This is a genomic window from Streptomyces sp. 7N604 (assembly GCF_052245475.1).
Taxonomy (GTDB): domain Bacteria; phylum Actinomycetota; class Actinomycetes; order Streptomycetales; family Streptomycetaceae; genus Streptomyces.
In genome coordinates, this window is the sequence record NZ_JBQQBX010000034.1 from 1 (window position 1) to 95,170 (window position 95,170).

General features: G+C 70.7%; 86 protein-coding genes and 2 pseudogenes. 60 read left to right on the forward strand and 28 right to left on the reverse strand.

What is annotated here, in order from left to right:
* Positions 1-63: 63 nt before the first annotated feature.
* From ACTWP8_RS30830 to ACTWP8_RS30840, 3 genes are all read right to left on the reverse strand, one after another.
* Complete coding sequence (locus tag ACTWP8_RS30830; protein WP_443325374.1) at positions 64-657, reverse strand: AMIN-like domain-containing (lipo)protein; 594 nt, start codon at positions 655-657, stop codon at positions 64-66.
* 90 nt (positions 658-747) lie between these two features.
* Positions 748-1,002 carry a DUF397 domain-containing protein gene (locus ACTWP8_RS30835; RefSeq protein ID WP_443325375.1) on the reverse strand — a complete coding sequence of 85 codons (255 nt, stop codon included), beginning with the start codon at positions 1,000-1,002 and terminating at the stop codon, positions 748-750.
* Entirely contained in the window at positions 999-1,817 is an 819-nt protein-coding gene (locus ACTWP8_RS30840; protein ID WP_443325376.1) for a helix-turn-helix domain-containing protein, read from the reverse strand. The genes ACTWP8_RS30835 and ACTWP8_RS30840 overlap by 4 nt, the downstream gene beginning before the upstream one ends.
* A gap of 112 nt (positions 1,818-1,929) precedes the next feature.
* Between ACTWP8_RS30840 and ACTWP8_RS30845 the strand changes: the two genes are divergently transcribed.
* Together ACTWP8_RS30845 and ACTWP8_RS30850 are read left to right on the forward strand one after the other, a co-directional pair.
* Positions 1,930-2,331: an ATP-binding protein gene (locus ACTWP8_RS30845; protein WP_443325377.1), complete on the forward strand. Its 402-nt coding sequence runs from the start codon at positions 1,930-1,932 to the stop codon at positions 2,329-2,331.
* A gap of 99 nt (positions 2,332-2,430) precedes the next feature.
* Positions 2,431-2,985: a Uma2 family endonuclease gene (locus ACTWP8_RS30850; protein ID WP_443325378.1), complete on the forward strand. Its 555-nt coding sequence runs from the start codon at positions 2,431-2,433 to the stop codon at positions 2,983-2,985.
* Between the two features lie 68 nt (positions 2,986-3,053).
* On the opposite strand, the gene argS is transcribed toward ACTWP8_RS30850, so the two are convergent.
* Entirely contained in the window at positions 3,054-4,826 is a 1,773-nt protein-coding gene (gene argS / locus ACTWP8_RS30855) for an arginine--tRNA ligase (RefSeq protein ID WP_443325379.1), read from the reverse strand.
* A gap of 121 nt (positions 4,827-4,947) precedes the next feature.
* Between argS and lysS the strand changes: the two genes are divergently transcribed.
* Positions 4,948-6,702: a lysine--tRNA ligase gene (gene lysS, locus ACTWP8_RS30860; RefSeq protein WP_443319007.1), complete on the forward strand. Its 1,755-nt coding sequence runs from the start codon at positions 4,948-4,950 to the stop codon at positions 6,700-6,702.
* Positions 6,703-6,764: 62 nt separating this feature from the next.
* On the opposite strand, the gene ACTWP8_RS30865 is transcribed toward lysS, so the two are convergent.
* The 3 genes from ACTWP8_RS30865 to ACTWP8_RS30875 form a co-directional block, all read right to left on the reverse strand.
* A complete protein-coding gene (locus ACTWP8_RS30865) occupies positions 6,765-8,186 on the reverse strand; it encodes a DUF2637 domain-containing protein (RefSeq protein ID WP_443325380.1) in 1,422 nt (473 codons plus the stop codon).
* Between the two features lie 185 nt (positions 8,187-8,371).
* Positions 8,372-9,124 carry a DUF3558 domain-containing protein gene (locus ACTWP8_RS30870; RefSeq protein ID WP_443325381.1) on the reverse strand — a complete coding sequence of 251 codons (753 nt, stop codon included), beginning with the start codon at positions 9,122-9,124 and terminating at the stop codon, positions 8,372-8,374.
* Positions 9,125-9,235: 111 nt separating this feature from the next.
* The gene (locus tag ACTWP8_RS30875) at positions 9,236-10,153 is read right to left on the reverse strand and encodes a hypothetical protein (protein WP_443325382.1); all 918 of its coding nucleotides are present in this window, start codon (positions 10,151-10,153) and stop codon (positions 9,236-9,238) included.
* 163 nt (positions 10,154-10,316) lie between these two features.
* Between ACTWP8_RS30875 and ACTWP8_RS30880 the strand changes: the two genes are divergently transcribed.
* Entirely contained in the window at positions 10,317-11,510 is a 1,194-nt protein-coding gene (locus tag ACTWP8_RS30880) for an RtcB family protein (RefSeq protein WP_443325383.1), read from the forward strand.
* A gap of 14 nt (positions 11,511-11,524) precedes the next feature.
* Here the strand turns inward: ACTWP8_RS30880 and ACTWP8_RS30885 are convergent, their stop codons facing one another.
* Positions 11,525-12,292 carry an SDR family NAD(P)-dependent oxidoreductase gene (locus ACTWP8_RS30885; RefSeq protein WP_443325384.1) on the reverse strand — a complete coding sequence of 256 codons (768 nt, stop codon included), beginning with the start codon at positions 12,290-12,292 and terminating at the stop codon, positions 11,525-11,527.
* A 49-nt stretch (positions 12,293-12,341) separates the two neighbouring features.
* Positions 12,342-12,677, reverse strand: a complete 336-nt coding sequence (locus ACTWP8_RS30890; protein WP_443325385.1) for a YnfA family protein — start codon at positions 12,675-12,677, stop codon at positions 12,342-12,344.
* Between the two features lie 91 nt (positions 12,678-12,768).
* On the opposite strand from ACTWP8_RS30890, the gene ACTWP8_RS30895 reads away from it, so the two are divergent.
* The 7 genes from ACTWP8_RS30895 to ACTWP8_RS30925 all read left to right on the forward strand — a co-directional run bounded on the left by ACTWP8_RS30895 (position 12,769) and on the right by ACTWP8_RS30925 (position 20,858).
* Complete coding sequence (locus ACTWP8_RS30895) at positions 12,769-13,506, forward strand: AAA family ATPase (RefSeq protein ID WP_443325386.1); 738 nt, start codon at positions 12,769-12,771, stop codon at positions 13,504-13,506.
* Positions 13,507-13,802: 296 nt separating this feature from the next.
* Complete coding sequence (locus ACTWP8_RS30900; protein ID WP_443325387.1) at positions 13,803-13,925, forward strand: hypothetical protein; 123 nt, start codon at positions 13,803-13,805, stop codon at positions 13,923-13,925.
* A 302-nt stretch (positions 13,926-14,227) separates the two neighbouring features.
* Positions 14,228-14,686, forward strand: coding sequence for a hypothetical protein (locus ACTWP8_RS30905; protein ID WP_443325388.1), 459 nt, complete (start codon positions 14,228-14,230; stop codon positions 14,684-14,686).
* Positions 14,687-15,056: 370 nt separating this feature from the next.
* Positions 15,057-17,732, forward strand: coding sequence for a SpoIIE family protein phosphatase (locus tag ACTWP8_RS30910; RefSeq protein WP_443325389.1), 2,676 nt, complete (start codon positions 15,057-15,059; stop codon positions 17,730-17,732).
* Positions 17,733-17,744: 12 nt separating this feature from the next.
* Entirely contained in the window at positions 17,745-18,857 is a 1,113-nt protein-coding gene (locus ACTWP8_RS30915; protein ID WP_443325390.1) for a sugar ABC transporter substrate-binding protein, read from the forward strand.
* 16 nt (positions 18,858-18,873) lie between these two features.
* Positions 18,874-19,662 (forward strand): ATP-binding cassette domain-containing protein, encoded by a 789-nt coding sequence (locus tag ACTWP8_RS30920; RefSeq protein ID WP_443325391.1) that lies wholly within the window; start codon positions 18,874-18,876, stop codon positions 19,660-19,662.
* Positions 19,659-20,858 carry a sugar ABC transporter permease gene (locus tag ACTWP8_RS30925; protein WP_443325392.1) on the forward strand — a complete coding sequence of 400 codons (1,200 nt, stop codon included), beginning with the start codon at positions 19,659-19,661 and terminating at the stop codon, positions 20,856-20,858. The genes ACTWP8_RS30920 and ACTWP8_RS30925 overlap by 4 nt, the downstream gene beginning before the upstream one ends.
* A gap of 42 nt (positions 20,859-20,900) precedes the next feature.
* Here the strand turns inward: ACTWP8_RS30925 and ACTWP8_RS30930 are convergent, their stop codons facing one another.
* On the reverse strand, positions 20,901-21,269 hold the full coding sequence (locus tag ACTWP8_RS30930; RefSeq protein ID WP_443318993.1) for an ArsR/SmtB family transcription factor: 369 nt from the start codon (positions 21,267-21,269) through the stop codon (positions 20,901-20,903).
* A gap of 163 nt (positions 21,270-21,432) precedes the next feature.
* The gene (locus tag ACTWP8_RS30935; RefSeq protein WP_443325445.1) at positions 21,433-22,011 is read right to left on the reverse strand and encodes a hypothetical protein; all 579 of its coding nucleotides are present in this window, start codon (positions 22,009-22,011) and stop codon (positions 21,433-21,435) included.
* A gap of 116 nt (positions 22,012-22,127) precedes the next feature.
* Here ACTWP8_RS30935 and hemL point away from each other — a divergent pair, with 116 nt between their 5' ends.
* From hemL to ccsB, 7 genes and pseudogenes are all read left to right on the forward strand, one after another.
* Positions 22,128-23,456 carry a glutamate-1-semialdehyde 2,1-aminomutase gene (hemL, locus tag ACTWP8_RS30940; protein WP_443325393.1) on the forward strand — a complete coding sequence of 443 codons (1,329 nt, stop codon included), beginning with the start codon at positions 22,128-22,130 and terminating at the stop codon, positions 23,454-23,456.
* Between the two features lie 8 nt (positions 23,457-23,464).
* On the forward strand, positions 23,465-24,226 hold the full coding sequence (locus tag ACTWP8_RS30945) for a histidine phosphatase family protein (RefSeq protein ID WP_443325394.1): 762 nt from the start codon (positions 23,465-23,467) through the stop codon (positions 24,224-24,226).
* Between the two features lie 164 nt (positions 24,227-24,390).
* Positions 24,391-24,756: pseudogene (locus ACTWP8_RS30950) on the forward strand (hypothetical protein); the annotation flags it as partial.
* A 121-nt stretch (positions 24,757-24,877) separates the two neighbouring features.
* Positions 24,878-25,519: a TlpA family protein disulfide reductase gene (locus ACTWP8_RS30955; protein WP_443325395.1), complete on the forward strand. Its 642-nt coding sequence runs from the start codon at positions 24,878-24,880 to the stop codon at positions 25,517-25,519.
* Positions 25,520-25,526: 7 nt separating this feature from the next.
* Positions 25,527-26,288: a cytochrome c biogenesis CcdA family protein gene (locus ACTWP8_RS30960; RefSeq protein ID WP_443325446.1), complete on the forward strand. Its 762-nt coding sequence runs from the start codon at positions 25,527-25,529 to the stop codon at positions 26,286-26,288.
* 5 nt (positions 26,289-26,293) lie between these two features.
* Positions 26,294-28,195, forward strand: coding sequence for a cytochrome c biogenesis protein ResB (resB, locus tag ACTWP8_RS30965; protein WP_443325396.1), 1,902 nt, complete (start codon positions 26,294-26,296; stop codon positions 28,193-28,195).
* Complete coding sequence (gene ccsB / locus ACTWP8_RS30970) at positions 28,192-29,289, forward strand: c-type cytochrome biogenesis protein CcsB (protein WP_443325397.1); 1,098 nt, start codon at positions 28,192-28,194, stop codon at positions 29,287-29,289. The genes resB and ccsB overlap by 4 nt, the downstream gene beginning before the upstream one ends.
* Before the next feature lie 11 nt (positions 29,290-29,300).
* Here ccsB and ACTWP8_RS30975 read toward each other — a convergent pair whose 3' ends face one another.
* Both ACTWP8_RS30975 and ACTWP8_RS30980 read right to left on the reverse strand, forming a co-directional pair.
* Positions 29,301-30,254, reverse strand: coding sequence for an isopenicillin N synthase family dioxygenase (locus ACTWP8_RS30975; protein WP_443325398.1), 954 nt, complete (start codon positions 30,252-30,254; stop codon positions 29,301-29,303).
* On the reverse strand, positions 30,254-30,595 hold the full coding sequence (locus ACTWP8_RS30980) for a PLDc N-terminal domain-containing protein (RefSeq protein WP_443325399.1): 342 nt from the start codon (positions 30,593-30,595) through the stop codon (positions 30,254-30,256). The genes ACTWP8_RS30975 and ACTWP8_RS30980 overlap by 1 nt, the downstream gene beginning before the upstream one ends.
* A 113-nt stretch (positions 30,596-30,708) precedes the next feature.
* Between ACTWP8_RS30980 and ACTWP8_RS30985 the strand changes: the two genes are divergently transcribed.
* Positions 30,709-32,160, forward strand: coding sequence for a menaquinone biosynthesis decarboxylase (locus ACTWP8_RS30985; RefSeq protein ID WP_443325400.1), 1,452 nt, complete (start codon positions 30,709-30,711; stop codon positions 32,158-32,160).
* On the forward strand, positions 32,157-33,074 hold the full coding sequence (gene mqnP, locus ACTWP8_RS30990; RefSeq protein ID WP_443325401.1) for a menaquinone biosynthesis prenyltransferase MqnP: 918 nt from the start codon (positions 32,157-32,159) through the stop codon (positions 33,072-33,074). Before ACTWP8_RS30985 ends, mqnP begins: the two co-directional genes overlap by 4 nt.
* Positions 33,075-33,161: 87 nt before the next feature.
* Here mqnP and ACTWP8_RS30995 read toward each other — a convergent pair whose 3' ends face one another.
* Positions 33,162-33,875 carry a rhomboid family intramembrane serine protease gene (locus ACTWP8_RS30995; protein ID WP_443325402.1) on the reverse strand — a complete coding sequence of 238 codons (714 nt, stop codon included), beginning with the start codon at positions 33,873-33,875 and terminating at the stop codon, positions 33,162-33,164.
* An 84-nt stretch (positions 33,876-33,959) separates the two neighbouring features.
* Here ACTWP8_RS30995 and ACTWP8_RS31000 point away from each other — a divergent pair, with 84 nt between their 5' ends.
* The 10 genes from ACTWP8_RS31000 to ACTWP8_RS31045 all read left to right on the forward strand — a co-directional run bounded on the left by ACTWP8_RS31000 (position 33,960) and on the right by ACTWP8_RS31045 (position 44,031).
* On the forward strand, positions 33,960-34,700 hold the full coding sequence (locus ACTWP8_RS31000; RefSeq protein WP_443325403.1) for a UbiX family flavin prenyltransferase: 741 nt from the start codon (positions 33,960-33,962) through the stop codon (positions 34,698-34,700).
* Positions 34,701-34,834: 134 nt separating this feature from the next.
* The gene (locus ACTWP8_RS31005; RefSeq protein WP_443325404.1) at positions 34,835-35,290 is read left to right on the forward strand and encodes an Lrp/AsnC family transcriptional regulator; all 456 of its coding nucleotides are present in this window, start codon (positions 34,835-34,837) and stop codon (positions 35,288-35,290) included.
* A gap of 99 nt (positions 35,291-35,389) precedes the next feature.
* Positions 35,390-36,553 (forward strand): aminofutalosine synthase MqnE, encoded by a 1,164-nt coding sequence (gene mqnE / locus ACTWP8_RS31010; RefSeq protein WP_443325405.1) that lies wholly within the window; start codon positions 35,390-35,392, stop codon positions 36,551-36,553.
* A gap of 128 nt (positions 36,554-36,681) precedes the next feature.
* On the forward strand, positions 36,682-37,401 hold the full coding sequence (locus ACTWP8_RS31015; RefSeq protein WP_443325406.1) for a UdgX family uracil-DNA binding protein: 720 nt from the start codon (positions 36,682-36,684) through the stop codon (positions 37,399-37,401).
* Positions 37,402-37,420: 19 nt separating this feature from the next.
* Positions 37,421-37,945, forward strand: coding sequence for a GNAT family N-acetyltransferase (locus ACTWP8_RS31020; RefSeq protein WP_443325407.1), 525 nt, complete (start codon positions 37,421-37,423; stop codon positions 37,943-37,945).
* 111 nt (positions 37,946-38,056) lie between these two features.
* On the forward strand, positions 38,057-38,374 hold the full coding sequence (locus tag ACTWP8_RS31025) for a DUF4229 domain-containing protein (protein WP_443325408.1): 318 nt from the start codon (positions 38,057-38,059) through the stop codon (positions 38,372-38,374).
* 410 nt (positions 38,375-38,784) lie between these two features.
* Positions 38,785-40,122, forward strand: coding sequence for a dicarboxylate/amino acid:cation symporter (locus tag ACTWP8_RS31030; protein ID WP_443325409.1), 1,338 nt, complete (start codon positions 38,785-38,787; stop codon positions 40,120-40,122).
* A gap of 489 nt (positions 40,123-40,611) precedes the next feature.
* Entirely contained in the window at positions 40,612-42,669 is a 2,058-nt protein-coding gene (locus ACTWP8_RS31035) for a restriction endonuclease (protein WP_443325410.1), read from the forward strand.
* Between the two features lie 40 nt (positions 42,670-42,709).
* Positions 42,710-42,994 carry a hypothetical protein gene (locus tag ACTWP8_RS31040; protein ID WP_443325411.1) on the forward strand — a complete coding sequence of 95 codons (285 nt, stop codon included), beginning with the start codon at positions 42,710-42,712 and terminating at the stop codon, positions 42,992-42,994.
* A gap of 515 nt (positions 42,995-43,509) precedes the next feature.
* On the forward strand, positions 43,510-44,031 hold the full coding sequence (locus ACTWP8_RS31045) for an RICIN domain-containing protein (protein ID WP_443325412.1): 522 nt from the start codon (positions 43,510-43,512) through the stop codon (positions 44,029-44,031).
* Positions 44,032-44,297: 266 nt separating this feature from the next.
* Here the strand turns inward: ACTWP8_RS31045 and ACTWP8_RS31050 are convergent, their stop codons facing one another.
* The 3 genes from ACTWP8_RS31050 to ACTWP8_RS31060 all read right to left on the reverse strand — a co-directional run bounded on the left by ACTWP8_RS31050 (position 44,298) and on the right by ACTWP8_RS31060 (position 47,220).
* Positions 44,298-44,528: a hypothetical protein gene (locus tag ACTWP8_RS31050; RefSeq protein ID WP_443325413.1), complete on the reverse strand. Its 231-nt coding sequence runs from the start codon at positions 44,526-44,528 to the stop codon at positions 44,298-44,300.
* 60 nt (positions 44,529-44,588) lie between these two features.
* Positions 44,589-45,986 carry a hypothetical protein gene (locus ACTWP8_RS31055; RefSeq protein WP_443325414.1) on the reverse strand — a complete coding sequence of 466 codons (1,398 nt, stop codon included), beginning with the start codon at positions 45,984-45,986 and terminating at the stop codon, positions 44,589-44,591.
* Between the two features lie 445 nt (positions 45,987-46,431).
* Positions 46,432-47,220 (reverse strand): hypothetical protein, encoded by a 789-nt coding sequence (locus ACTWP8_RS31060; RefSeq protein WP_443325415.1) that lies wholly within the window; start codon positions 47,218-47,220, stop codon positions 46,432-46,434.
* Between the two features lie 1,038 nt (positions 47,221-48,258).
* Here ACTWP8_RS31060 and ACTWP8_RS31065 point away from each other — a divergent pair.
* Positions 48,259-49,056, forward strand: coding sequence for a TetR/AcrR family transcriptional regulator (locus ACTWP8_RS31065; protein ID WP_443325416.1), 798 nt, complete (start codon positions 48,259-48,261; stop codon positions 49,054-49,056).
* 337 nt (positions 49,057-49,393) lie between these two features.
* Here ACTWP8_RS31065 and ACTWP8_RS31070 read toward each other — a convergent pair whose 3' ends face one another.
* Both ACTWP8_RS31070 and ACTWP8_RS31075 read right to left on the reverse strand, forming a co-directional pair.
* On the reverse strand, positions 49,394-50,617 hold the full coding sequence (locus tag ACTWP8_RS31070) for an alpha/beta fold hydrolase (RefSeq protein WP_443325417.1): 1,224 nt from the start codon (positions 50,615-50,617) through the stop codon (positions 49,394-49,396).
* Positions 50,618-50,956: 339 nt separating this feature from the next.
* Positions 50,957-52,087, reverse strand: a complete 1,131-nt coding sequence (locus ACTWP8_RS31075; RefSeq protein WP_443325418.1) for an AraC family transcriptional regulator — start codon at positions 52,085-52,087, stop codon at positions 50,957-50,959.
* Between the two features lie 347 nt (positions 52,088-52,434).
* Here ACTWP8_RS31075 and ACTWP8_RS31080 point away from each other — a divergent pair, with 347 nt between their 5' ends.
* The gene (locus ACTWP8_RS31080) at positions 52,435-52,866 is read left to right on the forward strand and encodes a hypothetical protein (protein WP_443325419.1); all 432 of its coding nucleotides are present in this window, start codon (positions 52,435-52,437) and stop codon (positions 52,864-52,866) included.
* 156 nt (positions 52,867-53,022) lie between these two features.
* On the opposite strand, the gene ACTWP8_RS31085 is transcribed toward ACTWP8_RS31080, so the two are convergent.
* Complete coding sequence (locus tag ACTWP8_RS31085; protein ID WP_030620150.1) at positions 53,023-53,226, reverse strand: cold-shock protein; 204 nt, start codon at positions 53,224-53,226, stop codon at positions 53,023-53,025.
* 589 nt (positions 53,227-53,815) lie between these two features.
* Here ACTWP8_RS31085 and ACTWP8_RS31090 point away from each other — a divergent pair.
* The 5 genes from ACTWP8_RS31090 (at position 53,816) to ACTWP8_RS31110 (ending at position 59,287) form a co-directional block, all read left to right on the forward strand.
* Positions 53,816-54,658: a menaquinone biosynthetic enzyme MqnA/MqnD family protein gene (locus ACTWP8_RS31090; protein ID WP_443325447.1), complete on the forward strand. Its 843-nt coding sequence runs from the start codon at positions 53,816-53,818 to the stop codon at positions 54,656-54,658.
* A 70-nt stretch (positions 54,659-54,728) separates the two neighbouring features.
* Complete coding sequence (locus ACTWP8_RS31095) at positions 54,729-56,537, forward strand: protein kinase domain-containing protein (RefSeq protein ID WP_443325420.1); 1,809 nt, start codon at positions 54,729-54,731, stop codon at positions 56,535-56,537.
* Between the two features lie 134 nt (positions 56,538-56,671).
* Positions 56,672-57,871: a cyclic dehypoxanthinyl futalosine synthase gene (mqnC, locus tag ACTWP8_RS31100; RefSeq protein ID WP_443325421.1), complete on the forward strand. Its 1,200-nt coding sequence runs from the start codon at positions 56,672-56,674 to the stop codon at positions 57,869-57,871.
* A 29-nt stretch (positions 57,872-57,900) separates the two neighbouring features.
* Positions 57,901-58,467 (forward strand): imidazolonepropionase-like domain-containing protein, encoded by a 567-nt coding sequence (locus ACTWP8_RS31105; RefSeq protein ID WP_443325422.1) that lies wholly within the window; start codon positions 57,901-57,903, stop codon positions 58,465-58,467.
* Between the two features lie 124 nt (positions 58,468-58,591).
* Positions 58,592-59,287, forward strand: coding sequence for a demethylmenaquinone methyltransferase (locus ACTWP8_RS31110; protein ID WP_443325423.1), 696 nt, complete (start codon positions 58,592-58,594; stop codon positions 59,285-59,287).
* A gap of 30 nt (positions 59,288-59,317) precedes the next feature.
* Here ACTWP8_RS31110 and ACTWP8_RS31115 read toward each other — a convergent pair whose 3' ends face one another.
* On the reverse strand, positions 59,318-59,773 hold the full coding sequence (locus ACTWP8_RS31115) for an Lrp/AsnC family transcriptional regulator (protein WP_443319351.1): 456 nt from the start codon (positions 59,771-59,773) through the stop codon (positions 59,318-59,320).
* A gap of 171 nt (positions 59,774-59,944) precedes the next feature.
* Between ACTWP8_RS31115 and ACTWP8_RS31120 the strand changes: the two genes are divergently transcribed.
* The 4 genes from ACTWP8_RS31120 to ACTWP8_RS31135 all read left to right on the forward strand — a co-directional run bounded on the left by ACTWP8_RS31120 (position 59,945) and on the right by ACTWP8_RS31135 (position 65,687).
* Positions 59,945-60,946 (forward strand): asparaginase, encoded by a 1,002-nt coding sequence (locus ACTWP8_RS31120; RefSeq protein WP_443325424.1) that lies wholly within the window; start codon positions 59,945-59,947, stop codon positions 60,944-60,946.
* 83 nt (positions 60,947-61,029) lie between these two features.
* Positions 61,030-62,319, forward strand: coding sequence for a geranylgeranyl reductase family protein (locus ACTWP8_RS31125; protein WP_443319349.1), 1,290 nt, complete (start codon positions 61,030-61,032; stop codon positions 62,317-62,319).
* Positions 62,320-62,469: 150 nt separating this feature from the next.
* Entirely contained in the window at positions 62,470-64,803 is a 2,334-nt protein-coding gene (locus ACTWP8_RS31130) for an ATP-binding protein (protein ID WP_443325425.1), read from the forward strand.
* Positions 64,804-64,997: 194 nt separating this feature from the next.
* Positions 64,998-65,687 carry a DUF5999 family protein gene (locus ACTWP8_RS31135; protein WP_443325426.1) on the forward strand — a complete coding sequence of 230 codons (690 nt, stop codon included), beginning with the start codon at positions 64,998-65,000 and terminating at the stop codon, positions 65,685-65,687.
* Between the two features lie 24 nt (positions 65,688-65,711).
* On the opposite strand, the gene ACTWP8_RS31140 is transcribed toward ACTWP8_RS31135, so the two are convergent.
* The gene (locus ACTWP8_RS31140) at positions 65,712-66,509 is read right to left on the reverse strand and encodes a C40 family peptidase (protein WP_443325427.1); all 798 of its coding nucleotides are present in this window, start codon (positions 66,507-66,509) and stop codon (positions 65,712-65,714) included.
* A gap of 730 nt (positions 66,510-67,239) precedes the next feature.
* Here ACTWP8_RS31140 and ACTWP8_RS31145 point away from each other — a divergent pair.
* From ACTWP8_RS31145 to ACTWP8_RS31215, 15 genes are all read left to right on the forward strand, one after another.
* Positions 67,240-67,599, forward strand: coding sequence for an NADH-quinone oxidoreductase subunit A (locus ACTWP8_RS31145; protein WP_443319345.1), 360 nt, complete (start codon positions 67,240-67,242; stop codon positions 67,597-67,599).
* A gap of 17 nt (positions 67,600-67,616) precedes the next feature.
* Complete coding sequence (locus ACTWP8_RS31150) at positions 67,617-68,171, forward strand: NuoB/complex I 20 kDa subunit family protein (protein ID WP_443319344.1); 555 nt, start codon at positions 67,617-67,619, stop codon at positions 68,169-68,171.
* A complete protein-coding gene (locus ACTWP8_RS31155) occupies positions 68,168-68,917 on the forward strand; it encodes an NADH-quinone oxidoreductase subunit C (RefSeq protein WP_443325428.1) in 750 nt (249 codons plus the stop codon). The genes ACTWP8_RS31150 and ACTWP8_RS31155 overlap by 4 nt, the downstream gene beginning before the upstream one ends.
* On the forward strand, positions 68,917-70,239 hold the full coding sequence (locus ACTWP8_RS31160) for an NADH-quinone oxidoreductase subunit D (protein ID WP_443325429.1): 1,323 nt from the start codon (positions 68,917-68,919) through the stop codon (positions 70,237-70,239). The genes ACTWP8_RS31155 and ACTWP8_RS31160 overlap by 1 nt, the downstream gene beginning before the upstream one ends.
* Positions 70,240-70,274: 35 nt before the next feature.
* Positions 70,275-71,105: an NADH-quinone oxidoreductase subunit NuoE gene (gene nuoE / locus ACTWP8_RS31165; RefSeq protein WP_443325448.1), complete on the forward strand. Its 831-nt coding sequence runs from the start codon at positions 70,275-70,277 to the stop codon at positions 71,103-71,105.
* Entirely contained in the window at positions 71,105-72,496 is a 1,392-nt protein-coding gene (gene nuoF / locus ACTWP8_RS31170; RefSeq protein WP_443325430.1) for an NADH-quinone oxidoreductase subunit NuoF, read from the forward strand. Before nuoE ends, nuoF begins: the two co-directional genes overlap by 1 nt.
* A gap of 2 nt (positions 72,497-72,498) precedes the next feature.
* Complete coding sequence (locus tag ACTWP8_RS31175; protein WP_443325431.1) at positions 72,499-75,054, forward strand: NADH-quinone oxidoreductase subunit G; 2,556 nt, start codon at positions 72,499-72,501, stop codon at positions 75,052-75,054.
* Complete coding sequence (gene nuoH / locus ACTWP8_RS31180; RefSeq protein ID WP_443325432.1) at positions 75,051-76,433, forward strand: NADH-quinone oxidoreductase subunit NuoH; 1,383 nt, start codon at positions 75,051-75,053, stop codon at positions 76,431-76,433. Before ACTWP8_RS31175 ends, nuoH begins: the two co-directional genes overlap by 4 nt.
* Positions 76,426-77,004 carry an NADH-quinone oxidoreductase subunit NuoI gene (nuoI, locus tag ACTWP8_RS31185; RefSeq protein WP_443325433.1) on the forward strand — a complete coding sequence of 193 codons (579 nt, stop codon included), beginning with the start codon at positions 76,426-76,428 and terminating at the stop codon, positions 77,002-77,004. The genes nuoH and nuoI overlap by 8 nt, the downstream gene beginning before the upstream one ends.
* Positions 77,001-77,816 (forward strand): NADH-quinone oxidoreductase subunit J, encoded by an 816-nt coding sequence (locus ACTWP8_RS31190; RefSeq protein ID WP_443325434.1) that lies wholly within the window; start codon positions 77,001-77,003, stop codon positions 77,814-77,816. Before nuoI ends, ACTWP8_RS31190 begins: the two co-directional genes overlap by 4 nt.
* Entirely contained in the window at positions 77,813-78,112 is a 300-nt protein-coding gene (gene nuoK, locus ACTWP8_RS31195) for an NADH-quinone oxidoreductase subunit NuoK (RefSeq protein WP_443319336.1), read from the forward strand. The genes ACTWP8_RS31190 and nuoK overlap by 4 nt, the downstream gene beginning before the upstream one ends.
* A 13-nt stretch (positions 78,113-78,125) precedes the next feature.
* Positions 78,126-80,045, forward strand: a complete 1,920-nt coding sequence (gene nuoL, locus ACTWP8_RS31200) for an NADH-quinone oxidoreductase subunit L (RefSeq protein WP_443325435.1) — start codon at positions 78,126-78,128, stop codon at positions 80,043-80,045.
* Position 80,046: 1 nt separating this feature from the next.
* Positions 80,047-81,675, forward strand: a complete 1,629-nt coding sequence (locus ACTWP8_RS31205; protein ID WP_443325436.1) for an NADH-quinone oxidoreductase subunit M — start codon at positions 80,047-80,049, stop codon at positions 81,673-81,675.
* A gap of 5 nt (positions 81,676-81,680) precedes the next feature.
* Positions 81,681-83,333: an NADH-quinone oxidoreductase subunit NuoN gene (gene nuoN, locus ACTWP8_RS31210; RefSeq protein ID WP_443325437.1), complete on the forward strand. Its 1,653-nt coding sequence runs from the start codon at positions 81,681-81,683 to the stop codon at positions 83,331-83,333.
* A gap of 279 nt (positions 83,334-83,612) precedes the next feature.
* Entirely contained in the window at positions 83,613-84,428 is an 816-nt protein-coding gene (locus ACTWP8_RS31215; RefSeq protein ID WP_443325438.1) for a glycerophosphodiester phosphodiesterase, read from the forward strand.
* Positions 84,429-84,462: 34 nt separating this feature from the next.
* Here the strand turns inward: ACTWP8_RS31215 and ACTWP8_RS31220 are convergent, their stop codons facing one another.
* From ACTWP8_RS31220 to fahA, 4 genes and pseudogenes are all read right to left on the reverse strand, one after another.
* Entirely contained in the window at positions 84,463-84,588 is a 126-nt protein-coding gene (locus ACTWP8_RS31220; protein WP_443325449.1) for a hypothetical protein, read from the reverse strand.
* A complete protein-coding gene (locus ACTWP8_RS31225) occupies positions 84,539-84,919 on the reverse strand; it encodes a HEAT repeat domain-containing protein (protein ID WP_443325450.1) in 381 nt (126 codons plus the stop codon). The genes ACTWP8_RS31220 and ACTWP8_RS31225 overlap by 50 nt, the downstream gene beginning before the upstream one ends.
* A gap of 379 nt (positions 84,920-85,298) precedes the next feature.
* Positions 85,299-85,391, reverse strand: a pseudogene (locus tag ACTWP8_RS31230) (GntR family transcriptional regulator); the annotation flags it as partial.
* A gap of 243 nt (positions 85,392-85,634) precedes the next feature.
* On the reverse strand, positions 85,635-86,858 hold the full coding sequence (gene fahA / locus ACTWP8_RS31235; protein ID WP_443325439.1) for a fumarylacetoacetase: 1,224 nt from the start codon (positions 86,856-86,858) through the stop codon (positions 85,635-85,637).
* A 442-nt stretch (positions 86,859-87,300) separates the two neighbouring features.
* Here fahA and ACTWP8_RS31240 point away from each other — a divergent pair, with 442 nt between their 5' ends.
* The 4 genes from ACTWP8_RS31240 (at position 87,301) to ACTWP8_RS31255 (ending at position 92,606) form a co-directional block, all read left to right on the forward strand.
* Complete coding sequence (locus ACTWP8_RS31240) at positions 87,301-88,320, forward strand: polyprenyl synthetase family protein (RefSeq protein ID WP_443325440.1); 1,020 nt, start codon at positions 87,301-87,303, stop codon at positions 88,318-88,320.
* 431 nt (positions 88,321-88,751) lie between these two features.
* On the forward strand, positions 88,752-90,065 hold the full coding sequence (locus tag ACTWP8_RS31245; RefSeq protein ID WP_443325441.1) for a LolA family protein: 1,314 nt from the start codon (positions 88,752-88,754) through the stop codon (positions 90,063-90,065).
* Between the two features lie 368 nt (positions 90,066-90,433).
* Positions 90,434-91,645, forward strand: a complete 1,212-nt coding sequence (locus ACTWP8_RS31250; protein WP_443325442.1) for an ATP-binding cassette domain-containing protein — start codon at positions 90,434-90,436, stop codon at positions 91,643-91,645.
* On the forward strand, positions 91,632-92,606 hold the full coding sequence (locus ACTWP8_RS31255; RefSeq protein WP_443325443.1) for an ABC transporter permease: 975 nt from the start codon (positions 91,632-91,634) through the stop codon (positions 92,604-92,606). Before ACTWP8_RS31250 ends, ACTWP8_RS31255 begins: the two co-directional genes overlap by 14 nt.
* A 69-nt stretch (positions 92,607-92,675) precedes the next feature.
* Here ACTWP8_RS31255 and ACTWP8_RS31260 read toward each other — a convergent pair whose 3' ends face one another.
* Both ACTWP8_RS31260 and rarD read right to left on the reverse strand, forming a co-directional pair.
* Positions 92,676-93,734, reverse strand: a complete 1,059-nt coding sequence (locus tag ACTWP8_RS31260) for a M28 family metallopeptidase (protein ID WP_443325444.1) — start codon at positions 93,732-93,734, stop codon at positions 92,676-92,678.
* Positions 93,735-93,996: 262 nt separating this feature from the next.
* Entirely contained in the window at positions 93,997-94,929 is a 933-nt protein-coding gene (gene rarD, locus ACTWP8_RS31265) for an EamA family transporter RarD (protein WP_443325451.1), read from the reverse strand.
* Between the last annotated feature and the right edge of the window lie 241 nt (positions 94,930-95,170).

The following is a 95,170-nucleotide window of genomic DNA, read 5'->3' on the forward strand; positions in this document are numbered from 1 at the left end:
TTCTCTCCCCCCCCCCCCCCCCCCCGCCACCGGCTTTCCGTGTGCTGAGCCGTCCGGTCCGGGTCAGCGGGCCGTTGTCCAGGTGTGGGCGACGTCGACCACGAGCTTGTCGGACACCTGGAAGACCCGGAAGGGCAGTCGGGCGCGGACGCCCAGCCCTATCTGGGTGTCGCCCTCGAAACTGCCTGCGAACCGAGTGTCCTTGAAGGTCCGGTATCCGTCGATGTTCACCCCGGGCAGCGGCTGTCCCGACCGCCCCGGGTACGTCACCGCGCCCGTCTCCGGGTCATAGCTCGGCGCCGCCACACGGATCTCGATAATGGCTCCACCACTGACCGGGATGTAGTCACCCGAACCGTCCTGGTACAGCCGGTCGACGTACCGGACGTTGTAGCCGATCGGGCCGCCGCTCGTACCGCGGATGTCGAAGACCATCCGGTCGTAGCAGTCGTGCCGACCGGTCCTGACGTTCAACAGCGGCCGGTAATCGCTGTCCCAGTCCGCCTTGTCGCCGCTGCCCCAGGCTGTCGCGCAGGCCGCCGCGGTCGCGGCGGATGCTGCGGGTGCCGCCGCGGCAGCGGTGGCCGAGACCGCCGTCACCGCCAGCCCGGCGCCTGCCAGGACAAGGGCGGCCAGTGTTGTTCCCCACCGTCGCATGTGTATCCCCCCAGATAGTCGACTACGGGTACGCCAGTGGGACAGTCGAGTATCCCGGAGGGTTGTGGGCTTAATCCTGTTTAATCTTGCTCAATCCTGCCGTTCGCGCAGATTGAGCCAGGATGCGAAGGACGTCCAGGCGTCGGGGGTGAAGGTGAGGTTCGGGCCGTCCGGGTCCTTGGAGTCGCGGACGTGGACGGCGGCGGGGTGGGCGGCGACCTCGACGCAGGCGCCGCCTTCGCTGCCGCTGTAGCTGGACTTACGCCAGGCGTAGGCGACTTCGACGCAGGCGCCGCCCTCGTCGCCGCTGTAGCTGGACTTGAACCACTCCAGTGCGTCGCTCATCGCTCTCCTAGCAGCCGGTCCAACAGGGCCTTCGTCTCAGCGGGGTTGAGGGCCTGTGTTCGCAGCATCGCATACTTCTGCGCGAGGATGCTCACCTCATCCGGGTCAGAAACCAGCTGGCTGCCGCGCTGGGTCTCGGTGTAGACGAGCAAGTCGTGGTCGGGGGTCTCCAGAAGGATGAATGGCCCGTTGAGTCCGGCATGGGTCTCCTGGCCGAACGGCATGATCTGGAGGGAGAGTCCGGGCAGGTCGGCGCATTCGCGCAGGTGCTGCAGCTGTTCCTTGTACACGTCCTCACCCCCGAGGCGGTCCATCAATGCAGCCTCGGAGACGACGAAGCTGACGTTTGGCGGGACCTTGCGATGCAGGATGTCCTGGCGCTCAATACGTGTCGCGACGCGTTGCTCGATCTCCTCCTCACTGAGGAGGGGCACCCTGCTGCGGAAGACTGCGCGGGCGTAACGCTCGGTTTGGAGCAGGCCCGGGACGACCTGATTCTCGTACCAGGAGAGGGCGATTGCCTCGCGCTCGTGGTCGATGTACTCCTCCGCCCACACCGGAACCTTGTCCACCTCCGGCATGTTCTCCACCGCCACCGCGAGCGCGCCCTTCGTCTCCAGGATGCGGTCAAGATCCTCCGCAAGATCCAGCTTCAGCGGGCGCCTGCCCTGCTCGATCGACGCGATGGTCTCCTCGTGGAGACACAGCCGCTCGGCCAGCTCCCGCTGAGTGAGCCGGGCCGCCCGGCGGAACTGAGCCACCAGGGCGCCTACGAGTCGTACAGCTGACGCGTTTTTCCTCTTCCGTGGGTGCATGTCCCCCAACTCCCCACCCCTGCTCCGACGTTACTCACCGTCAGCCCGTACAAACAATCCGTACGGGTTTGCCTACTGGCGCAGCCTAGTCGCGGAGAGTGACCATGGTGTCATGAATGGCACCACTGAACCGCCCTGTTTCCGCGAGAAGTTCTACCGCCGCGACCGCCGGTCCGTACCCGCTGCCAGGGAGTTCACCCAACGGGTGCTGGCGGACTGGGGGCTCGGCGGGCGGTCGGACGAGGTGTTACTCTGCGTGAGCGAGTTGGCCACGAATGCGCTGCTGCACGGGGTGCCGCCGGGGCGCGGCTTCAGGCTGTTCCTGTCACTGGACGGAGACGGCGGCCCGCTCCGCGTCGAGGTGCACGACAGCGGCGGGGGTCACCCGCGCATCCCGGAGACGGGGGAGCGGGACGAGTCCGGTCGGGGCCTGCTGCTCGTAGAGGCGCTGGCCGACAAGTGGGGCGTCGGCGAGCGCGCCCCGGGCAAGATCGTCTGGTGCGAGTTCGGGTGAAAACGCCACGTACGGGCCGCCCTGATTCCGGCGGCGCTCATACGATGCAGAGGAGGTGCCCCTGCCGCGCCGCTGTCACCCGCAGAGGGAGAACGCCCGATGAGCGCCATGTCGCACGACTACGCGGACGTCGATCCGGAATCCGCGCTGAAGTACGCGGTGCAGCACATCAAGGGCGACCGTGCCCAGATCGTCGAGGGAGCGATCGAGCCGGTGTCGCCGACCTGGGCACACGAGAATGCGGCGGACCTGATCCGAGAGCAGCTCGGCCCCCGCTTGCGTGAGCTGGGTCTGCGGGCCGGGTCGGGGAACCTCGATCTGCCGGGGTCATCCAACTGGTACGTCCCCGACCTGGCGGTGGTGCCGGCCGAGCTTGCGAAGACTGAAGGCGCGCTGCTCCCTGATCAGACGTTGCTGATCGTCGAGGTCACCAGTGACTCCAATGGCGACACCGACCGCACGGTCAAGCGCCGCCGGTACGCGGAGTACGGCGCTCCGCTGTATCTGCTGGTCGACCGGCAGGAGGGGGCGTGCACCTTGTTCTCCGAGCCCGGAAAACTGGGCTACACCCGCGTCGAGGGACCGTACCCCTTCGGCACGCCGGTACAGCTGCCGTCCCCGTTCGACTTGACACTCGACACCACCGACTTCTGACCGAGAGCCCCGAGAGCCCCTGCCGGTAGCGGACCGGCAGGGGCTCTCGTCATGTCATGGCCGAAGGGTCAGAGCCGCTCCGGCGTGCGGATGCCCAGCAGGGACATGCCCTGGTGGAGCGTGCGGGCCGTGAGGTCGCACAGGAAGAGGCGGTTCTCGACCGTCTCCGGGGTCTCGGCCTTCAGTACCGGGCACTGGTCGTAGAAGGTCGTGTAGAACGAGGCCAGTTGGTAGAGGTACGCGGCCAGCTTGTGCGGCTCGTACGTCTCGGCGACGCCCGCCAGGGACTCCGCGAACTCGTCCAGGTGCAGGCCGAGGGCCCGCTCGGCGGGGGAGAGCGGCAGGTCCGGGTGGGCCTGCGGGCGGGCGGTGTCGCCCGCCTTGCGGATGATCGACTGGATACGGGCGTACGCGTACTGCAGGTAGACGCTGGTGTCGCCGTTCAGCGAGACCATCCGGTCCAGGTCGAAAACGTAGTCCCGGGTCATCGAGTTCGACAGGTCCGCGTACTTCACGGCGCCGATGCCGACCTGGGCGGCCCGCTCCGCGACCTCCGCCTCCGTCAGGTCCGGGGCCTTCTCCGCCACGACCTGGGCCGCCCGGTCGATCGCCTCGTCGAGCAGGTCGACCAGCCGGACCGTCTCGCCCTCACGCGTCTTGAACGGCTTGCCGTCCTTGCCGAGGACCGTGCCGAACTGGAGGTGCGCGGCGGTGACTTCGTCGGTCAGCCAGCCCGCCCGGCGGGCGGTCTCGAAGACCATCCGGAAGTGCAGCGCCTGGCGGGCGTCCACCACGTAGAGCAGGGTGCCGGCCTTCAGCCGTCCCGTACGGTCGCGGATCGCGGCGAGGTCGGTCGCCGCGTAGCCGAAGCCGCCGTCGGCCTTCTGGACGATGAGCGGGACGGGCGTGCCGTCCTGGCCCTTGATGTCGTCGAAGAAGACGCACAGCGCGCCCTGGGAGCGGACCGCGACGCCCGACTCCTCCAGCAGCTTGCAGGTCTCGACGAGCATGTCGTTGTACGCGCTCTCGCCGACGATGTCCTCGTCGCGGATCTCGACGTCCAGCTTGTGGTACACGCCCTGGAAGTAGATCTTCGACTCATCGACGATCTTGTGCCAGAGGGCGAGGGTCTCGGCGTCGCCGGCCTGGAGGTCGACGACCCGCCGGCGGGCGCGGGTCTTGAAGTCCTCGTCGGAGTCGAAGAGGGCGCGGGACGCCTTGTAGAGGCGGTTGAGGCGGGACATGGCCGCCTCGCCCTCTCCGTCGCCGTTCGCGGCGTCCGACTCGTGGTCCAGCTCGTGCGGGTGCTCGATCAGGTACTGGATGAGCATGCCGAACTGGGTGCCCCAGTCGCCGATGTGGTGGCGCCGGATCACCGTATCGCCGCGGTGCTCCAGGATCTGCACGATCGCGTCGCCGATCACGGTGGAGCGCAGGTGCCCGACGTGCATCTCCTTGGCCACGTTGGGCTGGGAGTAGTCGATCACGGTGGTGCCCGGCCGCTCCGCGTACGGAACGCCCAGGCGGTCGTCGGCGGCCCGCGCGGCGAGCGTGGAGGTGATCGCGGAGTCGGTGACCGCGATGTTGAGGAAGCCGGGGCCCGAGACCTCGACGCCCGCCAGGACGTCGTCGGCCGAGAGCCGGTCGACGACCTTGGCCGCCAGCTCCCGCGGGTTCCCCTTCAGCTTCTTGGCCAGGCCCAGCACGCCGTTGGCCTGGAAGTCCGCACGGTCGCTGCGTCGCAGCAGCGGGTCGGCGGAGCCGGCCTCCGGCAGGGCAGCCGAGAGGGCGTCCGCGACGCGCTGGTTGACCGAAGCGGCGAGGGAAGGGACCGAGGCCATGGATACGTACCGTTCCGTTGGTGTGGAAGGGGATTGACGCCAGTATCCCATGGCGCCGCCAGTGAATTTCGGTCTGGGACAATGGGGGCGCCAGGCTGTCGAGCAGAGAATCAAGAAGGAAGTGCCGATCGTGGCTCAGAGCACTGAGACCGACTGGGTCTCCAGGTTCGCGGACGAGGTCATTGCCGAGGCGGAGCGCCGCGCCCCCGGCAAACCGATCGTCTGCGCCTCGGGCCTCAGCCCGTCCGGGCCGATCCACCTGGGCAACCTTCGCGAGGTCATGACCCCGCACCTCGTCGCGGACGAGATCCGGCGGCGCGGACACGCGTGCGTGCACATCCTGTCGTGGGACGACTACGACCGGTTCCGGAAGGTGCCGGCCGGTGTCGACCCGTCCTGGTCCGAGCACATCGGCAAGCCGCTGACCTCCGTGCCCGCCCCGCCCGGCAGCTCGTACGCGAACTGGGCCGAGCACTTCAAGGCACCGATGATCAAGGCACTTGAGGAGCTCGGGATCGAGTTCCACGGCATCAGCCAGACCGAGAAGTACACCTCGGGGGCCTACCGCGAGCAGATCCTCTTCGCCATGCGCGAGCGCGAGCGGATCGACGAGATCCTCGACCGCTACCGGACGAAGGACAAGGTCGCGGAGGCGAAGAAGAAGGCGCAGCCGAAGCAGCAGCAGAAGGGCAAGCTCGACGAGGCGGACGCGGCGGCCGCCGAGGCCGCGGCGGAGGGCTCGGGTGCCGCGACCGAGGACGACGGCAAGGCCGCCGCGGGCTACTTCCCGTACAAGCCGTACTGCTCGGTCTGCGAGCGCGACCTGACGACGGTCACGGCGTACGACGACGCGACGACCGAGCTGTCGTACACCTGCGCCTGCGGGCACGCCGAGACCGTGCGGCTCTCCGAGCACGACCGCGGCAAGCTGGTCTGGAAGGTCGACTGGCCCATGCGCTGGGCCTACGAGGGCGTGATCTTCGAGCCGTCCGGCGTCGACCACTCCTCGCCGGGCTCGTCGTACGTGGTCGGCGGGCAGATCGTCCGGGAGGTCTTCGGCGGCGAGCAGCCGATCGGGCCGATGTACGCCTTCGTCGGCATCAGCGGCATGGCCAAGATGTCGAGCTCCAAGGGCGGGGTGCCGACCCCGGCCGACGCGCTGGAGATCATGGAGGCGCCGCTGCTGCGCTGGCTGTACGCGCGGCGCAAGCCCAACCAGTCCTTCAAGATCGCCTTCGACCAGGAGATCCAGCGGCTCTACGACGAGTGGGACGCGCTGGAGCGGAAGGTCGCGGAGGGCGGCGCGCAGCCGGCGGACGCGGCCGCGTACAGCCGCGCGACGCGTACGGCCGCGGGTGAGCTGCCGCGGACGCCGCGGCCGCTGCCGTACCGGACGCTCGCCTCGGTCGTCGACATCACCACCGGGCACGACGAGCAGACGCTGCGGATTCTGCGGGACCTCGACCCGGCCGACCCGATCACGTCGCTGGACGAGACCCGGCCGCGGCTCGACAAGGCCGAGCGGTGGATCACCACGCAGGTGCCGGCCGAGTCCCGCACGCGGGTCCGGGAGGAGCCGGACACCGAGCTGCTGGCCTCGCTGGGCGAAGGGGAGCGGGAGTCGCTGCGGCTGCTGCTGGACGGGCTCGACGAGCACTGGTCGCTGGACGGTCTCACGGCGCTGGTGTACGGGGTGCCGAAGATCCAGGCGGGGCTCGCGCCGGACGCGAAGCCGACGCCGGAGCTGAAGGTGGCGCAGCGGTCGTTCTTCGCGCTGCTCTACCGGCTGCTGGTGGGGCGCGACACGGGGCCGCGGCTGCCGACGCTGCTGCTGGCGGTGGGGGCGGACCGCGTACGGAAGCTCTTGGGGGCGTAGCGTAACGGCCGGTTGTGGGCATTCGTTCCGCCGGGGCGGAACGGGTGGGCACAACCGGGGGTTCAGCCCGCCATTCCCATTTCCGTCTCGTAGCGGTCGCGCAGCTCGCGCAGGTAGGTGCGCAGGTAGTTCTCGCTCAGCAGGCTGCCGTCGCGGTTGGTGACCCCGAAGCGGTCGTGGAGGGCGCGGGAGAGCTGGCGGGCGGTGGGGCGGTTGCCCTGTTCCGCTATGAAGCCGCGGTACGCCTCGAAGTAGACCTCTTCGTGCGGGACTCCGTCGGGAAAGCCGGTGGGGTCGTCACCGGCCTCGGGCGCGGGGTAGTCCTCGGGCGCCGGCGCGGGCTCGACGAAGAGCTGTTCCTGCGGCTCCTGCGCGGTGGCGCGCGGCGACGGCACGAAGGCGGAGTGACCGTTCAACTGGGCCTGGCCCAGCGCCCGGTAGCGGCCCGGGCCGACCGGAACGGTGACGTGCGGGGCGTCGGACTCGGCCGCGTACGTCGCGGGGGCGGGTGGTGGCTGGTGCCGTGCGGGCGTCTGGAGGGCGTCCTGACGGTCCGCCGCGGCGTCGGAGACCTCTGGGGCGTACGGATCGCCGTACGCCCCAGAGGCGTACTCCTCGGCGGTCTGCCCGAGCCCGAGACCGCGCCCGGTCCCGGTCCCGGCCCCGGCCCCGGTCTCCGTCCCGTCCCCGCCGCCCGCGGTCAGCGACCGGCGGTCCGTCGCCTCCCGTTGCGCGAGTTCCGGCGCCGGGGCCCCCTGAGCGGCACGTTCGGCCAGCAGGACGGGCGGGTCGATCCCGGCCGCGGCGAGGCCGGCGGGACCGGTCTCGGCCAGCGGTATGCCGTACCGCGCCAGCTTCAGCGGCATGAGGGACTCCACGGGCGCCTTGCGGCGCCAGGCGCGGCCGTAGCGGGCGCGGAGGCGGGCCTGGTAGACGAGGCGGTCCTGCTCGAGCCTGATGACCTCGTCGTAACTGCGCAGCTCCCACAGCTTCATGCGGCGCCACAGCCGGAAGGTGGAGGGGAAGGCGAGCAGCCAGCGCGCGATGCGTACCGACTCCATGTGCCGGTCCGCGGTGATGTCGGCGATCCGGCCGATCGCGTGCCGGGCGGCTTCGATGGCGACGACGAAGAGGACCGGGATGACGGCGTGCATGCCGACGCCGAGGGGGTCGGGCCAGGCCGCGGCGCCGTTGAAGGCGATGGTCGCGGCCGTCAGCAGCCAGGCGGTCTGGCGCAGCAGCGGGAACGGGATCCGGATCCAGGTCAGCAGCAGGTCCAGGGCGAGCAGGACGACGATCCCGGCGTCGATGCCGATGGGGAAGACGAGCGAGAAGTTGCCGAAGCCCTTCTTCTCGGCGAGGTCGCGCACGGCCGCGTACGAGCCGGCGAAGCCGATCGCCGCGATGACGAGCGCGCCGGCGACGACCACGCCGATGAGTATCCGGTGTGTGCGTGTCAGCTTCATCGCGTTCGGCGCGGCCATCCCGCGATCCCCTCCAACCAACAGCCTTCGGCATCCGGACCGGCTTCGGAATCCGGCGGCCCACAGCCTGGCATACGCGGGGGCGCCGCGGTGCCCGGGTCCGCGCGGGATCCGGGCACCGGGTCGCCGTTTCAGCTGATTTACGGCCTACGTACGCGCGTTGCCCGCTCGTGTTTCTCGGCGCTTCAGGCGCTGGGCCGGCTCGCCGTGCCCACCTTCGCGACGGCCGCGGCGGCCTCCTTGGCGGCGCTCTGTGCGTCCTTGAGCATGTCGGCGGCCTTCGGCGTCTTCGCGTCCTCGTAGCCCGCGCCGTTGTAGTTGAGGGTGATGACGACGTTGGCCGTGCGGGCGATGACGGTCTGGTTCCTGAAGTCTTCGCGGTCCTTCTTCACGGCGTACGTGAGAGTCGCCGCCTGGTCGCCGACCCCCGCGGCCGTACCGGTCTTGAGGTCCTTGGCGCCCTTTGCCGGCTTCGAGCTGTCGACCTGCTTGGTGAAGTACTCCTTGGCGCGGCTCTCGCCGCTGCCCAGGGTGGGGTCGGACTCGAAGCGCTGGAAGGAGATGTCCAGCCAGCGGTACTGGAAGCCGTCGAGCCCGTTCCAGGAGCAGGTGCCGCGCGCGTCGATGTCGGCGGACTTGCCGACCGTACCGGACTTGTTCTTCGCCTTGGGTACGAGGTTCCCGACGGTCTTCTTGGTGAGTGCCGTGCACGGGCGGGGCAGCTTGGCGTACTTCGCGGGCTCAGGCGTCGGCGTCGCGCTGGGCTCGGCCGACTTCTCGGTGCCGCCGCCCGCGTCCGAGCCCTTGGTGTCGTCGCCGGAGTCCGGGAGCAAGGAGCAGCCGGCGACGAGCATCACCGGTACGACTGCTGCGCACGCGAGGAGGCGCGCGAGGCGCGGAGCGGGTCGCTTGGCGGGTCGCTGGGCTGATCTGTGCATGGTTACTTCGCTCTTCCGTCGTCGGTCGTCGTGTCGTCGGTCGTCGTCCATATCGTCCATGTCATCCACATGACGGGCGGCCGTACTGCGTCCGTTTCGTCCGCAAGGCTATTAGCCGAAGCGCTCGACGAGCTCCTCGGCCAGGCGAAGGGCCTTGGTCTGAAGGTCCCCGCTCTCCGGGACGTCGGACTGGGCGGCGGACCACCGGTCGTACTCGACCGTGACGATGACGTTGGACGCCCGGAAGACGACGGCGATGTCGCGGTGGACGCCGGAATCGGCTGTGACCAGGCGGTCGTCGAGGTACGCGACGTCGGCGAGGTCGTCGAGGGGGCGGGGGGCCGTGGCGGGGTCGTCGCCCGGGTCGCCGGAGGGCGTGGAGCTTCCGGAGGACGTGTTCGCGGAACCGTTGGCGGCGACCTTGTTGTCTTTCTCACTCTCGCCGTTGTCCGGTTCGTCAGTCTTGTCCGCTTCGTTGGAGGCGGAGGGGGAGGGGGATGCGGGCGTGGAGGAGTCCGGGGCGTCGCTGTCCGGGTCGTCGCTGTCCGAAGCGACCGCGGGGATGTCCGCGGCCGTGGCCTTCTTGTCGTAGAGCTCCTGCGCGCGGTCCTCGTCGCTGACGGCCGGGTCGTACGACACGACGCGCTCGAAGTCGATGCTGAGGTGGCGGGTGCCCTCCGGCGACTCGGCCTGCCAGCGGCAGCCGACGCGGCGGTCCGTGTCGTACGTGATGGCCGCCTGGCCCTCGTACCCCTTCTCCCGCTCCTCCTCCTCGAGGTCCTCGAGGCCGGGCAGCAGCGCGCGGAGCGTGCCGGGCTCGACGGCGCCGCAGGGGTCGTCGAGGGTGCGGTACTTGCCGGGCTCGGCGGCGGGCGCGGTGGCGGCGGGATCGCCCGGCTTGGAGTCCTGCGGGGAGCCGCCGCCGGAGCCGCCGGTGCAGCCGGTGAGTCCGGTGAGGCCGGTCGTGAGCCCCGCGGCGAGCAGCGCGGCGGCCAGGGCGGTGCCTGGTGCGTACGGCCTTCGCTGCACGGTCTGCGGCTCCCTTCGGAGGAAAACTGGTTGCCGCCGGTCGGCGGGCGCTGGACACAATGTTGTATCGCACGCACTGCCGCGCCTGCTGGGTCCTTGTCGAGAAGCTGGCGATAAGTCCGGCTTTTGCGGTTTCTGTTTTTACGGGGGAATTGAGGACCTCATGGCGTACACCGAAGTGCCCGGCGCGCGGGTGCCGATCCGGATGTGGACCGACCCGGCGACGGTCGAGGGCGGCGCGATGCAGCAGCTGCATAACGTCGCGACGCTGCCGTGGATCAAGGGCCTGGCCGTCATGCCCGATGTGCACTACGGCAAGGGGGCGACGGTCGGCTCGGTGATCGCGATGCACGGTGCGGTCTGCCCTGCGGCGGTCGGCGTCGACATCGGCTGCGGCATGAGCGCGGTGAAGAGCTCGCTGACCGCGAACGACCTGCCCGGCGACCTGTCCCGGCTGCGCTCGAAGATCGAGCAGGCGATTCCCGTGGGGCGCGGGATGCACGACGACCCGGTGGACCCGGGGCGGCTGCACGGCTTCCCGACGGCGGGGTGGGACGACTTCTGGGCACGGTTCCAGGGGGTCGCGGACGCGGTCAAGTTCCGTGAGGAGCGGGCCACGAAGCAGATGGGAACGCTCGGCTCCGGCAACCACTTCGTCGAACTCTGTGTGGATACGACGGGTGCCGTCTGGCTCATGCTCCACTCCGGCTCCCGGAACATCGGCAAGGAGCTGGCCGAGTTCCACATCGGCGAGGCGCAGAAGCTGCCGCACAACCAGGGCCTGGTCGACCGCGACCTCGCGGTCTTCATCGCGGACACACCGCAGATGGCGGCGTACCGGAACGACCTGTTCTGGGCGCAGGAGTACGCCAGGAACAACCGCGCCATCATGATGGGGCTCTTCCAGGACGTGATCCGCAAGGAGTTCAAGAAGGCGAAGCCGACCTTCGAGCAGGTCATCTCCTGTCACCACAACTACGTGGCGGAGGAGCGGTACGAGGGCATGGACCTGCTCGTGACCCGCAAGGGCGCGATCCGGGCCGGCAGTGGCGACTACGGCATCATCCCGGGTTCCATGGGCACGGGCTCGTACATCGTCCGCGGGCTCGGGAACGCGGCCTCGTTCAACTCCGCCTCGCACGGCGCGGGCCGGAAGATGAGCCGCAACGCCGCGAAGAGGCGCTTCACGACGCGGGACCTGGAGGACCAGACCCGGGGTGTGGAGTGCCGCAAGGACTCGGGCGTGGTCGACGAGATCCCGGGCGCGTACAAGCCCATCGAGAAGGTGATGGACCAGCAGCGGGACCTGGTCGAGGTCGTGGCGAAGCTGAAGCAGGTCGTGTGCGTGAAGGGCTGACGCCCTTCCGCCCTTCAGCTCTCGCGGTGGACCTTGTAGTTGGAGGCCTGGGCGCGGGGGCGGACGACCAGGAGGTCGATGTTGACGTGCGGCGGGCGGGTCACCGCCCAGGTGACCGTGTCCGCCACGTCGTCCGCCGTGAGCGGCTCGGCCACGCCCGCGTAGACCGCCGCGGCCTTGTCCTGGTCGCCGCGGTAGCGGGTCAGGGCGAACTCCTCCGTCCTCACCATGCCCGGCGCGATCTCGATGACCCGCACCGGCTGTCCGCACAGCTCCAGGCGCAGCGTCTCGGCGATGACATGGGCGCCGTGCTTGGCGGCGACGTAGCCGCCACCGCCCTCGTACGTCGCCAGGCCCGCGGTGGAGGAGAGGACGACGACGGTGCCGTCGCCCGAGGCGGTGAGGGCGGGGAGCAGGGCCTGCGTGATGTGGAGCACGCCGAGGACGTTGACCTCGTACATCGAGCGCCAGTCGGCCGGGTCGGCGGAGGCCACGGGCTCGGTGCCGAGCGCGCCGCCCGCGTTGTTGACCAGCACCCGGACCGGGCCGTAGCGGTCGAGGGAGGCGGCGAGCGCCTCGACGGCCGCGCGGTCGGTGACGTCCAGGGCGTACGGCACCGCTTCGTGCCCCGCCTCGGTCAGCTCGGCGGCCAGCGCCTCGATGCGGTCCTTGCGGCGGGCGGTGAGGACGACGCGGTAGCCGGCGGCTGCCAGCCGCCGCGCGGTCGCGGCGCCGATACCGCTGCTCGCACCGGTGATGACGGCGGTCGGGACGGTGGACATGAAGCCTCCTGCGGCGCGGCGTTGTCGGTCCGTACGAAGAATATTCCGGTCAGCGGGCCCGCGGCGCGTACATGATCACGGCGACTCCGGTGAGGCAGATCAGCGCACCGGCCACGTCGTAGCGGTCCGGACGGTAGCCGTCCGCGACCACGCCCCAGGCGAGCGACCCGGCCACGAACACCCCGCCATACGCGGCCAGGATGCGGCCGAAGTGCACGTCCGGCTGGAGTGTGGCGACGAACCCGTACGCGCCGAGGGCGATGACACCGGCACCGATCCAGGCCCAGCCCCGGTGTTCCCGCACGCCCTGCCACACCAGCCAGGCCCCGCCGATCTCCAGCAGGGCGGCGAGGACGAAGAGGGCCACGGAGCGCGCGATGAACATGCCGCAAGCCTATGGACCCCCGCCGCCGGGCCCAGGCGCCCCGCGAACGGAGCCCCGGAGCGCTGTCAGTCGCGTGTGAGAATGTCGGGGCATGCTCATAGACCGCGCGTATGCGCACCTTCCGGACAGCAGCGAGTACGACCGGGCCGCGTGGCCGTGGTCCGTGCCGTGCGTGCGGCAGTTGCTGGACGGCGGCCTGCGCTTCACCGCACCCATCACGTTCCTGGTCGGGGAGAACGGCTCGGGGAAGTCGACGCTCGTCGAGGCGCTCGCCGAGGCGTACGGGCTCGACTCGTACGGCGGCTCGGCCGGCTACCGATACGCCAGTTCGCGGCAGCCGTCGCCGCTCGGGACGCGCCTTCGCTTCGACGCCACGGCGGCGGGCCGCCGGATGGTGCGGGGGCCGCGCACCAGTCGGAAGGGCTTCTTTCTGCGGGCGGAGACCGCGCTGGACGCGCTGCGCAGCGAGGCGGCGGGCAAGGGCCTGTCGGTGCGGGTGGACCAGGTGAGTCACGGCGAGGGATTTCTGGCCACGTTCCGTGACAAGTTCCACCAGAGGGGCCTGTATGTTCTGGACGAGCCGGAGGCCGCGCTGTCCTTCGCCTCGTGTCTGCAACTCGTCGGAGTGCTGTACGAGTTGGGCCGCATGGGCGCGCAGGTCATCTGCGCCACCCACTCACCGCTGCTGACCGCGATGCCGGGTGCGGAGATCGTCGAGGTCGGCGAGCACGGCATGCGCTCCGCGGAGTGGCAGGACCTGGCCATCGTCGACCACTGGCGCCGATATCTGGCCGACCCGAACGCCTACTTGCGGCACGTCATCGACTGAGGCCCGGCCCGCCCGGCGTCGGGCGATTCGTGGCATGGCCATGAAGAGTGCGGAGTACGTACTACGGTCCCGCCCGCCGCCGAGATGACGCGGCTGGAGAGGGTGGCCCGGCCGGCCCCGATGGCCCGGCGCTACCTGTCGGCGGAGCGGCCGTAGGGTTAATCGCGGACCGCCGGACCGCCGGACCGCCGGACCGCCGGACCGCCGGACCGCCGGACCGCCGGACCCCCGCGAGCGCGGGGTGCCCCGGCCACCGGCGCCGACATAGCGACGACAAGGAAGGGACAGGGCCCGTCATGGACTCATCGGACGAGCGAAAGCTGTCCCACCACCTTTGGTGGCGGGTGGCCTATTTCTTCTTCGCGATCCACCTCGTCGCGTTGGTCATGATCTACGCGGTCCTGCACGCCGACCGCTGACCTCGCGGTCCGAGCCTCCCGGACCTGCTCCGGGCCTTCCGAGCAGCCTGACAGGGCGTCACTCGTGCGGGGACCGCCGCCCGGGGGTTCGTGCGGCCGTCCGCCCTTCACCCATGACACGCCGTCAGCGCTGCGAAAAGGCCGCGGGCGACGCCTCGTATCTGATGTGGCATCAGGGTGACCGGGCGGTGGCCGGGAAAGGATCTCGCGTCGCGGCCCGCGGATTCCTCGCTTTGCATCGGTGCTGTGCCGGAACTTCCCGAGGTGGCCACAGGGGTCACGGCCGGCACCCGGAGGCACCCATGCGTCCTGCTCGCGTCTTCGCCACCGCCGCGGCCGCGACCGCCCTCGTCGGTCTCACCGCTCCTGCCGCCGTGGCCTCCGCCAACCCGCACTGGGCACGCCCCGGCCAGACCCTGTGGATCAGCGACGACCGCCGCTGCGACCTCCGCCAGGGGGCGACCGCGTACTCCGGCGCCTTCGGCACGGTCAGGCTGAGGCCGAGGGTCCACTACCTCGCCACGCACGCGAAGGTCTTCTGGCACGCCCGAGGCAAGTACCGGGTCACCATCCGGTGCGGTGACGGGACGAGGTTCTTCGACCGGGTGCAGGTCGGGCCGACCAGGGGCTCGCACGCAGGCGAGGGCGGCGGGGCCGGCGGGATGAGCGACGCGGAGTTCGCGGGAGGTGCCGGGCTCGTCGCGCTCGCGGCGGGCGGTGGCGTCATGGTCCTGCGGCGCCGCTCGAGAGGCGCGGCATGATCCGGAGCACCGGGGTCCGTACGACCGGGACCCGTGGCACCGGGGTCCGTACGACCGGGACCCGTGGCACCGGGGCCCGTGGCATCGGGATCCGGGCGACCGGGTGCTCCGCGGGACCGGAGGGCGGTCCGTCGCCGGAGGCGATACGGGCACGTCTTCCTCGGCCGGACATATGACTGAGGGGCGCCCCGCCCACGGTGGGGCGCCTCGCCACGTCAGCACCTCTGACCAGTGGAAACGCTGCTGAGAAGCAAATGGGCCGCGCCGCCCCGGGGCCATCCCCGCCCCCGGGCTTCCGAACATCACGCCGTCGTCTGACTAGCCCCTGTCCGTCAGGACGCACAGTATGGACACGAGGTGGGTTGACGATATGTCCAGCGAAGGCGGCGCCGGGGTCGGAGTCCCCAGGCCGCGGGCGGACCTGACAGTCGGGGCATGCGACGCCGGCCTGCAGAGCGCGGGGGTGGAGCAGGCTGTGACGGAGCAGGTCCTTGTGTTCGCCGGGGCCGCGCTTGCCGCTGTCTATGTAGTCGGCGAAGAGGGCGATGAGCTGCGACTGGCCGAGACGGCCGGGGGGCCCGGAGCCCTGTACGAGCTGTCGGCGAGTTACGCCCTGTCCGAACGGTCTCCCGTCGCCGACGCCTGCCGCACCGGCCGCCCCCTCTGGCTGAACCCCGCCGATCTCGCCGCCTACCAGGAGACCGATCCGGACACGCCTCCGCCCGACGTGTCCCTGGGCGCGCTGCCGCTCGGTACGAACGGCAGGCGGCTGGGCTGCCTGGTCGTCGTGGACGACGCGGGGGACGGCTTCGACGCCGAGCGGCGCAATGTCCTCGAGCTGTACGCCGACCAGGTCGCCGACCGGCTCGAGGCGTGCCGTGAGGCGAACGCTGCCCGGGCCGCCGGCCGCACGGAGCCCCCCCGTACGGAGTCCCATCCCACGGAGCCGCACCAGACGGAGTCCCACCCCCAGGAATCCCACCCCACAGAGCCCCACCCCCAAGAGCCGCAGGCCGCGGACCCCCGCCAGACGGAGCCGCAGTCGCTGCTGGGCCCCGCCCTCGACCCGCTCCACGTCGGCTCGTTCACCCTCGTCCTGAGCACCGGCCGGATCGAGGCGGATGCCCGGGTGCTCGAGCTCGTCGACATCGCCCCGGACGACTTCGACGGCCGGGTGGAGACCCTCCTCGCGCACACCGTCCCGGACGACCTGCCCGCGCTGATGTCCATCGTCGAGCCGAGCCAGCTGGCCTCCGGCGGCCGCGAGCTGGAGTTCCGCATCCGCCGGCCCACCGGCGAGCTGCGCTGGCTGCGGCTGCGCGCCCGGGTGCTGGCGGACGCCGCCGGCAGGCCGGAGCGTGTGGTCGGCGTGGTCGCCGACGCCTCGCATCTGCGGCCCACCGCGGACGAGGTCTCCCGGGTGCAGCGGCTGTCCGCCACGCTGGCCAACGCGACGACCATCCGGGACGTCAGCCGGGTGGTGGTCGCGGCGCTGCGGGACCCGCTGGGAGCCGACCGCGTGGCGCTCGCCGAGCTCGAGGCCGACCGGCTGGTCGTCACCGTCCTCGACCCTCCGGAGCCCAGCGCGTGGCCGCACATCTGGCGGTCCGAATGGCGTTCGGAGTGGCCGGACGCGCCGATCCGCGCCCTGCCCACGCTGGAGGCGGCGATGCGCGAGGGCCGTACGAGCCTGTGGCCCGCGGGCACCGCGCTGGAGCCCGGCCTGTCCGGCGTAGGGCCCGGCGGCCTCGCCGTCCTGCCGCTCCCGGCCGACGGCCGGGTGGTCGGCGCGTGCCTGGTCGGCTGGGACGAGCCGCACGCGTTCGGCCCCGAGGAGCGGTCCCTGCTGACCGCCACCGCGGGTCTCGTGGGCCAGGCCCTCAAGCGCGCCCACGCATTCGACGCCGAGCACGAGCTCGCCACGATGCTCCAGCGCAGCCTGCTGCCGCGCAGGCTTCCGCCGCTCGCCGGAGGAGTGGCCGTCGCCCGCTATCTGCCCGCGATGATGGGGCTCGAGGTGGGCGGCGACTGGTACGACGTCATCCCGCTCTCCGAGGGCCGGGTCGCGCTGGTCATCGGGGACGTGCAGGGGCACAGCGCCGGGGCCGCGACGATCATGGGCCAGATGCGCACGGCGATCAGGGCGTACGCCGTGGAGGGCCACCCGGCCGACGTGGTCGTCTCCCACGCCAACCGCCTGCTCGTCGGCATGGAGACGGACCTGTTCGCCACCTGCTGCTACGTCGAGCTGGACATGGAGGAGGGCGACGCCTGGATCGTGCGGGCCGGCCACCTACCGCCGCTGCTGCGCCTGCCGGACGGCACCACCGAGGAGCTGGCGGCCGAGGGCGGGCCCCCGCTGGGGGTGCTCGCGGACGCCGAGTTCCCCCTCACCACGGTCGGTCTGGCCCCGGGCGCGCTCCTCGCCCTGATGACGGACGGCCTGGTCGAGTCCTCGAGCCTCCACCTCGATGACGGCATGCGCCGTGTCCGTGAGGATCTCGCCGCAGCGGACCCGTCGGACGCGGGGCGGGTGGCCGACGCGCTGCTCGGCGACATGGGACGGCGCGACGACGACGTGGCGCTGCTGCTCCTGCGCTACGACGGGATGAAGGTCCGGCCGATACGAGCCAGCTGGACGGTGTGGCGGCTGCCCGACGCGGTTATGCACGCGCGTCGCTTCACCGCGCGCACGCTGCGCTCCTGGAAACTGGCGGAGGAGACCGATGTGATCCTTCTGGTCGTCTCCGAACTGGTCACCAACGCCCTGGTGCACACGCAGGGCCCGGTGCGCCTCGACCTCAGGCTCACCGCGGACCGGCTGCGCATCGCCGTGAGCGACTCGTCGCCGCGCGCGCCCGCCAAGCCGGTGATCGTGGACTGGGAGTCGACCGGCGGCCGGGGCATCCTCCTCGTCGAGGCGATGTCGGCGTCCTGGGGCTCGGTGCCGGTCAGCGGCGGCAAGCAGGTGTGGAGCGAGATCGTCCTGCCCTCACGCGAGCCTGGCGACACGGAGCCACGCGGCTCGGAGCCGGGCAGCACGTAGGAGGTGCGTCACGTGAAGACCCGTCTGCGTGACATCACCGTCGGAGTGGCCGCGGTGTCCCTGGCCGTCGGCCTCGCGGCCTGCGGCAAGGCCGCGGAGTCCGGCGGCATGCGCGCGAGCTCCCCCGGCGGAACGGGCGGCGGCCCGAAGATCGGCGTGCTGCTCCCGGACAGCTACACCGCTCGCTGGGAGGCGTTCGACCGGCCCCTGATCGAGAAGAGGATCGCGGAGCGGTGCAGCGACTGCACGGTCGAGTACGCCAACGCCCGCGGGGACGTGGCCACCCAGCAGCAGCAGGTGGACTCCATGATCATCGACGGGGTCGAGGTCATGATCCTCGACCCCGTCGACTCCAAGGCGCTCACCAGCTCGGTCGAGAAGGCGGACGGAGCGGGGATCTCGGTCATCGCCTACGACCGGCTCGCCGAGGGCCCGATCTCGGCGTACGTCTCCTTCGACGGCAGGGAGGTCGGCAGGATGCAGGGCGAGGGGCTCCTCCAGGCCATGGGCGACAAGGCGGACGGCGGCCGGATCGTCATGATGAACGGGCCCCCGGCCGACCCCAACTCGGCCTGGTTCAGGGACGGCGCGCTGGACGCGCTCAAGGGCAAGGTGAAGATCCGCAAGGCGTACGAAACCGTCGGATGGCTGCCCGAGAACGCCCACACCAACATGTCCGGCGCCATAGCGGCCCTCGGTCCCGACGGGATCGACGGCGTCTACTCCGCCAACGACGGCCTGGCCACCGGCATCGTCTCGTCCCTCAAGGCCAACAACATCAAGCCGCTGCCCCCGATCACCGGACAGGACGCCGAACTCGTCGGCGTACAGCGCATCGTGAAGGGCGAGCAGTACATGAGCGTCTACAAGCCCTTCAAGCCCCAGGCCGACGCCGCCGCCGAACTGGCCGTCGCCCTGGGCCGCGGTGAACCGCTCGGCGCCATCGCCAAGGACGAGGTCACCGTCCCCGACACCGGCCGGGTCCCGGCCGTCCTGCTCACCCCGGTCTTCGTGAAGGCCGACAACATCAAGGAGACCGTCGTCAAGGACGGTATGTACACGATCGAGCAGATCTGCACCCCGAAGTACCGGTCGGATTGCGAGAGGGTCGGACTCATCCCGTAATGCAGGCGGAAAGGAGATGGTGCCCGTGTCAGCCCCGCCCCTGCTGGCGTTGCGCGGCGTCTCCAAGTACTACGGCGCCGTCCAGGCGCTGAAGGATGTCGAGCTGGAGATCCACGCCGGTGAGGTCGTCGCTCTGGTGGGTGACAACGGCGCGGGCAAGTCCACCCTCGTCAAGGTGATTGCGGGTGTCAGCCCAGCCGACCAGGGCGTCATCGAATGGGAGGGCCGGACCGTCCAGGTCAAGCGCCCTCACGACGCCCAGGCCCTGGGGATCTCGACCGTCTACCAGGACCTCGCGCTGTGCGAGAACCTCGACGTCGTCGGCAATCTCTTCCTCGGCCGTGAGATCCGCAAGGTGTGCGTCCTGGACGAGGTGGAGATGGAACGCCGTACCCGCGCGCTGCTGAGCACCCTGGCCATCACCATCCCCGACGTGCGCGTCCCCGTCGCCTCGCTGTCCGGGGGCCAGCGGCAGACGGTCGCCATCTCCCGCTCGCTCCTCGGCGAGCCCAAGGTCCTTCTCCTCGACGAGCCCACCGCTTCACTGGGCGTCCAGCAGACGACCCAGGTCCTCGACGTCGTCGACGGTCTGCGCGACCGCGGGCTCGGGGTGCTGCTCATCAGTCACAACATGGGCGACATCAAAGCCGTCGCGGACCAGGTCGCGGTGTTGCGCCTGGGCCGCAACAACGGCTTCTTCGACGTGAACACCACATCCCAGGAACAGATCATCTCCTCCATCACCGGCGCCACGGGCGACGCCGTGATCCGCCGCTCCCCGCGCGCGGGGGAGGCGGGGCTGTGAGCCGGCTCGCGGAGGGCCTCAAGGGCTACGTCGGCGCACTCAAGCGCAGGCTCGGCAGCGGAGAACTCGGCTCGGTCCCGGTCGTCCTCGGGCTCGTCCTGATCTGGGTCATCTTCCACGCCCTCAACAGCAACTTCCTCTCGCCGCGCAACCTGTCCAACCTCAGCGTGGACATCGTGGGAACCGGGCTGATCGCCGTCGGGATCGTCTTCGTGCTGCTGATCGGCGAACTCGACCTCTCGGTCGGCTCCGTCAGCGGCCTCGCGGCGGCCGTGTTCGCCGTGCTGAGCGTGCAGCACGGCATGCCGGAGGGGCTTGCCGTGATCCTCGCCGCGCTCTCCGGCACGGCAGTCGGACTGGTCCAGGGGTTCTTCTTCGCCCGGGTCGGCGTACCGGCCTTCGTCGTCACTCTCGCAGGCCTGCTCGCCTGGAACGGGCTGATGCTCTACGTCCTGGGCTCGAGCGGCAGCATCAACATCGACGACGAGGGCCTGGTCGCCAAGCTGACGAGCTACTACTTCAACGACATCGCCGCCGCGTACGGCCTGGCGGCGCTCGGCGCGGCGGCGTTCTTTCTCATCTCGTACCAGGACAGGCGGCGCCGCCTGTCCGCGGGGATGCCGTCCCGGCCGCTCAGCGAGATCGGCGTGCGTACGGGTGTGCTCGCGGTGATCGCGTTCGCCGCCGCGTACGTCCTCAACCGTTTCCAGGGCCTGCCGCTCGCCCTGCTGGTCTTCCTCGTCGTCATCGCCGGCCTGGACTTCCTCCTGCGCCGCACGCCGTACGGGCGGAAGGTCTACGCGCTCGGCGGCGGCGTGGAGGCGGCTCGCCGGGCGGGGGTGAACGTGGTCCGGGTGCGGATCTCGGTCTTCATGGTGTCCGGGACGATGGCCGCGATCGGCGGCTTGTTCCTGGCCTCGCGGATCACCTCGGCGAGCCAGACCTCGGGCTCCGGCATCCTGCTGATGAACGCCATCGCCGCGGCCGTCATCGGCGGCACCAGCCTCTTCGGCGGACACGGTACGACCTGGGCTGCGCTGCTCGGCATGCTGGTCATCCAGTCGATCGCCTCGGGCATGGCCCTGCTGGGCATTCAGGCCGCCGTCCAGTTCATGATCACCGGAGGGGTGCTGCTCGCGGCCGTGGTCATCGACTCGCTGTCGAGACGCTCGCAGCAGGCACACGGCCGGGCCTGAGGGGGAGAGAACAGGCGGTGGCGGGCTGAATTGGTGGCGGCCTCAGCCTCGCGGGGCCAGCACGCCGGACATGGCTGCCAGCACCTCCGGCGCGACCCGGTAGTAGACCCAGGTGCCGCGCCGCTCGGACGTCAGTAGGCCCGTCTCGCGCAGCTTCTTCAGGTGATGGCTGACCGTCGGCTGCGAGACCCCGACATCGGAGATGTCGCAGACGCAGGCCTCGCCGCCTTCGTGCGAAGCGACCAGCGAGAACAGCCGGAGCCGGACCGGGTCGCCGAGCGCCTTGAACATCGCCGCGGTCCGCTCGGCCTCCTCGGCCGACAACGGTCGCTCGGTCAGCGGCGGGCAGCACGGCACGACATCCGACACCAGTTCCGGCGCCACGACGGGAAGCGTCTCCACGTTCGACATGCATCTAGTTTGACATACGTCGAACCAATGGGGGAGTCTCCGCGGTCGCGACCGGTGGGGGAGTCTCCGCGGTCGCGACCGGTGGGGGAGTCTCCGCGGTCGCGACCGGCACGGCGTGCGGTCGCGACCGCGGGCTGTCAGCGGATCAGTGCCAGGCCAGGGATCAGGGCCAGACCAGACAGTACGGCTGGTGCCCCGCCTCGTGGAGCCGGTGGCTGAAGTCCTGCCACTCGTGCAGCAGTTGGTAGACGTTGAACGCGTCCCGCGGCCCCCCGCGGTCCGGGACCGTCGACCAGATGAACGCCGCCGCTCCGACGGCCTCCTCGCCTACTCCCCGCAGCGGGTCGACGACCGTCATAGGCAGCTTGACCACCGCGTAGTCCGGGTGCAGGACGACGAGCTCGAGCGGCGGCACCTTGTGCAGGGGTATGCCCTCGATACCGGTCAGCACCATGGCCGCCATCATCTCCGGCTTGATCTTGGTGAACATGCCGCCCATGCCGAGCTCGTCACCGCCGAGCTCCTCAGGGCGCATGGAAATGGGGACCCTGGCCGCGGTGGCTCCGTCGGGCGCGCCGAAATATTTGTACGTCACCCCCACCCGTCCACTCCTGCTCCCGCCACTGTTCCCCTCGCGCTCGCGCCTGTGCCTCCCCCGCCCTTCGCCTTCGGCATGGGGGATGCCGGCGCGCTCGGGGCCCAGGTCATCGGTCCCCTCACCCAGTCCGCCACCGCGCTGCATATCTCCACCCGACCACTCGCGGACTCCGCCGCGCAACCCGATCATCGTCCCAGAGACCTCCCCCGCACACGGGCGGTGAAACGCCCCGCCGCGTGTCCCCGTCAGGCTCTGACACCATGGATTACGTGACTCACTCGTACGATGCCTCAGTTCCGGCCCCAGTTTCGCAGACACTTTTCGACCGCGCTGCTGTCGTGACGCCGGGCGGTGTGAACTCCCCCGTCCGCGCGTTCCGTGCCGTGGGTGGTACGCCCCGGTTCATGGTGTCCGGCACCGGTCCGTACCTCACCGATGCCGACGGCCACGAGTACGTGGATCTCGTGTGCTCGTGGGGCCCGATGATTCTCGGCCACGCACACCCGCAGGTCACCGAGGCGGTGCATGCGGCCGTGGCCCGCGGCACCTCCTTCGGCACGCCGGGCGAGGGCGAAGTCGCGCTCGCCGAGGAGATCGTGGCGAGGGTCACGCCCGTCGAGCAGGTGCGCCTGGTGTCCTCCGGGACCGAGGCGACCATGTCGGCCATCCGGCTCGCCCGCGGCTTCACCGGGCGCGCCAAGGTGATCAAGTTCGCGGGCTGTTACCACGGCCACGTTGACGCCCTGCTGGCCGCGGCCGGGTCCGGCGTCGCGACCTTCGCGCTGCCGGACACGCCCGGGGTGACGGGTGCGCAGGCCGGGGACACGATCGTGCTGCCGTACAACGACCTGGACGCCGTACGGCACGCGTTCGCCCGCCACCCGGGCGAGATCGCGTGTGTGATCACCGAGGCGGCGCCGGGCAACATGGGCGTCGTGCCGCCGCGGCCCGGCTTCAACGCGGGCCTGAAGTCCCTGTGTGCGGAGAGCGGCGCGCTCTACATCTCCGACGAGGTCATGACCGGTTTCCGGGTGAGCAGGGCGGGTTGGTACGGCATCGACGGCGTCGAGCCCGACCTGATGACCTTCGGCAAGGTCATGGGCGGCGGGTTCCCGGCCGCGGCCTTCGGCGGCCGCGCGGCCGTGATGGCCCACCTTGCCCCGGTCGGCCCGGTCTACCAGGCGGGCACGCTCTCGGGGAACCCGGTCGCGACCGCGGCCGGGCTCGCCCAGCTGCGGCTGCTCGACGACGCGGCGTACGCGCGCGTGGACGCGGTCTCCGCGGAGGTGCGGGCGCTGGTGACCGACGCGCTGGCCAAGGAGGGCGTGGCGCACCGGCTGCAGACGGCCGGGAACATGTTCTCCGTCTTCTTCACCGACGAGGACGTGACCGACTTCGCGAAGGCACGGGCCCAGCAGGCGTACCGCTTCACCGCCTTCTTCCACGCCATGCTGGACCGGGGCGTCTACCTCCCGCCGTCCGCCTTCGAGTCCTGGTTCGTCTCGACGGCCCACGACTCGTCCGCGATCGAGCGCATCGCCGCCGCGCTGCCGGCCGCCGCGCGGGCCGCCGCCGAGGCATCTGCATGATGGACGACATGAGCAACGAGAGCGCCCCAGCCACCGACGCCACCGACGTCCTCCCAGCTTCCGAAGCTCCCGAAGCCTCCGAAGCGCCGGTCACCGTCGTCCATCTGCTGCGGCACGGCGAGGTGGAGAACCCGGACGGCGTGCTCTACGGGCGCAGGCCCGGCTATCACCTCTCCGAGCTGGGGCGGCAGATGGCCGACCGGGTGGCCGAGTACCTCGCCGAGCGCGACATCACGTACGTGGTCTCCTCCCCGCTGGAGCGCGCGCAGGAGACGGCGACGCCGATCGCCAAGGGGCACTCGCTCGACATCGCCACCGACGAGCGGCTCATCGAGGCCGCCAACGTCTTCGAGGGCAAGGCCTTCGGGGTCGGCGACGGCGCGCTGCGGCGGCCCGGCAACTGGCGGCACCTCACCAACCCGTTCCGCCCCTCCTGGGGAGAGCCCTACATCGAGCAGGTCGTACGGATGATGGCGGCGCTCTCCGCGGCGCGCGACGCCGCGCGCGGACACGAGGCGGTGGCCGTCAGCCATCAGTTGCCGATCTGGATCGTGCGCAGCTTCGCGGAGCGGCGGCGGCTGTGGCACGACCCGCGCCGGCGGCAGTGCTCGCTCGCCAGCCTGACGACCTTCACCTTCCAGGGCGACAGGATCGTGTCCGTGGGCTACAGCGAACCGGCCCGGGATCTCGTACCCGCGCATCTGCGGCCGGGCGCGCAACCCCGCTTCGGGCGCGGATCGGTGAAGGGCGCCAAGGGGTTCGGCGCCTGAGTCCGCGAGCAGTCCTCAGTCGACTCAGCCGGCACGGTCGGCTCACCCGGCTCAGTCGGCTCAGTCGGCGAGCAGTCCTCGAGAAGTCCGCGCGGAATCTCCGCGCCTTCCCGGAACCACCGTCTCCGTCGCTCCCTCTTACCCCGTGTCCGGTTGTAGGAGAAATCGGGCATGGCAAGTGCGGATGGGAACCGAGATGCTCGGGCGCCGGGTCGGGAAAGGGGCGCCGGGGCGGGAACGGCGGCCTCGGGACGCAGTTGATCGGTGACGGTTCGACCGCCCGCACCGGCCCGCAGCCGAGCCAGCCGAAGCCCGAGCGGCTCGAACCCGGCCAGACCCCGCCGCAGTTCGTGATCTTCTCCTGGGACGGCGCGGGAGAGGTCGGCGACGGCCTTTTCCCGCGCTTCCGGAAGCTCGCCAAGGACCACGGCGCGTCGATGACCTTCTTCCTCTCCGGGCTGTATCTGCTGCCGGAGTCGAAGAAGAGCCTCTACCGGCCGCCGAACAACCCCGTGGGGGCGTCGGACATCGCACCGCCTCCTGACCGCTGCCCGGCCTCTGCTGACCTCTGTCCCCGCGCCTGACTGGCGGTTTCGTACGACTTGAGGGGGGTGCGGAAGATCCCCCGAAGCTCCATGCGAAACTTTTCACATGTCTGCCAGCCGCGCCCCGCGACGCCGCACGACCCTTCCCTGGCCTGCGGCACGGGGGAACCGTCGCACCGCCCTGCTCGCCGCTGGAGCCGCCGCCGCGGCCCTGGCGCTGACCGCGTGCGGCTCCGGCGGTACGTCCGGAGGGTCCGCGGACACGAAGTTCGTCGCCGGCGAGGGCGGCATCGACACGGCCAAGGCGGGCGACCGGCAGCTGCTCCCCGAGATCTCCGGCAAGACCATCGAGGGCAAGGCCCTTGATCTCGCCGACTACAAGGGCAAGATCCTCGTCGTCAACGTCTGGGGCTCGTGGTGCGCCCCCTGCCGGGCCGAGATGCCGCACCTGGTGAAGGTGGCGAACGCCACAAAGGCGGACGGGGTGGAGTTCGTGGGGATCAACACCCGTGACCCCAACAAGCCCCCGGCGGAGAAGTTCCAGAAGGAGTTCGACGTCCCCTACCCGAGCCTCTACGACCCCATGGGCAAGCTGATGCTGCGCTTCCCGCCCGGCAGCCTCAACCCCAAAGCGATCCCCTCCACCGTGATCGTCGACCGCGAAGGCAGGATCGCCGCCCGGGCGCTCAAGCCGCTCGGCGAGGCCGAACTCCGCAAGACGCTCGAACCGCTGATCGCGGAGAAGTGATCGCGTGATCGCCCTCGCCGCAGCGACCGACCCCAATCAGACCGTCCTCACCGGCGCCCTCCTCCTCGCGGTACCCGTCGCCCTCCTGGGCGGACTCGTCTCATTCTTCTCCCCTTGCGTGCTGCCGCTCGTGCCCGGCTACCTCTCGTACGTCACCGGGGTCAGCGGCACCGACCTCGCCGAGGCCCGGCGCGGCCGGATGGTCAGCGGCGCGTCCCTGTTCGTCCTGGGCTTCACCGCGGTCTTCGTCTCCTACGGGGCGCTGTTCGGTAACTTCGGCCTGACGCTGGAGGAGCACAAGGAGACCATCTCCAAGGTGCTCGGCGCCCTCACGATCGTGATGGGCCTCGCCTTCATGGGCTTCCTCGGCGGCTTCACCCAGCGCGAGTTCCGCTTTCACCGGCGGCCCGCGATCGGTCTCGCGGGCGCGCCGATGCTGGGCGTGCTGTTCGGCGTCGGCTGGACCCCCTGCATCGGGCCGACGCTCGCGGCGGTCAACGCCCTCGCGTTCAACGAGGCCAGCGCCGGGCGCGGTGCGCTGCTCACCGTTGCCTACTGTCTGGGTCTCGGAGTGCCGTTCATCCTGGCCGCGGTCGCCTTCCGGCGCGCGCTCGGCGCGTTCAGCTGGGTCAAGCAGCACTATGTGTGGGTGATGCGGATCGGCGGGCTGATGCTGGTCGCGGTCGGCGCTCTGCTCATCACGGGGGTCTGGGACCGCATGATCGCCGATCTGCAGGTCTGGTCGTCCACCTTCACCCCGGGAATCTGAAACCAATGGCCAAAACGGAGACGCAGACCGACAGCGGCGCCGCGACCCAAGACCGCGAGGCCGCTGCGGAGGGCCGCGAGCTGGGCACGGGAGACCGCGAACTGGTCGCGGAGGACCGCGAGTTGGGTGCGGCGGGCTCGCAGCTGTCCACCGCTCCCGAAGACCAGATCAACGTCCCGGCCCTGGGAGTCATCGGCTGGGTGCGGTGGTTCTGGCGGCAGCTCACCTCCATGCGGGTCGCACTGATCCTGCTCTTCCTCCTCTCGCTCGCCTCCATCCCCGGGTCGCTGGTGCCGCAGGCGGGCACCGAGCCGGTCAAGGTGCAGGAGTTCCGGGCTGAGCACGAGACGCTCGCCCCGATCTACGACAAGCTCGGCCTGTTCCACGTCTACAGCTCGGTGTGGTTCTCGGCGATCTACATCCTGCTGTTCATCTCCCTCATCGGCTGCATCGTCCCGCGCAGCTGGCAGTTCGTCGGGCAGTTGCGCGGCCGCCCGCCGGCTGCCCCGCGCCGCCTCACCCGGCTGCCCGCCTATACCACCTGGCGCACGGAGGCCGAGCCCGAGCAGGTGCTGGCCGCGGCACAGCGGCTGTTGGGCGGCCGCCGCTTCCGCGCCCGCACCGAGGGCGACGCGGTCGCCGCGGAGAAGGGCTACCTGCGAGAGGCGGGCAACCTCGTCTTCCATAGCGCGCTGATCGTGATGCTGGTGGCCTTTGCGGTCGGGCAGCTCTGGAAGTCCGAGGGCGGCAAGCTGATCGTCGACGGGGACGGCTTCTCCAACACGCTCACGCAGTACGACGACTTCAAGTCCGGCAGCCTCTTCGATTCCGACACTCTGGCTCCTTTCGGCTTCTCACTGAACGGCTTCGATGCGAGTTACGAGCGGACCGGCCCCCAGAAGGGCACCCCCCGCGAGTTCCGCGCCCATGTGCAGTACTGGGAGGGCGCGGACGGCAAGGAACAGACCTCGACCATCGAGGTCAACGAGCCCCTCGAAGTCGCGGGCAACAAGATCTACCTGCTCGGGCACGGCTACGCCCCCGTCGTCACCGTGAAGGACGGGCAGGGCGACATCGCGTACCAGGGGCCCGTCGCCTTCCTGCCGCAAGGCGACGCGGGTCTGACCTCTGTCGGCGTGATCAAGGTCCCTGACTACCGCGACAAGAACGGCAAGAAGGACCAGCTCGGCTTCCAGGGCCGGTTCACCCCGACCTACGCGCTGGACGCGGTGCGCGGCCCGCACTCCTCCTTCCCCGCGCTCGACTACCCGGTGCTCTCCCTGAACGCCTTCCACGGCAGCCTCGGCATCGACTCCGGCGTGCCGCAGAACGTGTACCAGCTCGACCCGCGCAAGATGGAGCAGTTCAAGGACAAGAGCGGCGACTTCCTCCGCAAGGCCCTCCGTCCCGGCGAGACCATGACCCTGCCGAACGGTGCCGGCTCCCTCACGTTCGACGGGGTCAAGCAGTGGGCCAGTTTCCAGATCTCCTTCCAGCCGGGCAACGGCCTGGCCCTCGGCGGCGCGGTGGCCGCGCTGCTCGGTCTGGCCGGATCGCTGTTCATCCAGCGCCGACGGGTATGGGTACGGGCGGTCCGCGGCGACGACGGCACCACGGTCGTGGAGATGGCCGGGCTCGGCCGCAGTGAGTCCGCCAAGCTCCCGGAGGAACTCGCCGACCTGGCCGTGGCCCTGCAGCCCGGCGCACCCCCGGCCGAGGACGCACCGGCCGAGTCCGCGCCCGCCGCCGACGCGCCCGCCGGAGCCTCGGCGGCGGACGACGCGGCGGCGGGCGACGGGGCGGCGGACGACCCAGCTGCGGAAGACTCGGCTGCGGAAGACTGCGCTGCGGAAGACCAGAACGACGATCCCGCTGAACCTGTCGAAGGCGAAGGAGCGCGCGCGTGAACCTCGCGGTCGCGGCCAACGAGAACATGGCCAACGTCAGCAATGTGCTGATCTATTCGGCGATGGCGGTCTACACCCTGGCCTTCATCGCGCATATGGCGGAGTGGGTGTTCGGCAGCCGCAGCAAGGTCGGCCGTACCGCCGCCGCGCTCACCGCCCCCGCCGCAGGCTCCGCGCCCGCCGGGAAGGTGACCGTGCAGGTCGCAACGAAGGGCGGCGGCACCGCCGTGCTGGAGCGCCCCAAGGTCGTGACCCGGTCCGTCGCCGGAGCCCGAGACGTCCCGGACGGCCCCGGCGCCGCGGGCGGCAGTGAGCAGGGCGACCTGTACGGCCGTATCGCCGTCTCGCTGACCGTCCTCGCCTTCCTCATCCACGCCGGTGGCGTGCTCGCCCGCGCCATCTCCGTGGAGCGCGCCCCCTGGGGCAACATGTACGAGTTCTCGACCACCTTCTCGATGGTGGCCGTCGGCGCGTACGCCGTCCTCCTCGCGCTGAAGAAGAACGTGCGCTGGATCGGACTCCCCCTGGTCACGACTGTCCTCCTCGATCTCGGCCTCGCTGTCACTGTCTTGTACACCGACAGCGACCAACTGGTTCCCGCACTTCACTCGTACTGGCTGTGGATCCACGTCTCCTGCGCGATCATCTCCGGCGCGGTGCTCTACCTCGGCGCCGTCGGCACGCTGCTCTACCTCTTCCGCGACCGCTACGAGGCGAAGCTCGCCGACGCCAGCGGCAAGCAGCCCGGCGCGTTCGCCTCGTCCGTCCTGGAGCGGCTGCCCTCGGCCGCCAGCCTCGACAAGTTCGCGTACCGCATCAACGCCACCGTCTTCCCGCTGTGGACCTTCACGATCATCGCGGGCGCGATCTGGGCCGAGGCAGCCTGGGGCCGCTACTGGGGCTGGGACCCCAAGGAGGTCTGGTCCTTTATCACCTGGGTCGCCTACGCCTGCTACCTGCACGCCCGCGCCACCGCCGGATGGAAGGGCCGCAAGGCCGCCTACCTGGCCCTGATCGCCTTCGCGTGCTTCCTCTTCAACTACTACGGCGTCAACATCTTCATCACCGGCAAGCACTCCTACGCCGGGGTCTGACGGCCCAGCCCTCAACCCACGTTGATCGCGTCCAGCTTGCTCCGCAGGTACGTATGCGAGTCCACCGGCTCGTACGCCACCCTGCCGGTCGGCGCGGGCAGCGACTCCACGCGCGTGCCCGGGTCGCACTCGTAGAAGTACACGAGGGACATCAGCTCCTCCGCCGGGGCGTCGGCCGGCGGAGGCAGCACCCGGTGGCGGCCCGAGCGCCAGCGGTCGCCCGTCCAACGGGCCATCAGATCCCCGATGTTGACGGTGAAGGCCGCCGGGTCGTACGGCGCGTCCTCCCAGCCGCCCTCATCCGTGAAGACCTGCAGCCCGCCCTTGCCGTGCTGCCGGTCCAGGACGGTGACCGTCCCGAAGTCGGTGTGCGGCCCGATGCGGAACTGGCCCGGCTCGGGCTCGCCCACGACCTCCGTGCCCGGGTACCAGTTGATGTTGAAGCCCCAGGTCGGGTGACCGGTGTGCCGGGTGAAGAAGTCGAGCGGCTCGCCCAGGGCGCCCGCCAGCAGCTCGAGCAGCACATCGGACAGCGTCCGCATGCGCGCGAGATACGTCTCGACCAGCGGGCGCAGCTCAGGGGCCTCCGCGGGCCACGCGTTGGGCAGGAACCACTCCGCATCGACCTCGGGGTCGCCCGTCGGCTCCTCGGCAGCGAAGGAGAGCGACTCCTTCAGATCCGGCGGGCTCTCCGTGCCCTCCGCGTACGCGTTCGCCTCCGCGCCGGGCCCGAGCCAGCCGCGGCCCCCGACCTCGACCGCGTACGGCTCCTTGGCGGCGGCCGGGAGCCGGAAGAAGGCGCGGGCCGCGTCCCGGATCCCGGTGCGCAGGGCGGGATCGATGCCGTGGCCGGTGACCAGCAGGAATCCGGCACTCTGCAGCGCCTCGTCCACGGTCTTCGCCGTCCGCCCGCGCGCCTCCGGGTCGCCGGAGAGCCAGGGCCCCAGGTCGATGGTCGGGATCATCAGGACCGGCTGTCGTCAGGCCCGTTGTCGCGGTCCGGGTCCTTCTCCCCGTCCTGGTCCAGGGACTTGAGGAACTCGGGGTTGTCATCCGGCGCGACCCAGCGCGTACGGCCACGCCCGGCACCGTACGTCCGTGCCGCGCCCTCGTTCTCCGACCGCCGCGGACGCCCCGCCAGAAGCCAGGCGAGGGAGCCGAACAGCAGATAGCCGAAGAGGACGATGATGAGCACCCAGGCCCCCTTGGGGAGCTTGCGCACCTGGTCCTCAGGGGTGTTGAGGCAGTCGATGAACGCGTAGATCCACAGCCCCAGGACCAGCAGGAAGGGCAGATACCTGAGCATGGTGGAGCGGTCCCCCTGGAGAAGGGCGGAGGGCCTTGTGCGGCCCTGGTTACCCGTCCAGGGTAGGGCCCCGGTGGCGCGTTCCGGGTAGGAGGTGGCGGATACTGGGGCGTATGGCTTACGACGATCTTCGCTCGCTCCTGAGGGCGCTGGAGCGCGACGGCGACCTCAAGCGCATCAAGGCCGAAGTCGACCCGTACCTGGAGGTCGGTGAGATCGTCGACCGGGTGAACAAGGCGGGCGGGCCCGCGCTGCTCTTCGAGAACGTCAAGGGCTCCGCGATGCCGCTGGCCATGAACGTCTTCGGGACCGACCGCCGCCTCCTCAAGGCGCTCGGGCTGGGGTCCTACGACGAGATCAGCGGGAAGATCGGCGGGCTGCTGAAGCCGGAGCTGCCGCACGGCTTCACCGGGATGCGCGAGGCCTTCGGCAAACTCGGCACCATGGCGCACGTGCCGCCGAAGAAGGTGAAGGACGCCCCCGTCCAGGAAGTCGTCCTGACGGGCGAGGACGTCGACCTCGGCAAGCTCCCGGCCCTGTTCACCTGGCCCGAGGACGGCGGGTCCTTCTTCAATCTCGGGCTCACGCACACCAAGGACCCGGAGTCGGGGGTCCGGAACCTCGGCCTCTACCGCCTGCAGCGGCATGACCGCCGCACCATCGGCATGCATTGGCAGATCCACAAGGACAGCCGCAATCACTACCAGGTGGCGGCGCGGCGCGGCGAGAAACTGCCGGTCGCCATCGCCTTCGGCTGCCCGCCCGCCGTGACATACGCGTCGACGGCACCGCTGCCCGGCGACATCGACGAGTACCTCTTCGCCGGGTTCGTGCAGGGCAAGCGGGTCGAGATGGTGGACTGCAGGACGGTGCCGCTCCAGGTGCCGGCGCAGGCGGAGGTCGTCCTCGAGGGCTGGTTGGAGCCCGGAAAGATGCTGCCCGAGGGCCCGTTCGGGGACCACACCGGCTTCTACACGCCGCAGGAGGACTTCCCGGCGCTGACCATCGACTGTGTGACGATGCGTCGGCGGCCGCTGCTGCAGTCGATCGTGGTCGGCCGGCCACCGACCGAGGACGGGCCGCTGGGGCGGGCGACCGAGCGCTTCTTCCTCCCCCTGCTCAAGATCATCGTGCCGGACATCGTGGACTACCACCTGCCCGAGGCGGGCGGTTTCCACAACTGCGCGATCGTCTCGATCGACAAGAGGTACCCGAAGCACGCGCAGAAGGTCATGCACGCCATCTGGGGCGCGCACATGATGTCGCTGACCAAGTTGATCGTGGTGGTCGACTCCGACTGCGATGTGCACGATCTGCACGAGGTCGCCTGGCGCGCGCTCGGGAACACCGACTACGCCCGTGACCTGACGGTCGTCGAGGGCCCGGTCGACCACCTCGACCACGCCTCGTACCAGCAGTTCTGGGGCGGCAAGGCGGGCATCGACGCGACGCGGAAGCTGCCCGAGGAGGGCTACACGCGGGACGGCGGCTGGCCGGAGATGGTCCAGTCCGACCCGGATACGGCGGCGAAGGTCGACCGCCGCTGGAAGGAGTACGGCCTGTGAGCGCTGCAGAAGGTGTCCTCGGGCCGGGGCCCGCACCGGCGGGGAGCAAGATCCGGGCCTTCCTTCGTCTCGTGATGATCGAGCACTCGGTCTTCGCGCTGCCCTTCGCCTACATCGCCTCGCTCACCGCGATGTTGCTCGACGACGGGGACGTCCACTGGTGGCAGCTCTTCCTGGTCACCGTCGCGATGGTGGGCCTGCGCACCTTCGCCATGGCCTGCAACCGGATCATCGACCGCGAGATCGACGCCCGAAATCCGCGCACCGCGAGCCGCGAGCTGGTCACCGGCGCGATGTCCGTACGGTCCGCGTGGACCGGCGCGCTCATCGCCGTCGTCCTCTTCCTGGGCGCGGCGGCCCTGCTGAACCCGCTGTGCCTGGCCCTGGCCCCGGTCGCCGTCATCCCGATGGTGGTCTATCCGTACGGGAAGCGGTTCACCAACTACCCGCACGCGATCCTCGGTCTGGCGCAGGCCATGGGCCCGGTCGGCGCGTGGATCGCGGTCACCGGGGCGTGGTCGTGGGACGCGGTGATCCTCGGCCTCGCCGTCGGCATCTGGATCGGCGGCTTCGACCTGATCTTCGCCTGCCAGGACGTACAGGCCGACCGCGCGCACGGGGTGCTGTCGGTCCCGGCCCGGTTCGGGGTCCCGGCCGCGCTGTACGGCGCCCGGGCCTGCCACGTCCTGACCACCGCGCTGCTGGTCTGGTACGGGGCCGTGACCGGGGCCGGGACGTTCTTCTGGACCGGCCTTGTGGTCGTCGCCGTTGCCTTCCTCTACGAGCACACGATCGTCAAGCCGCACGACCTGTCCAGGCTGAACCGGGCCTTCTTCACGGTCAACGGTTTCATCGGCATCGCGCTGTTCCTGTGCGCGCTGCTCGATCTGCTGGTCCGCGGCCTCAACGTGTGAGCTCAACGTGTGCGCTGAGCGCGTGAGCTCAGCTGGGAGCTCAACGTGTGAGGTCAACGTGTGAGCTCAGGGGTGTGAGGACCCGCCTCAGCGTATGGGCGCCTTCGGTCGCTGTTCGCGGAACAGGAACGCCGCCAGCACGCCGCCGAGCAGTCCGAACAGGTGGCCCTGCCAGCTGATCCCGCTCCCGGCCCCGGTCGGCAGCGCGCCCCACAGGATCGACCCGTAGAGGACCGCCACGACCAGGCCTATCCCGACCCAGGTCGGCCGACGGTCGACGAAGCCGCGCACCAGCAGATAGCCGAAGAGCCCGAACACGACGCCCGACGCCCCTGCGGTGACGGATCCGGCGGGCGCGAACATCCAGACTCCCAGGCCGCTCGCCAGGATGATCACCGCCACCACTCCCACGAAGCGGCGGATGCCGCTGACGGCGGCGATGAAGCCGAGGATCAGCAGCGGCACCGTGTTCGCCATCACGTGCTCGAATCCGAAGTGGAGGAAAGCGGCGGGCACGATGTCCCGCACCTCGCCGGCCTGGCGCGGGGTGATGCCGTAGGGGTCCAGGGCGTGTCCGCTCGCCACGTCCACCGACTCCAGCAGCCAGAGCAGCGCCGCCCACGCGAGCACGAGCAGGGCCGCGGCCCTGGCGCGCGCCCCGCGCCCCGGCGCGGCGGGCCGGTTCCCCTCCGGACCCGCCCCGTACGGCGACCGCCCGTACCCGTACGGCCCGGGACCGAAGCGCCCGGAGCCGTACGAACCAGGCTCGGACGACCCGTAACCAGAAGGTCCGTACACCATCGGAAGCCCCCTTTCCTCCACCCCTTCCAACGCCCGGGACGGCCGCCCGGGTTCCTCGCCCGTGCCTCCGGATAGGCTCGATCCGTGGAGCCGCCGCATTCGACACCGCAGCCGAGACCGAACGATCACACCGGCACCGGGCAGCGCCGACCGTGGGTGGTCGGGGTGTCCGGCGCATCCGGCACCCCGTACGCCGCGGCGGTGCTGCGTGCCCTGCTGCACGCGGGCGAGGCGGTGGACCTGGTGGTCAGCCGGGCGTCCCGGCTCACTCTCCTGGACGAGACCGGCATCGCTTTCCGCGACGCGCACTGGCGCGAGGACCTGCGCCGCTGGCTGGCGCGGGGCGCGGACGGCACGCCGGACCGGTTCGAGGCCGCGCTGCCCGACCTGCCGGCCCTGCCCGAGCAGTCGGACGTACGGCACTGGGCGGCCGGTGACCTGGCCGCCGGTCCGTCCTCGGGCTCGTACCCGGTCAAGGGAATGCTGATCGTCCCCGCGAGCACGGCCTGCGTGGCCGGGGTGGCGCTCGGCCTGTCGAAGGACCTGCTGCAGCGGGCGGCGAGCGTGACGCTCAAGGAGCGGCGCAGGCTCGTGGTCGCGGTGCGGGAGACGCCGCTGAGCGGGCAGACCCTGAAGCACCTGGTGGCGCTGGACGAGGCGGGCGCGGTGGTGCTGCCGGCCTCCCCGGCGTTCTACGCGGGCGCGACGGACATCCAGGATCTGGTGGACTTCGTGGCCGGCCGGGTGCTGGACGCAGCGGGGGTGCCGCACAAGCTGTACCGCCGCTGGGAGGGGGCGATCGGGGGCTCCCGGGGGGAGGACTAGCGGCGCGGGACGGCGGGCGCGCGTGCGCTCCCACGCCTTGGATCCTTAGGTCGATTCGCAGGCAGCTCAACCCTGCGTACCTTAGATTCTTTATATTGACGCTCGACATTGTGAACAATGGAAGGCTCCAGGTAATGGACGCGGTTGACAGGCAGCTCATCCAGGCACTCCGGGAGAACGGCAGGGCCTCGTACGCCGAGCTCGGACGGCTCGTCGGGCTCTCCGGGCCCAGCGTCACGGACCGGATCAACCGCCTGGAGGCGGCCGGTGTGATCACCGGCTATCGCGCGACCGTCAACGCCGCCTCGCTCGGCCTCGGCGTGACCGCGCTCATCGGCATCTCGCTCTCCGACGCCACCGATCACGAAGACGTGGCGCGCCGGCTCCGCGACCTCGAGGAGATCGAGGACTGCTGGTTCATCGCGGGCGACGACTCGTACATGCTCAAGGTCAGGGTCAGCGACGTGGACGGCCTGGAGAAGACGATCCGGCGGCTGTCCGGCACCAAGGGCGTCTCCCGCACGCGTACGACGATCGTGCTCTCCACCAAGTGGGAGAACCGGGTCGGCGAGCTGCCCGAGAGCGCGTAGCAGTCGCGGTAGCGACTGCGTATGGGGGCACCTCCCGGCCGAAGGCTGGGGGAGTACGGTGTTTGGAGCTCGGTTGGCAGACGTATAGGAGGCGGCTCCATGGACGCGGGGCTCAAGCGCGAGCTGGAGGAGAAGGTCCACGCGGGGGAGCGGCTGACCCGCGAGGACGGCATCGCCCTCTACGAGTCCGACGACCTCGCCTGGCTGGGCGGCCTCGCCCACGAGGTGCGGACGCGGAAGAACGGCGACGTCGTCCACTTCAACGTCAACCGTCACCTCAACATGACGAACGTGTGCACCGCGTCCTGCGCCTACTGCTCCTTCCAGCGCAAGCCGGGCGAGAAGGACGCGTACACGATGCGCATCGAGGAGGCCGTCCGTCTCGCCAAGTCGATGGAGAACGAGAACCTCACCGAGCTGCACATCGTCAACGGCCTTCACCCGACGCTGCCCTGGCGCTATTACCCGCGCTCGCTCAAGGCCCTCAAGGAAGCCCTCCCGCAGGTCTCCCTGAAGGCCTTCACCGCGACCGAGATCCACCACTTCGAGACGATCTCCGGGCTGAGCGCGAGCGAGATCCTCGACGAGCTGATCGACGCCGGTCTGGAGTCGCTGACCGGCGGCGGCGCCGAGATCTTCGACTGGGAGGTGCGGCAGCACATCGTCGACCACCGCACCCACTGGGAGGACTGGTCGCGCATCCACCGGCTCGCGCACGAGAAGGGCCTCAAGACCCCGAGCACGATGCTGTACGGGCACATCGAGGAGCCGCGGCACCGCGTGGACCACGTGCTGCGGCTGCGCGAGCTGCAGGACGAGACCGGCGGCTTCCAGGTCTTCATCCCGCTGCGCTACCAGCACGACTTCGTGGACATGAAGGACGGCAAGATCCGCAACCGCCTCCAGGCCCGTACGACCATGGCGACCGGCGCGGAAGCGCTGAAGACCTTCGCGGTCTCCCGGCTGCTCTTCGACAACATCCGGCACGTCAAGGTCTTCTGGGTGATGCACGGGGTGCAGACGGCGCAGCTGGCGCTGCAGCACGGCGCGGACGACATGGACGGGTCGGTCGTCGAGTACAAGATCACGCACGACGCGGACAACTTCGGGACGCCGGACAAGCTGACCCGGGAGGATCTGCTCGACCTGATCCGGGACGCGGGGTTCCAGCCGGTCGAGCGGAACACGCGGTACGAGGTGATCCGCGAGTACCCGGGGCCGGACCCGGACCGGCGCGAGTCCCCGCAGCCGATGCGGGTCTGAGGGGCGTAGGGGGCTGACGGCCTACCGGTCGGAGAGGCGTACGGGGCTCGAAGCCGTGCGGATCTGAGGGGCGTACGTCTGAGGGGGCGTACGGGTCTGAGTTCTGCCGACGCGGGTACCCGGGGCGCATGACCAGCGCGAACGGACCCGGTCACGGTCCAGGCTCCGGCCCCGGCCCCGAGGACGCGTACACCGCCGACCCCTTCGTCCCCGGCGGCGCGGATCTGGCCGCGCTCCGGGAGGCCGCCGCCGGCTGCCGTGGCTGTCCGCTGCACCGCAACGCGAGCCAGACCGTGTTCGGCCAGGGCGACGCGGACGCCCGCGTGGTCCTGGTCGGCGAGCAGCCGGGCGACCAGGAGGACCGGAAGGGCCTGCCCTTCGTCGGGCCCGCCGGGAGGGTGCTGACGCAGGCGCTCGACGAGGCCGGGATCGATCCCGGCGAGACGTACATCACGAACGCCGTCAAGCACTTCAAATTCGATTACGTCCCCGAGCGCGGCAAGCGGCGCATTCACAAGACGCCGAGCCTGCGCGAGCTGTCCGCCTGCAAGCCCTGGCTGGCTGCCGAGCTGCAGCTGATCGACCCCGAGGTGGTCGTGGCGCTCGGCGCCACGGCGGGGAAGGCGCTGCTCGGCCCGTCGTTCCGGGTGACCAAGCAGCGCGGGATGCTGCTGCCGTGCCCGCTGCTAGACGGCGGGAAGGGGGAGGAGGGCAAGGAGGGCGAGGAGCGGGGCGAGTGCCTGGTGGCCACCATCCACCCCTCCGCCGTACTGCGCGCGGACGACCGGGAGGCGGTGTACCAGGGCCTGGTGTCCGACCTGCGGATAGCCGCCCAGGCGCTCCGCTGATCCATTTATCGTCGAGGGCATGCCGCTGTCCTTCGACCTGGACCCCGCCATAACCCCCGAGCTGCGCGACGGCCTCTGCCGACTCTGGGCGGACGTCTCGAACGCGGGGGGTGCCGTCGGATTCGTACCGCCGGTGACCGCCGACGACATCCGGCCCGAGCTGGTCAAGCACCTCGCGGCCATGGCGGAGGACCGTACGAGGCTGCTGGTCGGGCGCGATGGGGACGGTCGGGTCGCGGCGACCGTCTTCTTCACCTTCAACACGCACCGGTTGATGCGCCACTGGTGCTGGCTGTACACCGTGATGGTCCACCCCTCGCACCACGGCAAGGGATACGGGCGTGAGCTGATGGCCGCCGCGGAGGACGCGGCCCGTGGGATGGACGGCATCGACGGAATCCGGCTGACGTGCCGGGGCGGCCTCGGTCTGGAGCGGTTCTACGGGGCGTGCGGCTACAGGGAGGTCGGGCGGGTGCCCGGCGCGATCAAGGTTGCGGACGACGACTTCCGCGACGACATCACCATGTGGCTCCCGATCAATTGATCCAAAATAGGACGTGCTTCACTGGATGCGGCAGAAGTAGCCGCCGGAGAAGAAGCCAGAGACGTTCAGAGAAGCAGAGAAACAGAGAAGCCAGAGATGAAGGTCGGGCCCGTGAGCAGCACCACCACCAGCAGAAGCAGCACCAGTAGTGGCAAGCAGCGCGCGACTCTCCGCTACACCGCGATGCGCCTCGGCATCTTCGCGGGCTGCTTCCTCGTCGTCTGGGGCCTGACCCGTCTGCGCGTCCTGCCCGCCGGACTCGGCGACTCCAACCTCATGTGGGTGCTGCTGCTCGCGCTGGTCCTGTCCGCTCCGCTGAGCTGGGTGCTGCTGCGGAAGCAGCGCGACGCCATGTCCGAGCAGATCGTGGAGAAGGTGGACCGCGCGAAGGAGCGGCTGGCGGCGAATCAGGCGCAGGAAGACGCGTGACGAGCGGCGGGGCGCGTGTGGCGGGTTAAGGATTACGGGTTACGAGTAACGCTCGTCACGCACCTCTGACGCCCCATGGTGGAGCAGCCGCTCCGCCGTGGGGTGTTGACGTATCGGCGGACCTGTGACCCAAAGCGGAGCTTTGAAGGTCTCAAAGTTCAAATGTTAACGTGTTTGGCATGACGACAGCAGCCGCGCACCGCCACGCCATGACGCGTCCGCTCATGGCGCGCCTGCCCGTCGTGTTCTGCCGCTGCAACTGCTGCGTGTCCGCGGCCTGTTGCCGCCGCAGCTGAGCGGCATAGCATCGGCGCTGCCGTCCGTACGTACCAACACGGCCGCCGCACCCCGTTCCCGTAACCCCGTAACCCCGTATCCCCGTATGCCTTCCCCCCTGCCGGAGTGTGTCCGTGTCCACCCCCCAAGCCCCCGCGAAGAAGCCGTCCGGCTTCCTGATACCGACGGTTCCGTTCTGGGCCCAGATTCTTCTGGGCCTTGTCCTTGGCGTTCTGCTGGGCTGGGTCGCCCGCAGCGGTGACGTCAGCTGGCTGGTCACGACCCTCGACAAGATCGGCTCGATCTTCGTCCAGCTGCTGAAGCTTGCCGTCGCGCCACTCGTCTTCTTCGCGATCCTGGTGTCGATCACCAACCTGCGGAAGGTCAACAACGCCGCCCGGCTGGCCGGGCGTACGCTGCTGTGGTTTATGATCACTTCGCTGATCGCCGTCGCCATCGGCCTGGCGCTCGGCCTGATCACCAACCCCGGCACGGGCACCGGCCTCACCGCGAAGGACGGCGCCAAGCCCGAGGAGGCGGGCTCCTGGCTCGACTTCCTGACCGGCATCGTGCCGACGGACGTCATCACGCCGTTCACCGAGCTCAACGTGCTGCAGATCGTCTTCATGGCGGTCGTCGCGGGCATCGCGGCGCTGCAGCTCGGCGAGAAGGCCGAGCCGATCCTCAATCTCAGCCAGACGGTGCTCGAGCTGCTGCAGAAGGCCCTCTGGTGGGTCATCCGCCTCGCCCCGCTCGGCACCCTCGGCCTCATCGGCTACGCCATCGCCACGTACGGCTGGGAGCTGATCGGTAAGTACGCGACCTTCACGGCGGATGTCTACATCGGCTGCGCGCTGGTCATGTTCGGCGTCTACCCGCTGCTGCTGGCCACGGTCGCCAAGGTCAACCCGCTGCAGTTCTTCCGCGGCGCCTGGCCCGCGATCCAGCTGGCGTTCGTGTCGCGGTCGTCGGTGGGCACGATGCCGGTCACGCAGCGCGTCACCGAGCGGCTCGGGGTGCCGCGCGAGTACGCCTCCTTCGCCGTGCCGTTCGGCGCCACGACGAAGATGGACGGCTGCGCGGCCATCTACCCGGCGCTCGCCGCGATCTTCATCGCCGAGATCTTCGGCGTGAACCTGGGCGTTGGCGACTACCTGCTCATCGTCTTCGTCTCGGTTATCGGCTCGGCGGCGACGGCGGGTCTGACGGGCGCGACGGTGATGCTGACCCTGACCCTGTCGACCCTGGGCCTCCCGCTGGAGGGCGTCGGCCTGCTCCTGGCGATCGACCCGGTCCTGGACATGATGCGGACGGCGACCAACGTGGCCGGTCAAGTTGTATGCCCGTTGCTGGTCTCCGGACGTGAGGGCATCCTCGACCGCGAGCGGTACGGCTCTGCGACCGCCTCGCCGGTTGATGGTTACGACGCGACTGGGGCCGAGCAAAAGGTGACTGTCCCGGCTAGCGCATAGATGACGTTGAAACCGAAGCGCCCCGGGTTCTGGCCGATCCGGGGCGCTTGCGCATCGCTTACGCCCTGGGCGGGGACGCGTGAGGCGGAGGTAGCCGCTGCGCTGGCTGCTGTCGATGCTCCGAGCCGACGGCAGCCCGGTGTGCGGGTCACCGTGCCTCGAACGCCCCTGCCGGGCTCTGAAGCTCCTCGAGCACCACTCCGGGATTGAGTTGGGTCTGAGGGTGTGGATCGATGTGGCCCTGGCCGGTCGGGGACCACCCTGATCACCACGGGGCCCCGGTTCCTTGGGTTGCTGGAGGTACTGCAGAGCCATGGCTTCTGGTGTGCGCCTTAACTGTCTGGCCTGCGGGGACAGTCGAGGCGATGTGCCTTTGGCAACTTGATGGGCCAGGCGGTTGTTGCTGTATAAAGTTGTTTCGTTACTGCTGGTTGTGGGGGCAATCAGCGTTCGGCGGACGGTGCCGACGTCCGGGGGAGGGCCTAGCGCATGAGTCGTCGCTCTAGTGGTTTGGTCGGGGTCTGGGCTGAGGTGCAGCGCCAGCAGCAGCGCCAGATGGAGGCTCAGTCCAGACAGCGAAGGGAGCAGGAGCGACAAGCGCGTGCCCACCAACGCCAGGCGCTTCGAAGCCACCGGGAGTATCGGCAGGCCGAGGTCAGGCGGCGGACCGAGGAACTCGAAGCGCGGGTCGCGTCACTACAGGGATTGCTGGCTGCTGGCTGCCGAGCCCCGGCATTCAGAGCCGCCGCGCTCATCCGTTCCGAGGAGGTTGAGCCTTTCTCGCCGGGACCAATGGGGGTCCCTGTGCCTATGCCGGATCCGAATCACTACCAAGCGCAGGGTGGCTGGACTGCGAGTCGGCGAGCACAAGCGCAGAGCGAAGCACGTGCGCGGTTCGAACGCGACTGGCATGCGGCGCAGGCCGCGGAAGCTCAACGACAGCAACAGCTGGCGGCGTCCCAACGGGAGTACGAGCAGTGGGCCGAAGCTCAACGGTCGGAGGTGCGTCGGCACAACGTCGGCATCGCTGAGGTGACCGCGGGAGTCAGCCGGGGGGACGTCGAAGCGGTCGTCGAGTACTTTTCTGCGGCTCTCTACTCCTCAACGGCGTGGCCGGAAGGTCTCCCGCGACAGCTCTCCGCTGCCTACGACTCGGCAGCGCGGCAGTTGGTGCTCGACTGGGAGCTACCCGGGTACGACATCACTCCCGCAGCGAAGTCGGTGCGTTACATGCCCAATCTCGATCAGGACAAGGAGACTCCCCGTCCAGCGGGCCAGCGTCGAGCGCTGTACCGGGATGTACTCGCGCAATGCGTTCTGCTGGTGTTGCACGAACTCTTCGCAGCGGACGAGTACCGGGCACTTGATTCCGTGGCGTTGAACGGATTTGTGGACGACCACGATCCGGCGACCGGAAGGCAGGCACATATCTTCCTGGCCACCGTTATGGCTCCTAGGTCCATGTTCACCGAGCTGAGTCTGGAACAGGTGGACGCCGTCAGCTGCTTGGTCGATGGGCTTCGGGGTCAGCTGTCGTCCCGGCCTGACCAGCGCGCTCCCGTACGGCCGAGTCGAAGGCCTCGGGACGTCGGAAACCACGTCGTCAGTCATGGCGGCGACGAGGAACCGAATCTGTACGAAATGGATCCCATCGCGTTCGAGTCACTTGTGGCGGATCTCTTCCGTGCCATGGGGATGCAGGCGGTGACGACCCAGCGCTCCAATGACGGTGGCGTCGACGTCGACGCATTAGATCCGACTCCCATCCGGGGCGGCAAGATCGTGGTGCAGGTGAAGCGCTACCGCAACACCGTGCCTCCGACAGCGGTGCGTGACCTGTACGGCACTGTTCAGGACGTCGGCGCTAACAAGGGCGTCCTGGTCACAACATCAGGCTTCGGTCCGGGCGCGCATACCTTCGCCAACGGCAAGCCCTTGGAACTCGTCTCGGGCAGCGAACTCGTCGACCTGCTGCATCGGCATGGGCTTCGTGGACGCCTGGGGGAGGGCGACCGCACAGCTCCCGCGCCGGCGACACCGTCGAGTGCCACGGCCCAACCCGATGACTTCAACGTGCTGGGCATGTCTTGGTCCGGCAATGTCGCCTTGGACGTATGCGCGCTCGTCTGCATCGGCAACCGAGTCCTGAGCGACGACCACTTCGTCTTCTTCAACAATCCTCAGACATCGGACGGCTCTGTACGCGCGGTGACCGCCACCCCGCCGGACAAGGCTGCTATCAGTGTTTCCTTCGAGGCGCTGCCGGAAAGAGCTGATCGATTCGTCCTCGTCGCGGCAGTGGACCCAGAAGTGAATCCGGATGCTGATCTGTCCGGGTTTACCGATGCCTGCATCCGGTTGCTGGACCCTTCGATGACAGAGCTTGGCCTGCTTGAGGTCTCCGACGGTCGCCCTCGCGAGACTGCCTTGGTCCTCGGCTCGTTCCGGCGTCGGGCCAACGGCGACTGGGATTTCGTACTCGGAGGCAAGGGCTACACGGGCGGTTTGGTGCAACTCGTCCAGGAGTACGGCATCGAAGTGGAGTAGTCCAACGGCGCATCGAGTGCGGTATCTGTCAGTAGGGAAGGTGGACACCTGGCCCGGAACTGAAAGGCCGCCGACCCCCAGCCACAACGGCTACGCCACAGACGGCGGAACGTCGGCCTCGTCGGTGCTCTGGGCCGCCGCTGCGTGGGCGGGCGGCGGGCGCCCGGACGGGACCGGCCGCCAGGCCGCATGCCGGGCCGGGGCGGCCCAGCCGCCCGGCGCGCCGCAAGGCGTGGCCGCGCTCCCGCCGCGCCCCCGTCTCTTCTCCGCAGCGAGCAGCGGTGGCTACCTGTCCTGGGCCCTCCGTGCCCTCCGCTTCCGGTAATACCGACGCCCGGTCCGCGCAGGGCGCACGCGGTATGGAAGGGGCTGGGCGACATGCGCTTCAAGTGCCAGTTTAAAACGGGCTAATACGCCTGATTGCATGAAAGGCCATCCGAAAAAATGGCGAATCATTGCGGCGTCGCTACCTTCACTGGTGGGGCCACCTGTTTCGCGCAGGGTTGACCGGCTCCACGCCGACTTCGCCTTTTCGGGGAGGGGGGCCATGGCTGCAATCACCAAGATGGGGGCGTATGTCTGCACCGCCGACGTCGGTGGGGGCACTGACGGTTACGTCCATCTCGGCATCGGTGGCCGTGAGTTCAACCTACCTGCGCCTCGAGCCGTCCGGTGTTCTCCCGACTGGCTCCTGGAACGGGCGATCGTCGCGGTCAACCCCGGCCAGGACAGCCAGACCATGTGCGACCTGGCTCGGCACCAACCGCAGCAAGGTCCTCTACCTCGAGCCGGTCTGAGGGCCAGTCAGCACACTGCAGCCCACTTCGGAGAGGAATTCCTATGCGTCGCATCCTGACGCGGCTCGCCCTTGTCCTCGGCCTGCTCGGCACGCTGCTCGGCGGAGCGGCAACCGCCACCACGGCCAACGCGCAGGGCCCGATCACCCACATCGTCAACATCAAGACCGGCGGCAGCCTGCTGCCGCACAACTATGGCGACGGCTTCCAGGACGGCTGGGTGCACTACGTCTGGGACCGCGGTTCCACGCTCGGCGCCGACCAATGGGAGTTCGAGCAGCTCTACGGCTCCGTCTACATCATCCGCAACACCAAGACCGGCATGTGCCTCAAGCCGGGTGCTCCCTGGTTTAACAAGCCGATGGTGACCGAGGGAACCTGCGGCACCGATCTCCAGTTCCAGTGGCAGTTGACCCAGCGGCCCTTCGACGGCGCGTACAAGATCTCCAGCCTTTCCGCGCACCAGATCATGACCCCGTACTACGGCAACACCCTGGGTGAGGTCGTCGTCCTGGAACCGGACAGCAACGTCGAGAAGGTCTGGTGGTCCATCGACAACCTGTGACCGGCCGCCTGCTGCCGCCCGGTCCCCCGCGCGATTCCCGGCCCGGCCGCGCAGCCACGACAGCCCCTGCCCTCCTCCTCAGGGCAGGGGCTGCTCCCTGTGATATAGCGCCGCACGTCCGGAGCCGGTGCGCGCCCCGCTAGGCCGCGTCCAGCCGATTGCCTGATTGGATCGACGACGACCGCGAGCCGGTCCCGGCGGCGGCAGCCGCGTGACGGCGCCGGGCCGGTCACGACAGCACGGCGCCCCTGATCCTCGACCGAGGATCAGGGGCGCCGCGGTGTGTCCGTCGGCCAGTGGGTCGGACCGCCGCCGCGCCACAGGATCAGCAGCGGATCGTCGAGCCTGACCTCATCCGGATCCAGGCCGGCCTTGCGCAGCAACTCGATCACGTCCCGCGGCCCATAGGCCACGCCAAGGATCGTCCCGTCGACGCGTACCCGGCGGCCACCGCTCGGCGAAGGCGGTTGGACGACGACGCGCGGATCTTCGGCCATACCTCCAGCGTGCGCGGCATCCGCCCGGGACGCATCCGCTCCGACCTGCCCTCTCGAGGCTCAGCCCCTCAGGCGGGCGTTGTATTTTTCGAAGATCCGGTACAGGTCCAGGGCCCGGCGCCCGTACTCTGCGGCCTCGTCGCCTTCGCCGTTGTAGCGGGCGAGAACATCCCTGGTCTCGTCGTCGCTGAACCGGAGTCGGTCGGGGTTCTTGACGCCGATCAGATGCGCGCTGTGGATATGCACCAGGGGCACGGTGCTGACGTTGTAGCGCTCATCCCTGAAGAGCCTCTGCCAGACATCCCACACGACGTGCCAGTCGTCGATGTTCAGCGGCGGTTCGGGAATCAGTCCCAGGCCGATGGCGTGGTTGCGGGCGCGGATGGCGGTCTTCGCGAAGATCTTGGCTACCCCCGTGGAGGCGTCCTCCTTGGGGTACGGGGCCGGCGGCGGCTCCCCGACGGGAATCTCCTCCCACTCCTTGTACGCGTAGTAGGCCATGACCAGACCATTCCCGATGGGGTCGCCCCAACCGCCGCGGTACTCCCAGAAGATGACGGTCTGGATGAGTGACTTCCGTATGCGGAAGGTCTGGCTGAGACCGGTGATCAGCGCGTCGTGCTCCATGACTTTGCCGAATGATTCACTCGAGCTGCGACGGCCGCCGGGTTCCGGCATTCCGGGGGGCAGGACGAACTCATGGCCGTTGCTCAGCATGTAGGTGAGCAATTCCGCGAAAAGCGGCTTCCGCTGGGACATGTCGAACTGCACGTCGAGCCGCGGGTTGTCGGCCGGGGGCGGGGGTGGGGGCTGGGGCTGATTTCCCGGCGGGGGCTGCTCGACGGATTCCCTGGCGGACTTCAGGGTCTCCTTCGCCTCGGCCTCCCGCTGGTCGTAGCGCTCCGGGAAGGCCGAGACCTGAACCTTCTGGGCCAACTGTCCGGGTGTGAAACCGGGATTGTCGCGGTCGGCCTTGATGGCTCGCTCGAAGAACTTGTGGGTGGCGTAGTTGACGTTCATGCACTGGGCCGGTGAGCCCCAGCCCTGGCTCGGTCGCTGCTGGAAGACGCCGACCGAGTCGCGGTCGCCGTGGTTCAGGTTCTCCATGCCCGACTCGACGAGCGCCGCCTCGAATCCGGCGAGCATGGCCTTGTCGGAGACCTGGAGTTCCCTGCCGACCAGGTAGATGACCTTGGCCACCTCCGGGTCGGGGCGCCCTGTGCCCGGGCCCGGCGGAGGCCCTTGCGGCGCCGGCTGAGGCGCTCCCTGGCCGGGGGCTTTGGCGGATGGCTGCGCGGGTGGTTGAGCGGGTGCGGGCGGTGGTTCCGGCGCGCCCTTGTCCGGTGCCTTCGCGCCTGCCGCGGTCTGCGGCCGTGCGCGGTCGTCGTCACCGTCGCCGTCGAGAGCGTCGCGCACGGTGTCGGTGATGCGGTGCAGGAACCCGTCACGCTCGGGCATTGGGATACCCCTCATGTCGGCCCCGGGCCCCGGGCGGCCTGGGGAAAGCGGATCGCGGGGCACAGTGATATGCCGTCTGAATACGGCCGTTCTGAATACGGCCACACGGATCGGCGGCAGCCACTCGCTCGGCCCCGTCCCGAGGAGTGGCGCGGCCATCGAAGCTACCAAGGCATTTCCGCTGGACGGGGCGGAGATTGATCCGAGTATCGAGTCGATTGATAAGCGAAGGGCTATCGATCGAGTTTTCCGTTACGGCCCGGAGGGGGGCGCGGCGGATCGGAGCGACAGCCGGCCCCGCCGCCCGCGCCCCACACCCCGGCCCCGAACCCGGCCCGTAAGCGGGCCAGTCATACCCGCGGTTCACGACCGTCATTGACCTGGGTGGGGACTTCCGCGAGTGACGGCAGCGGCGGTCCCCGCCCTCACAATTCCTTCGAATCCCTCACGGGCCCGTTTTCCGGCGGTCGGGTAACGACCGGACGTCGTCGCCCAGGTCGGCCGCGGAGATGTCGTGTCCCCGGCCGAAGCTCTTGAGCTCTGCGGGCCCTTCGTTCCTGTCGGCCCGATACACGTAGCAGACCTCCATTTGCTGGCACTGCGGGCAGAACCGGCTGGCGACGAACGGGGACAGAGCGACAGGCCCCTTCGGGCTGAGTACGTAAAAGGTGTCGTTGGCGACCGGATCGGCCCACGTGAACGTCTGGCGTTCGAAATCGGGGTGGTCGCCCATTGCCCGATGCGCGACGACATCAAAAGTGTGTGATCTCGGCTGGTAGGCGCATGAAACGGTGAGCAGCCACGGTACGTCCTTGAGGAACTGGGCCTTCGCCAGGGCACGCTCGAGTTGATACGCGCCCTGGGCCACACGCAAGGCGGACTCGCTCTGACTCCGGGGCTTGTTGCCGTGGGCGGCACGGTTGCGCTCCTGCCGCAATGCATTGAGATCTACGACGATTCCCGGGTCGTCGGGCTTGTCCTGGAGGGCATCCCCGAGCCCCGGGACCAGGTCGGGATGGGTTTCGGTAAGGGAGCGGAGGGCGTTGAGCCATGTCGTCCACGTGCCGAAGGTCGCGCCCTTCCCGAGATAGGCGCTCCGGAGCGCCGACAAGTTGCGCTGCCCCACGCCTTCTGGAAACCCATGCCCGCCGGCATGACGCTGGGACTGACCGTGGAGCAGAGCCGCTGCGGTGACGCTGACGGTGATGGCGAGGCTCTCGGCGGCGTCGAGCATCGCCTCGTACTGGTCCCGTGGAGTGTGTGCCCCTTGCAGAGCGCGGAGGGCGCGGGCGACGGGGTGTGGCAACGTGGTCCGCGCGATATCCAGCGCTTCTGAGGAGGACGGAGACCAGTCATCGGTTTCCCTCCGGCCGGCGCGACGTGAGACGCCTCGTTCCGTCCAGGCGGGAGTTGCCTCAGGAGATGGCGGGCGCGGGGAGTTTGTCGCGGAGGCCGCTACGGGGGCGATGGGTTGAGGCTGCGTTGCTGCAGCCGCCGGCGGCGTCGTTCGCGGCCGGTCCGTCTGCGGAGTGGGCCCCGGAGAGGGTGGTGCCGCGGATGCCTCCTGGGCAGCAGGGGTCGCAGACGGCGGCGCATGAGTGAGGGGAGACCGGTGGTGATGCCTGCGCCACCGCCATCGCCTGATGAGCAACCGGAGCCAGGCCGGGAGCACGCCGAAGATGGCAGTGAAGGAGAGCACGGCCAGGAGGGTGTCCAGCCATACCGGCAGGGGGCTGGGTTCCTTGTTCGTCGGGATCGAGACAGCGGCCAGGGACCCCCACCCCACGGTCATCCAGAATGCCCAGTCCCGGTGCAGGGGGCCGTCGTACAACCGCAGCACCGTGTTGTGCCGCTTCGGCGAAGGTAACGGCGGGGGCGACGATGGGAACCTGGCGTCACGGTGCATGTACGTATGGTGCCTGGGCGGGGTGCCCGGCAACCAGGCTTGCGGTGAATTACTTGCTGATTCAAGGGCCTTGGGGTAGCTGACGTCGTCCCCGCTGCTCGCCTGGCTTCGGCCTCCCTACGCGAGCGTGGCGCCGCCACGCGGGCGTGGCGGCGTACGCCCCTTGTCCCCGCCTCTGGCGCCCTCGCGGGTGGACGCGGGAGGCCGCCGGGCGTCACGCGCGCGTGATGCGCCAAGGCTGCGAGTTCATGTCGATGTGAGGTCAAGCCCGCACGGTGACGAGTGACCTTGATCAGTTCGTGTAGGTGCCGCTCTGTCCGGCCGTAAACTTACCCACGAGTAGCAACAGGGGAGGGGCGAACGGTCTTGGGTGCCAAGCGGATGCCGCGCGCGGTGCGGGAGCAGCAGATGCTCGACGCGGCGGTGGAGACCTTCGCGCAGCGCGGCTACCGGGCCGCTTCGATGGATGAGATAGCCGAGCTGGCGGGGGTCTCGAAGCCGCTGGTCTATCTGTATCTCAACTCCAAGGAGGAGCTGTTCAACGCCTGCATCCGGCGGGAGGTGAACGCGCTGGTGAAGGCGGTACGGGATGCGGTCCGGCCGGGCGCCGGGTCGGGTGCCGGGGTGGACGGCGAGCCGGGCGCCGGGTCGGGTGCCGGCGTGGACGCAGAATCGGGCGCAACCGGGTCGGGTGCCGGCGTGGACGGCGAGCGGGATGCCTGGTCGAGCGCCGGGTCGGCGGCCGAGCAGCTGTGGAACGGATTGCGGGGCTTCTTCGCGCACACCGCCCAGCACCCCCACGGCTGGGCAGTCGTACACAGTCAGGCCCGTACGCACGGCGAGCCCTTCGCGGCCGAAGTCGCCGCGATGCGCGCGGAGATCGTCGAGTTCGTGACCCGGCTGATCGCGGCGGCGGCGCGTGAGGCGGAGTGCACAGCGCACTTCGGAGGGACATCCTCCGGGCCCCCCGACGAGCTGGCCGAGCGCGAGGTCTCTGCCCTTGCGCACGCACTCGTGGGCGCGGCCGAGTCCCTGGCCGGGTGGGCCAACGACCGTACGGACGACCGCCCGTCGGCCAAGGAGACGGCGGGGACGCTGATGAACTTCGCCTGGGCGGGCCTGGAGAACCTCATGAACGGGCGTCGCTGGTCCACTCGCTCCTGACGGTCACCTCGCCGGTGCGGCCGCTCCGCGACGGGTCCTCCCACCCACCCGCCCTTTGGAAGGGCCCCCGCCCCTTCAGCACCGGATGCCTTGACATCCGACAGCCCGACGGCGACCCGCGGCAGCGGACGCCGCTTCACTGAAGAGAACGAGACACCTGACGCCCCCGATGAAGCTGAAGCGGGGGCAGCGATCGCCCGCGCGGCTGAGATCGAGGCGTTGTACGAAGGAGGAGGGCGGGCGCGGCGAGCGAGCCCCAGGTCCTTTGTGCTGCGCGTGTGGGTCGCGCTACGGGGAGGTTGAGCGGCCCGGGGCCGTCAAGAGGGCGTATGGGTGGCTAGCCGCAGTTGCCGGTGTTCGGCTCGTTCGCGAAGCGGGCGGCGAGCCAGTCGGCGGCCGGAGTCGATGCGGCCAGCGCACCCCCGGCGTGCCCTGCGAGCGGGACCGGCTTCCACCGCACCGGCACGCCCTTCCCGCACCAGTCCCCCCGCAGCCGCTCGCCGACCTCGTACGGAATCAGCTCGTCGATCGTGCCGTGGTAGAGGTAGACCGGGTGGTCGGGGGCGTGCGTGCCGAGCTCCGACTCGCGCATCCGCCGCTGCCAGTCCGGCTCGTGCAGCGGGTTCTTGATCGTCACGTCCGATATCCGCTTGAAGGCCCCGACGGCCGCGCTGGCGGCGACGCAGTTCTTCCGCATGAAGTCGACGTAGAAGCGACCTTGGTCGTTGAGGTACTTGTCGAGCTGCAGCTCGGGGAAGGCGGCGTTCTGGCCGCTGGCCCCCATCAGGACCAGGCCCGCGCCGACGCCGCCGTCGTTGTGGTCGATGACCTTGAACAGGTCGGCGGGGACGCCTCCGGCGGCCGTGCCCTTGACGCGCAGCTCGGGCGCGTACGAGTCGTGCAGTTCGGCCGCCCAGCTCGCGGCCTGCCCACCCTGCGAGTAGCCCATGATGCCCACAGGCCCCTTGGCCGAGAGCCCGGCCTCGGGGAGGCGCTGGGCGGCGCGGGCCGCATCGAGCACGGCTTGCCCTTCGGCGCGGCCGACGGTGTAGGTGTGGTCGCCGGGGGCGCCGAGGCCCTCGTAGTCCGTGACGGCGACGGCCCAGCCGCGGTCGGTGAGGCGCTGGATGAGAGCCGCCTCGCTGGTGGTGCCGTCGGGGAATCCGGCGGACGGCGCGCACTGGTCGGCGAGGCCGACGGTCCCTACGGCGTACGTGACGAGCGGGCGCGCTCCCGTGCGGCCGTCGTCGGGGACGATGACGGTGCCGGAGACGACGTTCGGCTCGCCCTTGGCGGTGGTGGAGCGGTACTCGATGTGCCAGGCACGGGTGTTCGTCGGCTGTCCGGGCAGGGGGTGGAACGAGGTCGGCGCCGACCGGACGATGTCGCCCGGCTTGCCGGTGACTTCGGACCCGGAGGCGGATCCGGAGCCTGGTGCGGGGGATCCGGAGCCGGAGTCGGAGTCGACGGCAGTGGCGGCCTGCGGCAGTGCCGCCGCGAGGCACAGGCCCGCCGCGGCGGCGACGGCCCACCGGTGCGTGCGCAGGGGTGAGAGGTGCATGCGGCTCTCCCAACTGCCCGCGGACCAGCCCTCGCCCGGCGTCGATCCCTGCGGCGCGTATCGTGCCCGCCCGCCCGCTTGCCCGTTCGTCCCTGCCCAGCCCCGGTTCTCTCCCTGCGTCCCACGCAGGGAGAGAACCAGGACGGGGCAACGGGGCGGAGCCCTTGAAGGGTGGGTGGGGGGAGCCCGCCGAGTGGGCGGCGGGCCAGGGTGGTGGGGGGAAGCACCGCAGCGTCTGGGCCTGGCAAGGGCGGTCGAACGGGGGGTCGAACGGACGAGGTCAGGTCGTTCAAGGGGACCGTAGTGACTCGCGAGTAATTTCCGGGCTGACCGGACAGCTCAGCTTCGTTGACTCCGCGTCTCACTGCGTTCGGCCCGTTCGGCCCGTTCGGCCCGTTCGGCGATGGCGCGTTCAGTGCGTTCGGCGCGCACGGTGCTCCCGGGCGCGCCGCCCGCCAGGCGATACGCCCCCGGCGTCGTGCCCGTCCAGCGCCGGAAGGCCCGGTGGAACGCGGTGTCCTCGGAGAAGCCGAGGCGCGCCGCCAGCTCCGCGATCGGCTCCCGCCCCTCCGCGAGCCCCGCGATCGCCGCGTCCCGCCGTACCGCGTCCTTCAACTGCTGGAAGGACGTGTCCTCCTGCTGGAGCCTGCGGCGCAGCGTGGCCGGGCTGACCGCGAGCCGCGCCGCGACCTCCGCGACCTCCGGCAGCCGCGCCGTACCCGCGCCGCCCCGCAGAGCCCGTACGAGGATCCGGCGCACGTGCTCGGCGACCGTCGTGCCGTAGTCGTTGCGGCTCAGCAAGCCCACGGGTGCCCGGCGCAGCAGCTCCTCGAGGCTCGGCTCGTCCTGGACGACGGGGGCGGCGAGCCAGCGGGCGTCGAGGGCGGCGGAGGTGCGGTCCGCGCAGAAGCGCAGCGGGCAGTCGAAGAGCAGGTCGTACTCGTCGCGGTGCGGGGGCTCGGGCGCCGGGTAGGCGAACTCGGCGCGCAGCAGCGGGATTTGGCGGCCGACCAGCCAGCTGGACAGCCGGTGCCAGATGACGACCAGGCATTCGGAGAGGAAGTGGTCCACGTCGTGGGGCAGTTCGCTGCGGACGACGAACATCGCCTCACCTGTGCCACGTTCCAGGGCGAGGTCCGGGCCGCCGGGGAAGAGCCTGTAGAAGCGGAAAGCCCGCTCCAGGGCGGCGCCGAGGTCCCGGCACCCGAGCGAGGCGTAGCACATCATCGCGAAGGTGCCGCGCCTGCTGGGGGCGGTGCCGAGGCCGAGGAACTCGTCGCCCGTGGCCTGATGCAGCGCTCTGATGAGGCCGCTGAACTGCTCGGGCGTGACGCGCGCCCGGTCGTCGCCGAGCAGCAGCGGCGGGATCCGGGCCCCTTGCAGGAGCGGCACGGTGTCGATGCCGAGGCGGTGCGCGCCGCGGAGTGCGGCGCGCACATGGTGCACCGTGATCGTCAGCCGGCTCGGCATCGAAGGCGGCTCCGTGGGCTCCGTGAGTTCCAGGGCTTCGTGCACTCCGTGGGCTTCGCGGACTCCGTGAATTCAGCGCACTTCGTGGAATCAGTGGGCTCCGGGGAGCGGCGAGGCCAGTCGTGGTGACGCTTCCCGTCATCCCTGGCCGTCATGCCCGCGCATGGCGTCGTGGCTGCGCGGCGCACGTTCACAGGGGCCGCAGTCGCGAACGGCCGCCGCCCGCTCCTGAGACCCACCACCGCTCCTGAGACCCGCCGTCCGCTCCTGAGATCCGCCACCCGCTCCTGAGACCCGCCAATACGGCCGAATAGGGCTAATCCGTCCATGCGTCGGACAATGGACACGTGGAACGGTCTCCGGCCGGCGCCGTGCATTGTCACGCGTACGCCTGGGTCGGCCCCCGCCGGCTGTTCGACAGAGAAGGCGAGCGGCGGCCGGAGTACGAGGCTGCGTTCGCGGCCTCGGATGTGACGCCGCTGCGGCTCACCGAGTGGCTGCGCAAGCCCCGGCGGCTGATCCAGGCCACGTTCACGGACCCGTGGGAGGCCGCCGCGTGGATCAGGGCCAGGGCCGAGGATGTCCTGCCCGGCCTGCTGCATCCGGAGGAGGCCGGGTCGCCGCCGCTCGACCGGCGCGAGGCCGCCGCGGCGGACACGCTGAGCTGGGGCGGGGACGTGGCCTGGGGCTTCTACCTGCGGGACGGCGGCTTCGCGTCGTACGCGCTCGTCTCCTGCCCCAATCGCCTGGCTCCGCACCTCGCCTGCCCGGAGCGCTAGCGCCGGTCCCCCCCCACCCCGCCGACCCGCCAGCCCAGGCCGCCTGCCCCCTGGGCACAAAGGCAGGAGCCCCGCTTCCCCGCCATCGCGGGGGAGCAGGGCTCCTTGGGTACTGCTGGTTCTGCGATCAGACAGAGATCGGTCGTCCCGGGCAGGTTAGGCCGGGGTGACGTTCTCCGCCTGCGGGCCCTTCGGGCCCTGCGTGACGTCGAAGGTCACGGTCTGGTTCTCCTCGAGGGAGCGGAAGCCAGACGCGTTGATCGCGGAGTAGTGGACGAAGACATCCGGGCCGCCGCCGTCCTGGGCGATGAAGCCGAAGCCCTTTTCAGCGTTGAACCACTTGACGGTTCCGGTAGCCATAAGCCCTCCTTGGGCCAAAGGGTTGCCCTGCTCCAGAACCTGCAAGAAGTCTGAAAACTACAAAAGCCTGCGGCGTCACATGCTCCGCAGGCTCTGTACTGCAAGGGAAACCAAACTGCAACTTGCGGCGAGCCTAGCACGCAGTTCTCGGCGCGAGGAAGAGGTGAAGATCACCCGCGCGGGCGGTTTCCGTCCGAAAAGGCAGCCCCGACCTGCACGGTCACCCACTGTGAGGCCGCGCACACGAGCTACTGCGCGCGGCCGTGGCCCGTAGCATCCGGGTGAATTCGCGCCCGCGTGTCCTTCCAGGCGCCCACGCCCCCGCGCCCTCCCCCGCGCGCGGCCCCGCCCTCCCCGCGCGCGGCCCCCCGCGCCATCCCACTCCCCCGCGCGCGGGCGCCACGACGGCGCCGTGGCAGCCCCCGGGCGCGGGCCGCGGGCCCGCCGGGTCTAGCCTCCCGATGTGGACAATTCTGACCGAGCTGATCCAGCCGACCGAGCTGCCGCGGGCACCACCCCCGCCACCGTCACCACGCCCGTCGCCCCCGCCGCCGACGACCACCGTCGTAGCCGGCCCCGGGTCGGCCACATCCAGTTCCTGAACTGCCTGCCCCTCTACTGGGGCCTCGCCCGCACGGGCACCCTGCTCGACCTCGAGCTCAGCAAGGACACCCCCGAGAAGCTGAGCGAGCAGCTGGTCCGCGGCGAACTCGACATCGCCCCCATCACCCTGGTCGAGTTCCTCCGGAACGCGGACGACCTCGTCGCCTTCCCCGATCTCGCCGTCGGCTGCGATGGCCCCGTCATGTCGTGCGTGATCGTGTCCCAGGTGCCGCTGGACCAGCTGCACCACGCGCGCGTGGCGCTGGGCTCCACCTCCCGTACGTCCGTGCGGCTCGCGCAGCTGCTCCTCGCCGAGCAGTACGGCATCGAGCCCGAGTACTACACGTGCCCGCCGGACCTGGGCGTGATGATGCTGGAGGCGCAGGCGGCCGTGCTGATCGGGGACGCGGCGCTGCGCGCCTCGCTGCACGACGCGCCCCGCCTCGGCCTCCAGGTCCACGACCTGGGGCAGATGTGGAAGGACTGGACGGGCCTGCCGTTCGTGTTCGCCGTCTGGGCGACCCGCCGCGACTATCTCGCGCGAGAGCCGCTGATCGTGCGGAAAGTGCACGAGGCCTTCCTGGCCTCCCGCGACCTGTCCCTCCAGGAGGTCGGCAAGGTCGCCGAGCAGGCCGCCCGCTGGGAGGCCTTCGACGCGGCGCTGCTGGAGCGCTACTTCACCACGCTGGACTTCCGGTTCGGCCCCGACCAGCTCGCGGGCGTGGCCGAGTTCGCCCGCCGCACCGGGGCAACGACCGGATTCCCCGCGGACGTACGTGTCGGCCTGCTGCCCGCGCAGACCCCCGATCCGGTCGCTCCCGGGCCCTGACCCCAGGCTCTAAGCTGTCCGGCACGCCGCTAGGGGGCATCGGGGCGAGCCGAGGGGGGATCAGCACGTTATGCATCCGCTGGAAGCGGACGATCCGCGCGCCATCGGCCCGTACCGGCTGCTGCGCAGGCTCGGGGCCGGCGGCATGGGCCGGGTCTATCTGGGGCGGAGCGCGGGCGGCCGTACGGTCGCGGTGAAGGTCGTGCACCCGCACTACGCGACGGACGAGGAGTTCCGCGCCCGTTTCCGGCGCGAGGTCGAGTCCGCGCGGCGGGTCGGCGGCGACTGGACCGCGCCGGTGCTCGACGCCGACCCCGAGGCGTCCGTGCCGTGGGTGGCGACCGGCTATGTCGCGGGCCCGGCCCTCGGCCAGGCGGTGTCCGCCGTAGGCCCGCTGCCCGGGCACACCGTACGGACACTGGGCGCGGGCCTGGCCGAGGCGCTGACCGCCGTCCACGGCCTCGGCCTCGTCCACCGCGATCTCAAGCCGTCCAACGTGCTGTTGACGGTGGACGGCCCGCGGCTGATCGACTTCGGCATCGCGCGGGCCACGGACGCCACGGCCTCCCTGACCTCCACCGGCGTCTCCATCGGCTCGCCCGGCTACATGGCGCCCGAGCAGATCCTCGGCAAGGGCGTCACGCACGCGTCCGACGTCTTCTCGCTCGGCGCGGTGCTGGCGTTCGCGGCCACCGGCGAGTCGCCCTTCCCGGGCGACAGCTCGGCCGCCCTCCTCTACAAGGTGGTGCACGAGGAGCCGGAGCTGGGCGGCGCGCTGACGGGCGAGCTGCGCGAGCTGGTCGCCGGCTGCCTCTCCAAGGACCCGGCCGCCCGGCCCACCCCGGAGGAGGTGGCGCGGCGTCTCGGCGGGGGGCCGGGCGCGCAGGGGCTCGTACGTGCGGGCTGGCTGCCCGGGCCCCTGGTCGAGCAGGTGAGCCGGCGCGCCGTCGAACTCCTCGACCTGGAAGCCGGGCCGGACGCCGGGCCGGACGCGGTGCCTGACGGCGGGGCGGGTGCGAGGGCGGAAAGCGCGGTGCCGGGGGCAGGTCATGGCGGCGCGGCCCAGGGCGGCTCGGGCCTGGTCACCCTGCCGCCCGCCCAGTTCCCGGCCCAGGGCCCCGAGGCGGCCGCCGTCGGAAGCGGTACCGCCGGGCCGAGTGATCTCGCGCCCGCGGGCGGCTACGGTCCGCCGCACCCCTCGTACGCGGGCGGGGCCGCGTCCGTGCCGGCCCAGGGCGGGGCATTCGCGCACCACGCGGATGACGCCGCGCCCGCTGCTCCCCCCGCGCCGCCCGGTTTCTCCGTCTCCGCGACGGCCACGGCCGCGCCGCGCCTCCCCGGAGCCCGCCGCCCCCGCCGGCTCAGCTGCACTGTCGTGTTGTCCGTGGCGGCCGCGCTCGCCGTCGGCACGACCACCGCGTACTTCCTCGGCCTGATGCCCGGCACCTGGGGCGGCGGGGACTCCGGGACCAACAGCTCCCATGACACGTCCACCCCTGCGGCCACCGCCCCCTCCGCCGCCGGATCCGCGGTGCCCAAGGCGTTCCTCGGCACCTGGCAGGGCAGTCTCACCTCCGAGAACGGCGTGCCGGGCGGCCAGATGACCATCACCATCGAGCGGGGCAAGGTGGGGCAGAAGGTCGCCAGTGGCGACATCACGCTCTCCGCGCTGAAGTGCCGCAGTCTCTGGCGGCTCGTCAGGGCCGAGCCCACGGAGCTCGTCATGAACTCGCGCTTCAAGGAGACCGAGGGCCAGCCGCTGTGCAGCAGTGGTTCCACGGAGGAGCGGTTCACCCTGAAGTCCGACGGCTCCATCGGCTACGCCGCGAAGGACGAGCCCGCGGGCAATCCCACCGGCACGCTGCGCAAGCTCGACTGACGTCGCGCGCCGACCCCGGCGCATACCCGTATCCCCGTGGCCGCCGTATCCCCGTATCCCGTCCCCGGCGGCCGGGAACCCCTGGCGTACGCTGGGTCGGTCGTCACGTACCCCTCCGGAAGGGACCGGTCCCGGTGAGCGAGAACGCCGACCTTCAGTCCGTCCTCGACCGCGCCGCCGCCGGTGGCCGTATTACTCCTGAGGAGGCCCTCGACCTGTACCGGTCGGCGCCGCTGCACGCGCTGGGCGCGGCCGCCGACGCCGTGCGCCGCCGCCGCTACGCCGGGACCGAGCACATCGCGACGTACATCATCGAGCGCAACATCAACTACACCAACGTCTGCGTGACGGCGTGCAAGTTCTGCGCCTTCTACGCACCGCCCAAGGACACCGAGAAAGGCTGGACGCGCGACCTCGACGACATCCTGCGGCGCTGCGAGGAGACCGTCAGGCTGGGCGGCACCCAGATCATGTTCCAGGGCGGCCATCACCCCGACTTCGGTGTCGAGTACTACGAAGAGCACTTCTCGGCCATCAAGAAGGCCTACCCGCAGCTGGTCATCCACTCCCTCGGCGCGTCCGAGGTCGAGCACATGGCCCGGATCTCCGGTGTGACGGCGGAGGAGGCGATCCGCCGGATCCGCGACGCGGGTCTGGACTCCTTCGCGGGCGCGGGCGCCGAACTCCTCCCGGCCCGCCCGCGCCAGGCCATCGCCCCGCTCAAGGAGTCCGGCGAGCGCTGGCTGGAAATCATGGAGATCGCCCACCGCCTCGGCGTCGAGTCGACCTCCACCATGCTGATGGGCACCGGCGAGACCAACGCCGAGCGGATCGAGCACATCCGGATGATCCGCGACGTCCAGGACCGTACGGGCGGCTTCCGCGCCTTCATCCCGTACACCTACCAGCCCGAGAACAACCACCTGAAGGGCCGGACGCAGGCCACGATCTTCGAGTACCTGCGGATGATCGCCATCGCGCGGCTCTTCCTCGACAACGTCGCGCACATCCAGGGCTCCTGGCTCACCGTCGGCAAGGAGGCCGGCCAGCTGTCGCTGCACTACGGCGCGGACGACCTCGGCTCGGTGATGCTCGAGGAGAACGTCGTCTCCTCGGCGGGTGCGAAGCACCGCTCCAACCGGATGGAGCTGATCGACCTCATCCGGGCGGCGGGGCGGGTCCCGGCGCAGCGCGCGACGACGTACGAGCACCTGGTGGTCCACGACGACCCGGCGAACGACCCGGTCGACGACCACGTCGTCTCGCACCTCTCCTCGACCGCGATCGAGGGCGGCACGGCACACCCCGAGCTGAAGCTCGTCGAGACCAGCTGACCGCCGACTGACCGCCGACTGGCCTTGTTGTGCTGACGATTCACCGGGTGCGCGCCGTCCGCCTCACCGAGGGCGGCGAGCCGGACGCCGGGCACGCGGTCGTGGTCTCGGGCGGCCGTTTCGCGGCCATCGGGCCGTACGAGGAGCTGCTCGCGGAGTACGGGGAGCGGGCCCGCGTCCGGGAGTGGGAGGGCGTCCTCACGCCCGGACGGTACGAGCCGGACGGCCCCGCCCTGCTGGAGCGCACGTACTGGCCCGACCCGCGTGAGGCCGGTGAGCTCGGCACCGGAGCGCTGACCGGCGATGCGATCACCGGGCCGGCCTTCGACGACAGCCGCTGGGGAGCCAGCGCGCGGCGCGGGGTGCAGCGGCTGCTGGCCGCCGGGACGACGGCGCTGTCCGGCCCCTTCACCCGAGCCTCGGTCCGCACCGCCGTCCACCGCTCCGGCATCCGCGTCCTGCCCCTGCCCCTCCCGCCCGGGCCCCGGCCCCGGGCGCTGACCCCCTCCGGCGCGGCCGACTTCGCGGTCTTCGACGAGGACCGGGGCTGTCTCGTCACGGCTCTCGGGGGACGGCTGGTGTACCGCCGCGCGTAAAGCGGCCCGCCAAAGCGGAGTTGGGCCAGGCGCAGCCCGCGGTGTTCCGGCATGCCGTGGGCGCACGACCCGGCAGAGGGGCCGCGCTCCTGAGCCGTGGTGCGGTGCTGCCACAATGGGCGCCGTGACCCGAGCCTCCCTGGACAAGCAGCCGCACGAAGTCGCCGCGATGTTCGACGACGTGGCGGCGAAGTACGACCTCACGAATGACGTGCTGTCCCTGGGCCAGGCCCGGCTCTGGCGGCGGGCGGTCGCGCAGGCCGTCGGCGCCCGCCCCGCCGAGCGGATCCTCGACCTCGCCGCCGGTACGGCCACGTCCTCGCAGCCGTTCGCCGCCGCGGGCGCGTACGTCGTGCCCTGCGACTTCTCGCTCGGCATGCTGCGGGAGGGCAAGAGGCGGCACCCGCACATGCCGTTCACGGCCGGGGACGCGACGCGGCTGCCCTTCGCCGACGCCTCGTTCGACGCCGTGACGATCTCCTTCGGGCTGCGCAACGTCCACGACACGGACACCGCCCTGGCCGAGCTGCTCCGGGTGACCAGGCCCGGCGGCCGGGTGGTGATCTGCGAGTTCAGCCACCCCACGTGGGCCCCGTTCCGCACCGTCTACACCGAGTACCTGATGCGCGCCCTGCCGCCGATCGCGACCACGGTCAGCAGCAGCCCGGACGCGTACGTCTACCTCGCCGAGTCGATCCGCGCGTGGCCGGACCAGCCCGCACTGGCCGCCCGTATGCAGAAGGCCGGCTGGTCGAAGGTCGCCTGGCGCAATCTGACGGGCGGCATCGTGGCCCTGCACCGCGCGTACAGGGCGGACTAGCCGCGCCGGGCCGCGCCGGGGGCCGCGCCGCTACCGGACGACCGGCAAGCCGCGCGGTTCCTTGATCCGCTTCATCACGATCTGCGAGTTGACCTCCGTCACGCCCGGCAGCGCCGTGATCCGCTCGATCCACAGCCGCTCGTACGCGTCGATGTCCGCGACCGCGATCCGCAGCAGGCAGCCGGGGCTGCCGAAGAGCCGGTACGCCTCCACCACGTCCGGCAGCTCCCGCAGCGCGGCCTCGAAGGCCTCCACCGTCTCGCGGTCCCGCCGCACCTCCACCGAGACGAGTACCTCGAAGCCGCGGCCGACCGTCGCCGGGTCGATCACCGCCCGGTAGCCGCGGATCACCCCGTCCTCCTCCAGCTGCCGTACGCGCCGCAGGCACGGCGAGGGGGTCAGGCCGACGCGCTGGGCGAGTTCCTGGTTGGTCAGCCGACCATCCTCCTGGAGCTCGCGCAAGATGCTGCGATCGATCTCATCCATTGAGCAATTATCTGCCACATGCTGCCCTGTGAACGTGAATTTCCGCCACCCTATTGCGGCCATCATTCCCTATTCTTGCTCGTTGACCATCCGAGGCGGGCAACGCAGCACGACAAAACGCAGCACGGCGAACAGCACGAGAGCCACGTGAAGAAAGAAGGTGAGCAGGGCATGCGACGGATCGTCGTGGTGACCACCGGCGGGACGATAGCCAGCCGCTGGCAGGGCAACGGTTACGCCGCCGACGCGGCCGGGCGGGACGTACTCGCCGCGGCGGCCGTACCCGAGGGCGTCGAGACCGAGATCGTCGACCTGTTCACCGTCAACAGCCCGCGGCTGACCACCGCCCACCAACTCGCCCTGCTCCGCGCGGTCCACGAGGTCCTGGAGGACCCGGCCGTCGACGGCGTCGTCGTCACCCACGGCACCGACACCCTCGAGGAGTCGGCCTTCCTGCTCGACCTGCACCACCGCGACCGCCGCCCCGTCGTCCTCACCGGCGCCCAGCGCCCCCTGGAGGCCGTCGACGGCGACGCCTCGGGCAACCTCTACGACGCGCTGCTGACCGCCGCGAACGTCCAGGACCTCGGCGCGCTCGCCGTGTTCGCGGGCCGGGTGCACGCCGCCCGCGGCACTGTGAAGACCCAGACCCTCGCCGCCGACGCCTTCGCCGACCCCTCCAACACCCCTGTGGGAAAAGTCGGTTTCGGCCGCGTCCACATCCTCCGCCGCCCCGAGCGCTCCGAGCCCCTCGCCCTGCCGCCCGTCGACACCGTCATGCCGCGCGTGGACATGGTCATGCACCACAGCGACGCCGACCCGCTGCTCCTCGAGGCGGCCGTGGATGCGGGGGCGCGCGGCGTCGTGCTCGTGGCCGCCGGCGCGGGCAACGCCACCCCGGATTTCACGGCCGCGGTCGGCCGGGCCGTCTCCCGCGGTGTCCTCGTCGCGCTGACCACGCGCGTCCCGGCGGGCCCTGTCACCCCGATCTATGCGGGCGGCGGCGGCGCGGTCGACCTCGTGGCGGCGGGTGCGGTGCCGACCGGCACGCTGCGCGCGGGCCAGGCCAGGATCGCCGTACTCTCCGCGCTCATGTCCTCCCCGGACCCGGTGGAGCGCACCGCCGCCCTCCACCGGATCGCGGTCCCGAGCCGGGCGGCCGTAGCGGCGTAGCACCTCCTCCCGCGGGGCCGCGAAGTGGGCGTTCTAGACTGCGGTCGTCCGCCGTCTCCACCGAGAGCACCAGGAGTGCCGACGTGCCCGACACCGCCGCCCGCAGCGAGCGCAGCGCCGATGTGATCGTCGTGGGAGCCGGGCCCGCCGGTTCCACGACCGCCTACTACCTGGCCAAGGCCGGACTCGACGTCCTGCTCCTGGAGAAGACCGCGTTCCCGCGCGAGAAGGTCTGCGGCGACGGCCTCACCCCGCGCGCGACCAAGCAGCTTGTCGCGATGGGCATCGACATCTCCGAAGAGGCGGGCTGGCTCCGCAACAAGGGCCTGCGCATCATCGGCGGCGGCGTCCGGCTCCAGCTCGACTGGCCGGAGCTGGCCTCGTATCCGGACTACGGACTCGTGCGCAAGCGCGACGACTTCGACGAGCAGCTGGCGCGGCAGGCGCAGAAGGCGGGCGCGCGGCTGTACGAGCGGTGCAACGTCGGCGCGCCGGTCCTGGACCCCCGTACCGGCCGGATCACCGGCGTCGAGGCCAAGCTCGGGGAGGAGAAGACGCCGGTCACCTTCCACGCGCCGCTCGTTGTCGCCGCCGACGGCAACTCCACCCGGCTGTCCCTGGCGATGGGCCTGCACCGGCGCGAGGACCGCCCGATGGGCGTGGCGGTACGGACGTACTTCACCTCGCCCCGGCACGACGACGACTACCTGGAGTCCTGGCTGGAGCTGTGGGACCGGCGCGGCGGCCAGGAGCGGCTGCTGCCCGGCTACGGCTGGATCTTCGGCATGGGCGACGGCACGTCCAACGTCGGCCTCGGCGTCCTCAACACCTCCGAGGCGTTCAAGGACCTGGACTGGCGCGAGGTCCTCAAGGCCTGGTGCGCCTCGATGCCGGAGGACTGGGGCTACACGCCGGAGAACATGACGGGGCCGATCCGGGGCGCCGCGCTCCCGATGGCCTTCAACCGGCAGCCGCACTACACCAGGGGCCTGCTGCTGGTCGGCGACGCGGGCGGCCTCGTCAACCCGTTCAACGGCGAGGGCATCGCCTACGCGATGGAGTCCGGCCAGATCGCGGCTGACGTCATCGTCCAGGCGCACGCCCGCGCGACCCCGGCCCAGCGGGAACTCGCCCTCCGCGCCTACCCGAAGATCCTCAAGGACACCTACGGCGGCTACTACACGCTCGGCCGCGCCTTCGTGAAGCTGATCGGCAACCCGAAGGTCATGAAGGTCGCCACGCAGCGGGGCCTCACGCACCCGCTGCTGATGAGGTTCACGCTCAAGCTGCTCGCGAACCTCACGGACCCGAAGGGCGGTGACGCCATGGACCGCGTCATCAACGGTCTGTCGAAGGTGGCACCGCGCTCGTAGCCGGGGCACGTATCCCGGGCCCTTAGCCGGGGCATGTTCCCGGGCCCGTAGCCGGGGCACGTACCCCGGGCTCGTCGCAGGGGCTGGTGGCCGATTCCCATGACCAGCCCGGTTGTCACGATCAGTCCGGATATCTAGAGTCAGATCACTATGACTTTCGTGGCGCCGCGGCGGCATGGGAAGGGCCTTCCGGCCGACGCGACAAGCTTCGTCGGCCGCCGTCGGGAGCTCGCGGAAGCGAAGCGGCTGCTGTCGAACACGCGGATGCTGAGCCTCGTCGGCGTCGGCGGTGTGGGCAAGACCCGGCTCGGGCTCAGGGTCGCGGCCGAGGTGGAGCGGGCTTTCCCCGACGGGGTGTGGCTGGTCGAGCTGGCGGCCCTCACGGATGAGCGGCTGCTGGCCCACACCGTGATCGACGTGCTCGGGATCCGCCATCAGTCCCGGCCGCCCGTCGAGGCCCTCTGCGACTTCCTGGCCGACCGGCAGCTGCTGCTCCTGCTGGACAACTGCGAGCACCTGCCGGACGCGACCGCGAGTCTGGCCGGGCGGCTGCTGCGTACGGCCCCCGGCCTGCGGATCCTGGCCACCAGCCGGCAACCGCTTGGGGTGCAGGGCGAATCGATCCTGAACGTGCCGCCACTGCCCGTACCCGACCCCGAGGCGCAGGCGGCGCCCGGATCGCTGGCGCAGTACGACGCCGTGACGCTCTTCGTCGAGCGGGCCCGCGCCATGCGGCCGGACTTCGCTCTCTGTGACCGGAACGCGCAGGCCGTGAGCGGGCTCTGCCGCAGGCTCGACGGGATCCCCCTCGCGATCGAGCTGGCGGCGGTGCGCCTGCGCTGCCTGTCCCTCGAGCAGATCCTGGACCGCCTGGACGACCGGCTGCACCTGCTCACGGGTGGATGGCGGGCGGTGCCGCCGCGTCAGCGCACCCTGCGAGCTGCGGTCGACTGGAGCTACGAGCTCTGCTCGCCCAAGGAGCAGCTGCTCTGGGCCAGGCTGTCGGTCTTCTCCGGCGGTCTGGATCTGGAGGCGGCCGAGGAGGTGTGCACCGGCGACGGCATCGACCGGCGGGAGATGCTCGAGCTGATCTCCGGCCTGGTCGACAAGTCGATCATCGGGTGTACGCAGGACGGCGGACCGGCTCGGTACCGGCTGCTGGAGACCATCCGCCAGTACGGCAGGGAGCTGCTCGCCGGGTCCGGCCAGGAGGACGGTCTGCGCCGGCGGCACCGGGACTGGTACCGGCATCTGGCCGAGGCGGGCGAGGCCGCCTGGACCCGCCCCGACCAGGTCGAGTGGCTGTCCCGGCTGGCGAGGGAGCACCCCAATCTGCGAGCGGCACTGGAGTTCTCCCTCACCGAGCCGGGCGGGGCGCGGTCGGCGCTCGCCATCGGCTCCGCGCTGTGGCCCTACTGGCTCGCCTCGGGTGATTTCACCGAGGCCCGCCACTGGCTCGGCCAGGCGCTCGCGCGCGATCCGGAGCCCAGCCCGGTCAGGGCGAAGGCGCTGTGGGCCAATGCGTGGTACGCCATCCAGCAGGGCGACGTGCCAGAGGGGCTGCCGCTGCTGGCCGAATGCCGTCGGCTGGCACAGGACCTGGGCGACGAGACGGCCCTCGCCTGGGCGACCGAGTGGGGCGGTCAGGCAGCGATGTTCCAGGGCGACATCCCGCGCGCGGTCGAGCTGTTCGCCGAGGCTCTGGAGCGCCACCGCGCCCTGGGCAACGACGGCGGCATCGTGATCGGCCTCTACCAGCTGGCGCAGGCCACCTCATGGCTGGGCGATCCCCGCTCCGCCGAGCTGGGTGAGGAGATGCTCGCGTTCTGCAAGGAACGGGGCCTGAACTGGTCCAGCTCGTACGCACTGTGGGTGCTCGGACTCGAGATGTTCCGGCAGCGGGACCTGCCCCGGGCGGCCGGCCTGCTCCGTGACAGCACCCGGCTCCGGTACGCCTTCCACGACCGGCTCGGCATCGCCCTGTGCATCGAGGCGCTCGCCTGGACCGCGGGGGCGGAGGACCGGCACGCGCAGGCCGCGGAGCTGCTCGGGGCCGCCCGGGTCTTCTGGCATGCGGTGGGAGCCTCCCCAGCCAAGTACGGGCACTTCGTCGACGCCCACGAGCGGTGCGAGGCGCGGGCACGGGAGGCTCTCGGGGACAAGGCCTTCCAGGCGGCGGTCCGGCGCAGCGAGACGATGGATTTCAGTGATGCCGTCACCTGCGCGCTCGGCGAACCGGCGGCCGCCACCGCGGACACCGCGACCGCCCCGGCCCCGCTGACGCCCCGGGAACGCGAGATCGCGCTGCTGGTCGCCCAGGGGCTGAGCAACCGGGAGATCGCCGCCCGGCTCGTCATCGCCCAGCGCACCGCCGAGGGCCACATCGAGCGCATTCTCGCCAAGCTCGGGTTCCACTCGCGTACGCAGGTCGCGGCCTGGGCCGCTGAGCACCTTGAGGGGGCCGGGCCCGGTCGGCACGGATGAGGTAGGCCTGTCGGCGGCTGCCGACGCGCCGTCGTATGCCCCTACACATCCCCGCGCATACGCCCTGTACGCCCCGCACGCACGATTCAGGTACCGGTCCGGGGATTCATCCCCTGATGCCCCGGCCCCCACCCGGCACAGGATGGTCATGCCGACAGGAATCCCGCCGCAGCGGCGGTACAAAGGTCCGACTCATGTACCAGCACCAGCAACCGTGTCCGCTCCTCGCCGCATCCGACCACGACGCGGCCTGTCTCATCGACTTCCACCCCGAGCACGGACGGGGCCTGACCTGCCATGGCGTGAGGGTCTTCGCGAGCGCGGGGGACCTCCTGCCCGAAGCGCGCGTGGCCTGCGCCCCGCCGGGTCCGCACCGGCCGGGCGGAATGAGAACGCCCGCGGCTCCCGCGGCCACGCGCGCGGTGTGGCTGCTGTCTCCCGACCCGTCCTCGGTGTCCAGGGCCCGGAGCCTTGCCCGCACCCAGCTGGCCGACTGGGCGCTCCGCGAGCACACCGATGACACCGAGCTGCTGGTCAGCGAGCTGGTCACCAACGCGCTCCGCCATGCGTGGGGGCCGATCCGGTTCAGCCTCTCCCAGGCGGACGGCGCGCTGCGCTGCGAGGTCGAGGACACGGAGCCCGACCCGCCCCAGGTATGCCAGGCCGAGGACGACGACGAAACGGGCAGAGGGCTGCAGCTGCTCGACGCGCTGGCCTGCCAGTGGGGGTGTGAACGCACACACACCGGGAAGATCGTGTGGTTCGAGCTGATGACCTCGGCAACGACCGTCTCCCTCCCGGTCGGCGACGACCTCGGGCGTGACGGTGGCCACGACAAAGGGCCGCAGCTCCCGGGCTGGGAGAGCGGCGGCCCTTCGGCGTGATGGGAGCCCGTGGGGAGTTGCGAATCAGAGAACGCGCGTGGCGCTCGTCGGCGGGTAGTCGCTGAGCTTCTGCTTCACTACGCCCTTGCTGGGATTGGCGGCGTCGATGTACATGCCGTCGCCCACGTAGACGGCCACGTGGTACGCGCTGCCCGTACCGCCCCAGAACAGCAGGTCGCCCTTCTGAAGGGCGTCCAGCGACACCGGCGTTCCGGTGGTCGACTGGTCCTGCGAGACGCGCGGCAGATCGACGCCGACGGTCCGGAACGCGGCCTGCGTCAGCCCCGAGCAGTCGTACGCCGACGGGCCGGTGGCACCCATGACGTACGCCTTGCCGAGCTGCGCCTCGAGGAAGGCGAGGACGGTCGCGGCGCTGCCGGTCGCGGAGGAGGAGGCGGTGCTCAGGGTGGTGCGCTCGGCGGCGCGGGAGGCGCGCTCGCGGGCCTCCGCCGCCTTCCTGGCCTTCGCCTTGCGCGCGGCCTCGGCCTTGCGCTCGGCCTCCAGCTTGGCCTTCTTGGCGGCCTTGCGCGCGGCGTCCGCGGCGCGCTCACGCTGCTTCTCGAGCTCGGCCCGGTACTCGTAGTCGAGGGCGGCCTGCTCCGTGGCCGCGGAGGACTGCGCGACCGCGCCCGCGAGGGTGTCGGTCACCGTGGGCATTTCCACCGTCGTCTCGGCGGTGGACTCGGCCGCGAGAGCGGAGACCGATCCGCCGGTGACGGCGAGGGTGCTGAGGACGCCGCCGGCCACACCCGTGCGCAGCACCCAGGTGCTGGCGCTACGACGGGGTTTCCGGCGGCTACGTATGTGAGCGGTGTGGGACATGCGACCACGGCTATCAGGGTGCCAAGGGTTCCTTCAAGGAACGTGTGATGCGCCACAGTTGTCACGTACGCGGCGAGAAAGGCCACTTGCCGATCTTGGATGGCTCGTTCCGCTCCGGAGGGGTCAGCTCCGGTCACGCCATGGTCACGGCTTTCCTTTGTTTCGCCCGAATTGCGCGGCGCTTACCACCACCTACGTTCGGTGGCCAAGTAAGGCATTCCCGAGCGCGGAGACGACGTGGGATACCTCACGGTTTGGCGGCGCATTGAACAGCGCCGCCCTGCGTGTGAATGCGTGCACGCACCGGCGATCATGGCCGTTTCGCGAGCCGCCGCGCCCGCCGTCTCCGGCGTCTTCCATCGCCTTCCGGATCCGCGGGTTGCGCCTATTTATCAGCCCTCGCAGTCCATTGCGAATTTGCATGGACCGTTGCTCTTTGCTAGATGCGCACCGCCCTGACCTGCGGTAAGGCCTGAAGATGTCACGGCTCGTGATCGGCCGGACGCTTCGCGTATGAAGATCACCGCTCATCCGACTTCATGATCGTTCGTCAGGTGGTGGAGATCACAAAGCGCTTGTCGAACCCCGTGTCGCAGATCACAGACCGAGAGGCATAGGATGCAGTCGACTCGGGCTTGTGAACTGCCTCACATATGCACGATCTTCGTGTTGGCGGTGTGCACGTCCGGTCGCGGTCCGCAGTCATCGTCGACTGGAAGGAGCGAGGAGCGTGAACGCCTATGCGCCCATCCTCGTGCTAGGCGCCCTCGGGGCAGGCTTCGCGATCTTCTCCGTGGTCATGGCCAGTCTCGTCGGCCCCAAGCGCTACAACCGGGCCAAGCTCGAGGCGTACGAGTGCGGCATCGAGCCGACCCCGCACCCGGCCGGAGGCGGGCGCTTCCCGATCAAGTACTACCTGACGGCGATGCTCTTCATCGTCTTCGACATCGAGATCGTCTTCCTCTATCCCTGGGCCGTCACCTTCGACGCGCTGGGGCTGTTCGGGCTCGTCGAGATGGTCCTCTTCGTGCTCACCGTCTTCGTCGCCTACGCCTATGTCTGGCGGCGCGGCGGCCTGGAATGGGACTAGGGGGCTAGGGGCCAATCATGGGTATCGAAGAGAAAATTCCGAGCGGCTTTCTGCTGACCACCGTCGAACAGGCCGCGGGGTGGGTGCGCAAGTCGTCCGTCTTCCCCGCCACCTTCGGCCTGGCGTGCTGCGCCATCGAGATGATGACCACCGGCGCCGGGCGCTACGACCTCGCGCGCTTCGGCATGGAGGTCTTCCGCGGATCGCCGCGCCAGGCGGACCTGATGATCGTGGCGGGCCGGGTGAGCCAGAAGATGGCCCCGGTGCTGCGGCAGGTCTACGACCAGATGCCGAACCCGAAGTGGGTCATCTCCATGGGCGTTTGCGCCTCCTCCGGCGGAATGTTCAACAACTACGCGATCGTGCAGGGCGTCGACCATGTCGTCCCCGTCGACATCTACCTGCCCGGCTGCCCGCCCCGCCCCGAGATGCTGCTGGACGCGATCCTCAAGCTCCACCAGAAGATCCGCGAGGAGAAGCTCGGGGTCAACCGCGAGCAGGCGGCGCGCGAAGCGGAGGAAGCGGCGCTCAAGGCGCTCCCGACGATCGAGATGAAGGGGCTGCTGCGGTGAGCGATGCACCTGAGCCGAACGCCAACGGCGTCAACCCCGACAAGGACCTGAACGCCCAGAACCTGCCGGGCCAGCGCGGTGACCACGGCGAGGTCATCGACGTGCGCCGCGGCATGTTCGGCCCCAGCGGCGGCGGCGACACCTCCGGCTACGGCGGCCTCGTACGGTCCGTACGGCTGCCCGGCGCGGCCACCCGGCCGTACGGAGGCTGGTTCGACGAGGTCGCCGACGAGCTCGAAGGCGCCCTGGAGGAACAGGGCTTGGTCCCCGAGAACGCGATCGAGAAGACGGTCGTCGACCGCGACGAGATCACCTTCCACATCGCCCGCGAGCACCTGCCCCAGGTGGCCAGGACCCTCCGCGACGACCCGGCCCTGCGCTTCGAGCTCTGTACGGGCGTCAGCGGCGTCCACTTCCCGGGCGACAAGGGCCGCGAGCTGCACGCCGTCTACCACCTGCGCTCGATCACCCACAACCGGCTGATCCGGCTCGAGGTCGGCTGCCCCGACGCCGAACCGCACATCCCGTCGATCGTCTCGGTCTACCCGACCAACGACTGGCACGAGCGCGAGACGTACGACTTCTTCGGCATCGTCTTCGACGGCCACCCGGCCCTGACGCGGATCATGATGCCGGACGACTGGCAGGGCTTCCCGCAGCGCAAGGACTACCCGCTCGGCGGCATCCCCGTCGAGTACAAGGGCGCCCAGATCCCGGCTCCGGACCAGCGGAGGTCGTACAGCTGATGTCTGCTTCGCAAGCGACTCCACGAGAGACCACAGAAGGCACCGTCTACACCGTCACCGGCGGCGACTGGGACGAGGTCGCGACCGCCGCGGTCAAGGCCGACGACGAGCGGATCGTCGTCAACATGGGACCGCAGCACCCGTCCACGCACGGCGTGCTCCGGCTGATCCTGGAGATCGACGGCGAGACGGTCACCGAGGCCCGCTGCGGCATCGGCTACCTCCACACCGGCATCGAGAAGAACCTCGAGTACCGGACGTGGACGCAGGGCACCACGTTCGTCACGCGCATGGACTACCTCACCTCGTTCTACAACGAGGCCGGGTACTGCCTGGCCGTGGAGAAGCTCCTCGGCATCGAGGACGACATCCCCGACCGCGCCACCCTGGTCCGCGTGCTGCTGATGGAGCTGAACCGGCTCTCCTCCCACCTGGTGGCCATCGCCACCGGCGGCATGGAGCTCGGCGCCACCACGATCATGATCTACGGCTTCCGGGACCGCGAAATGATCCTGGATCTGTACGAGTTGATCACCGGGCTGCGGATGAACCACGCGTACATCCGCCCCGGAGGACTCGCCCAGGACCTGCCGCCCGGCGCGGTGGACGCCATCCGCGAGTGCATCAAGAAGATGCGGAAGAACCTCCCCGAGTACGACAAGCTCGCCACCGGGAACCCCGTCTTCAAGGGCCGGATGCAGGACGTCGGCTACCTCGACCTCGCGGGCTGCATGGCACTCGGCGCCACAGGACCGATTCTGCGCGCCGCCGGCCTCCCGCACGACCTCCGCAAGGCCCAGCCCTACTGCGGCTACGAGACCTTCGACTTCGAGGTGCCGACCGCCGACACCTGCGACGCGTACGGCCGGTTCCTGATCCGGCTCGAGGAGATGCGGCAGTCGCTGCGGATCGTCGAGCAGTGCCTGGACCGGCTGGAGCCGGGCCCGGTGATGGTCGGCGACAAGAAGATCGCCTGGCCCGCGCAGCTCGCGCTCGGCCCCGACGGTCTCGGCAACTCGCTCGACCACATCAAGAAGATCATGGGCACGTCGATGGAGGCCCTGATCCACCACTTCAAGCTGGTCACCGAGGGCTTCCGGGTCCCGCCGGGCCAGGCCTACACGGCCGTGGAGTCGCCCAAGGGCGAGCTGGGCGTGCACGCGGTCAGCGACGGCGGCACACGTCCGTACCGGGTCCACTTCCGCGACCCGTCCTTCACCAACCTGCAGGCCATGGCGGCGATGTGCGAAGGCGGCCAGGTCGCCGACGTCATCGTCGCGGTGGCGTCCATCGACCCCGTGATGGGAGGTGTCGACCGGTGACAGCCAACCCCGCCAACCCAGAGGTGCACCTGGGGATGCCGCAGCTCCCCGCCCCCGACTACCCGGCCGACGTACGGGCCCGGCTGGAGGCCGACGCGCGCGAGCTGATCGCCCGCTACCCCGACAGCCGCTCCGCGCTGCTGCCGCTGCTGCACCTCGTGCAGTCGGAGGAGGGCTACGTCTCCCGCACCGGCATCCGGTTCTGCGCCGAGATGCTCGGCCTCACCACCGCCGAGGTCACCGCTGTCTCCACCTTCTACACGATGTACCGGCGCAAGCCGTCCGGCGACTACCAGGTCGGAGTCTGCACCAACACGCTGTGCGCGGTGATGGGCGGCGACGCCATCTTCGACGAGCTGAAGCGGCACCTGGGCGTCGGCAACGGCGAGACCACCGAGGACGGCAAGGTCACGCTCGAGCACGTCGAGTGCAACGCGGCCTGCGACTTCGCACCCGTCGTGATGGTCAACTGGGAGTTCTTCGACAACCAGACCCCCGAGTCCGCCAAGCAGTTGGTGGACGATCTGCGGGCGGGCCGGGACGTCGAGCCGACCCGCGGCGCGCCCCTGTGCACGTACAAGCAGACCGCCCGGATCCTCGCCGGCTTCCCGGACGAGCGGCCCGGCGCGGTCGAGGCGACCGGCGGAGCCGGGCCCGCCTCCCTCGCCGGACTGCGGCTCGCCAAGGGCGAGGCAGGCCCGGGCCGCGTCGTCTCCCCGCGCTCCTCCCATTCGGTTCCCTCAGGAGGGACCCCCGCGGACGAGCCGCCCGCGACGCACCCCAGCTCGCACGACGCACCACAGAAGACCTCCGCCTCCGACCCGCAGCACCCCGCCGGTCCGGTGACCGAGGAGGGCGAGGAGTGATGACCGTGTCAACGGAACATGGCGGCCCCTCCCGGCCGGGGGCCGGGGGAGAGACCAGCCCCGAGAAGCTGCTCGTGCCCGTGCTCTCCGCGTTCTGGGACCAGCCCGACTCCTGGACCCTGGACACCTACCGGCGCCACGACGGCTACAAGGGCCTGCGCAAGGCCCTGGGGATGGCGCCGGACGACGTCATCGCCCTGGTCAAGGACTCCGGTCTGCGCGGCCGCGGCGGCGCGGGCTTCCCCACCGGCATGAAGTGGCAGTTCATCCCGCAGGGCGACGGCAAGCCGCACTACCTCGTCGTCAACGCAGACGAGTCCGAACCCGGAACCTGCAAGGACATCCCCCTCCTCTTCGCCAACCCGCACGCGCTCATCGAGGGCATGGTGATCGCCTGCCATGCCATCCGCTCCAACCACGCCTTCATCTACCTGCGCGGCGAGGTCGTGCCCGTGCTGCGCCGGCTGCACCACGCGGTCGCCGAGGCGTACGAGGCGGGTTACCTCGGCAAGGACATCATGGGCAGCGGCTTCGACCTCGAGCTCACCGTGCACGCGGGCGCGGGCGCGTACATCTGCGGCGAGGAGACCGCACTGCTCGACTCGCTCGAGGGCCGGCGCGGCCAGCCCCGGCTGCGTCCCCCCTTCCCGGCTGTCGCGGGCCTCTACGCCTGCCCCACTGTCGTGAACAACGTCGAGTCCATCGCCTCGGTTCCCGCGATCCTGAACCGCGGCAACGACTGGTTCCGCTCCATGGGCAGCGAGAAGTCCCCGGGCTTCACGCTCTACTCGCTCTCGGGACACGTCGCGGGCCCCGGCCAGTACGAGGCCCCGCTGGGCGTCACGCTCCGCCAGCTCCTCGACATGAGCGGGGGCATGCGCCCAGGACACCGGCTGAAGTTCTGGACCCCCGGCGGCTCCTCAACCCCGCTGCTCACCGACGAGCACCTGGACGTACCGCTCGACTACGAGGGCGTGGGCGCGGCCGGTTCGATGCTCGGCACCAAGGCGCTGCAGTGCTTCGACGAGACCACCTGCGTCGTCCGGGCCGTCACCCGCTGGACCGAGTTCTACGCCCACGAGTCCTGCGGCAAGTGCACGCCCTGCCGCGAAGGCACGTACTGGCTGGTGCAGCTGCTGCGCGACATCGAGGCGGGCAAGGGCCGCATGGAGGACCTCGACAAGCTGAACGACATCGCCGACAACATCAACGGCAAGTCCTTCTGCGCGCTGGGAGACGGCGCCGCCTCGCCCATCTTCTCCTCGCTCAAGTACTTCCGCGCGGAGTACGAGCAGCACATCACGGGCCGCGGCTGCCCCTTCGACCCGGCCAAGTCGACGCTCTGGGCCGACGACCACAAGACCGCCACCACCAAGGGGGTGCATGCGTAACCATGACCATGCTGCAACCATCAAGCGGCTCCGCCGGCGTGGCCAACGCCCCCACCGGAGGCGGGGAAGCGGCGGTGCCGCCGGAGGACCTGGTGTCCGTCACCATCGACGGCATCGAGCTCTCCGTCCCCAAGGGGACCCTCGTGATCCGGGCGGCCGAGCTGCTCGGGATCGAGATCCCGCGCTTCTGCGACCACCCGCTCCTCGACCCGGTCGGCGCCTGCCGCCAGTGCATCGTCGAGGTCGAGGGCCAGCGCAAGCCCATGGCGTCCTGCACGATCACTTGTACGGACGGGATGGTGGTGCGGACTCAGCTCACCTCGCCCGTGGCCGAGAAGGCCCAGCGCGGAGTGATGGAGCTGCTACTGATCAACCACCCGCTCGACTGCCCGGTCTGCGACAAGGGCGGCGAGTGCCCGCTGCAGAACCAGGCCATGAGCGCGGGCCAGGCCGACACCCGCTTCGAGGGCAGGAAGCGGACGTACGAGAAGCCCATCCCGCTGTCCGCGCAGGTGCTGCTGGACCGCGAGCGCTGCGTGCTGTGCGCCCGCTGCACCCGGTTCCAGGACCAGATCGCGGGCGACCCGATGATCGAGCTGCTGGAGCGGGGCGCGCTGGAGCAGGTCGGCATCGGTGAGGGCGAGCCCTTCGAGTCGTACTTCTCCGGCAACACCATCCAGATCTGCCCGGTGGGCGCCCTCACCTCCAAGGCCTACCGGTTCCGCTCCCGCCCCTTCGACCTCGTCTCCTCGCCGAGCGTCTGCGAGCACTGCTCGAGCGGCTGCGCGACCCGTACGGACCACCGGCGCGGCAAGGTCATGCGACGCCTCGCCGCCGACGACCCCGAGGTCAACGAGGAGTGGATCTGCGACAAGGGCCGCTTCGGCTTCCGCTACGCGCAGCTGCCCGACCGGCTGACCGCGCCGCTCGTCCGGAGCGCGGAGTCCGGTGAACTGGAGCCCGCGAGCTGGCCGGAGGCCCTGGATGCCGCGGCCAGGGGGCTTGCGGCAGCCAAGGGCCGTACGGGCGTGCTGACCGGCGGACGCCTCACGGTCGAGGACGCGTACGCGTACGCCAAGTTCGCCCGGGTCGCGCTCGACACCAACGACATCGACTTCCGGGCCCGCGTCCACAGCGCAGAGGAGGCCGACTTCCTCGCCGCGCACATCGCGGGCCGGGGCCGGGACCTGGACGGCAGCGGGCTCACGTACACGGCCTTGGAGAAGGCCCCGGCGGTGCTGCTCGCCGGGCTGGAGTCGGAGGAGGAGGCGCCCGGCGTCTTCCTGCGGCTGCGCAAGGCGTGGCGCAAGCACGGCCGGCACACCTTCGCCATCGCCACCCACGCCACCCGCGGCCTGACGAAGGCAGGCGGAACCCTGCTCCCCGCCGCGCCCGGCACCGAGACCGAGTGGCTCGACGCAATCGCTGGCCGGGCCGGGCTGGACGAGGACGGCGAGAAGGCGGCGGAGGCGCTGCGCGCCGAGGGCGCGGTGATCGTCGTCGGTGAGCGGCTGGCAGGCGTACCGGGTGCCCTGACCGCCGCCGTACGGGCCGCCACCGCGACCGGCGCCACGCTCGCGTGGATCCCGCGCCGGGCGGGCGAGCGCGGCGCGATCGAGGCGGGCGCGCTCCCCGGGCTGCTGCCCGGCGGCCGCCCGGCCACGGATCCACGCGCGCGTGAGGAGACAGCCGCCGCCTGGGGCGTGGCGGGACTGCCGCACCGGCACGGCCGCGACACCGGCCAGATCGTCGAGGCCGCGGCCACCGGCGAGCTGTCCGCACTGCTCGTCGCGGGCGTCGAGGTCGCCGACCTGCCCGACCCGGACCGCGCGCTCCAGGCCCTGGACGCGGCGGACTTCGTGGTCAGCCTGGAGCAGCGGCCCAGCGAGGTCACCGAGCGGGCGGACGTCGTTCTGCCGGTCGCCGCCGTCGCCGAGAAGGACGGCACGTTCCTCAACTGGGAGGGCCGCGCGAGGCCGTTCGAGGCCGCGCTCAAGCCGGACCTGATGGTCCAGCGGCACCGGATGCCGGACGCGCGCGTGCTGAACATGCTCGCCGATGCCATGGCCGACGGCGCAGGCGCTCATGGACAGGGCCACCTGGGGCTGCCGGACGTACAGGCGGTACGGCGGGAGATGGAGCGGCTCGGCGCCTGGGACGGGCCGTACGCCGCAGGGCCCGCGGAGCACCCGCGGCCGCTGTCCCGCCCCGAAGCGGGCGAGGCGGTCCTCGCCGGTCACCGGCTCCTGCTCGACCAGGGCCGGCTGCAGGCCGGTGACGACGCGCTGGCCGCGACCCGGCACGCCGCAGTCGCCCGGCTCTCGGCGTCCACGGCCGAGGAGGCGGGGGTCGCGGACGGCGCGGTCGTACGGGTCTCCGGCCCGGCCGGGTCCGTACAACTGCCGCTCCAGGTCACACCGATGCCCGACCGGGTGGTGTGGCTCCCGCTGAACTCCGTCGGCGGCGGGGTGCAGCGCGATCTGGGCGTGCTCCCCGGCCGGCTGGTGAAGATCGCCGCGGCCCCGACGGAGCCCGCCCCGACGGAGGTGGACGCATGATCCAGGACATCCAGCCGGTCCAGCAGCTGGCCGCGGAGGACCTGTCGATGTTCGGCACCGACCCGTGGTGGCTCGTCGTCATCAAGGCCGTCTTCTGCTTCGCCTTCCTGATGGTGACCGTGCTCTTCTCGATCGTCTGGGAGCGCAAGGTCGTCGCCTGGATGCAGCTGCGCATCGGCCCCAACCGGCACGGCCCCTGGGGCATGCTCCAGTCCCTCGCGGACGGCATCAAGCTGATGCTGAAGGAGGACCTGGTCGTCAAGCGCGCCGACAAGGCGGTCTACGTGCTGGCGCCGATCGTCGCCGCGATCCCCGCCTTCATGGCCATCGCGGTGATCCCCTTCGGCCCGCCGGGCAACGAGATCTCGATCTTCGGCCAGCTCACCGCGATGCAGCTCACCGACCTGCCGATCGCGGTCCTCTACATCCTCGCGGTCGCCTCCGTCGGCTTCTATGGCATCGTGCTCGCGGGCTGGTCGTCCGGCTCGACGTACCCGCTGCTCGGCGGCCTGCGCTCGGCCGCGCAGCTGATCTCGTACGAGATCGCGATGGGCCTGTCGTTTGCGGCCGTGTTCCTCTACTCCGGGTCGATGTCCACCTCGACGATCGTCGCCGAACAGCACGACCGATGGTTCGCGATCCTGCTCCCGGTCTCCTTCCTGATCTACATCGTGTCGATGATCGGTGAGACGAACCGGCTGCCGTTCGACATGCCGGAATCCGAGGGCGATCTCGTCGGCGGCTTCAACACCGAGTACTCGTCGATCAAGTTCGCGATGTTCATGCTCGCCGAGTACGTCAACATGGTCACCGTCTCGGCGGTCGCGATCACCCTCTTCCTCGGCGGCTGGATGGCCCCCTACCCGATCAGCGCCTTCTGGGAGGGCGCGAACCACGGGTGGTGGCCGATGCTCTGGTTCACCATCAAGGTGCAGCTGCTGCTGTTCTTCTTCATCTGGCTGCGCGGCTCGCTCCCGCGGGTCCGCTACGACCAGCTGATGAAGCTCGGCTGGAAGGTCCTCATCCCGGTCTCGATGGTCTGGGTCATGCTCGTCGCGACCGTGCGGGCACTGCGCAACGAGAACGTCGACTACCAGCAGATCGTGCTGTACGTGGGCGGCGGGGTCGTCGCGCTCCTGCTGCTCTCCTTCGTCTACGACATCTTCCGCGAGCGCGGCGAGAAGGCGGGAGAGGCCGCCGGGGCGGAGGGCGGCCCGCCGCCCGCGTTCGACCCGATGGCCGGCGGCTTCCCGGTGCCGCCGCTGCCCGGACAGACCCTGCCGCCCGTGCCACGCCGACGGCCGCGCCACGAACGCGAGTTGATTGTCAGTGGTGGCTCCGATACTGAAAGTGACGGAAAGGAGGCTGACGGTGCCTGACTTCCAGAATCCCGTCGCCGGCTTCGGCGTGACCTTCAAGGCCATGTTCAAGCGGCGGCTGACCGAGCAGTACCCGGAGGAGAAGAAGCCCACCGCGCCGCGCTTCCACGGCCGGCACCAGCTCAACCGGCATCCGGACGGGCTCGAGAAGTGCATCGGCTGCGAGCTGTGCGCCTGGGCCTGCCCGGCCGACGCGATCTACGTGGAGGGCGCGGACAACACCGACGAGGAGCGCTACTCGCCGGGCGAGCGGTACGGCAGCGTCTACCAGATCAACTATCTGCGCTGCATCCTGTGCGGCCTGTGCGTCGAGGCCTGCCCCACCCGGGCGCTGACCATGACGAACGATTACGAACTCGCCGACAGGACCCGTGAGTCGCTCATCTACACCAAGGAGGAGCTGCTCGCGGGCCTGGAGGAGAGCATGGTCGACACCCCGCACGCGATCTACCCGGGGATGACCGAGCAGGACTACTACCGGGGTCTGGTCACCGAGGCCGCGCCCGGTACGGAGCGCCAGGTCGCGGTCTCCAAGGGCGAGCGGCCCGAGGACCAGGGGGTGGATGCGTGAACGTCGCCGCTTACACCACCTCCACCGGCGAGGCCTTCCAGTTCTGGGTCCTCGCCGTGGTCGCCGTCCTCGGCGCGCTCGGCACGGTCCTGATGAAGAAGGCCGTGCACAGCGCCCTGTGCCTGGCCGGGACCATGATCGTGCTGGCGGTGTTCTACCTCGCCAACGGCGCGTACTTCCTGGGCGTCGTCCAGATCGTGGTCTACACCGGCGCGGTCATGATGCTGTTCCTCTTCGTCGTCATGCTGGTCGGCGTCACCGCGTCCGACTCGCTCAAGGAGACCATCAAGGGCCAGCGGTGGGCGGCCGCGGCCTGCGGGCTCGGCTTCGGCGTCCTGCTGATGGCCGGGATCGGCAACGCGTCGATCCGGACCTTCAACGGTCTCGGCCAGGCGAACTCCGGCGGCAACGTCGAGGGCCTGGCGTCCCTGATCTTCACCAAGTACGTGTTCGCCTTCGAGATCACCGGCGCGCTGCTGATCACGGCGGCCGTCGGCGCGATGGTGCTCACCCACCGCGAGCGCACCGAGCGCGCCGCGACCCAGCGGGAGCAGGCCGAGGCCCGGGTCCGTACGGGCAAGCAGGTCCCGCCGCTGCCCGCGCCCGGTGTCTACGCCCGGCACAACGCCGTGGACATCCCCGGGCTGCTGCCCGACGGCACGCCGTCCGAGCTCACCGTCAGCGACACGCTGCGCGCCCGGGGCCAGATCCGCGACGTGTCGGGCCAGGCGCTCGCCGACCTCGCCGCGCTGGAGCAGCGCGCCGAGCAGCGTCTCGGCCGGATCGAGCGAGCCGAGGAGGCAGGCAAGTGAACCCGGTCAACTACCTCTACCTCTCCGCCCTGCTGTTCAGCATCGGCGCGGCCGGGGTGCTGATCCGGCGGAACGCGATCGTCGTGTTCATGTGCGTCGAGCTGATGCTGAACGCCTGCAACCTAGCCTTCGTCACCTTCTCGCGGATGCACGGCAATCTCGACGGCCAGATCATCGCGTTCTTCACGATGGTCGTCGCCGCGGCCGAGGTCGTGGTCGGCCTGGCGATCATCGTGACGATCTTCCGTTCCCGCCACTCGTCCTCGGTCGACGACGCCAGCCTGATGAAGCTGTAAGGGGTCGCAAACAGTGGAGAACCTCATCGGACTGCTCATCGCGGCCCCGCTGCTTGGCGCGGCCGTACTGCTGTGCGGCGGCCGGCGGCTCGACCGTACGGGCCACTGGATCGCCTGCGGCCTCGCGTCGCTGTCCTTCGTCTTCGGCGCGGTGCTCTTCTTCCACATGCTGGCGCTGGGCGGCGAGGAACGCACCCTGCGGGAGCACCTGTTCAGCTGGATCCCGGTCGGCGGCTTCCAGGCGGACGTGGCCTTCCAGCTCGACCAGCTGTCGATGACCTTCGTGCTGCTGATCACCGGAGTGGGCTCGCTGATCCACTTCTACTCGATCGGCTACATGGAGCACGACGAGCGCCGCCGCCGCTTCTTCGGCTACCTCAACCTCTTCCTGGCGGCGATGCTGCTGCTGGTCCTCGCGGACAACTACCTGCTGCTGTACGTCGGGTGGGAGGGCGTCGGCCTGGCCTCGTACCTGCTCATCGGCTTCTGGCAGCACAAGCCGAGCGCGGCGACGGCGGCGAAGAAAGCGTTCATCGTCAACCGCGTCGGCGACATGGGCCTGTCCATCGCCATCATGATCATGTTCGTGACCTTCGGGACCTTCGCCTTCGAGCCGGTGCTGGCCTCCGTCGGCGCTGCGACATCAGGCGCTGGCGCGCCGGTCGGCGAGGGCACGCTCACCGCGATCGGGCTGATGATACTGCTCGGCGCGTGCGGCAAGTCGGCCCAAGTGCCGCTGCAGTCCTGGCTCGGTGACGCGATGGAGGGCCCGACCCCGGTCTCGGCCCTGATCCACGCGGCGACGATGGTGACCGCGGGCGTCTACCTGATCACCCGGTCCGGGGCGATCTTCAACGCGGCGCCGGACGCGCAGGTCGCGGTGGTGGCCGTCGGCGCGGTCACGCTCCTCTTCGGTGCGATCGTCGGCTGCGCGAAGGACGACATCAAGAAGGCGCTCGCCGCTTCGACGATGTCCCAGATCGGCTACATGATGCTGGCCGCGGGCCTCGGCCCGATCGGCTACGCCTTCGCGATCATGCACCTGATCACCCACGGCTTCTTCAAGGCCGGGCTCTTCCTCGGCGCGGGCTCGGTCATGCACGGCATGAACGACGAGGTCGACATGCGGAAGTACGGCGGCCTGCGGTCGTACATGCCGATCACCTTCGTCACCTTCGGGCTCGGCTATCTGGCGATCATCGGCTTCCCGGGTCTGTCCGGCTTCTTCTCCAAGGACAAGATCATCGAGGCGGCCTTCGCCAAGGGCGGTACGGAAGGGTGGATCCTGGGGGGCGCGGCTCTGCTGGGCGCGGCCATCACCGCGTACTACATGACCCGGGTCATGCTGCTGACCTTCTTCGGCGAAAAGCGCTGGCAGCCCGACGAGCAGGGCAACGAGCCGCACCCCCACGAGTCGCCGAGGTCGATGACCATCCCCATGATCGTCCTCGCTGTCGGATCCGTCTTCGCGGGCGGCCTGTTCAGCATCAACGAGGCGTTCGTGAAGTGGCTGGAGCCGGTCACCAGCTTCGATCACGGCCACTCCCCGGTGAGCGCCGCCACCGTCACCACCGCGACGGTCGTCGTCCTGCTCGTCGGCGTGGCGCTGGCCTGGGCGCAGTACGGGCGCAGGCCGGTTCCCGTCACCGCGCCGCGCGGGTCGCTGCTCACCCGGGCAGCCCGCCGCGACCTGCTGCAGGACGACTTCAACCACGTGGTGCTGCTCAAGCCCGGCGAGTATCTGACCCGCGGTCTGGTCTATCTCGACCACAGCGTCGTCGACGGGGTGGTCAACGGTACGGCGGCCTCGGTCGGCGGTCTGTCGGGCCGGATGCGCAAGGTGCAGAACGGCTTCGCCCGCTCCTACGCGGTGTCGATGTTCGGCGGTGCGGCGGTCCTGATCGCCGCGACCCTGCTGATGAGGGCGGTCTGAGATGTCATTTCCTCTGCTGACGGTCACGGCCGCGGTGCCCGCGCTGGGCGCGATCGCGACCGCCGCCGTGCCCGCCGCGAAGCGCGGCACCGCCAAGTGGCTGGCGCTGGGCTTCTCGCTCGCCACGCTCGTCCTGGCGGCGGTCGTGCTCGTACGGTTCGAGCCGGGCGGTGCGGGCTACCAGCTCACCGAATCCCACGCCTGGATCGAGGACTTCGGGGTGCGGTACGAGCTGGGCGTGGACGGCATCGCGGTCGCGCTGATCGCGCTCACCGCCGTCCTCATCCCCTTCATCATCCTGGCGGGCTGGCACGACGCCGACCCCCTCGCTGAGTCCGATAGCGGCTCCGCCGCGGGCAAGTCGTCGCGCTGGCGGCCCACCCAGGGCTTCTTCGCGCTGATCCTGATGGTCGAGGCGATGGTGATCCTCTCCTTCGAGGCCACCGACGTCTTCCTCTTCTACATCTTCTTCGAAGCCATGCTGATCCCGATGTACTTCCTCATCGGGGGCTTCGGGGACCGGGCGGGCGCGCACGGCGAGGACGAGGCGAGCAAGCAGCGCAGTTACGCGGCCGTGAAGTTCCTGCTCTACAACCTGGCCGGCGGCCTGATCATGCTGGCCGCCGTCATCGGGCTGTTCGCCGTCACCGCCGACGACCTCGGGCAGGGCACCTTCTCCCTCCAGGAGATCGTCCAGGCGCGGGCGGACGGCGACCTCTCCATGGCGACGGTCACCGAACGGGCCCTGTTCCTGGGCTTCTTCTTCGCCTTCGCCGTCAAGGCCCCGCTCTGGCCGCTGCACACCTGGCTGCCGAACGCGATGGGGGAGTCGACCGCGCCCGTCGCCGTCCTGATCACGGCGGTCGTCGACAAGGTCGGCACCTTCGCGATGCTCCGCTTCTGCCTCCAGCTCTTCCCGGAGGCGTCGAAGTGGGCGACGCCCGCGATCCTCGTGCTCGCGCTGGTGAGCATTGTCTACGGCGCGCTGGTGGCGATCGGCCAGCGGGACATCAAGCGGCTGATCGCGTACGCCTCGATCTCCCACTTCGGCTTCATCATCCTGGGCATCTTCGCGATGACCAGCCAGGGCCAGGGTGGCGCGACGCTCTACATGGTCAACCACGGGATCTCCACCGCGGCGCTGATGCTGGTCGCCGGCTTCCTGATCTCGCGCCGCGGCTCGCGCCTGATCGCCGACTACGGCGGCGTGCAGAAGGTGGCGCCGATTCTCGCGGGCACCTTCCTGATCGGCGGTCTGGCCACCCTCTCGCTGCCCGGGCTCGCGCCCTTCATCAGCGAATTCCTGGTCCTGGTCGGCACGTTCAGCCGTTATCCGGCGCTCGGCGTCATCGCGACCTTCGGCATCGTGCTGGCCGCGCTCTACGTGCTGGTGCTCTATCAGCGCACGATGACCGGGCCGGTCAAGGCGGCGGTCCGGCAGATGCCCGACCTCAAGGTCCGCGAGCTGGTGGTCGTCGCCCCGCTGATCGCCCTGCTGATCTTCCTGGGCGTCTACCCGAAGCCGGTCGCGGACATCGTGAACCCGGCGGTCGACCACACGCTGTCGGTCGTGGACGAGCGTGATCCCAAGCCCGATGTTCCGGTACGAGACCTGGAGGCCGCGAAGTGATCGCCGTGGCAGACGCAAGCGTTGTCCACAGCCTGTGGACGACAGCGGCCCAGGCCCCCGACAAGATCCCGGGCCCGAAGATCGAGTACGGGCAGCTGGCCCCGACGCTGATCGTGCTGGGCGCCGCAGTCCTCGCCATTCTCGTCGAGGCCTTCCTGCCGCGCCGCAGCCGCTACCATGCGCAGCTGCTGCTGTCGCTGGTCGGCCTCGCCGCCGCCTTCGCGGCGGTCATCGGGCTGGCCGCCGGCGGCTACGCGGGCAGCAAGTCGCGGATCGCCGCGATGGGCGCCGTCGCGGTCGACGGCCCTGCGCTCTTCCTCCAGGGCACGATCCTGCTGGTCTCGCTGGTCGCCGTCTTCACCTTCGCCGAGCGGCGGCTCGACCCGCAGGCGCACGGCAAGCGCGTCGACTCCTTCGCCGCGCAGGCGGGCGCCGTGCCGGGCGGACCGGCTGAACAGGCCGCGGTCAAGGCGGGGTTCACCACGACCGAGGTCTTCCCGATCCTGCTCTTCGCGGTCGGCGGCCTGCTGATCTTCCCTGCGGCCAACGACCTGCTGACCCTCTTCGTCGCCCTCGAGGTCTTCTCCCTCCCGCTGTACGTGCTGTGCGCGCTGGCCCGCCGCCAGCGGCTGCTCTCGCAGGAGTCGGCCGTCAAGTACTTCCTGCTCGGCGCCTTCTCGTCCGCCTTCCTGCTGTTCGGCATCGCGCTGCTGTACGGCTACGCGGGCACGGTCACGTACGCCGGTATCGCCGACGTCGTGGACGGCACCGTACGGGACATCACCCCGGCCCTGGCCGGGACCATGGGCAATGACGCGCTGCTGCTGATCGGCGGCGCGATGGTGCTGATGGGTCTGCTCTTCAAGGTCGGCGCGGTGCCGTTCCACATGTGGACGCCGGACGTCTACCAGGGCGCTCCCACCCCGGTCACCGGCTTCATGGCGGCGGCCACCAAGGTCGCGGCCTTCGGCGCGCTGCTGCGGCTGCTGTACGTGGTGCTGCCGGGCATGCGCTGGGACTGGCGGCCGGTCATGTGGGGCGTCGCGATCATCACCATGCTGGTCGGCGCGATCGTGGCCATCACCCAGACCGATGTGAAGCGACTGCTGGCGTACTCCTCGATCGCGCACGCGGGCTTCATCCTCGCCGGTGTCATCGCGGCCACCCCCGACGGCGTTTCGTCGGTGCTCTTCTACCTGGCCGCCTACTCGTTCGTGACCCTCGGCGCCTTCGCCGTCGTCACGCTGGTGCGCGACGCGGGCGGCGAGGCCACGCACCTGTCCAAGTGGGCGGGCCTGGGGCGGCGCTCGCCGCTGGTCGCCGCGGTCTTCGCGATCTTCCTGTTGGCCTTCGCGGGCATCCCGCTGACCTCGGGCTTCTCCGGCAAGTTCGCCGTCTTCAAGGCAGCGGCGGAGGGCGGCGCGGGCGCGTTGGTGATCGTGGGTGTGATCTCGTCGGCGATCGCCGCGTTCTTCTACATCCGGGTGATCGTGCTGATGTTCTTCAGCGAGCCGAAGCCGGAGGGCCCGACGGTGGCCGTGCCGAGCCCGCTGACGATCACGGCGATCGGCATCGGCGTCGCGGTCACGATCGCGCTCGGCGTCGCGCCGCAGTACTTCCTGGACCTGGCAGGTCAGGCAGGGGTTTTCGTGAGATAGCGGTGCGCCTCTCGTAGGGTGCCCGGACGCCGGCGGTGCCCCGGAGCCGGACCGGCTCCGGGGGCACCGCCGTCGTACGGCTCCAACGCGGCCGCTGACGCATGCGGTTCACCTCGCGGTGCCCCGCGGTGACGGCGATGGTGCGCGATCCGGCGCGGCGTGAGTGCGGCGGGGTGTCATGGCGGCGAGGTGTCATTACGGCGAGGTGTCATTAAGGACATTTCTCCGCACTACGGGTCGTTGGCTGTCCGTTTACCGCCGGATGTCAAGGTTCCTTGCGTGAGCTTTCCACAGACCCAGCGCCAGTACGGCGCCCCGGCTGTCCCCACCGGCCGGGTCACTCAGGTCGTCGCCCACCGCGGCGCCTCCCACGATCACCCCGAGCACACGCTCGCCGCGTACGAGCAGGCCATCGAGGACGGCGCCGACGCGCTGGAGTGCGATGTGCGGCTGACCCGGGACGCGCGTCTGGTGTGCGTCCACGACCGCCGGGTGGACCGTACGTCCGATGGGCGCGGAGCCGTCTCCGCGATGACCCTCGACGAGCTGGACCGGCTCGACTTCGGCTCCTGGAAGGGCGGCGGCGCCGAGCCCGCGCGGGTGCTCGCCTTCGACGAGCTGCTGGCCCTGGCGACCTCGGCGCCCCGGCCGGTCGGGCTCGCCGTCGAGACCAAGCACCCCACGCGGTGGGCGGGCCGGGTCGAGCACGAACTCGTCCGGCAGCTCCGGCTGTTCGGACTCCACCGGCCCAAGCCGGGCGAACCCCCGCGCGTGCGGCTGATGAGCTTCTCGCGGCTCGCCCTGCGCAGACTGGGAGCCCTCGCGCCCGAGCTGCCCCGCGTGCTGCTGTCGGAGCGCTCGCCGCTGCCCGGCCTGGCCACGGCCCTCCCGCCCGGCGTCCGCATCGCGGGCCCCGGCATCGACCTCGTACGCGCCCGCCCCGACCTGGTGCCCCGGCTGCGGGCAGCGGGACATCAGGTGCATGTGTGGACGGTGGACGAGCCGGAGGACGTGGAGCTGTGCCTTGCCCTCGGCGTCGAGTCACTGATCACCAACCGCCCCCGGCAGGTCCTGGAGCAGATCGGCGAGCGCTGACGGGGCGCGGCCTCCTTACGGCGCGCCCCACTCGTCACGCCCCCCGGGACGCGTAGGCCCGTACGTCCGCATCGGGGTCGGTGGCTGCCGTGGCCAGGGCGGCGCGGGCGTCATCGTGGCCGGTGTGGCGGAGGAGGGCGAGGACGGCCGCCTTTCGGATGTCGGCGTTGACGTCGGCGAGGGTCTTGGCCAGGGCGGGGATCGCGATACCGGGTGGTGCGGCGGACAGGGCGGTGGCGGCGCCCGCCCGGACCTGCCAGGCAGGTCGGCCAGCGCTTCGAGCGCGGTGGCGCCGTACGGGTCGGGCAGCCGGTGGCGGCGAGGGCCTCGAGGGCGGCGGCGCGGACGAGGGGGTCCTGGTCCCTGACCAGGGTGTGCAGGTGGTGCGGCCGGGCGGCGGTGCTGCCGAGGCCCTTGGCCGCGGCCACGCGGACCTCGCGGGAGGTGTCGGCGGCGGCCCCGGCGAGGGCGTCGATCGCGTCCACCGACACCAGTGCGCGGACGGTTTCGATCCGTACCTCGATGTCGGGGTCGGTGGCGTGCGCGCGAAGAGGTCGGCGCTGCCGAGGCGCAGGGCGCGCAGCACGTCCAGGGCCGCGGCCCGGACCCGCGGGTCCGCCACGCCGAGGGCGGCGACCAGCGGTTCGCGCAGTTCGGGCTCCGGCGGCAGGACCTCGACCAGCTCGGGCAGCGACGCGGCCGCGGCCGCGCGGACGGCGGCGACGTCCGCGAGGGTGGCCGCGAGAGCCGGGCCCGTGCCGGGCGGCGCGGTCTCGGTCAGCGTGGCGACGGCCGCCGCACGCACCGCCGGGTCGGCGTCCGCCAAGTACGGCCGCAGATCCGGGAGTTCGGGCTCATCCTCGGCGAGGCCATCAGCCGATCCAGGCCGTGCGGGTACTTCTCGGCGACGACGACCGTCCCGACACCGGGGCAGCGCTCGACGAGCTGCTCGGCGCGGAGCAGGCGGCGGTGTCTACGACCTGGGGTTTTCGCCTCCCGCGGCGCAAGATCTGCCACCGGCCCGAGCCCAGCCCCGGCGCTCCGCGCCGGGCCCACTTCCCACCCACCCTTCCCCTCTGCGATGGGCGCCCGGTTCTCCTGTGTGGGCGAGCACCGGCTCGGCACCGCCGAGAGCTCTCGCCGTTGCGGCGGGAAACTATCGCCGCCGCTTCGGCGAGTAGCCACACGCCTCAGGCGCGGGGGCCGTCAGCCTGTCGCGGGGAGGATTCGGCCCGTGACCTCGCCGAGGCCGGTGGGGGCGCCGCCGGGGCCCGGGGCCCAGGCCGTGAGGGTCACCTCGTCGCCGTCCTCCAGGAACGTCCGCTTGCCGTCCGGCAGCTCCACCGGATCCCGCCCCGCCCACGTGAGCTCCAGCAGGCAGCCGCGCTCCTCGGCGCGCGGCCCGCTCACCGTGCCGGAGGCGAAAAGGTCGCCCGTGCGCAGCGAGGCGCCGTTCACCGTCATATGGGCCAGCTGCTGGGCCGCCGTCCAGTACATCGTGGAAAAGGGCGGCTCCGAGACCGGGTACCCGTTGATCGAGACCGTGATCCGGATGTCGAGACCGCCGGGCTCCAGGCCGGATTCGTCCAGGTACGGGAGCAGCTCGTGGTCGCGGGCCGGCGGCGCCGTACGGGCCGTGTCCAGCGCCTCGAGCGGGGTCACCCACGCCGACACCGACGTGGCGAAGGACTTCCCGAGGAACGGTCCCAGCGGCACGTACTCCCAGGCCTGGATATCCCGCGCCGACCAGTCGTTGAGCAGGCAGACCCCGAAGACGTGGTCGCGGAACGCGGACTGCGGAACCGGCTCGCCGAGCGCCGACGGCGTGCCGACGACGAAGCCGACCTCCGCTTCGATGTCGAGGCGCTGCGAGGGCCCGAAGACGGGCGCGGGGTCGGCGGGCGCCTTGCGCTGCCCGCTGGGCCGTACGACCGGGGTGCCGGAGACGACGACCGTGCCCGCCCGGCCGTGGTAGCCGATGGGCAGGTGCTTCCAGTTGGGGGTGAGCGGCTCGCCGTCGGGCCGGAAGATCCGGCCGACGTTGGTGGCGTGGTGCTCGCTGGCGTAGAAGTCGACATAGTCCGCGACCTCGAAGGGGAGGTGCAGGGTGACGTCGGTGAGCGGGTGCAGGAAGGGCTCGATCGCCGGGTAGCCGAGCCAGGTGCGGATGTCGGCTCGTACGGACTGCCAGATGGGACGGCCCGCGGCCATCAGGGCGTTGAGGGTGGGGTGGGCGAGCAGGTCGGAGTGCGGGGAGCCCAGCGCGGTCGCCGCCGTATGGACGTCCAGCACGTGGTCGCCGTAGCGCACGCCGATGCGGCGGTTGCCGGGCTCGTCCGCCGTGCTGAAGACGCCGTACGGGAGGTTGTGCAGGCCGAAGGCGTCGCCTTCGGGGAGATCGAGCGGGCTCCGCTTGCGCTGCTCGGGCATGGATCGCTGCCTCGCCTTCCTGTCCGCCGTGGGGCCGGGCCCACAGGTTAAGGCCTGGTGGGCGCGCCTCGGGCCGATAGGCAAGGAATCACCAATGCACGGTAAATGCCGGGAAAAGCAGCGCTGGAAGGGGAAATTGCGAAGCAGCGGCCGGTTCGTCCGGTGGCGGTGCGGGACCGCCGGGCCGCCCCGGGCACTGGGCCGGATGGCCGAGCCGGGAAACGGGTGGTTCCGCTGGAGCACCTGTTCGTACCGGGGCTCGCGGCGGATCTTCCAGCCTCCCGCTCGGCTTCCGGTCGCCTCCCGGCCGGTTCCCCGTCCGCCGCCCCTCGGCTGGACGGGCGGCCGCCCGCTGTGATCCACAGGCGACCGGATACGCTGCCAGTGGTGACAGCGACACATCGACATTCCGCGTAGTCGTCCGCAGACAGGAGATCCCCTCGTGATCGTCGTCGGGCCATTTGGGCTGAGCGTGCGGGACCAGGCTCTGGAAGCCGATGTCCAGGCCGCGTTGGCGGCTGTCGAAGAGGGCCTGCTGGAGGCCACCAAGAGCGATGTGCCGTTCATCACGGAGGCGGCGCAGCACCTCGTCAAGGCCGGGGGCAAGCGGTTCCGCCCGCTGCTGGTGATGCTGGCGGCGCAGTTCGGCGACCCGCATGCGCCGGGGGTCGTGCCGTCCGCCGTCGTCGTCGAGCTGACGCACCTCGCGACGCTCTACCACGACGACGTGATGGACGAGGCGGACGTGCGGCGCGGAGTGCCCAGCGCCAATGCGAACTGGGACAATTCGGTCGCGGTGCTCACCGGCGACTTCCTCTTCGCCCGCGCCTCGCACATCCTGGCCGACCTCGGCCCCGAGGCCGTCCGCATCCAGGCCGAGGCGTTCGAGCGGCTGGTCACCGGCCAGATCCTGGAGACCGCGGGTCCGCGCGACGGCCGCGACCCCGTCAGCCACTACCTCGATGTCATCGCGGGCAAGACGGGCTCGCTCATCGCCGTATCGGGGCGCTTCGGCACGATGATGTCCGGCGCCGACGAGAGCGTCGTGGACATCCTGACCCAGTACGGCGAGCGGCTCGGCGTCGCCTTCCAGCTCGCGGACGACGTACTGGACATCGCGAGCGACAGCCACGAGTCGGGCAAGACGCCCGGCACGGATCTGCGCGAGGGTGTCCCGACCCTGCCCGTGCTGCACCTGCGGGCCCGGGTGGCGGCTGGCGGCGAGGCCGCGGAGCCCGCGGACCTGGAGCTGTGCGAGCTGCTCGACGGCGACCTCACGGACGACGCGCTCCACGCCGAGGCGCTGCGCAGGCTGCGGGTCCACCCGGCGCTCGAGCAGGCCCGCCGCGACACCGTCCGCTACGCGGAGGAGGCGCGCGCGACGCTGGCGCCGCTGCCCGCGTGCCCGGCGAAGGCCGCGCTCGAGGCGCTCTGCGACGCGGTGGTGCACCGCGCAGGCTGACGCCCCCTCAGGCCGCTGCTCTGCCGCGGCACCTGGTTCCCGCATCTCCTGTTGACCTGCCTGCATTTGCCTGCACCTGCCTGCACGGCGCAGCCGCCATCGGACGCAGCGCCCCTGGACCCCGGGGTCTGGGGTGGATCCCCAGTCTCGGGATGGGGGACCTCCCAGCGGTAGCTGGGGGAGGGCGGGACAGGGGAACGATGCGCCGCATACCTAGGGGGGCGCTGCACCTCCTGCGGTATCCCCTCCTCCCGGCGGATGGGGCGTCTCATCCCGTAGGCGTACGCGGAGTTGATCCCGTCGGCTGACGCCTGCGGCGTGGCCGGTTTGGTGGGATTAGTAGCACAAGCGCGGCGGACTAGGGTGACAATATGCGCGACGGTGCCCCTGCTCGATGCGATCAACCGCCGCCGACCACGGAGGTAGGGCAGATGCCAGGAAAGCGACCGACGCCGGTCACCGACGAATGGGACCCCGACGACGACGCCGCGGTGACACCGAGTCGCAGGGCGGTCCGGTACGTCGTCCCGGTCGCGGTGGCGGGAGTGGCGGCGGCGACGATCGGACTCGTCCCCGCGTTCGCCGGCTCCGGTGACCCCGACCTGCCCAAGATCTCGGCCGAGGAGCTCGTCGCGAAGGCGGCCGCGTCCGACGCGGAGCAGCTGTCGGGCACTGTCAAGGTCGAGACGGACCTCGGCCTCCCGTCGCTGCCGGGTGCCGAATCGGGCGGCGGCGCGGGCGGCTTCCTCGGGGGCGGCGGAGAGCGGGGCGGCAAGGGCGGCGGGGGCGAGGCCGCCGATCCCCAGGCAAAGCTGATGGGCATGCTGTCCGGCTCGCACACGCTGCGGGTGGCCGCGGACGGGCCTGAGAAGCAGCGCGTCTCGATCATCGACGACGCGGCCGAGTACAGCCTGATCCACAACGGCGACGAGGTGTGGGCGTACGACTCCGCCACCAACTCCGCGTACCACGCGACCGCTCCGGAGGGCGCGGACGGCAGGAATGGCGACCGCGACGGCGGCGTGGGCCGGCCGGAGGCAGGCGGCTCGCTGGAGGAGGCCACACCGCAGGAGTTCGCGAAGCAGGCGCTGAAGGCCGTGGACGATACGACGTCCGTGACGGTCGACGGCACGGCGCGGGTCGCCGGGCGCGATGCGTACCAGCTGCTGATCAAGCCGAAGCAGTCGGAGTCCACGGTCGGGTCGATCCGTATCGCGGTGGATGCCGAGAACGGTGTGCCGCTGAAGTTCACGCTCTCGCCGAAGTCCGGCGGGAAGCCGGTGGTCGACGCGGGCTTCACCTCGGTCGACTTCGCCAAGCCGGATGCGAAGACCTTCGAGTTCACGCCGCCGAAGGGCGCCGACGTCACCGAGCAGAAGGACTCCGCTCACAGCCGCAGGAACGGGCGGGACGTGGCCGTCCCGGTCGACCCGTCGGCCCGGGGCCTGGACAAGCTGTCCGGGCTCGGCGGCCTCGGCGAGGGCTGGGCGACCGTCGTCCGGATCAAGGGCGCGGAGGGGGCGCGCGGCGCGGGCAGCCCGGGCGCGCCGTCCGGCAAGGACGAGATGCCGGCCGAGGCGCGGTCGTTCATGGACAGCCTCGGCGAGAAGGTCACCGGCAAGTTCGGCTCAGGCACGGTCTACAGCACTCGCCTGATCAACGCCCTGATGACCGACGACGGCGCGGTCTACGTCGGCGCCGTCGACAAGTCGGCCCTGGTAAAGGCCGCCAACCAGGCCAAGTAGCCCCCCGGGCTGCCGATGCCCCACTGTGCGCTGCGCGGTGGGGCATCGGCGGCTGAGGGCGGCAGCGGACAGCCGGCGTCTCGCTGCCCAACTCGCGGCATGTTCAGCGGATATGCCTGGACCTCCGCCGCGTCTCAGGCGGCCGCTGCCGTGTTACCGACGTCAGTGGCCCGCTCGAAGCCCGGAGAACGATGCGGGTGCGAAGCCGCGTTGTGCGCGGCCGCACGCCCGTGGTCCTCGGGCCGGGAATTCGGCCGTCGTCCGGAGGCGTGGCGGCCGGGCGCTTCGGGAAGGGCCTGGGGGCAAGATGGGGCCGGACGGCCGCCTTGGCCGTCCGTCCGGAAGTGCGCTCGACAACGGGGAGAGCGATGGAGCGATCGTCGACCGAAGAGGCCGAGCCAGGAGGGTCCGCGCGGCAGGGGCGCGCGGCGCGGGGCGCGTTCGGCGCGGGCGAGCCCGGGCCGTCGACGGCGGGGTCCGAGGGGCCTTCACCGCGGGCCGGGGCTGAGCCGGTCGCGCGCGGTCCGGGCGCGGTTTTGCCGTCGGCTCCGCCCGCCGTACCCGGCGCCCGGCGGGCGGCCTCGGACGCGGCGCCCGCCGCGGACGACGAGGCTGTCATCGTGGCGCGCGGGCTCACCAAGCGGTTCCGGGGCGGGCAGCTCGCCGTCAATGCGCTCGATCTCGCCGTGCCGCGCGGCAGCGTCTTCGGTTTCCTGGGGCCCAACGGCTCCGGCAAGACCACGACCATCCGCATGCTCATGGGCCTGATGGCCCCCACCTCCGGCAGCGTCCGCGTCCTCGGCCGCCCCATGCCGCGCGCCGCGCGCGACGTGTTGCCCCACGTCGGGGCGCTCATCGAGGGCCCGGCCCTCTACGGCTTCCTCTCCGGCCGTGCCAACCTCGTCCGCTACGACTCCGCCGACCCGACCGCCGACCCCCGTACCCGCTCCGCCCGCGTCGCGGCAGCCCTCGAACGGGTCGGCCTCGCCGCCGCCGGGCCCAAGAAGGCCCGGGCGTACTCGCTGGGCATGAAGCAGCGTCTCGGCCTGGCCGCGGCCCTGCTCCATCCGCGCCGGCTGCTCGTACTCGACGAGCCGACCAACGGCCTCGACCCGCAGGGCATGCGGGAGATCCGGGCCCTGGTGCGCGAGCTGGCCGCCGACGGCACGACCGTCTTCCTCTCCTCTCACCTGCTGGACGAGATCGAGCAGGTGTGCACGCACGCGGCGGTGATGGCACAGGGCCGACTCATCGCGCAGGGTCCGGTCGCCGAGCTGTCCGCGGGTGCGCGCGGCAGGGTGGCCGTCACGACGCCGGACGCGGCCGTCGCCGTACGGGTGCTCAAGGAGCACGGCGTGACGGACCTCGTCGTCACCGGCGACCGCGTGACGGGCGAACTTCCCGCCCTGTCCGCCCCCGCCGCCCCTGCCCCCTCCGCCGCCGAGGCCCCCGACCTCGCGGACCTCAACGCCGCGCTCGTACGGGCCGACGTGCGCGTCCGTGCCTTCGGCGCCGAACGGGCCTCGCTCGAGGACGCGTTCGTCGCCCTGACCGGGGAGGGCTTCGATGTCGCAGGCTGAGACGCGGGCAGGGGCAAGGACAGAGGCAAGGACAGAGGCAAGGACGGGGGCAAGGGCAGGGGCAGGAGCAGAGGCCGGGGCGGCGGCCGCGCGGGCCGAGGAAACCGGGGCCCGCCACCCGAGCCGTACGTGGGCTCTCGGCCTCTTCCGCAGTGAGCTGGGCACCACCTTCCGCCGCTGGCGGACGCTCGCGCTGCTCGCGGTCCTCGCGGCCGTGCCCGTACTCGTCGGCGTCGCGGTGAGGATCGAGACGAGCGACGGCGGCACGGCGGGCGGGGGCGACGGCGGTGGCCCGGCCTTCATCGCCCAGATCACCAACAACGGCCTCTTCCTGGTCTTCACCTCGCTCGCCGCGACCCTGCCCTTCTTCCTTCCGATGGCCGTCGGGGTGATCGCGGGCGACGCGATCGCGGGCGAGGCGAACGCCGGGACGCTGCGCTATCTCCTCGTCGCGCCCGCGGGCCGTACCCGTCTGCTGTGCGCCAAGTACGCGGCCACGCTTGTCTTCTGTCTCGTCGCGACCCTCGTCGTGGCCGCCTCGGCGCTGGCCGCCGGCGCGCTGCTCTTCCCGCTCGGGGACGTCACGCTGATCTCCGGTACGACGGTGACGTTCGCGGAGGGCCTGGTACGGGCCGTGGGGGTCGCGGCCGCGGTGGCCGCCTCGCTGACCGGGATCGCGGCGCTCGGCCTCTTCGTCTCCACCCTCACCAACAGCGGGATCGCGGCGATGGCGACGACCGTCGGGCTGCTGATCACCGTGCAGATCCTCGACACCATCCCTCAGTTGCACGCCGTCCACCCGTATCTCTTCCCGCACTACTGGCTGAGCTTCGCGGACATACTGCGCGACCCGGTCTACTGGGAGGAACTGGTACGGAACCTGGGCCTCCAGGGCCTGTACGCGGCGGTGTTCGGCTCCGCGGCCTGGGCGCGCTTCACCGCCCGCGACATCACGGCGTGAGCGGCGTGCGAAGGCCCCGCGGCGTCATGTCGCGGGGCCTTCGCCCAGGGCGCCGGGCCGGGGCGGCAGCTACTGCCCGCTGCCGGCGCCCGCCTTGTGTGCGGCAGCGGAGTTGCCGGCCCTCGAGGCACCGGACAGCGTCCAGATCGCGTGCGCGATGGCGTCGCTGTTGCGGTCGAGGGCCGTGTCGTCGATGTTCGACGAGGTGTCGCAGGAGGAGTGGTAGCAGCGGTCGAAGGCCTGCCCCGCCGTACCGCCCCACTTCTGGGCCTGGGCCGCGCTCTTCCTGCTGCTCGCGCCGGTGAAGAGTCCGCCGACCGCGATGCCCGCGTCCTTGAAGGACGCGTGGTCGGAGCGGCCGTCGCCCTCCGTCTCGATCTCCGTGGGGACGCCCTTGCCCTCGAACCAGTCCTTGAAGACCGACTCGAGCTGCGGGTCGTCGTCGTAGACGAAATAGCCCGGGTTCGGCGAGCCGATCATGTCGAAGTTGAGGTAGCCGGAGATCTTCGACCGCTCGGCGGACGGGAGGTTGTCGACGTAGTGCTCCGAGCCCACCAGGCCGAGCTCCTCCGCGCCCCACCAGCCGAACCGCAGGTGCTTGGCGGGTTTGAGGTTGGCGCGGGACACGGCGAGCGCGGTCTCCAGTACGCCGGCCGAGCCGGAGCCGTTGTCGTTGATCCCGGGGCCCTCGGTGACGGAGTCGAGGTGGGCTCCGGCGAAGACGACCTGGTCGGGATCGCCGCCCGGCCAGTCCGCGATGAGGTTGTAGCCGGTCCTGCCGCTGGACGTGAACTCCTGGACGGTGGTGGTGAATCCGGCGGCGTCCAGTTTGCCCTTCACGTAGTCGATGGAGGCCTTGTAGCCGGGACGGCCGTGGGCGCGGTTGCCGCTGTTGGCATCGGCGATCGACTGCAGCTCGGAGAGATGCGCCTTGACGCTGGCGACCGGGATGTCCGGCGCGGCGGCAGGGGGAGCGGGAGCGGGAGGGGCGGCGGTCGCGCCCGGGGCGGCGACGACGAGACCGGCGGCAGCCGCTGCCGCGACTGCCGCGACGGCGGTCCTGCGGATCCATGAACTTCGGGCGGGGCGCCGGACGGGGCGCGGTATGTGGGGGGTGGATGACGACACGGTGGGGGCTCCGGATTCCGTACGGGGTCAGGACGGAACGAACAGGGAAGCCCTGCGGCTTGGGCGACCGCAGGGCGCTGAACCTGACGAACGAACGTGACGCGTCAGTGTCATTGACGCGAACATGATGCTCCGGCGGACCTGACGTGACGTCAAGGGCAGAATTCGGACAGGGATGCCCGGATATCGGTTTCCGGGTATGCCGACCCGGTACGGCCCGTCCCCAGAGGCCTCGGCCCCGGCAAGGCCCCTGCGGTCCCGGCTACTCCGGCGGGGTCGCCACCGCGGCCGGGCGGCCGGGGCCGACCGCGGCGCCGGCCGGTGACGAAACGGCGGCGGCCTCGGCCGCCGCCCGCACAGCCGCCCGCCCGCGCCGGGCCGTCCGCAGCGCGTCCCACGTCAGCAGGGTGAGCGCGAGCCAGACCAGCGCGAACCCCGCCCACCGCTCGGGCGGCATCTCCTCGTGGAAGTAGGTGACGCCCAGCAGGAACTGGAACGCCGGGGCCAGGTACTGCAGCAGGCCGATCGTGCTGAGCGGGATACGGATGGCGGCCGCCCCGAAGCACACCAGCGGTACGGCGGTGACCAGGCCGCAGGAGGCCAGCAGCACGGCGTGCCCGGCGCCCTCGCCGCCGAAGGTCGAGTCGCCGCGCGAGCCCAGCAACAGCAGGAAGCCCAGGGCGGGCAGGAACTGTACGGCGGTCTCCGCCGCCAGGGACTCGATCCCGCCGAGCCCGATCTTCTTCTTCACCAGGCCGTACGTCGCGAAGGAGAAGGCGAGGACGAGCGCGATCCACGGGAGGCGCCCGTACCCGACGGTCAGGACGACGACGGCGGCCGCGCCGATCCCGACCGCGGCCCACTGGGCGGGGCGCATCCGCTCCTTCAGGAGCAGGACGCCGAAGAGGATGGTGACCAGCGGGTTGATGAAGTAACCGAGCGAAGCCTCGACGACCTGCCCCGAGTTGACGCTCCAGATGTAGAAGCCCCAGTTGAGGGAGATGACGACGGCCGCGACCGCGACCAGCGCGAGCCGCTTCGGCTGCCGCCGCAGCTCGCGTATCCACGCCCAGCGCCGCATGAGGAGCAGGATCAGCCCGACGAAGGCCAGCGACCACACCATGCGGTGGGCGAGGATCTCGACCGCCGAGGCGGGCTTGAGCAGCGGCCAGTACAGCGGTACGAGCCCCCACATGCCGTAGGCGGCGAAGCCGTAGATGAGACCGGTGCGCTGCTCGTTCTTCGTCTGCGGCGACTGCGACTGCGACTGCGACGACGCCTGCGCCTGCGGCTGCGGTTGGGGCTGCGACTGGGACTGCGGCTGCGGCTGCGGTGTCAAGGGGCACTCCCGGGTGCGGCGCGGGACAACGCCCTTGACGGTAGCTGCGCGCGGGCCCGCTGTCATGCCCGTATTGCGATACGGGCATGACAGCGGG

Excerpts from the sequence above, each read along its gene's own strand:
- ACTWP8_RS31045 (WP_443325412.1), top strand. The coding sequence starts at position 43,510 with ATGCGTCGCATCCTGACGCGGCTCGCCCTTGTCCTCGGCCTGCTCGGC.
- ACTWP8_RS30920 (WP_443325391.1), top strand. The coding sequence starts at position 18,874 with ATGGTGCCCGTGTCAGCCCCGCCCCTGCTGGCGTTGCGCGGCGTCTCC.
- ACTWP8_RS30945 (WP_443325394.1), top strand. The coding sequence starts at position 23,465 with ATGAGCAACGAGAGCGCCCCAGCCACCGACGCCACCGACGTCCTCCCA.
- ACTWP8_RS30910 (WP_443325389.1), top strand. The coding sequence starts at position 15,057 with ATGTCCAGCGAAGGCGGCGCCGGGGTCGGAGTCCCCAGGCCGCGGGCG.
- ACTWP8_RS31130 (WP_443325425.1), top strand. The coding sequence starts at position 62,470 with ATGACTTTCGTGGCGCCGCGGCGGCATGGGAAGGGCCTTCCGGCCGAC.
- ACTWP8_RS30985 (WP_443325400.1), top strand. The coding sequence starts at position 30,709 with ATGGCTTACGACGATCTTCGCTCGCTCCTGAGGGCGCTGGAGCGCGAC.
- fahA (WP_443325439.1), bottom strand. The coding sequence starts at position 86,858 with ATGCCCGAGCAGCGCAAGCGGAGCCCGCTCGATCTCCCCGAAGGCGAC.
- ACTWP8_RS30930 (WP_443318993.1), bottom strand. The coding sequence starts at position 21,269 with ATGTCGAACGTGGAGACGCTTCCCGTCGTGGCGCCGGAACTGGTGTCG.
- ACTWP8_RS31005 (WP_443325404.1), top strand. The coding sequence starts at position 34,835 with ATGGACGCGGTTGACAGGCAGCTCATCCAGGCACTCCGGGAGAACGGC.
- ACTWP8_RS31245 (WP_443325441.1), top strand. The coding sequence starts at position 88,752 with ATGCCAGGAAAGCGACCGACGCCGGTCACCGACGAATGGGACCCCGAC.
- ACTWP8_RS31150 (WP_443319344.1), top strand. The coding sequence starts at position 67,617 with ATGGGTATCGAAGAGAAAATTCCGAGCGGCTTTCTGCTGACCACCGTC.
- ACTWP8_RS30870 (WP_443325381.1), bottom strand. The coding sequence starts at position 9,124 with ATGCACAGATCAGCCCAGCGACCCGCCAAGCGACCCGCTCCGCGCCTC.
- ACTWP8_RS31095 (WP_443325420.1), top strand. The coding sequence starts at position 54,729 with ATGCATCCGCTGGAAGCGGACGATCCGCGCGCCATCGGCCCGTACCGG.
- ACTWP8_RS30995 (WP_443325402.1), bottom strand. The coding sequence starts at position 33,875 with ATGGTGTACGGACCTTCTGGTTACGGGTCGTCCGAGCCTGGTTCGTAC.
- ACTWP8_RS30955 (WP_443325395.1), top strand. The coding sequence starts at position 24,878 with ATGTCTGCCAGCCGCGCCCCGCGACGCCGCACGACCCTTCCCTGGCCT.
- ACTWP8_RS30840 (WP_443325376.1), bottom strand. The coding sequence starts at position 1,817 with ATGCACCCACGGAAGAGGAAAAACGCGTCAGCTGTACGACTCGTAGGC.
- ACTWP8_RS31250 (WP_443325442.1), top strand. The coding sequence starts at position 90,434 with ATGGAGCGATCGTCGACCGAAGAGGCCGAGCCAGGAGGGTCCGCGCGG.
- ACTWP8_RS30830 (WP_443325374.1), bottom strand. The coding sequence starts at position 657 with ATGCGACGGTGGGGAACAACACTGGCCGCCCTTGTCCTGGCAGGCGCC.
- ACTWP8_RS31035 (WP_443325410.1), top strand. The coding sequence starts at position 40,612 with ATGAGTCGTCGCTCTAGTGGTTTGGTCGGGGTCTGGGCTGAGGTGCAG.
- rarD (WP_443325451.1), bottom strand. The coding sequence starts at position 94,929 with ATGTGGGGGCTCGTACCGCTGTACTGGCCGCTGCTCAAGCCCGCCTCG.
- ACTWP8_RS30850 (WP_443325378.1), top strand. The coding sequence starts at position 2,431 with ATGAGCGCCATGTCGCACGACTACGCGGACGTCGATCCGGAATCCGCG.
- ACTWP8_RS30975 (WP_443325398.1), bottom strand. The coding sequence starts at position 30,254 with ATGATCCCGACCATCGACCTGGGGCCCTGGCTCTCCGGCGACCCGGAG.
- ACTWP8_RS30880 (WP_443325383.1), top strand. The coding sequence starts at position 10,317 with ATGGCGTACACCGAAGTGCCCGGCGCGCGGGTGCCGATCCGGATGTGG.
- ACTWP8_RS31020 (WP_443325407.1), top strand. The coding sequence starts at position 37,421 with ATGCCGCTGTCCTTCGACCTGGACCCCGCCATAACCCCCGAGCTGCGC.
- resB (WP_443325396.1), top strand. The coding sequence starts at position 26,294 with ATGGCCAAAACGGAGACGCAGACCGACAGCGGCGCCGCGACCCAAGAC.
- ACTWP8_RS30980 (WP_443325399.1), bottom strand. The coding sequence starts at position 30,595 with ATGCTCAGGTATCTGCCCTTCCTGCTGGTCCTGGGGCTGTGGATCTAC.
- ACTWP8_RS30885 (WP_443325384.1), bottom strand. The coding sequence starts at position 12,292 with ATGTCCACCGTCCCGACCGCCGTCATCACCGGTGCGAGCAGCGGTATC.
- ACTWP8_RS30865 (WP_443325380.1), bottom strand. The coding sequence starts at position 8,186 with ATGGCCGCGCCGAACGCGATGAAGCTGACACGCACACACCGGATACTC.
- ACTWP8_RS31115 (WP_443319351.1), bottom strand. The coding sequence starts at position 59,773 with ATGGATGAGATCGATCGCAGCATCTTGCGCGAGCTCCAGGAGGATGGT.
- hemL (WP_443325393.1), top strand. The coding sequence starts at position 22,128 with ATGGATTACGTGACTCACTCGTACGATGCCTCAGTTCCGGCCCCAGTT.
- ACTWP8_RS31070 (WP_443325417.1), bottom strand. The coding sequence starts at position 50,617 with ATGCACCTCTCACCCCTGCGCACGCACCGGTGGGCCGTCGCCGCCGCG.
- ACTWP8_RS30895 (WP_443325386.1), top strand. The coding sequence starts at position 12,769 with ATGCTCATAGACCGCGCGTATGCGCACCTTCCGGACAGCAGCGAGTAC.
- ACTWP8_RS31060 (WP_443325415.1), bottom strand. The coding sequence starts at position 47,220 with ATGCTCGACGCCGCCGAGAGCCTCGCCATCACCGTCAGCGTCACCGCA.
- ACTWP8_RS31205 (WP_443325436.1), top strand. The coding sequence starts at position 80,047 with ATGTCATTTCCTCTGCTGACGGTCACGGCCGCGGTGCCCGCGCTGGGC.
- ACTWP8_RS30835 (WP_443325375.1), bottom strand. The coding sequence starts at position 1,002 with ATGAGCGACGCACTGGAGTGGTTCAAGTCCAGCTACAGCGGCGACGAG.
- ACTWP8_RS31085 (WP_030620150.1), bottom strand. The coding sequence starts at position 53,226 with ATGGCTACCGGAACCGTCAAGTGGTTCAACGCTGAAAAGGGCTTCGGC.
- ACTWP8_RS31050 (WP_443325413.1), bottom strand. The coding sequence starts at position 44,528 with ATGGCCGAAGATCCGCGCGTCGTCGTCCAACCGCCTTCGCCGAGCGGT.
- ACTWP8_RS31015 (WP_443325406.1), top strand. The coding sequence starts at position 36,682 with ATGACCAGCGCGAACGGACCCGGTCACGGTCCAGGCTCCGGCCCCGGC.
- nuoH (WP_443325432.1), top strand. The coding sequence starts at position 75,051 with ATGATCCAGGACATCCAGCCGGTCCAGCAGCTGGCCGCGGAGGACCTG.
- nuoE (WP_443325448.1), top strand. The coding sequence starts at position 70,275 with ATGCCGCAGCTCCCCGCCCCCGACTACCCGGCCGACGTACGGGCCCGG.
- argS (WP_443325379.1), bottom strand. The coding sequence starts at position 4,826 with ATGGCCTCGGTCCCTTCCCTCGCCGCTTCGGTCAACCAGCGCGTCGCG.
- nuoF (WP_443325430.1), top strand. The coding sequence starts at position 71,105 with ATGACCGTGTCAACGGAACATGGCGGCCCCTCCCGGCCGGGGGCCGGG.
- ACTWP8_RS30845 (WP_443325377.1), top strand. The coding sequence starts at position 1,930 with ATGAATGGCACCACTGAACCGCCCTGTTTCCGCGAGAAGTTCTACCGC.
- ACTWP8_RS31120 (WP_443325424.1), top strand. The coding sequence starts at position 59,945 with ATGCGACGGATCGTCGTGGTGACCACCGGCGGGACGATAGCCAGCCGC.
- ACTWP8_RS31075 (WP_443325418.1), bottom strand. The coding sequence starts at position 52,087 with ATGCCGAGCCGGCTGACGATCACGGTGCACCATGTGCGCGCCGCACTC.
- ACTWP8_RS30905 (WP_443325388.1), top strand. The coding sequence starts at position 14,228 with ATGCGTCCTGCTCGCGTCTTCGCCACCGCCGCGGCCGCGACCGCCCTC.
- ACTWP8_RS30890 (WP_443325385.1), bottom strand. The coding sequence starts at position 12,677 with ATGTTCATCGCGCGCTCCGTGGCCCTCTTCGTCCTCGCCGCCCTGCTG.
- ACTWP8_RS31140 (WP_443325427.1), bottom strand. The coding sequence starts at position 66,509 with ATGTCCCACACCGCTCACATACGTAGCCGCCGGAAACCCCGTCGTAGC.
- mqnE (WP_443325405.1), top strand. The coding sequence starts at position 35,390 with ATGGACGCGGGGCTCAAGCGCGAGCTGGAGGAGAAGGTCCACGCGGGG.
- ACTWP8_RS30900 (WP_443325387.1), top strand. The coding sequence starts at position 13,803 with ATGGACTCATCGGACGAGCGAAAGCTGTCCCACCACCTTTGGTGGCGG.
- ACTWP8_RS30935 (WP_443325445.1), bottom strand. The coding sequence starts at position 22,011 with ATGCAGCGCGGTGGCGGACTGGGTGAGGGGACCGATGACCTGGGCCCC.
- ACTWP8_RS31160 (WP_443325429.1), top strand. The coding sequence starts at position 68,917 with ATGTCTGCTTCGCAAGCGACTCCACGAGAGACCACAGAAGGCACCGTC.
- ACTWP8_RS31255 (WP_443325443.1), top strand. The coding sequence starts at position 91,632 with ATGTCGCAGGCTGAGACGCGGGCAGGGGCAAGGACAGAGGCAAGGACA.
- ACTWP8_RS31175 (WP_443325431.1), top strand. The coding sequence starts at position 72,499 with ATGACCATGCTGCAACCATCAAGCGGCTCCGCCGGCGTGGCCAACGCC.
- ACTWP8_RS31135 (WP_443325426.1), top strand. The coding sequence starts at position 64,998 with ATGTACCAGCACCAGCAACCGTGTCCGCTCCTCGCCGCATCCGACCAC.
- ACTWP8_RS31055 (WP_443325414.1), bottom strand. The coding sequence starts at position 45,986 with ATGCCCGAGCGTGACGGGTTCCTGCACCGCATCACCGACACCGTGCGC.